This window comes from Nitrosomonas eutropha, assembly GCF_900116685.1.
Taxonomy (GTDB): domain Bacteria; phylum Pseudomonadota; class Gammaproteobacteria; order Burkholderiales; family Nitrosomonadaceae; genus Nitrosomonas; species Nitrosomonas eutropha_A.
In genome coordinates this window covers 57,672-161,187 of record NZ_FPBL01000005.1, presented here as the reverse complement: position 1 = coordinate 161,187, position 103,516 = coordinate 57,672, and the positions used below count along the sequence as shown (strand labels likewise).

At 49.5% G+C, this 103,516-nt stretch carries 84 protein-coding genes and 2 riboswitches (1 of these 86 running past the window's edge); of the genes, 45 read left to right on the top strand and 39 right to left on the bottom strand.

All coding sequences use genetic code 11. From position 1 onward, the window contains the following. A partial coding sequence (locus BM331_RS07375) for a transposase (RefSeq protein WP_143100938.1) occupies positions 1-263 on the bottom strand: 263 nt, incomplete at its 3' end. A gap of 78 nt (positions 264-341) precedes the next feature. Between BM331_RS07375 and BM331_RS07370 the strand changes: the two genes are divergently transcribed. The 7 genes from BM331_RS07370 (at position 342) to BM331_RS07345 (ending at position 4,661) form a co-directional block, all read left to right on the top strand. Then, entirely contained in the window at positions 342-1,319 is a 978-nt protein-coding gene (locus BM331_RS07370) for a type II toxin-antitoxin system HipA family toxin (protein WP_256214850.1), read from the top strand. 392 nt (positions 1,320-1,711) lie between these two features. Continuing rightward, complete coding sequence (locus BM331_RS11860) at positions 1,712-1,885, top strand: hypothetical protein (RefSeq protein WP_177217845.1); 174 nt, start codon at positions 1,712-1,714, stop codon at positions 1,883-1,885. Next, a complete protein-coding gene (locus BM331_RS07365; protein WP_371265346.1) occupies positions 1,857-2,207 on the top strand; it encodes a cyclic-phosphate processing receiver domain-containing protein in 351 nt (116 codons plus the stop codon). The genes BM331_RS11860 and BM331_RS07365 overlap by 29 nt, the downstream gene beginning before the upstream one ends. A 34-nt stretch (positions 2,208-2,241) precedes the next feature. Then, positions 2,242-2,535, top strand: a complete 294-nt coding sequence (locus tag BM331_RS07360; protein ID WP_074928470.1) for a hypothetical protein — start codon at positions 2,242-2,244, stop codon at positions 2,533-2,535. A gap of 145 nt (positions 2,536-2,680) precedes the next feature. Continuing rightward, entirely contained in the window at positions 2,681-2,980 is a 300-nt protein-coding gene (locus tag BM331_RS07355; RefSeq protein ID WP_074928468.1) for a hypothetical protein, read from the top strand. A 296-nt stretch (positions 2,981-3,276) separates the two neighbouring features. After that, entirely contained in the window at positions 3,277-3,840 is a 564-nt protein-coding gene (ahpC, locus tag BM331_RS07350; protein ID WP_074928466.1) for an alkyl hydroperoxide reductase subunit C, read from the top strand. 317 nt (positions 3,841-4,157) lie between these two features. Continuing rightward, the gene (locus BM331_RS07345) at positions 4,158-4,661 is read left to right on the top strand and encodes a CNP1-like family protein (protein WP_256214847.1); all 504 of its coding nucleotides are present in this window, start codon (positions 4,158-4,160) and stop codon (positions 4,659-4,661) included. A 20-nt stretch (positions 4,662-4,681) separates the two neighbouring features. Here the strand turns inward: BM331_RS07345 and BM331_RS07340 are convergent, their stop codons facing one another. From BM331_RS07340 to BM331_RS07325, 4 genes are all read right to left on the bottom strand, one after another. Next, a complete protein-coding gene (locus BM331_RS07340; protein WP_074928464.1) occupies positions 4,682-5,470 on the bottom strand; it encodes a slipin family protein in 789 nt (262 codons plus the stop codon). Between the two features lies 1 nt (position 5,471). Then, entirely contained in the window at positions 5,472-6,899 is a 1,428-nt protein-coding gene (locus BM331_RS07335) for an NfeD family protein (RefSeq protein WP_074928462.1), read from the bottom strand. Between the two features lie 10 nt (positions 6,900-6,909). Beyond that, positions 6,910-7,512: an NUDIX domain-containing protein gene (locus BM331_RS07330; protein WP_074928460.1), complete on the bottom strand. Its 603-nt coding sequence runs from the start codon at positions 7,510-7,512 to the stop codon at positions 6,910-6,912. Between the two features lie 188 nt (positions 7,513-7,700). After that, positions 7,701-8,612, bottom strand: coding sequence for a Tim44 domain-containing protein (locus BM331_RS07325; RefSeq protein WP_074928458.1), 912 nt, complete (start codon positions 8,610-8,612; stop codon positions 7,701-7,703). 93 nt (positions 8,613-8,705) lie between these two features. On the opposite strand from BM331_RS07325, the gene BM331_RS07320 reads away from it, so the two are divergent. Beyond that, positions 8,706-9,572, top strand: coding sequence for a YicC/YloC family endoribonuclease (locus tag BM331_RS07320; RefSeq protein WP_074928457.1), 867 nt, complete (start codon positions 8,706-8,708; stop codon positions 9,570-9,572). 81 nt (positions 9,573-9,653) lie between these two features. Here BM331_RS07320 and BM331_RS07315 read toward each other — a convergent pair whose 3' ends face one another. Beyond that, positions 9,654-10,736: a tellurite resistance/C4-dicarboxylate transporter family protein gene (locus BM331_RS07315; protein ID WP_074928455.1), complete on the bottom strand. Its 1,083-nt coding sequence runs from the start codon at positions 10,734-10,736 to the stop codon at positions 9,654-9,656. A gap of 221 nt (positions 10,737-10,957) precedes the next feature. Next, the gene (locus tag BM331_RS07310) at positions 10,958-11,527 is read right to left on the bottom strand and encodes a DedA family protein (RefSeq protein ID WP_074928453.1); all 570 of its coding nucleotides are present in this window, start codon (positions 11,525-11,527) and stop codon (positions 10,958-10,960) included. A 361-nt stretch (positions 11,528-11,888) separates the two neighbouring features. Here BM331_RS07310 and BM331_RS07305 point away from each other — a divergent pair, with 361 nt between their 5' ends. Next, positions 11,889-12,464 carry an HdeD family acid-resistance protein gene (locus tag BM331_RS07305; protein ID WP_074928451.1) on the top strand — a complete coding sequence of 192 codons (576 nt, stop codon included), beginning with the start codon at positions 11,889-11,891 and terminating at the stop codon, positions 12,462-12,464. A 179-nt stretch (positions 12,465-12,643) separates the two neighbouring features. On the opposite strand, the gene zwf is transcribed toward BM331_RS07305, so the two are convergent. From zwf to flgM, 9 genes are all read right to left on the bottom strand, one after another. Further along, positions 12,644-14,086: a glucose-6-phosphate dehydrogenase gene (zwf, locus tag BM331_RS07300; RefSeq protein ID WP_074928449.1), complete on the bottom strand. Its 1,443-nt coding sequence runs from the start codon at positions 14,084-14,086 to the stop codon at positions 12,644-12,646. 11 nt (positions 14,087-14,097) lie between these two features. After that, the gene (gnd, locus tag BM331_RS07295) at positions 14,098-15,153 is read right to left on the bottom strand and encodes a phosphogluconate dehydrogenase (NAD(+)-dependent, decarboxylating) (protein ID WP_074928448.1); all 1,056 of its coding nucleotides are present in this window, start codon (positions 15,151-15,153) and stop codon (positions 14,098-14,100) included. Then, a complete protein-coding gene (pgi, locus tag BM331_RS07290) occupies positions 15,150-17,453 on the bottom strand; it encodes a glucose-6-phosphate isomerase (protein ID WP_074928447.1) in 2,304 nt (767 codons plus the stop codon). Before pgi ends, gnd begins: the two co-directional genes overlap by 4 nt. Before the next feature lie 258 nt (positions 17,454-17,711). Then, on the bottom strand, positions 17,712-18,545 hold the full coding sequence (locus tag BM331_RS07285; RefSeq protein WP_074928445.1) for a ParB/RepB/Spo0J family partition protein: 834 nt from the start codon (positions 18,543-18,545) through the stop codon (positions 17,712-17,714). 154 nt (positions 18,546-18,699) lie between these two features. Beyond that, positions 18,700-19,464: a ParA family protein gene (locus BM331_RS07280; protein ID WP_074928443.1), complete on the bottom strand. Its 765-nt coding sequence runs from the start codon at positions 19,462-19,464 to the stop codon at positions 18,700-18,702. 63 nt (positions 19,465-19,527) lie between these two features. After that, the gene (gene rsmG / locus BM331_RS07275; protein WP_074928441.1) at positions 19,528-20,172 is read right to left on the bottom strand and encodes a 16S rRNA (guanine(527)-N(7))-methyltransferase RsmG; all 645 of its coding nucleotides are present in this window, start codon (positions 20,170-20,172) and stop codon (positions 19,528-19,530) included. Further along, a complete protein-coding gene (gene mnmG, locus BM331_RS07270) occupies positions 20,147-22,072 on the bottom strand; it encodes a tRNA uridine-5-carboxymethylaminomethyl(34) synthesis enzyme MnmG (RefSeq protein WP_074928439.1) in 1,926 nt (641 codons plus the stop codon). The genes rsmG and mnmG overlap by 26 nt, the downstream gene beginning before the upstream one ends. 382 nt (positions 22,073-22,454) lie before the next feature. Continuing rightward, positions 22,455-22,919, bottom strand: coding sequence for a flagella synthesis protein FlgN (locus BM331_RS07265; protein WP_074928437.1), 465 nt, complete (start codon positions 22,917-22,919; stop codon positions 22,455-22,457). A gap of 1 nt (position 22,920) precedes the next feature. Continuing rightward, positions 22,921-23,223, bottom strand: coding sequence for a flagellar biosynthesis anti-sigma factor FlgM (gene flgM / locus BM331_RS07260; protein WP_074928436.1), 303 nt, complete (start codon positions 23,221-23,223; stop codon positions 22,921-22,923). A 280-nt stretch (positions 23,224-23,503) separates the two neighbouring features. Here flgM and BM331_RS07255 point away from each other — a divergent pair, with 280 nt between their 5' ends. From BM331_RS07255 to BM331_RS07200, 13 genes are all read left to right on the top strand, one after another. Further along, a complete protein-coding gene (locus tag BM331_RS07255) occupies positions 23,504-24,997 on the top strand; it encodes an ABC transporter permease (RefSeq protein WP_074928434.1) in 1,494 nt (497 codons plus the stop codon). Next, positions 24,994-27,051: a dipeptide ABC transporter ATP-binding protein gene (locus BM331_RS07250; RefSeq protein WP_074928432.1), complete on the top strand. Its 2,058-nt coding sequence runs from the start codon at positions 24,994-24,996 to the stop codon at positions 27,049-27,051. Before BM331_RS07255 ends, BM331_RS07250 begins: the two co-directional genes overlap by 4 nt. Then, a complete protein-coding gene (locus tag BM331_RS07245) occupies positions 27,048-28,655 on the top strand; it encodes a peptide chain release factor 3 (protein ID WP_074928430.1) in 1,608 nt (535 codons plus the stop codon). The genes BM331_RS07250 and BM331_RS07245 overlap by 4 nt, the downstream gene beginning before the upstream one ends. Positions 28,656-28,906: 251 nt before the next feature. Continuing rightward, complete coding sequence (gene flhB, locus BM331_RS07240; RefSeq protein WP_074928429.1) at positions 28,907-30,037, top strand: flagellar biosynthesis protein FlhB; 1,131 nt, start codon at positions 28,907-28,909, stop codon at positions 30,035-30,037. A 47-nt stretch (positions 30,038-30,084) separates the two neighbouring features. Next, positions 30,085-32,169 (top strand): flagellar biosynthesis protein FlhA, encoded by a 2,085-nt coding sequence (gene flhA / locus BM331_RS07235; protein ID WP_074928427.1) that lies wholly within the window; start codon positions 30,085-30,087, stop codon positions 32,167-32,169. Beyond that, a complete protein-coding gene (gene flhF / locus BM331_RS07230; RefSeq protein WP_074928426.1) occupies positions 32,166-33,437 on the top strand; it encodes a flagellar biosynthesis GTPase FlhF in 1,272 nt (423 codons plus the stop codon). Before flhA ends, flhF begins: the two co-directional genes overlap by 4 nt. Further along, positions 33,430-34,323 (top strand): MinD/ParA family ATP-binding protein, encoded by an 894-nt coding sequence (locus BM331_RS07225; RefSeq protein ID WP_011635420.1) that lies wholly within the window; start codon positions 33,430-33,432, stop codon positions 34,321-34,323. The genes flhF and BM331_RS07225 overlap by 8 nt, the downstream gene beginning before the upstream one ends. 8 nt (positions 34,324-34,331) lie before the next feature. After that, positions 34,332-35,042, top strand: a complete 711-nt coding sequence (locus BM331_RS07220; RefSeq protein WP_074928424.1) for an RNA polymerase sigma factor FliA — start codon at positions 34,332-34,334, stop codon at positions 35,040-35,042. Positions 35,043-35,249: 207 nt separating this feature from the next. Then, positions 35,250-36,830, top strand: a complete 1,581-nt coding sequence (locus BM331_RS07215) for a type I restriction-modification system subunit M (protein WP_074928422.1) — start codon at positions 35,250-35,252, stop codon at positions 36,828-36,830. Next, positions 36,827-37,840 (top strand): virulence RhuM family protein, encoded by a 1,014-nt coding sequence (locus tag BM331_RS07210; protein WP_074928421.1) that lies wholly within the window; start codon positions 36,827-36,829, stop codon positions 37,838-37,840. Before BM331_RS07215 ends, BM331_RS07210 begins: the two co-directional genes overlap by 4 nt. Further along, complete coding sequence (locus BM331_RS12050; RefSeq protein WP_218154568.1) at positions 37,837-38,529, top strand: restriction endonuclease subunit S; 693 nt, start codon at positions 37,837-37,839, stop codon at positions 38,527-38,529. Before BM331_RS07210 ends, BM331_RS12050 begins: the two co-directional genes overlap by 4 nt. Further along, positions 38,522-39,100, top strand: coding sequence for a restriction endonuclease subunit S (locus BM331_RS12045; protein WP_218154567.1), 579 nt, complete (start codon positions 38,522-38,524; stop codon positions 39,098-39,100). Before BM331_RS12050 ends, BM331_RS12045 begins: the two co-directional genes overlap by 8 nt. After that, positions 39,097-42,120 (top strand): type I restriction endonuclease subunit R, encoded by a 3,024-nt coding sequence (locus tag BM331_RS07200; protein ID WP_074928419.1) that lies wholly within the window; start codon positions 39,097-39,099, stop codon positions 42,118-42,120. The genes BM331_RS12045 and BM331_RS07200 overlap by 4 nt, the downstream gene beginning before the upstream one ends. A 150-nt stretch (positions 42,121-42,270) precedes the next feature. Here the strand turns inward: BM331_RS07200 and BM331_RS07195 are convergent, their stop codons facing one another. Beyond that, the gene (locus tag BM331_RS07195) at positions 42,271-42,834 is read right to left on the bottom strand and encodes an NADPH-dependent FMN reductase (protein WP_074928417.1); all 564 of its coding nucleotides are present in this window, start codon (positions 42,832-42,834) and stop codon (positions 42,271-42,273) included. A 42-nt stretch (positions 42,835-42,876) separates the two neighbouring features. Further along, positions 42,877-43,782 carry a D-hexose-6-phosphate mutarotase gene (locus BM331_RS07190; RefSeq protein ID WP_074928415.1) on the bottom strand — a complete coding sequence of 302 codons (906 nt, stop codon included), beginning with the start codon at positions 43,780-43,782 and terminating at the stop codon, positions 42,877-42,879. A 142-nt stretch (positions 43,783-43,924) separates the two neighbouring features. Here BM331_RS07190 and acnA point away from each other — a divergent pair, with 142 nt between their 5' ends. Further along, positions 43,925-46,768 (top strand): aconitate hydratase AcnA, encoded by a 2,844-nt coding sequence (gene acnA / locus BM331_RS07185; RefSeq protein WP_074928413.1) that lies wholly within the window; start codon positions 43,925-43,927, stop codon positions 46,766-46,768. Between the two features lie 82 nt (positions 46,769-46,850). Here acnA and BM331_RS07180 read toward each other — a convergent pair whose 3' ends face one another. Beyond that, complete coding sequence (locus BM331_RS07180; RefSeq protein ID WP_074928411.1) at positions 46,851-48,122, bottom strand: glycerate kinase type-2 family protein; 1,272 nt, start codon at positions 48,120-48,122, stop codon at positions 46,851-46,853. Further along, positions 48,119-50,956, bottom strand: coding sequence for an excinuclease ABC subunit UvrA (uvrA, locus tag BM331_RS07175; protein ID WP_074928409.1), 2,838 nt, complete (start codon positions 50,954-50,956; stop codon positions 48,119-48,121). Before uvrA ends, BM331_RS07180 begins: the two co-directional genes overlap by 4 nt. A gap of 74 nt (positions 50,957-51,030) precedes the next feature. Here uvrA and BM331_RS07170 point away from each other — a divergent pair, with 74 nt between their 5' ends. The 4 genes from BM331_RS07170 to BM331_RS07155 all read left to right on the top strand — a co-directional run bounded on the left by BM331_RS07170 (position 51,031) and on the right by BM331_RS07155 (position 55,837). Continuing rightward, the gene (locus BM331_RS07170; RefSeq protein ID WP_256214846.1) at positions 51,031-52,437 is read left to right on the top strand and encodes an MFS transporter; all 1,407 of its coding nucleotides are present in this window, start codon (positions 51,031-51,033) and stop codon (positions 52,435-52,437) included. After that, positions 52,438-52,905: a single-stranded DNA-binding protein gene (locus tag BM331_RS07165; RefSeq protein ID WP_074928407.1), complete on the top strand. Its 468-nt coding sequence runs from the start codon at positions 52,438-52,440 to the stop codon at positions 52,903-52,905. It abuts the gene before it with no gap. A gap of 208 nt (positions 52,906-53,113) precedes the next feature. Further along, on the top strand, positions 53,114-54,904 hold the full coding sequence (locus BM331_RS07160; RefSeq protein WP_074928405.1) for an ABC transporter ATP-binding protein: 1,791 nt from the start codon (positions 53,114-53,116) through the stop codon (positions 54,902-54,904). A 96-nt stretch (positions 54,905-55,000) separates the two neighbouring features. Then, positions 55,001-55,837, top strand: coding sequence for a c-type cytochrome (locus tag BM331_RS07155; RefSeq protein WP_256214849.1), 837 nt, complete (start codon positions 55,001-55,003; stop codon positions 55,835-55,837). A gap of 63 nt (positions 55,838-55,900) precedes the next feature. Here BM331_RS07155 and speE read toward each other — a convergent pair whose 3' ends face one another. The 3 genes from speE to BM331_RS07140 form a co-directional block, all read right to left on the bottom strand. Next, a complete protein-coding gene (gene speE / locus BM331_RS07150) occupies positions 55,901-56,860 on the bottom strand; it encodes a polyamine aminopropyltransferase (protein WP_074928401.1) in 960 nt (319 codons plus the stop codon). Beyond that, positions 56,860-57,267, bottom strand: coding sequence for an adenosylmethionine decarboxylase (gene speD / locus BM331_RS07145; protein ID WP_074928400.1), 408 nt, complete (start codon positions 57,265-57,267; stop codon positions 56,860-56,862). Before speD ends, speE begins: the two co-directional genes overlap by 1 nt. 390 nt (positions 57,268-57,657) lie before the next feature. Next, positions 57,658-61,098, bottom strand: a complete 3,441-nt coding sequence (locus BM331_RS07140) for an acyl-[ACP]--phospholipid O-acyltransferase (RefSeq protein ID WP_083414711.1) — start codon at positions 61,096-61,098, stop codon at positions 57,658-57,660. Between the two features lie 246 nt (positions 61,099-61,344). On the opposite strand from BM331_RS07140, the gene BM331_RS07135 reads away from it, so the two are divergent. The 3 genes from BM331_RS07135 (at position 61,345) to BM331_RS07125 (ending at position 66,909) form a co-directional block, all read left to right on the top strand. After that, a complete protein-coding gene (locus BM331_RS07135; protein WP_074928398.1) occupies positions 61,345-64,218 on the top strand; it encodes a ribonucleoside-diphosphate reductase subunit alpha in 2,874 nt (957 codons plus the stop codon). A gap of 41 nt (positions 64,219-64,259) precedes the next feature. Beyond that, positions 64,260-65,393 carry a ribonucleotide-diphosphate reductase subunit beta gene (locus BM331_RS07130; RefSeq protein WP_074928396.1) on the top strand — a complete coding sequence of 378 codons (1,134 nt, stop codon included), beginning with the start codon at positions 64,260-64,262 and terminating at the stop codon, positions 65,391-65,393. A gap of 148 nt (positions 65,394-65,541) precedes the next feature. Then, positions 65,542-66,909 (top strand): transglycosylase SLT domain-containing protein, encoded by a 1,368-nt coding sequence (locus BM331_RS07125; RefSeq protein ID WP_074928489.1) that lies wholly within the window; start codon positions 65,542-65,544, stop codon positions 66,907-66,909. Here BM331_RS07125 and uca read toward each other — a convergent pair. Then, positions 66,897-70,517: an urea carboxylase gene (gene uca / locus BM331_RS07120; protein WP_074928487.1), complete on the bottom strand. Its 3,621-nt coding sequence runs from the start codon at positions 70,515-70,517 to the stop codon at positions 66,897-66,899. The two genes, BM331_RS07125 and uca, sit on opposite strands and share 13 nt — an antisense overlap. Before the next feature lie 227 nt (positions 70,518-70,744). After that, positions 70,745-70,848: riboswitch (guanidine-I (ykkC/yxkD leader) on the bottom strand. Positions 70,849-71,145: 297 nt separating this feature from the next. Beyond that, positions 71,146-71,247, top strand: a riboswitch (guanidine-I (ykkC/yxkD leader). 268 nt (positions 71,248-71,515) lie between these two features. On the opposite strand from uca, the gene BM331_RS07115 reads away from it, so the two are divergent. The 7 genes from BM331_RS07115 (at position 71,516) to lolD (ending at position 80,626) form a co-directional block, all read left to right on the top strand. Then, entirely contained in the window at positions 71,516-73,054 is a 1,539-nt protein-coding gene (locus BM331_RS07115; protein WP_074928394.1) for an APC family permease, read from the top strand. 14 nt (positions 73,055-73,068) lie between these two features. After that, positions 73,069-73,797: an urea amidolyase associated protein UAAP1 gene (locus tag BM331_RS07110; RefSeq protein WP_074928393.1), complete on the top strand. Its 729-nt coding sequence runs from the start codon at positions 73,069-73,071 to the stop codon at positions 73,795-73,797. Further along, the gene (locus BM331_RS07105) at positions 73,794-74,459 is read left to right on the top strand and encodes an urea amidolyase associated protein UAAP2 (RefSeq protein ID WP_074928391.1); all 666 of its coding nucleotides are present in this window, start codon (positions 73,794-73,796) and stop codon (positions 74,457-74,459) included. The genes BM331_RS07110 and BM331_RS07105 overlap by 4 nt, the downstream gene beginning before the upstream one ends. Positions 74,460-74,511: 52 nt before the next feature. Further along, positions 74,512-76,860, top strand: a complete 2,349-nt coding sequence (locus BM331_RS07100; protein WP_074928389.1) for a 5-oxoprolinase/urea amidolyase family protein — start codon at positions 74,512-74,514, stop codon at positions 76,858-76,860. A 732-nt stretch (positions 76,861-77,592) separates the two neighbouring features. Further along, entirely contained in the window at positions 77,593-78,573 is a 981-nt protein-coding gene (locus BM331_RS07095) for a PEP-CTERM sorting domain-containing protein (RefSeq protein ID WP_074928387.1), read from the top strand. Between the two features lie 138 nt (positions 78,574-78,711). Then, on the top strand, positions 78,712-79,959 hold the full coding sequence (locus BM331_RS07090; RefSeq protein WP_074928385.1) for a lipoprotein-releasing ABC transporter permease subunit: 1,248 nt from the start codon (positions 78,712-78,714) through the stop codon (positions 79,957-79,959). Continuing rightward, a complete protein-coding gene (gene lolD / locus BM331_RS07085; RefSeq protein ID WP_074928383.1) occupies positions 79,952-80,626 on the top strand; it encodes a lipoprotein-releasing ABC transporter ATP-binding protein LolD in 675 nt (224 codons plus the stop codon). The genes BM331_RS07090 and lolD overlap by 8 nt, the downstream gene beginning before the upstream one ends. Positions 80,627-80,646: 20 nt before the next feature. Here lolD and BM331_RS07080 read toward each other — a convergent pair whose 3' ends face one another. From BM331_RS07080 to sdhC, 7 genes are all read right to left on the bottom strand, one after another. Further along, positions 80,647-81,963, bottom strand: a complete 1,317-nt coding sequence (locus tag BM331_RS07080; RefSeq protein WP_074928380.1) for a replication-associated recombination protein A — start codon at positions 81,961-81,963, stop codon at positions 80,647-80,649. After that, positions 81,956-82,576 (bottom strand): outer membrane lipoprotein periplasmic chaperone LolA, encoded by a 621-nt coding sequence (gene lolA / locus BM331_RS07075; RefSeq protein ID WP_074928379.1) that lies wholly within the window; start codon positions 82,574-82,576, stop codon positions 81,956-81,958. The genes BM331_RS07080 and lolA overlap by 8 nt, the downstream gene beginning before the upstream one ends. A 59-nt stretch (positions 82,577-82,635) precedes the next feature. Further along, positions 82,636-84,942 (bottom strand): DNA translocase FtsK, encoded by a 2,307-nt coding sequence (locus BM331_RS07070; RefSeq protein ID WP_177217844.1) that lies wholly within the window; start codon positions 84,940-84,942, stop codon positions 82,636-82,638. A 216-nt stretch (positions 84,943-85,158) separates the two neighbouring features. Further along, positions 85,159-86,133, bottom strand: coding sequence for an ankyrin repeat domain-containing protein (locus BM331_RS07065; protein ID WP_074928376.1), 975 nt, complete (start codon positions 86,131-86,133; stop codon positions 85,159-85,161). Between the two features lie 76 nt (positions 86,134-86,209). Next, a complete protein-coding gene (sdhA, locus tag BM331_RS07060; protein ID WP_074928375.1) occupies positions 86,210-87,973 on the bottom strand; it encodes a succinate dehydrogenase flavoprotein subunit in 1,764 nt (587 codons plus the stop codon). 1 nt (position 87,974) lies between these two features. After that, entirely contained in the window at positions 87,975-88,328 is a 354-nt protein-coding gene (gene sdhD / locus BM331_RS07055; RefSeq protein ID WP_074928373.1) for a succinate dehydrogenase, hydrophobic membrane anchor protein, read from the bottom strand. Beyond that, the gene (gene sdhC / locus BM331_RS07050; RefSeq protein WP_074928484.1) at positions 88,322-88,714 is read right to left on the bottom strand and encodes a succinate dehydrogenase, cytochrome b556 subunit; all 393 of its coding nucleotides are present in this window, start codon (positions 88,712-88,714) and stop codon (positions 88,322-88,324) included. The genes sdhD and sdhC overlap by 7 nt, the downstream gene beginning before the upstream one ends. Positions 88,715-88,895: 181 nt before the next feature. Here sdhC and BM331_RS07045 point away from each other — a divergent pair, with 181 nt between their 5' ends. The 4 genes from BM331_RS07045 to BM331_RS12195 all read left to right on the top strand — a co-directional run bounded on the left by BM331_RS07045 (position 88,896) and on the right by BM331_RS12195 (position 92,745). Next, positions 88,896-90,590: a CTP synthase gene (locus BM331_RS07045; protein ID WP_074928372.1), complete on the top strand. Its 1,695-nt coding sequence runs from the start codon at positions 88,896-88,898 to the stop codon at positions 90,588-90,590. Positions 90,591-90,877: 287 nt separating this feature from the next. Further along, on the top strand, positions 90,878-92,164 hold the full coding sequence (gene eno / locus BM331_RS07040; protein ID WP_074928370.1) for a phosphopyruvate hydratase: 1,287 nt from the start codon (positions 90,878-90,880) through the stop codon (positions 92,162-92,164). Then, a complete protein-coding gene (ftsB, locus tag BM331_RS07035; RefSeq protein WP_074928368.1) occupies positions 92,161-92,442 on the top strand; it encodes a cell division protein FtsB in 282 nt (93 codons plus the stop codon). The genes eno and ftsB overlap by 4 nt, the downstream gene beginning before the upstream one ends. Positions 92,443-92,502: 60 nt before the next feature. After that, positions 92,503-92,745: a PP0621 family protein gene (locus tag BM331_RS12195; protein ID WP_074928366.1), complete on the top strand. Its 243-nt coding sequence runs from the start codon at positions 92,503-92,505 to the stop codon at positions 92,743-92,745. Between the two features lie 227 nt (positions 92,746-92,972). Here BM331_RS12195 and rpmE read toward each other — a convergent pair whose 3' ends face one another. From rpmE to trxA, 3 genes are all read right to left on the bottom strand, one after another. Continuing rightward, entirely contained in the window at positions 92,973-93,185 is a 213-nt protein-coding gene (rpmE, locus tag BM331_RS07025; protein WP_074928364.1) for a 50S ribosomal protein L31, read from the bottom strand. Between the two features lie 158 nt (positions 93,186-93,343). After that, positions 93,344-94,603 (bottom strand): transcription termination factor Rho, encoded by a 1,260-nt coding sequence (gene rho, locus BM331_RS07020; RefSeq protein WP_074928362.1) that lies wholly within the window; start codon positions 94,601-94,603, stop codon positions 93,344-93,346. A 215-nt stretch (positions 94,604-94,818) separates the two neighbouring features. Continuing rightward, complete coding sequence (trxA, locus tag BM331_RS07015; RefSeq protein ID WP_074928360.1) at positions 94,819-95,145, bottom strand: thioredoxin TrxA; 327 nt, start codon at positions 95,143-95,145, stop codon at positions 94,819-94,821. Positions 95,146-95,720: 575 nt separating this feature from the next. Between trxA and mltB the strand changes: the two genes are divergently transcribed. Further along, on the top strand, positions 95,721-96,794 hold the full coding sequence (mltB, locus tag BM331_RS07010; RefSeq protein WP_083414710.1) for a lytic murein transglycosylase B: 1,074 nt from the start codon (positions 95,721-95,723) through the stop codon (positions 96,792-96,794). A 72-nt stretch (positions 96,795-96,866) separates the two neighbouring features. On the opposite strand, the gene BM331_RS07005 is transcribed toward mltB, so the two are convergent. Both BM331_RS07005 and BM331_RS07000 read right to left on the bottom strand, forming a co-directional pair. Continuing rightward, on the bottom strand, positions 96,867-97,310 hold the full coding sequence (locus tag BM331_RS07005; RefSeq protein ID WP_074928358.1) for a universal stress protein: 444 nt from the start codon (positions 97,308-97,310) through the stop codon (positions 96,867-96,869). Positions 97,311-97,346: 36 nt separating this feature from the next. Next, on the bottom strand, positions 97,347-98,222 hold the full coding sequence (locus tag BM331_RS07000) for an alpha/beta hydrolase (protein ID WP_074928356.1): 876 nt from the start codon (positions 98,220-98,222) through the stop codon (positions 97,347-97,349). 309 nt (positions 98,223-98,531) lie between these two features. Here BM331_RS07000 and BM331_RS06995 point away from each other — a divergent pair, with 309 nt between their 5' ends. The 3 genes from BM331_RS06995 (at position 98,532) to BM331_RS06985 (ending at position 101,210) form a co-directional block, all read left to right on the top strand. After that, the gene (locus BM331_RS06995) at positions 98,532-99,368 is read left to right on the top strand and encodes an SH3 domain-containing protein (RefSeq protein ID WP_256214845.1); all 837 of its coding nucleotides are present in this window, start codon (positions 98,532-98,534) and stop codon (positions 99,366-99,368) included. 198 nt (positions 99,369-99,566) lie between these two features. Next, complete coding sequence (locus BM331_RS06990; RefSeq protein ID WP_074928354.1) at positions 99,567-100,229, top strand: YiaD family glycine zipper/OmpA-like lipoprotein; 663 nt, start codon at positions 99,567-99,569, stop codon at positions 100,227-100,229. Between the two features lie 27 nt (positions 100,230-100,256). Next, on the top strand, positions 100,257-101,210 hold the full coding sequence (locus tag BM331_RS06985) for a S49 family peptidase (RefSeq protein WP_074928352.1): 954 nt from the start codon (positions 100,257-100,259) through the stop codon (positions 101,208-101,210). A 9-nt stretch (positions 101,211-101,219) separates the two neighbouring features. Here the strand turns inward: BM331_RS06985 and rfbD are convergent, their stop codons facing one another. The 3 genes in view from rfbD to tilS are tightly spaced (at most 3 nt apart) and all read right to left on the bottom strand, a layout consistent with a single transcriptional unit that may run on beyond the window. Beyond that, positions 101,220-102,116 carry a dTDP-4-dehydrorhamnose reductase gene (gene rfbD, locus BM331_RS06980; RefSeq protein WP_074928350.1) on the bottom strand — a complete coding sequence of 299 codons (897 nt, stop codon included), beginning with the start codon at positions 102,114-102,116 and terminating at the stop codon, positions 101,220-101,222. Next, positions 102,113-103,174 carry a dTDP-glucose 4,6-dehydratase gene (gene rfbB / locus BM331_RS06975; protein ID WP_074928348.1) on the bottom strand — a complete coding sequence of 354 codons (1,062 nt, stop codon included), beginning with the start codon at positions 103,172-103,174 and terminating at the stop codon, positions 102,113-102,115. Before rfbB ends, rfbD begins: the two co-directional genes overlap by 4 nt. Positions 103,175-103,177: 3 nt before the next feature. Then, positions 103,178-103,516: the 3' portion of a tRNA lysidine(34) synthetase TilS gene (gene tilS, locus BM331_RS06970; RefSeq protein ID WP_074928346.1), read on the bottom strand. 1,041 nt of this gene lie beyond the right edge of the window; only the last 339 of its 1,380 coding nucleotides appear in the window; its start codon lies beyond the right edge, outside the window — the gene reads right to left on this strand; it ends in the stop codon at positions 103,178-103,180.

The window sequence follows — 103,516 nt, the reverse complement described above, 5'->3', positions numbered from 1 at the left end:
GCTTTTTTTAACAAATCGTTATCAGAGCGCAATTGTCGAACCTCTGCCTCCAAGGCTCGAATACGTTGCTGCTCAAGTGTCAACGGCTTACCGATGCCGCGTTGACCGTTAAGATCCGCCTGATACTGCGCAACCCAACGACGAATCGCTGTTTCCCCCACCCCCATCATTTTGGAGATCTCGCTCACACTAAGGTCGTGATCCTTGATCATGTGAACAACTTCCAATTTAAATTGGGTGTCAAATTTCCTGCGTGCTTTCATTAATATGTCCTCTTAAAGTGGATTTAATCCACCTATCAAGGTGTCTGTTTAAATTAGACCACTACACAGGCTTTGCCTGTGCCGATCCGCAACGACGACGTTCAATGGCTGAGTGACGAGGAAGTCGTTGCCATCCTGGATGAGTTACCGCTTCGCCCCATGCTGGCGGGCAAAGACGGCTTGCGGCTTTCCTTGGCGGGAGCCCAGGACAAACTACCGGTGGTATTCGATGGCGCTCGCATTGGGCTGCCCCTCAATGGCACGCCGAGCTCCCACATCCTGAAACCTGCCATCCGCACCGTTGAAGACAGCGTGATCAACGAAGGATTCTGTATGGCATTGGCTGAGGCCACGCAGCTTGCGCCTGCGAAATCAAAAGTTCACCAAGTGTTGGATCGCTCGTTCCTGCTGGTTAAGCGCTACGACCGACTGATCGATGCCCAGGGGCAGCGGCAACGCCTGCATCAGGAAGATTTCTGCCAGGCGCTGGGTGTGGTGCCAAAAATGAAATACCAGAATGAAGGTGGCCCCGATCTGGCTCAATGCTTTGATCTGGTGCGCCGTGCAACGCGCCCCAGTGCGCCGCAGGTTCTGCGACTGCTCGACTACGTGATCTTCAATGCGCTGATCGGCAATCATGACGCGCACGCCAAAAATTTCTCTCTGCTGTACTTACACAAAGAGGCAGGCAAGGCCCCCGTTCTGGCACCATTCTACGACACGCTCTCGACAGCGGTGTATCCAACACTGACGCCGAAGATGGCGATGAAAATCGGCAGCAAATACAAGTTCAGCGAAATCCAGGTACGGCACTGGGAGCAGTTTGCAGAAAGCACAGGCTTTACCAAAGCCCAGGCCAAACGGCGCATTCTGGAATTGGCAAAGTTACTGCCAGCCACGGCGCACAAGCTCCAGTCTGCCCCTGAACGAGGCTTTGCCGGCAACGCCGTGGTTGAGCAAATCAATACATTGATTAAACAACGCTGCGCCCTGACGATTCAGCGGCTCACCGACCCCGCCACCGAAAATGACACAGTTGCCGAACCTTCTGTCTGAACCACTATACGGACACGGGTTCGATTCCGGATTTTTGGAATTGAATTGACCCCGGAGAGCAGACGAGTTTGATGCCTGTTCCCGCAACCGGCATGACCAGAAAATCTGCTGGCAGGTCTACAATCCGGCAGGCTTTTCGATTGATTCCATTCCCAAATCAAAAATGACACGAAGACGAGCTGCAGACAGTATAAATAATACGGCCAGGCGAAGCCGATAAAGTTAGTTTTGATTTAGAAATGGAATGAGTTCACAATGGTTCGTAGCAGCCCGCAGTGCTTCGATTGCGTACTTTCAATAGTCTTTTGATACGGGTACCATCCCACCGATACCTAAAAACCCAACTCTTATCGGCTGGGGTTTTTCTTGCCCGATTCTATATTGGAAAACGAATGAATATCTTGCAACGGATTCCCCGTTTGTTATTGATCGAGGACAGTCATGCACGCATTGAGCAGTTTCGCCAATGGGTTCCGGAGAACATGGTGCTGGTTACGGCTGCCAGCGCAGGGCGCGCAATCGGTATTCTGCAGCGCAGTGATCCTTTTGATTATGCTGGATCATGATCTGCAACAACAGGTTGTGAACCCAGGTGAACTTTCGCTCAGTGGTACAGATGTCGTCAACACGCTTGTCACCCGTATCAGTTACGAAATTCCGGTGCTGCTGCATTCAATCAGCCCGGTTGGTGTGGCCAGCATGTGTCGCAAGCTGGAAGCTGCCAGTTTCGATGTCACCGTCATCCCGATGACAAACCTGGTGCATGAGCAGTTCAAACTGTGGCTGTCTGATGTACTTGAGTTGTGGGATATTCATGAAGAAATAGAATGGGGAATTAACATAATAAATATTCTCTTCCCCTCTACAGCCTGTGTCTGCCAAGCCTGACCACTTTCTGCGTTTTTGCTGTGCCATTACTTTTATGGATATCACAGCATTGCGTGAATACGATTCGAAAGATGCAGAAAAGACCATCGTCTTGCGTGCATTTTTCAGGATTATCCTGCTATTGCCGAAAGGTGTTCTGGCAGAATCTGGATTTATGACCAGATTCTCAAAGCTGCTGCGTGCACTGTTGAAAACTGTGTTGCGCTTACCGTTTGCGCTTAACTTTTCCATTTTGATGGGCACATTTGTGACGCTGACACTTTTTCGTGACAGCTTAGAAAACCATATAGAGAAGAAAAACAACAAACAAATATGTAAACTTGAATAGATCAAGCCACCATTTTAATTGATTAATAATAAAAATATCTTATTGAATGGCTCGAAAGTCAGTTCGCTCGAGCTAACGAATTTGTAAAAAGTTGTCATAGATTACTATACAACCACAACTACTTGCCTGGCTGACCTGGTGGGCCATGCAGGCTAAGCAAAAACGGCCCTATACGACCTGGCTTGCCGCAGATGCTGGTTCATTTCTTGATATCTATGGAGATGATTCCGAAGATTACGATAATACCAAGAAACAACTTGCCGGTGGTATGGATGTGCAGTTCTTTCAAGAAAAGAATGCCAAGCTAAATAAAGCACTCAGAGATACACTTGGTCTAGCTTCAAAGCCTTATTTGCTAAAGACGGGTGGGAAGCGGCCTGGCACGAAGCGCGGACTTAATATGACACCCGAGCAAATTCATATTATCAAAGCAGGTATGGTCTAATACTGGCGTAGATTTTGACGTTTTGCTGGTAGATAATGCATTTGATGCAGAGCAATTATCGTTTTTCAGCTTTTTCGTAATTGTTCGCGTCATGAGCAGGAGATAACGGGTTTTATCTATATAATCATTTGGGATCAGACAGGCTTTCAGTTTCGCTGTACGACTCAGCAACCCCTGCAATATATGTTATAAAGACTGCTGACCACATTCATTGTGGACTAGACTAATTTGATACAGCGCTCTACACTTCTGTCAAAGCTTATTATTCTGAGTCAACTACATAAAAGGAAGCGGCAATGTCACTGATTAACACCACTATTAAACCGTTCAAGGCAACTGCATACCACAATGGCGATTTTGTTGAGGTATCCGACAAAACATTAAAGGGCAAATGGTCGGTTATCGTTTTCTATCCGGCCGACTTTACTTTTGTATGCCCAACTGAGCTGGAGGATCTGGCAGATAATTATGCTGAGTTCCAGAAAGCAGGCGTTGAGGTCTATACGGTTTCTACCGACACACATTTCACACACAAGGCATGGCACGACAGCTCCAGCGTAGTGCGCAAGGTTCAATATCCCATGATAGGGGATCCAACCAGACAGCTGGCACGCGACTTTGACGTGCTCATTGAAGAAGAAGGATTGGCCTTACGTGGAAGTTTTATTATCAATCCAGAAGGTCAGATTAAAGCATTCGAAGTTCAGGATCTCAGTATTGGTCGTAATGCTGCTGAATTACTGCGCAAGGTCAAGGCTGCACAATACGTTTCTACTCACTCGGGCGAAGTTTGCCCTGCCAGATGGACTGATGGTGCTGCTACGCTGAAGCCATCTATTGATCTGGTTGGCAAGATCTAAAATCTTCTGCACAATTCTGCTTTCAACCGGCTGCAGCGATATTTTTCCTCTAAGAACCTGTTCAAGGTTTCGATCAAGGGATGCAGTGCAAGGCAAAATTGAGCGAGAAAGCGGAGCATACTTAAAGTATGTGAGCATTTTGAGTTCAATTTCAACGCCGTAATGCGCCCTTCAGTGAGATATTGAACAGGTTCTAAGGAGATGTCCCGGTCGGTTTCTCCAGACCAACCATTTACACAATGATGGTAGCTGCTGATTTTTTTCTGATTTTCCACAAGGCTGTGTACCGAAAACTCAATAGGTGGATAAAGACTGTATTGAGTCTGACACTGATCTTGTTCGTTGCTGCCTGCATCAGCCAAAGCAAATTTTTCGATACGTTTGATTACAAAAAAGACTGGGAAGCTATTCAATCCAGTCTGCCTGCCTATCCACAACCGGAAAGCCTGCTGGAATTTGATGCCGGTCCTACGGCAAGATTGCGTTATTTTATTGATGCCAAATCAATCAGTGTCGATGAGAAACGTGTGATCCGCTACAGTATGGTGGCCCAATCCGGACAAGGTGCGAGCAATGTTTCATATGAAGGAATACGCTGCGAAACACGCGAACGAAAACGCTATGCAACTGGCAACAATGAAACCCGCAGCTGGGTGCGTGCCAGTATTTCTGAATGGCAACCACTTGAAATGGTTACCCAGTTACAGGCACAGCGGGAACTGGCCAAATTTTATTTCTGTCCCCGTGGTTTGGTGGTGGGTTCTCCTGAAGAAGCCATCCGTGCGCTCAAAGCCGGTGTACATCCAATGGTGAATCACTAATCATCATCCATCGTTTGTGGTTACTTGATCTGATTATCACTGTCAGATGTTCTCTCTGATATTTTTTGTAGAACAGACAACAACTCTAGCGGTAACGGAAAAACAATCGTAGAACTTTTCTCTCCCGCTATTTCTGTCAGTGTTTGCAGATAGCGCAGTTGTAAAGCTTGAGGCTGCTTCGCCAGAATTTGCGAGGCTTCAAGCAAATGGTGCGATGCCTGCAATTCTCCTTCTGCATGAATGATTTTGGCACGGCGCTCCCGTTCAGCTTCGGCCTGTCTGGCAATTGCCCGAACCATTGTTTCATTGAGATCAACGTGTTTGAGCTCGACATTCGATACCTTGATACCCCATGCTTCAGTCTGCTCATCCAGAATCAACTGGATATCCGTATTGAGCTTGTCGCGGCTGGCCAGCATTTCATCCAGCTCATGTTGTCCCAGCACGGAGCGTAGTGTTGTCTGTGCCAGCTGACTGGTCGCCATATTGTAATCTTCAACTTGAATAATGGCTTTTTCCGGATCAACCACACGAAAATACAGCACAGCATTCACTTTTACCGAAACATTGTCACGCGAAATAACATCCTGAGCGGGTACATCCATCACAATCGTGCGCAGATCAACCCGCACCATAGTTTGTATAACCGGAATGACAACGATGAGACCTGGCCCCTTGACTCGCCAGAAGCGCCCTAACATGAACACGACACCGCGCTCGTATTCTTTCAATACCTTAAGCGCACTGGCCAGAAAAAAGATGGAAAAAATCAGTATTGGTGTAATAATCGATACGATATCCGTGTGCATATCAATCCTCTATTGTGTTGATTGTAAGATTCGGTTGGTAAGGCTCCACTTCAAGCATTAGTCCATGTATGGCTATTACACTGACCTGTTGTCCAGGTTTTAATGGGATGTTGGATCTGGCGCGCCACAATTCGCCATGAATCCGGATCCAGCCTTCCTGATCAAAGCCATCCACTACTTCACCCGTGCTGCGAATAAGTTGTTCACTACCTGTGACAACTGGCTTTTCCCTGGATTTGAGCGCCATGCCGAGCACCACCATAAAAAATCCGGCTGATATCAGTGCAAATGTAACGATCAATGGAATCGAAATACCGTACCCTGGTATTTCCGTATCAATCAACATAATCGATCCGATGACAAAAGCCGCAACGCCACCAATACCCAGCGCGCCTGTACTTGGTATGAGCGCTTCTGCCAGCATAAAAATAATGCCAAGTAAAATCAGCATCAGCCCGGCATAGTTGATCGGCAGTACCTGAAACGCAAACAATGCCAGCAACAGACTGATTGCGCCAACCACGCCGGCAACAATCGTTCCGGGATTTGCAAATTCCAGAATCAGGCCGTAAAAACCGATCAACATCAGGATGTAAGCAATGTTGGGGTCGGCAATCACGGCTAGCAGGCGAGTTCGCCAGTCCTGCTCAAAGTGTTCCAGTGTCAAAGATTGGGTAGATAACGCTACTTTTTGTCCGGCCAAATCGACTACACGTCCATCTATTTTTGTCAGCAGATCACCCAGGTCATCTGCTATCAGATCAATCACATTGTTATCAAGCGCTTCTGCAGATGTCAGACTGACACCTTCCCGTACCGCCTGCTCTGCCCAGTCTGCATTGCGACTGCGCATTCGGGCAAGTCCACGGATATAAGCGGCCGCATCGTTGATGACTTTCGTCGTCATGACATCCTGCGTGCCAGATGAACTGGTTGGGCTGATTCTTCCATTTTCCGGTTTATGCCCGGGTGTCTTTATCTCTTGTGACTGGGCCCCTATCTTTACTGGTGTGGCAGCACCCAGATTGGTTGCGGGTGCCATGGCCGCGATATGGCTGGCGTAAAGAATATAGGTGCCGGCACTGGCTGCACGCGCGCCGCCGGGAGCCACAAAACTTGCTACTGGGATCGGAGAGGCAATAATTTCCTGGATGATCTTGCGCATGGATACATCCAGCCCGCCGGGTGTATCCATTTGAAGAATAACGATCTGTGCCTGCTGTTCGGCCGCTCTGGAGAGTCCACGATGAATGTAGTCGTACATGGCTGGACTGATGGCGTCGTTAATATCCAGCCAGACAGCAATGCCATTAGTTGCACCATTTGCCGTATTGGGAGGTTGTGCAAACAGCAGGCCGGTCCATAGAAAAACAACCAGCAGAAAACTGTATTGTGCCCGGTAAAATCTCGTGGATTTACTGGCACACATGCGTGCACTCCTATTTTGACAGCCAGCGCTGCTGAACAGCATTGCGGTTCAAGGCAAGCCACTGTAATGCAATAATGGCACTGGCAGAATTAATCCGACCGGTATTCAATAGTTTCAACGCATCATGAAAAGACATGACGTGCACCTTAATATCCTCGTCTTCTTCACCATTGCCATGAATACTACCCCCATCAATCGTTTTCATATCAACCTGACCACAGAACAATACAATTCGCTCAGTTGTACCACCGGGGCTGACCAGATAATCATATAGCGGGATTAGGTTACTGATCTGACAATCCGCTTCCTCGATAGATTCTCTTGCAACCACCTGTTCTGGTGTTTCATCAGTTTCGATTATGCCTGCCACAATTTCCAGCAACCAGGGACCACTCGGTGCAGACATGGCACCTGCACGAAACTGTTCAATCAGTAAAATTTCATCGGTATGCGGATCGTAAGGTAATACTGCTGCTGCATGTCCCCGCTCAAACAATTCACGCGTGATTGGGCGTCCCCATTCTCCGTTGAATTTACGGTGGCACAAGCGGTATCGCTCCAGACGGAAAAACCCCTGAAAGCAGATGGTTTTTTCCAGTATTTCGAAATCCATTTTATGGATGTTTAAGTAGTGTATTACCAGCAATCAGTGACCACTGATTTTTACCGATTGCTGGCAGAGATAGCATTAAGATTTAATTCAGGTGCTTAACGGACGTGTTCTGGCTATCAAGTCCTGACACAGCGGATAATTCGCCATAACAGCTGACAAACCGATCTGGCCAGAGCACGTCCATATGGTTAATGCTTCAGATCAGATGCCTGCTGAATACCGGACAGCAGCCAGGCGGAATCAGAGGCAACCAGATCTTTTTCAACGTGCCAGATCTCGTCGAAAGTCTCCAACTGTGCTCCGGGAGCTTCCCGCAGCTCACCGGTAAACCGGACGCTGGCAACCGCATGATTATCCTGAGTAGTTATATCCAGCAAAGCTGCGTTAACATGGGTCACATCAGTCTGCTGGGTAGCATTACCGCGCTCAGTAATCTGTTTACTGATTTCTGCAAACAATTCAGGCGTTGTAAATGCGCGAATCTCTTCCAGATCACCGGAGTCATGCGCTAATTGCAACGTAATGAATGAACCTTTGGCATTTTTAAGAAAGGAATCCACATCGAAACCAGCAGGAATATCGAGAGCATCCGCATTGGCAGACTGACCACTGCCCCCGGAAGCTGCTCCTCCCGAAGGGGTTGCCGCGTCCTGACGAGGAAATGGCATTCCTCCCATACCATGCCCGGCTCCCGCACCAGAATATTGCATAGGTCGCGCGGCTTGTCCGCCTCCGGAAGATCTACGCATCATACGTATCCCGAAGAATATGGCAGCAGCTATGCCTGCCAGTATTAGAATATCCATCATATTGATTCCATCAAAAGCTCCCCCCATAAGCAGTGAGGCCAGCAATCCACCAGCAGCTAATCCGGCCAGTGGCCCCAGCCATTTACTAGCTCCTGTTGCTGCAGCGGGGGTTGCAGATTGCCCGGGACGTTGGGCTTGCTGGGGAGCAGTCTGTTGCTGCTGTCGGTTAAGGTTGAGTGATTGGCGCTGTTTCCCAAGGCTGCTGCCACCGCCCATACGCCGGGCTTCGGCATCCAACGCCGTCAAGCTAAAAGCAAGCAATGCCAAAGCCAGAAATGTTAATATTCTCATTATGCTTATCTCCATGAATCAAAAATATAATTTAGGGGCTGAGTATAGCATCATCCCCAATTGCTCTGGACTACCCGCTAGATGGAAAAGTTCATGATTACAAGCATGACAGGTTATGCGGCAATTTCAGCAGAAATCCCGCAGGGATCGCTGGCTTTGGAACTGCGTTCAGTCAACAATCGCTATCTTGATCTGCAATTCAAGCTCCCCGACGAGTTTCGTGTACTGGAATCTGAAATGCGAGATTTTCTGGGTACGGGCATAATGCGGGGAAAAGTGGATTGTCGCCTTACTTTTTCTATCTATTCAGGCACCTCCCGTCAACAACGACTCAATCATGGTCTATTGAATGATCTGCTGGAAATGAGTCGTGACATCAAGGCAATCTTTCCTGCAGCGCATGATCTTTCTGTTGCCGAAATTTTGCGCTGGCCTGGGGTATTCGATAGTGATCGGATTTTAGTCGATGAATTGCGCACCCCTTGCATGACACTGCTGCAGACTGCTTTACAAGAGCTGATTTTGGCTCGCAGACGTGAAGGAGAAAAACTGCAAAACCTGTTGCTGGAGCGTGTACAACAATTACGTCAACTGGTACAAGATCTGTTACCCAGTCTGCCCACCATTCTGGCTGGTTTTCAGGAAAGACTACTAAATTGCCTAAAGACAGCCGGTCTTGATGAAAATGATGAGCGTATCCGCCAGGAGTTCACCTTATTTGCCAATAAAATTGATGTGGATGAAGAATTATCGCGCCTGCAGGGACACCTAAATGAATTTGAACATATCGTGCTGACTGGTGGCGTTGTCGGAAAACGGCTTGATTTTCTGACCCAGGAACTCAACCGGGAAGCCAATACATTGGCATCCAAGTCAGTTGCCAGAGAAATTACACGTATATCAGTAGAAATGAAAGTTCTGATCGAACAACTGCGCGAGCAGATTCAGAATATAGAATGATTCAGAAAGCGCACCTGCTACACAGATTTTTCTATTTTGGGAAATGCTGAAAAGTGACGCAGAACAGCCAGAACAGATAGCTTATCTGTAATTTATCAGTGATCTGAATGTGCCGATCAAGGTGAGCAACCAGATCAACAGCGCAAACCAGCACCAGTAAAAGGAAATAGATTCAAGAAAGTAATAACCACTTACTTTCGCCAGGGAGAAGGTGCATGCGGTATACATTCCTGCCGGAAATACTCTGCTCCATGCCTCGATATCATAAGTACGATACTTTCCTTTGCATGCCAATCTTGCCCAAGGAAAGATTTTTATCCAGGCCGCTGTTGAATCCAATCCTCCAGTAAATTTCCGTATATCCATGACCAGCAAATAAGGTATCCATAAAGTACCAAGTGCCCACGCGAGGAGACTCATCTCCAACGTCACCTGCCCCAGGTCGTCACAGAGAGAGCGGGATAGGTGAGTCAAGTACTCTGAACCGGCAAGGGTGATAATGGCAGGCGCTCCCATGCAAATCCAGTAAGATGGTTGCCAGTTCTCCGGGATAAAGTAGTTAAAGAACAGCCGGCGGATGATCAAATAAATTACAAACAAATATAGAACGCAACCCAATATCCATATCCCCCAGAGCATCAGGAAATTCCACGTATTCTCATTCGTTACATCGAGCAGATAACTCCCCAGTAGAACGATCGATACGGTACTTACAGTCAGAAGAAGTGTTCCTCCACAGATAGAATTGACAACACTTTCTCGTGGCAGACTTAAGATATTAAAAATAATAAAGCTGATCAATACAAGCCAGGCAAAGAACGCACTACACCAAAGTACGTTCGCCAGACCATCTGCCTGAGTGAACAAGATCAGCTGCACTCCGACCGTATTGGTTCCTGCCACGAAAGCCAGAAACAGCCAGCTTCGAGACAAAATACGAAGTTCTGCTAGCAGATCACGCGGGAAAAATACAATCCGTGCGATAAACAACAAGCAAAATATGGAATAAAGCGATAAGTTCAGAACAAACAAAGACTTTGCTATGACCGTGAAATCAAGCACATCAAAGGCAATGGATACAATACCGGTAGCCATCACCATTACAAACCAGGATGGGTGAAAATCTCTGATGCTGTTGCAGAATAAAGCGGGATAAAACAGCATGCGTATTATGAATTCAGTTCGTTTGTACTAATTTGTTATGCCATCAGTAAATTCTGACAGTCATCCTGCACAGAAAGATGTGGTTACAAAAATATCGAGCAATATCAAGGATTTGCTATCAGGACACAGACACCGATAGGGTCTTATACCTACCTCGATTTTCATACCCCTTTATAACAAATACTCACCTAGATGCGACTGCAACTGGGTATCGCTCAAATTCAAGAATGTTTTGAACGTATCGAGTGTTTCCTGCGTACAATCAATCTCCAGATAGTCGCCGGAAGCAGGAGAGCGACCAGTAACCAGATTTCTTCAGCGTCAAAATGAGCGAGCAGATAGACAAAACCTTGGCCAAGTCCATAGCCAATACTGGCGATCGTAATTGCCCAGATAATTGCTCCCACCAGGTTCAGAACCAGAAACCGAGACCAGTAAATACCACTCATGCCCATCGCCATGGGCCCAGCAACACGTAATCCGTACATAAAACGAACAGCAAGGATAAACAGCACGTTATGACGCTCCAGTAACGCACTTACATGTGCGGCGCGCGGCTGCAAGGAAGGGAATTTCGCCAGTAATCTATTGCCGTATCTGCGTCCCACACAAAAAGAGATTTGATCGCCCAGGAAACCCGATAAAGCTGCTATCAAAATGACAGCAGGCATCCAGAGATAACCATGAAAGGCTGCCGCGCCGGCGGTTAACAACACACTTTCACCTTCAAGAAAAGTTCCCACGGCAACAGCCAGGTAACCGTACGATTGGATCAAGCCAGGAATATCCATATTCAAACATTTCCTTATTCGGGGAATAATCTCTATTCTTTGAATTATTTAGATAGACTCTGTGTCAAAGTGATCAATGTACGAAGTGTAACGGGCAGGTTTTCTAAGTGAATCACGGTACTCACTGCCTCGCCTACTCATTTGATATATCTTGTTACCACGTAACGTGCACCTTACTCTTTACCCATAGCCATTATAGAAGATAGATAAAAGACTATAAGCCAGTAGCCAAATTCCATATGAGCTATAGATAGTTCGATACGGTTTCGCTTTTAACATAAAACCATTCGACAAAATAACTTTATCAATCAACTCCAACCAACCAATCAACCTTGACCTTCACCTGAAAGGAGAACTGACAATGAATATCGCAGAAAATCAACTAACCACTATTTTTTCCCATAGTTGGTGGATATTATTACTGCGTGGCATCATCGCTATCCTATTTGGCATCTTGCTTTGGCTTCAACCCGAGATTTCACTGGTAGCAATGTTATTGCTCTTTGGGATCTTTACTCTGATGGACGGTATCCTTGGCATCTGGACTGCAGTCATCGGGCGTAAGATGCACGAGCATTGGTGGGTATTGCTCCTTTGGGGATTTATTGGTGTTGGTGTAGGAGTTCTGACATTTGTGATTCCTGGTATCACTGCATTAGCGCTACTGTTTTATATTGCAATCTGGGCAATTGCCACTGGTACTCTTCAGATCGTAGCTGCGATTCGCTTGCGCAAAGAAATGGCGGGCGAATGGTTGCTCATTCTGGGTGGCCTTGCATCACTTGTCTTTGGCATTCTCCTCATGGCGCAACCAGCAGCCGGTGCTCTTGCCTTACTTTGGCTGATTGGTGCTTATGCCATTATTTTTGGCATCCTGCTTGTGAGTCTGGCGTTCAAGACCCGCACTTTTGGTAAACAGTCCACGCACAACACGTAAACAATATTTACGACGCGGCCAACAGCGGCTCATGCCGAAAATGTACGCAACCAGGAATAGGCGTGCTCAGGATGATATTTGCAAAATCCAACCCGATTTACCCATTCATCACGCAATAAATCAATAATAGCATTCGTACTTGATTGATCAGAATTCTGATCAATCAAGTGTATTTATAGTCAATTTTCCAAATGCATCCGTACTGGTCGCCAGCTGTGGCCTGCAGTAAGCAACTGGTTCTGTGATGTAGGCCCTTCCGAACCGGAAGTATATTCTTCGGGATTGCCTGTACACCACGCATGCAACACCGGATCAAGCAAACGCCATGACCATTCAACCTCATCAAAACGCAGGAAGTGCGAACAATTACCATTGATTGTGTCCATCAGCAACTGTTCATACGCTGAAAATTCTTTGGCGCCTTCTTGTGCATAGGGTGCGGTAAGCACTACCGTATGCGTGGCAAATTCCATGCCGGGCTTTTTGGCCGTTGCTACCAGGTTGAGACTTTCCTGTGGTTGCAGGCGGAATATCATCCAGTTGTTCGGCGCAACGCTACCATCAGGCAGTGCATCTGGCACTTGCCTGAACTGTATCGCGATCTCTGAGTAACCACTGGCCATGCGTTTGCCGCTGCGCAGATAGAAGGGAACCCCTTGCCAGCGCCAGTTGTTAATTTCAAAACGCAGTGCCGCAAAAGTTTCGGTGGTTGAGTTAACAGGGATACCAGGTTCCTGGCGATAAGCAGGTACATTTTTACTGTCAACGCTGCCAGCAGTATATTGACCGCGCGCAGCCCGGCTACGCACTGTGTGTTCATTGAACGGCACTACTGCACGCAATACTTCAACCTTGTGATCACGCAGCACTTCAGCATCCCAGCTCGATGGTGGCTCCATGGCGGTGAGGCAGAATAATTGCATCAGGTGATTTTGCAGCATGTCGCGCAGTGCCCCTGCGTGGTCGTAATAGGCGGCACGGTGTTCTACGCCCAAAGTTTCCGGGCAACTGATCTGTACTTGCGCGATATGCGCACTGTTCCAGAGCGGTTCGAGAAAACGGTTGGCAAAGCGGAATACCATCAGATTCTGCGTAGTTTCCTTGCCCAGGAAATGGTCAATACGCAACACATTCTCCTCGGTCCATTGACTGTGAATCTGTTTACGCAACATTTCAGCGCTGGCGAGATCGGTACCAAAAGGTTTTTCGACTACTAAGCGCCGCCAGCCTTCGGAAGTTTGTGCAAGTCCTGCTTCACCTAGCGCTACAGCTGCAGCACCGAACAAGGGTGGAGGCAACGCCAGGTAAAAAAGTATTGATCCTTTTACGCGACGTCCAATTTCTTTCATCTGCCCGGCTTCAAGACCACCAGTAATGTAATCCAAACTCGCGCAAAATTCTGTTTGACACTTATCCTCAACCTTGTAATCCGATACAAATGTACGTAATGCCTCTTGAATATGATCGCGAAAATGCTCCTTGCTCCAGTCCTCAATGGCATAGCCCGTAATCTTAAGACCACGCGTATATCCCGACTGGTACAGGCGATACAATGCCGGCATGAGCAAACGTTGCGTCAGATCTCCGGTTGCACCAAGAATCACAAGGTTTGTATTAGCCATGACACTTCCTTTTACTTGTTATCCGGAGTAACCTTTTCATCATGCCCTCCAAATCCATGGCGCATCGCAGACATTACCTTATCGGCAAACTCATCATGCCCGCGTGATGCAAAGCGACCAAAAAGTGCTGCGGCAAGCACTGGAACCGGGACGCCTTCTTCAACTGCCGCGAGCGTCGTCCAGCGGCCTTCACCAGAATCAGATACACGTCCGGTATAACGTGAAAGTGTCATATCCTCATTCATTTCAATGGCTGTCAAATCCAGCAACCAGGAACCGATCACACTGCCACGGCGCCACAATTCCACCACGTCATTGAGCGGGAAATTGTACTGATAGCGTTCGGGATGTTCGAGTGGCGCAGTTTCAGCATTTATTTCCTGCTGGACATTTCCAGCGTTTGCCTGATGCAGGATATTCAACCCCTCAGCATAGGCTGCCATTAATCCATATTCTATGCCGTTGTGTACCATCTTGACGAAATGTCCGGCGCCATTCGGTCCGCAATGCAAATAGCCATGTTCGGCAGGTGTTGGTTTACCGTTGCGGCCCGGCGAGCGTGTCGCAGCTTCCACACCAGGCGCCAATGCGCGAAATACAGGCTCAAGCCGTTGATAGGCCGCATCAGGGCCACCGATCATCTGGCAATAGCCGCGTTCTCGCCCCCACACACCGCCGCTGACACCTACATCCAGGTAATGAATTTGTCTGGTTGCGAGTGATGCAGCACGGCGTAGATCTGCCACATAGTGCGAATTTCCTCCATCAATCACGACATCCCCGGCATTGAGCATGGGTGTCAACGCTTCGAGCACTTTGTCTACTACTGCGGTGGGCAGCATGAGCCATACTGCACGAGGCAAGGCAAGCTTATCAACCAGATCATCGAGCGAGATCGCTGCTTCTGCTCCCGATTTTGTAGCGGCAATACGTGCTTCAGGGTTGGTATCAAATACCACGCAACCTATACCGGTTTTCTGCAACCGCTCCACCATATTGAGGCCCATGCGCCCCAAGCCGATAAAACCGAGTTGTATCGTGTGATCAGCATTTGTCGAATCATTCATACTTCATCCTCCCACAGGCGAAAACCACCAGTGAATGCATTAGCGTTTTTCCCACGGCGAACACCGGCTGGTAATCTTTTCAAAAGTCGTGCGTTACCACCACCCAGTACGATGTAATCAGGTTCAAGCGCAATGTGCAGCATTTCAACTTCTGCGTACACTTCAGCTCGCCATTTACGTTTTCCCAAGCGTTGGAGTGCATGTTTACCGACGTAATATTCATAGGTATGTTGTTTGTATGGAAGGTGTGCAAGCTCCATTGGCTCAATCCGCCCGTCCACAATAACAGTGGAACCAAGACCGGTGCCAAGGCCAAGGAACAGCATGTATCCACCTTCGTAACTGCCAAGTGCCTGCATGGCAGCGTCATTCGTGATCTTGACTGGGCAGCTAAATGCCTTGGCAAAATCGAACCCTACCCAACCAGCGCCAAGATTGGCTGGTTCGTTCGCAATACGTCCGTGTACAACCAATGCTGGAAAACCGACACTTACTGCATCGTAATGCCATCCGTGTAAACATTTATCCAGTTGCGTGAGCATAAGTTCTGGTGTCATGTCCGAACCAGATGGGATTTTAATTTTCAATTTCTCGCCGCTTATTCTCGCCTTGACGTTACTACCGCCCACATCCAGCACTAGTACACAGCGTTTTTTCTGTTTTTCCTGGATATTATCCTGCCCACGCATGCGGCAATACCAGCGAATTGAAGCATTAGTTGAAGCATCGTGTGTCAGCGTTTCATCCGGTGCTTCTATTTCCTCTGCAATGCGCGCTGCAAGCTGTTTGCCCAATTCCACCCCCCATTGATCAAAGGGGTTGATATTCCATATTGCGGCCTGTGTAAATACACTGTGCTCATAAAGCGCTACCAGTGCTCCCAGTGATGTTGGTGTAAGTTGTTTGGCAAACAATAGACTCGACGGCTGGTTACCTTTCATGACCTTATGAGGTGCCAGTTCAGCCGATATCCCTTCCTTTTGCACTTCTGCAAGCGTCTTGCCCATGGCAAGCGCTTCGGCTTGCGCAATTGCATTGGCGAATAGCAGATCCTGGTGCCGTCCAATCGGATTGAGCGCTTCGGCAAAGGCAATGAAATCACAAGGAATCAAATGTGTGCCCTGATGAATCAGCTGATAAAACGAATGCTGTCCATTAGTACCTGGTTCACCCCAGAACACAGAGCCGGTATGGTAATCCACATTTTTTCCGTCAAGTGTCACATGCTTGCCGTTGGATTCCATGGTGAGCTGCCGCAGATATGCAGAAAACCACTTGAGAGAATGTGCATAGGGTAATACTGCGACGGTACCTGCATCAAAGAAGTCTGCGTACCACACGTTTAGTAGTCCCATGATGACAGGCAGATTCTGTTCAAGTGGCGCACTGTGGAAATGTTCGTCCATGGCGTGAAAACCGACAAGCATTTCACGGAAAGCCTCCGACCCGATAGCAATCATAATGGACAAACCAATAGCAGAATCCATGGAATAACGCCCGCCTACCCATTCCGGGAAACCAAACATCTGTTTGGAGGGGATACCAAAATCATTGACAGCTTTCTCATTGGTCGAGAGTGCTACAAAGTGGGGTGTGATGGCTTTCCTGTCACGTCCTGCAGCGGCTTGCAGCCAATTACGCGCAGTGTGCGCGTTAGTCATAGTTTCGAGTGTGGTAAACGTTTTGGAAGCTATAATGAACAAGGTTTCATCCGGCCTCAATCCGCGTACTGCCTCTACAAAATCCGTTCCATCCACATTGGAAACAAAGCGCAATCTCAACTTGCGTTCGACATAATGTCGCAGCGCTTCGCAGGCCATTACCGGGCCCAGATCCGACCCGCCAATACCAATGTTAACGATGTTACGGATTGGGCGGCCACTGTAGCCTTTCCATTCTCCCGCGCGGATCAACTCGGCGCATTCAGCCATGCGCTTGAGCATTGCCTGTACTTCAGGTATTACATTCACGCCTGCCACATTTATTACTGAATCAGCAGGGGCACGTAGCGCGATGTGCAGGGCGGCGCGCTGCTCGGTGGTGTTGACTTCTTCGCCCGAGAACATGGCGTCACGCCGCGATTCCAGGCCACACTCACGTGCCAGCTCAAATAACAATTTCAGGGTTTTGTCGTTGATACGATGCTTGGAATAATCCAGACGCCAGCCTGCTGCTTCTACGGTGTAACGTTCAGCACGTTTCTTATTTCGTGCAAACAGCCCGCGCAAATGTATCTTTTGGAAAGACAGATAGTGTGAATGCAGTGCCTTCCATACTCCGGCTTCACGTAATGTATTCACATGACTTACTCCATGAAGTTATGGTTTCGCCTCATTACAACATACATTCTGTTAAGAATTTGTTCAATATCTCGCTGAAGGGCGCATTATGTATTACGGCGTTGAAATTGAACTCAAAATGCTCACATACTTCAAGTATGCTCTGCTTTCTCGTTCAATTTTGCCTTGCACTGTATCCCTTGATCGAGATCTTGAGCAGGTTCTTGGAGAAATTACGCGATCAAAATAATCTCAGCGGATCGATTGCCACAAGGTTCTTCAGAATTTTGCAAGAATTCCATCCAACTGTTCCAGGCTGGCGTAATGAATAACAACATTACCAGCCCCTTTTTTCCCCTGTTTGATTACAACATTGGCACCCAGCCGGGCTGACATATCTTCCTGCAGGCGCAGCAGATCCCGATCCGGAAATGATGGTTTTTTTATAGAGGATGTCTGACTCATTCGTTTGAGCAGATTTTCGGTTTCACGTACGGATAGCTGCCTTTGCATAATCAGATGCGCAATTTCCAGCTGTTTCCCGGCATCCAGTGCGAGTAGGGCACGTCCGTGCCCCATATCAATTTCTCCCTGCATAATCAGATCCTGTACCGGTGCAGCCAGATTAAGCAGGCGCAACAAATTTGAGATCGTACTGCGTGAATAACCCAATGCCTGACCAGCTGTTTGATGCGTCATACCAAATTCTTCGATCAGACGTTGAATTCCCGCCGCAGCTTCCAGAGGATTAAGATCCTCACGCTGAATATTTTCGATCAGAGAAAGCGCAAGCGCGGATTCATCCGGCACTTCGCGCACAATGGCCGGAATTTGCTCCAGTCCAGCAATCCGGGCGGCACGCCAGCGGCGTTCTCCGGCAATAATTTCATAGCCGCCTGCCACAAGCGGTCGTACCAGTATTGGCTGCATCACCCCCTGCGCCTTGATCGATTCTGCCAGATCATGCAGGGATGCTTCATCCATCCTCGTCCGGGGCTGATATTTCCCGGCTTGCAATAAATCTACAGCAAGATTTTGCAGTGAATCCGTTTCCTGGGAATTGTCCGCCAGTAGCGCGTCTAAACCTCGCCCTAATCCTCTAGGTTTTGCCATAGTCACTGTACCTAATCAAAAATATTATGGATTTCTGGCCAGATCGTCAGTTATTCCATTTCTAAATCAAAACTAACTTTGTCGGCTTCGCCTGGTCGTATTATTTATACTGTCTGCGGCTCGCCTTCGTGTCATTTTTGATTTGGGAATGGAATTAGCTAGCTGTTGCCAGAATTTCGTTGGCCAATTCAAGATAAGCTCGGGCACCCCGAGATTGCCGATCGTGATAAAGCACCGGTAATCCAAACCCGGGTGCTTCTGCCAACCGGATATTACGCGGAATGATGGTCTGATAAACCTTGTTGCCAAAGTGTTGCTTCAATTGATCGGACACTTGCTGTGCCAGCAGATTGCGCGGATCAAACATGGTTCGCAGCAGGCCTTCTATCCTGATGGATGGATTAAAGCCCGTCCGCACCCTTTTGATCGTGTTGACCAGATCACTCAGGCCTTCCAGCGCATAATACTCACATTGCATGGGAATGATAACGGCGTGTGCTGCGCATAATCCGTTTAATGTCAGCAGGTTAAGGGCCGGAGGACAATCAATCAGAATAAAATCATAATCTGTCTGTATTGTCTGCAAAGCCTCCTTCAGGCGGGATTCGCGCTGTTCCAGCGACACCATTTCTACTTCTGCGCCTGCCAGTTCCTGATTGGCCGGAAGCAGGTCATATTTCCCCGGTTTTGTCGATAAACGAACCTCGGCGATAGTTTGTTCGCCCAGCAGTATTTGGTAAACGGTACGATCCAGCAGGCGTTTGTCTACGCCGCTTCCCATCGTGGTATTACCCTGTGGATCCAGGTCAACAAGCAATACCCGTTTGCCGGTATTTACCAAACTGGCAGCCAGATTAATACTGGTCGTTGTTTTACCCACCCCTCCCTTCTGGTTGGCAATGGCAAGTATCCTGGCCATTAAATTACGTTTTTGTTCTGGCAAGAAGATTAGGGAATATGCTTATGTCCCACTCAATAAACCTCATTCGGGGTGACACCGCATCACGACCAGATGACGCTTGGCTCTCAGACCGGGAACCGCAACGGGAATAATCTGCTCGACGGGAAATTCCGGAGGGAGTTGCATCAACTCCATATCCGGGAACGCTCCTTTCATGGCAATGAAGCGACAATGATCAACGTTGTTTTCACACAGATGTTTCGACAGGCGCATGAAGCGCTCGAGACTGGAAAACGCGCGTGAGATAACAGTATCTACCTTGTTTTCCGGTTTTATTTTTTCCACACGTTCTTGTCTGATTGAAACATTCTGCAAACCCAGTTCAACCACAACCTGTTGCAGAAAAGTAGCTTTCTTCTGGTTGCTTTCTACCAATACCATCTGCCATTCGGGACGTGCCAGCGCAATTGGAATACCCGGCAAGCCGGCACCACTACCGACATCAACAATATTAGGCCCACTGATATGCGGTAATACGATCAGACTGTCCAGCATATGACGAGTAATCATCGATTCGGGATTTCTCACCGAAGTCAGATTATGAGTACCGTTCCACTTTGTGATGAGCTCAATGTAGCGCAACAGCCGACTGCTTAAATGCGTTACATCAGCGGACAATTCTGAAATTGCTTCCAGGCCTTCATGCAACTGTTTTTCCAGATTCATGCGTTTTTTCCTGTTTGGCTGCCTGGCGTGCCATACCACGCTTTAGATGTACCAGCAATAAGGATATGGCTGCCGGTGTAATCCCGGAAATCCGTGTCGCCTGACCGATTGTTTCCGGTTGATGCTGATTTAATTTTTGTATGACTTCGTTGGAAAGGCCTCTCACGGCGCTGTAATCCAGGTTTTTTGGTAAAACCATGGCTTCATGCTGTGCATGACGAACCACTTCCTGTCTTTGTCGTTCTACGTAACCTTCATATTTGACATCAATTTCCAACTGTTGGGCGATCTGGCCGTCAATCAAAGGTTGTTCAACTTCAGGCAATGACACCAGTTCTGTATAACTGATTCCAGGGCGTCGTAACAGCTCATACAATGAATAAGAACGGTCATCAGATTGATCGGATGTTTGCGGTGTTTGCAATTTGTGCAAGACCCTAGCGGGCACCCAGGTACGCCGCAATCTTGCTTTTTCAATCTCGATTGCTTCCCGTCTGGCAGCAAAAATCTGCCAACGTTTCTCATCAACAAGACCAAATTGATGCCCGGCTTCTGTCAGTCGCATATCGGCATTGTCTTCCCTTAATTGCAAGCGGAATTCAGCACGGCTGGTAAACATACGGTAAGGCTCTGTTACACCACGGGTAACCAGATCATCCACTAGCACACCAAGGTAAGCCTCATCACGGCTCGGACACCAGGGTTCCTGTTCCTTTATCTTGAGACTGGCATTTAAACCGGCGAGCAGGCCCTGGGCGGCTGCTTCTTCATAGCCAGTGGTGCCATTGATCTGCCCGGCAAAAAACAGTCCGTCGATCGCTTTTGTCTCCAAGGATTTCTTGAGTGCCCGTGGATCGAAATAATCATATTCAATTGCGTAACCCGGCCGGGTTATGTGTGCATTTTCCAGGCCGGCAATTGAACGCACCAGCTCGACCTGCACATCAAAAGGAAGGCTCGTTGAAATTCCATTCGGATAAATTTCGCTGGTTTCCAGCCCTTCCGGCTCCAAAAAAACGGTATGCGAGTCTCTGTCAGAAAAACGTACTACCTTATCTTCGATCGATGGACAGTAGCGCGGCCCGATTCCTTCTATTTTCCCAGTATACAAGGGGGAGCGATCCAGCCCGGTACGAATGATTTCATGCGTTTTTTCATTGGTGCGTGTCATCCAGCATGACACCTGTCGCGGGTGTTGCGCAGTATTTCCCAGGAACGAAAATATTGGTATTGGTTCATCTCCTGGCTGCTCGCGTAGCAACTGGAAATCAATAGTGCGTGCATCAATACGGGGCGGCGTGCCGGTTTTAAGTCTTCCCACCGACAGATTCATTTCACGCAAGCGGTGCGCAAGCCTGATTGATGCAGGATCACCCGCCCTGCCTGCCTGAAAATTCTGGTCGCCGACATGCGCCAGGCCGCCCAAAAAGGTACCAACCGTCAACACTACAGCGCGCGCCGAGAAGGTAATTCCAAGATGGGTGACAACGCCTGTAATCTTGTCACCCTGCAGCAGCAGATCATCAACAGTAGATTGCAATATCAGCAGATTAGGTTGTGCTTCCAGCCGTTTGCGTATGGCCTGACGGTACAGTACACGATCGGCCTGGGCGCGTGTTGCTCGAACCGCTGGGCCTTTGCTTGAATTGAGTGTGCGAAACTGGATGCCTGCTTCATCAATTGCTGCAGCCATAGCCCCCCCCAGCGCATCAATTTCCTTAACCAGATGGCCTTTGCCGATTCCTCCAATGGATGGATTGCACGACATCTGCCCTAATGTGTCCAGATTTTGTGTCAGTAGTAATGTTTTTTGACCTGTGCGTGCAGCTGCCAGAGCTGCTTCCGTTCCGGCATGTCCGCCACCAACAACGATAATGTCAAAATCTCTTGAAAAATGCATAAATATGGATTGCCAGTTGCGCAGCACGTCTAAACAGATTTAGACAGCCGTATGGTGAAGATTGCTTGTGGAATTAGCGGTATTTTATATGAAATTGATCAGACTGACACCAATATGCCGTTAATCAGGATTTTCAGCATGATCACCTACCCAGCAGTGACTGCAAGACAATGCTGAGTTGACGGATGTGAAGTAAAGGCAAGGTGGCAATTCAAAGATGTTTCACGTGAAACATCTTTGCGGTAAGCACGTTATGAGCGCCTCTAAAAATTCCGTGTGCGGAATGAAGCAGCCTGGTATACCAAACGGATAGACGCGACAGTGAATATTACACGGCCACGATTCATCTAAAAATCAGTTTTGGAGGTGCCTTTAGGAGATGTCAAGCCATCTGGCCTTTGGGGTCATAAAGTGTGATATGCCCTGCCGCACTATGCAGTGCATAGAGTGTCTGTCGTGTGTATTGTAACCAGGTGGAAATAATATTTGCATTCGTTTGATTATGCTGACGAGCAAGACGGGTGAGGTTAAGCAGCTCTTCCCAGTCGCGGGTAACAGCTGATTCTGAATGATTGGCAGTCAGCCAGGCGTTTATTTCTAACGTACCACCAGAGAAACCAGCCGCAGCCAGAAGCTGGTTAAGCTGTGCATCCAATCGTGAGAGCTGATTCACAACCCGGTCTTTGTCGGCGACCAGCGAGGCTAGATCATCAATGCTTCCTGAAGCTAGCAGATTTCGTTCATGTTCAAGAAGTGCAAGAAATAAGTGAGTGCTTTCCAACTGAAGTCGCAAAGTAGATGCTGGCGTATCACCTTTCTGCAGAATTGCCTGAGGATTGCCGTCCATTTCAGGTTGAACGTTTGCTTTGAATCAGTTCTTTCACAGTTTCCAGCAAGCGATCCGCAACCACATCGGGATTCACCTTGAAACGACCTTCGCTGATGGCTTGCTTGATTTCAGCAACTTTCGCAGCATTAACAGCTTCGTTACCAGCATCCGATACCTGAGTCCCCGTTGAAAGTGTGCTGATATGTACGCTGTCATTTTTACCTGCAGCACTCACTTTGGCATTATCCGTTCTGTCCACTTTTTTTTGAGCTACCCCGGCAGCAAGCTCTGTACGTCCCGGAGATATCTGATTTATTTTCACGACGGAATTCCTTCTAAAATAAATATTCGCATATGTTACGCTCGTCTAACGGCTATCCATCCCGGAACTTTAGTAAAACCGGAATATTTTTTTGTCATTTTTGGTAACGGCATAGTTGCGTTGTGTCATTACAAATGAAAACGGCCCGAAGAATAAATATTCTGGTCAACCGGACGATATTTATCGTTGCGATATTCCATTTTTTTCTTCGATGCGATTGTCTGTTGTCACTACGCTACAATACCGCATTATTACAGCTTGAACTTTGATCCTTGTCATAATGCCTTTCCATCCCGTTATACTCTGGACAGACGCTCTGATTTATCTGCTGCTGGCAACAGGTATTATTCTTGGTATTTATGCCAGGCGGCATGAGCACATGCTGGCTTCCTGGCGTAAGGTTATACACAGCGCCAGCGGAATGTCTGCGCTGACTATCCTGCTATGCTTCATCCTGATCGGATTGCTCGACACGATTCATTTTCGCCCGGTTCTGGAACAAACCCGCGCCACCGGGGAAAATATTTATAGTGCTGAAGTACTCAGTTTGTTCGATCTATTGTCCGCTCCGCTACGGTCACAGATGGAAAAAACCTACTCCGCCCCCCTGTCTGCCTACCTTTACACAAAACAGATGATCATCACCACTGAAGGGGAGCAAGTATGGGATTTTGCCCGATTAACCTTTGGCGGTGCACATTTGAATGATCCCAAAACGGAACTGACCGGCGATATCTGGTGGCGATCTGTTTCGGGAGCGGGGGCAGGATTGCTGATCTGGGCCGGGTTAATTCTCGGCTTGGGCAGTATGCAGGCAAAGCGTTATCGCACTTCATTTTTTCGTATACAAACAGCGATATGGCACGGTGCAACTGAAGTTCCCTGGCGCGCCATATTGATCACGCTGGCTGTTATTCTGGCCATGGGTGGCGCTGTCGCAGCACTGATTACACACTACCATGTCCTGGGAACAGACAAGGTAGGTCAAGATGTTTTGTACCTGTCACTTAAAAGTATCCGCACCGGGCTTATCATCGGAACGCTGACAACCCTGATCATGCTGCCGTTCGCCCTGCTGCTGGGAATTGCAGCAGGTTATTTTCGCGGTTGGGTCGATGATGTTATCCAGTACGTTTACACCACGCTTAGCTCCATCCCCAGCGTATTGCTGATTGCAGCCGCCGTGTTGATGATGCAGGTTTATATTGAAACGCATGCTGATTTGCTCGATACAACCGCCGCACGCGCTGATCTGCGCCTGCTGTTTCTTTGTATTATCCTGGGTATCACCAGCTGGACGGGGCTGTGCAGAGTATTGCGCGGTGAGACACTTAAATTGCGTGAAATGGAATATATCCAGGCAGCACATGCGTTTGGTGTCTCTCATTGGCGCATTATCACTCGCCATATTTTGCCGAATGTCGTCCATATTGTATTGATTACCACCGTAATGGATTTCAGCAGTCTGGTACTGGCCGAGGCCGTTCTTTCCTATGTCGGTGTGGGTGTAGATCCCTCCACCATCAGCTTTGGAACAATGATCAATGCCTCCAGGCTGGAGATGGCGCGTGAACCGATGGTCTGGTGGACATTATTTGCAGCATTCACCTTCATGCTCGCACTGGTATTGAGCGCCAATCTTTTTTCAGATGCGGTACAAAATGCATTCAATCCGCACCGCCGAACCCTCCGCGATGATTCAGCCAGATATCTCAAGAATCAGGATGAAACAGAAGAAACGACATCCTCAGACAAAAATGCATCTCGCACATGAGTGCATTACTTGAAATTAACGCGCTTAAAGTGCGGTTACATACCGGTCAGCAGCCGGTACGTGCCGTGGATGGATTATCACTTGCCATTCAGCCGGGCGAAACATTTGCATTATTGGGAGAATCCGGTTGTGGAAAATCCATGACTGCTCTAGCTATCATGCGCCTGTTGCCGGAAGCTGGAGAAATCACGCATGGCAGTATCCGCTTGAATAGTGATGAACTGCTGGCTTTGCCGGAATCCGCCATGCGCGAGGTGCGCGGCAATCGTATCGGCATGATTTTCCAGGAACCGATGTTGAGCCTGAACCCGGTCATGACCACCGGCGCACAAATTGAAGAAGTGTTACTGCAACATTCCAATCTGCATGGCACAGCGGCACAAACTCGCATTCTGGAGCTCCTGCGTCAGGTTGGTATTCCCGATCCAGCGCGTCGTATCAAGGAATATCCGTTCCAGTTCTCGGGCGGCATGAAACAGCGCGTCATGATTGCTATGGCACTGGCAAGCAAACCAGAGCTGCTGATTGCGGATGAACCCACAACTGCACTGGATGTCACGATTCAGGCACAGGTACTGGATCTCATGCGCAATTTGCAGCGACAGGAGAACATGGCCATTCTTCTGATCACCCATGATCTGGGCGTGGTCGCAGAAATGGCGCAGCGCATTGCCGTGATGTACGCCGGAGAAATCATTGAAACCGCAGACCGGGAAAGTTTTTTTCAATCACCGGCCCATCCTTATTCCCATAAATTATTCGCTGCGTTGCCAACGAGAAAAAAACGCAATCAGAAACTGGTCGTCATTCGGGGAAGCGTGCCAGCCCTTTCGCATATTTTTACCGGCTGCCGCTTTGCTGATCGTTGCGATTATGCCTGGGAAAAATGTCACAAGATTATTCCACCCTGGGTGGAGATTTCACCTCAACACCGTGTCCGATGTCATCTTTATCCGGAACATTCCGTGGAATCATTGCCCAACATCGCTCATGTAACAACTGACAATCTTCCAGTCAGTGTTGATGCCCCTGGTTTGAGTTCAGACAACCTTCTGTTGAACGTGAATGATCTGAAAGTGCATTTCCCGGTGCACAAGGGGTTATTCAAGCGAGCAGCAGGCTATATCAAAGCGGTTGATGGTGTGTCACTGCAAATTAATCACGGCAAAACACTGGCACTGGTGGGAGAATCCGGTTGCGGCAAAACCACGGTGGGTAAAGGTATTATGCAACTCATCCCGGTTACATCAGGCAGCATCCGCGTACAGGATGAAGAGCTATCGGAACTGAATCGCAAGCAATTGCTAAAAAAGCGCTCCGAATTCCAGATCATCTTCCAGGATCCTTATTCATCACTTAATCCGCGCATGCGCATTATTGAGATTATCGAAGAAGGCATGCAGGCACTTGGCCGGTACTCGGATAAATTAGCCACACGCAAAAAGAATGAACACAACATTGATACCCTGCTGATGCAGGTGGGTTTACCTGCGGAAGCCAAATGGCGCTATCCGCACGAATTTTCCGGTGGCCAACGTCAGCGGATTGCCATTGCACGTGCGCTGGCAGTTAATCCACAGCTGCTGATCTGTGATGAACCAACCAGTGCACTGGATGTTTCGGTACAGGCACAAATCCTCAATCTGTTGAAAACACTACAACAGGAACGAAAACTTGCTTATCTGCTGATCACCCATAATATAGCTGTCGTGGATTATCTTGCGGATGAAGTAGCCGTCATGTATCTGGGCAGAATTGTAGAAAACGGGCGCACTGAAGAAGTGCTGGATGCCCCCAAACATCCCTACACCCAGGCGCTGTTGTCTGCGGTGCCAATATATGAACCTGGTACCCAACGTGAAGTCATACGCTTGCAAGGTGAACCACCTTCACCAGCCGATGTACCGCAAGGTTGTTATTTTCATCCGCGTTGTCCGCATGTCATGCCGATCTGCCGGGAAGTTTATCCCGCAGTCAGCCGGTTCAGCGCTACCCACACCACTTATTGCCATCTTTATCACTCAGTTTCTCAGGAACCACAGGATTTTCAATGACGATCGATCATGAGGTTAAACGTCGTCGGACGTTTGCCATTATTTCCCATCCGGACGCCGGTAAAACCACGCTGACGGAAAAATTACTGCTGTTTGCCGGCGCCATTCACATTGCTGGTAGTGTCAAGGCGCGCAAAGCCAGCCGCCATGCCACTTCTGACTGGATGGAAATCGAAAAACAGCGCGGTATCTCTGTTGCCAGCTCTGTCATGCAGATGGAGTATCGGGGTTGTGTCATCAACTTGCTGGATACGCCAGGCCACCAGGATTTTTCCGAAGACACCTACCGCGTGCTGACTGCTGTCGATGCGGCACTAATGGTCATCGACGCCGCCAACGGCGTGGAATCACAAACCTTGCGTTTGCTGCAGGTCTGCCGCGCCCGCAACACCCCGATCATTACCTTCGTCAACAAACTGGATCGGGAAGTGCGCGAACCACTCGATCTGATTGATGAAATCGAACGCACGCTGGGAATGGACGTAGTTCCGTTCACCTGGCCAGTCGGCTCGGGTAAACTCTTTCACGGCGTGTACGATCTACGGCACAAACTAATGCGCGTCTTTCGGCCCGGCATGGATCATACCGAGCAGGAAGATACAACCCTCATTACCGATCTGAGCGATCCGGCAGTTACAAAACGCTTCGGAACAAACCTGGAACAGGCTCGGCAGGAAATTGATCTGATCAATGGTGCAGCACCGGAATTTGATCAGGCAGCGTTTCTTGCCGGACAGCAAACACCCGTATTTTTTGGCTCGGCAATCAACAATTTCGGCGTACAGGAAGTGCTGGATACACTGGTTGATCTGGCGCCACCACCCGGTACACGCAAGGCCATTCAGCGAGAAATCCTGCCGACTGAAAAGAAATTTTCCGGGGTGGTTTTCAAGATTCAGGCAAACATGAATCCTGCTCATCGAGACCGCATTGCCTTTGTGCGTATCTGCTCAGGTGAATTCAGGCGCGGAATGAGTCTCAAAGTAGTACGCAGCGGTAAGGATGTGCGCACCAGCACGGTAGTTTCCTTTCTTTCACAACGGCGTGAATTGCTGGAAACAGCTTACGCAGGCGATATTATCGGCATCCCCAATCATGGGACGCTACAACTAGCCGATACCCTGACCGAGGGAGACAATCTGCAATTCACCGGCTTGCCATTTTTTGCCCCCGAAATTTTCCAGACAGTCGAAATTGCCGATCCATTACGCAGCAAGCAGCTCAAGCTGGGATTGACTCAACTGGGTGAAGAAGGCGCCATCCAGGTGTTCCGTCCGCATCTGGGCAGCATCCTGTTGTTGGGCGCGGTGGGTCAGCTGCAGTTTGAAGTCGTCACTCACCGTCTCAAGCATGAATATGGCGTCGAGACACGTATTGCCCCTGCCAAATACCAGCTGGCAAGATGGGTGACCGCTGAAACCTCACGGGAATTACAGCGCTTCATCGATACCAACGCGCACCGTATTGCTTACGATGCGGTAGATGCCCCTACTTTCCTTGCCTCGTTTTCTGCTGAAATCAGCGTGGCTGAAGAAAACTGGCCTGGTATCCGCTTCCACAAGATGCGCGAACACGCTGGCCTGATGTTTCAGACAGCGAGCTAATTTACCAACAGAATCAACCCAATCCACATTAAAAAACCACTTGGGCAGCAGATGATTTAATTCACCTGCTGCCTTTCCCCCGATTTGTTTTCCCTGTTCCCAAACAGCTCCAACGATAAACAGGCTCTCAACATTCTCTCACCCGGCTTTCTCTCCAGGATTATCTGATTAGCCGCCTAAATCGTTGCTTGTTTACGACATCGATTTCAGAGTGAACACGGATAATCCCGGTTCATCGAGAGGAATCCGCTATGGCAGACGATAACGATCTTGAACGTACTGAACCCGCTTCCCCCAGGCGTCTGGAAAAAGCCCGGGAGGAGGGGCAGGTAGCGCGTTCGCAGGAATTAACCACGTTCACAATGCTGATGGCAGCTTCCGGCAGCTTGTGGATAATCGGTTCGCTTATCATTCAGAAATTGTCTGCCCTGTTGGAAAGCGGCCTGCAAATAGAACGGGAAATTGCGTTCAATCCAGCGTTATTGTTGCCGAGGTTGTTTCAACTGGCGCTTGATGGGCTATTGGCCATCGCGCCTTTACTGGGATGGCTGGTGATTGTGGCGCTGGTATCGCCCATGCTGTTAAGCGGATGGCTGTTCAGCTCCAAGGCGTTGTTTCCCGACTTCAAACGTCTCAATCCAGTTAATGGCTTTAAAAGGATATTTTCATCACACGGCCTGATTGAACTGGTCAAGGCAATAGCCAAGGTTGCAGTCATTGGTGGCGTTGCAGCCGGGATTATCTGGAGTTACAAACAAGATGTGCTTGATCTGATTGGTATGCCGCTGGACACAGGGCTAACCAGCATGGGCAGACTGATTGGCCTGACCTTTATGCTGATTGTTGGTGCCATGCTGCTGCTCGTCGTGATTGATGTGCCTTTTCAGCTTTGGAATCACGCACGCCAGTTACGGATGTCCAAAGAAGATCTGCGCAAGGAAGCCAAGGAGGATGAAGGTGATCCCCAGGTCAAGGCGCGCATCCGCAGTATGCAGCGTGAAATGGCACGCCGACGCATGATGGCAGAAGTACCCAGGGCAGATGTCGTGGTGACCAACCCGACGCACTACGCCGTCGCATTGAAGTATCAGGATCACTCAATGCGTGCACCGAAAGTAGTGGCAAAAGGGTCGCAACTGATCGCCGCCCGCATTCGTGAATTGGCAGATGAACACCATATTCCGGTGCTGGAAGTGCCGCCGCTGGCACGGGCACTGTATCACCACGTGGAACTGGATACCGAGATTCCCGAGACGCTCTATACCGCGGTAGCGCATGTGTTGGCCTACGTTTTCCAGCTGAGAAGATATCAGACGGCGGGTGGTACCGCGCCACAACTATCACCGGAGATAGCGGTGCCAGTGGAACTGGATCATGCCTGAAACAGATTTACAGGTGAATAAATACCTATTATTGGAATGAATGCTGAATGAATAATATTCTAGCTTTAGCAACCCTGGTACGAGACGGCCAAATGCGTAGCCTGGCCGGGCCGATGCTGATCATCATGATCCTGTCGATGATGGTGCTGCCACTGCCACCATTCGTCCTGGATGTGCTGTTTACGTTCAACATCGCGCTGGCAGTGATCGTGCTGCTGGTGAGCCTTTATTCGCGTGATGCACTCGAATTTGCAGTTTTCCCCACCGTTTTGCTGATCACGACACTGTTGCGACTTTCACTCAATGTCGCCTCAACCAGGGTAGTGCTGATGCATGGTCATAACGGCCCGGACGCCGCTGGCAAGGTTATCGAGGCATTCGGCCATTTTCTGGTGGGTGGGAACTATGCAGTGGGTCTGGTGGTGTTCATCATTCTGATTGTGATCAATTTCGTCGTCATTACCAAGGGGGCCGGGCGTATTGCAGAAGTCAGCGCCCGCTTCACCCTGGATGCCATCCCCGGAAAACAAATGGCAATTGATGCTGATCTCAATGCCGGGCTGATTCGGGAAGATGAAGCGCGTACGCGGCGCGAACGGGTTGCGCAGGAAGCTAATTTCTACGGTTCAATGGATGGTGCCAGCAAATTCGTGCGAGGCGATGCGATTGCCGGCATTCTGATCATGCTGATCACCATTATCGGTGGCCTGATCGTGGGCGTGCTGCAACATGATATGAACATGGGGGATGCCGCCAAAAACTACACGCTGCTGACCATCGGCGACGGACTGGTAGCACAGATTCCTGCACTCATCATTTCTACTGCCGCTGGTCTGGTGGTCAGCCGGGTTAGCACCGATGAAGACCTCGGTCAACAATTTGTGAGCCAGCTATTCAACAAGCCACGGGCACTATGGCTGACAGCGGGTATCCTCGGCGCGCTGGGCCTGGTGCCTGGTATGCCGAATTTTGTTTTTCTGCTGCTGGCTGGAATGATCGGTACGCTTGCCTATTATGTATCCAGCCGTGCCACTTCGTCGGATGCCAAACTGGAAGAGCCGGAAGTCGTTACCACTGAAACACAGGATGCCAGTTGGGAAGATGTGGTTCAGGTTGATACGCTCGGGCTGGAAGTAGGCTATCGTCTCATCCCGCTGGTGGATAAACACCGCCAGGGTGATCTGCTGAAACGCATCAACAGCATCCGCAAGAAATTTGCCCAGGAAATCGGCTTTCTCCCGCCAGTAGTACATATTCGGGATAACCTGGAATTACGCCCCAATGGCTACCGCATCACCATGAAAGGTTCGGTAATCGGCCAGGGAGAATCCTACAACGGCATGCATCTGGCGATTAATCCCGGCGAGGTCACCATGGTGTTGCCGGGTAACCGTACTGAAGATCCGGCATTCGGGCTGCCCGCCGTCTGGATCGAAACAGAACAGCGTGAACTGGCACAAACCAGCGGCTATACCGTAGTTGATGCCAGCACGGTCGTTACAACACACCTGAATCATCTGATCCGTATGCATGCCTCCGAACTGCTCGGACGGGAAGAATTGCAGAAGTTGCTTGATCATCTGGGGCAAAGAATTCCCAAGCTGACGGATGATCTGATTCCCAAATTGCTGCCACTGGCAACGGTACAAAAAATATTGCAACACCTGCTGGAAGAAGGTGTGAATATCCGCGATATGCGCACCATTATTGACACGTTGACCGAACATGCAGGGCGCACCCAGGATGTCAGTGAACTGCTGGCGCTGGTGAGAGTAGCGTTGGGCCGGATGATCGTGGAGCAATGTTTCCCGTCTGACGCCGAAATGCAGGTCATGAGTTTGCACCCTGAACTGGAAAATATCCTGATACAGGTGGTGCAATCCGATCCAGTGGCAGACGGCGGCATCGAACCTGGCCTGGCCGACACCCTGACACGTGAAGCCAGCAGCTCGGTCAAGCGGCTGGAACAGCTCGGATTACCGGTTGTGCTGGTAGTACCGGACGCAATCCGCCTGCTGTTGTCTCGTTTCCTGCGTCGATCGCTGCCTCAATTAAGGGTGCTGGCTCATTCCGAGATCTCGGATACCAGAAAAATAAAATTCATATCGATCATTGGAGGTAACAAAAAATGAAAGTAAGAAAATTTCTAGCCGCCACCTCCCATGAGGTGTTACGCAAGGTCAAGGAAGAGCTCGGCGCGGATGCCGTGATTTTGTCAAACAAACAAGTACCAGGCGGGATTGAAATCATGGCGCTGGCCGGCAAGGATATATCCATGCTCACCAGCGATACGCCGCACGAGGTGACTGCGCCTTCTTCAGCGGTTAGGCCAACTGCTTCCCCCCGGCACAAATCTGCTTCCGGAACAGAGCAGACAGCGACTATCCACAAACAGCCGGAAACACAACCGCCTGCGGCGGACAGCCCGGGCGCGCACATCATCCAGGAAATCCAGGCCATGCGGCAAATGCTGGAAGAGCAACTGACCACCATGGGTTGGAGTAATTTTTCACAACGGGATCCGGGTGGCATGAAAGTGCTACGCACGCTGTTAAGTGCAGGCTTCAGCCCGCTACTGTCACGTCACTTGCTGGAAAAATTGCCGGCTGACCGTGATTTCGAGCAAAGCCTGAAAAAAACCATCTCACTGCTCACGCTTAATTTACGCACCGCAACCGGTGACGAAATCATTGAACAAGGCGGCGTGTATGCACTGATCGGGCCAACCGGTGTCGGTAAAACTACCACTACGGCAAAACTGGCTGCACGCGCTGTTATCCGGCACGGTGCTGACAAAGTGGCACTGCTGACCACTGACAGCTACCGTATCGGTGGACACGAACAACTGCGCATTTACGGCAAGCTGCTGGGGGTATCGGTACGCAGCATCAAGGATATTGAGGATCTGCAGTTAATGCTGCACGAACTGCGCGGCAAACACATGGTACTGATTGATACCGTTGGTATGAGCCAGCGCGATCAGATGCTGGCCGAACAGATCGCCATGCTGAGCCAATGTGGTACAAAAATAAAGCACCTGCTGTTACTCAATGCAACCAGCAGCGGCGATACGCTGGACGAAGTTATTTCCGCCTACCAAAAACATAGTATTCATGGCTGCATCATTACCAAGGTGGATGAATCAGCCAGTTTAGGCATTGCATTGGATGCAATCATCCGGCGCAAACTGGTGCTGCATTACGTCACCAATGGCCAGAAGGTTCCGGAAGATCTGCATGAAGCCAGTTCCCGCTACCTGTTGCACCGTATTTTCAAGCCTTCTCCAGAAAATTCCCCCTTCTCATTACAAGACCCGGAATTTGCATTGATTATGGCGAGCAGTGCCGGTGATCAACCAGCTATCAGACAACCGGAACGTGCCGAGGCAGATCATGGCTGAGGTTAGGAAAGACCAGGCATCCGGCCTGCGCGAGCTATCTGCGCTGGCCTCCAATACCGGGGTGCGCGTGTTTGCTGTCGCCGGTGGACGAACGGGTGTCGGCAAAACCTGTACAGTCATTAATTTGGCTGCAGCATTGGCAAAAACAGGCAAACATGTGCTGATTCTGGATGAAAATCCGCGCCACAAAGACGTCAACGCCAATCTTGGTCTGAATGCGCGTTACGATTTACTGCACGTTATCAATCAGGATAAAACGCTTGAACAGGTGATGACACAAGGGCCGGAAGGTGTAATGGTTTTAACAGCAATGCGTGGCATTCACTCGCTGGCAAAACTTTCACTCGCTGATCAGGAACGGTTTATTCAATGCTTCAGTGAACTTTCCCAGTCGGTGGATATTGTGCTGATCGATACCGCCATCGGGAAAAGCAGCCGGGTTGTGCCACTGAGCCTGGCTTCCCAACAGGTGCTGATCGTACTCTCCGGTTCTGGTACCGCCATTACCGATGCGTATGCACTGATCAAGCTCATCAGTCAGGAATATGCCCGGCGCAATTTCCTGGTGCTGGTCAACAAAGTGGAATCAGAAAACATCGGGCGCGATATTTTCGACAACATTGCCAGCGTTGCCCAAAAGAACCTGGCCGTCAGACTGGAGTGGATGGGATGCATTCTGCTGGATGACAAACTGCACCGTTCCACCCAGCTTTGCCAGCCGGTAGTGGAAATTTTTCCGGCATCCAGATCAGCTGCAGGTTACCGGCAACTGGCTGAGAAACTGATGCAATGCACGGGAGCCTGGACAGATAACGACGGCGTGGAAAATTTCATGCGCAGACTGATACGAACCAGTCATCTTGATACGGCAGATTTTACGGTGTGAGTGAACCTATGTATACCGAAGCAGGAACCATTGATAAAGACCAGTTTATTACTGAATTTACACCACTGGTCAAGCGGATTGCCTACCATATGATGGCCAGGCTGCCAGCCAGCGTTCAGGTGGATGATCTGATCCAGGCGGGAATGATCGGGCTACTGGATGCCATCAATCGTTATGAAGGTTCCTACGGACGTCAGTTTGAAAGCTACGCCGCCCAGCGTATCCGTGGCTCGATGCTAGACGAACTGCGGGAGGCGGACTGGCTGCCCCGCAGCTTGCGTAGGAAAATGCGTCAGATCGAAACCGCTATGCGCACACTGGAACAACGCCTTGGCTGTCCGCCTAACGAACAGGAAATTGCGGATGAACTTAACCTGCCACTGGCCGAGTATCAGGAAATGCTGCAAGAAGCAGGGGGCGGGCAACTGATCTATTACGAAGATTTTCAGGTAGATGAAGAAGATCATTTTCTTGATCATCTGTGTAATGACCAGGGTAACGAACCACTGGATCAACTGCTGGAAAAAAATCTGAGAGAACTGCTGGTCGCCGCCATCGAAAAACTGCCCGCCAAGGAAAAACTGGTCATGGGTATGTACTACGAGCAGGAAATGAACCTGCGCGAAATCGGCGATGTGCTGGGCGTCAGCGAATCACGCATCTGCCAGCTTCACACCCAGGCCATCTCGCGTTTAAGAACTCGCCTGCGGGATAAATAATCCCCTCTGAAAGCCGGTCAAGCCGAAAAGACGGTAGATCGCCTGCAGTTTTCATGCAATTGGTATGATATCGTTGCACAAATACACAGAATACCCGGCGTTGTCCGGGTAACCTGCTCCACCTGTCTGCCCTGCGAAGAAAAATAAGCACAATGGCGGGCATGATCCCTGACAGCAAAATTGCTCATAATCTGTAAATCCGGCTCCATGAATAACAACACCAAAGAAACCGAACGTGCCGAGCTGCACAAAACCATCTGGCGCATCGCCAATGACCTGCGCGGCAGCGTCGATGGTTGGGACTTCAAGACCTACGTGCTCGGGATGTTGTTCTACCGCTTCATCTCGGAGAACCTGACCAGCTACCTCAACGAGCAGGAGCGCCGTGCGGGCAGCGCCGACTTCGACTACGCCAAGTTGAGCGATGCCGATGCCGAGTTCGGCCGCTTGGAGACGGTGAAGGAAAAGGGCTTCTACATCCTGCCTTCGGAGCTGTTCGCCAACGTGCGGGCCCGCGCCCGGCATGACGCCAACCTCAACGAGACACTGAGCAACCTCTTTGCCGACATTGAAGGCTCGGCCACAGGCAGTGATTCCGAGGATGACATCAAGGGCCTGTTCGACGATCTCGATGTGAACAGCAGCAAGCTCGGCCCCACCGTGGTCAAGCGCAACGAAAAGCTGGTCAAGCTGCTCGACGCCATCGGCGACCTGCCGCTGTCCAACGGCGGCGGGTTCACGGGCAACACCATCGATCTGTTCGGCGACGCCTACGAATACCTGATGCAGATGTACGCCTCCACGGCGGGCAAGTCCGGCGGCGAGTTCTACACCCCGCAGGAAGTCTCCGAACTCTTGGCGCGCATCACCGTGGCGGGGAAGACCGAGGTCAACAAGGTCTATGACCCGGCCTGTGGCTCGGGCTCGCTGCTGCTCAACTTCGTCAAGGTGCTGGGCCACGATGCGGTGCGGCAGGGCTTCTACGGCCAGGAGATCAACCTCACCACCTACAACCTGTGCCGCATCAACATGTTCCTGCACGATGTGAACTACGAAAAGTTCCACATCGCCCACGGCGACACGCTGACCGATCCGGCGCACTGGGACGATGAACCCTTCGAGGCCATCGTCTCCAATCCGCCGTACTCCATCAAATGGGACGGCGATGCCAACCCTCTGCTGATCAACGACCCGCGCTTTGCCCCAGCGGGTGTACTGGCCCCCAAGAGCAAGGCCGATCTGGCCTTCACCCTGCACATCCTCGCGTGGCTGGCGGTCAACGGCACGGCGGCCATCGTCGAATTCCCCGGCGTGCTCTATCGCGGCGGTGCGGAGCAGAAGATTCGCCAGTACCTGATCGACAACAACTACGTCGACACCGTCATCCAGCTGCCGCCCGACCTGTTCTTCGGCACCACCATTGCCACCTGCATCATCGTGCTGAAGAAGTCCAAGCGCGACAACGCCACGCTGTTCATCGACGCCTCTGCCTGCTTCGTGCGCGGCGGCAACAAGAACAAGCTGCTGTCCGAACATCAGCAAAAAATCCTCGGTGCTTTCACCGACCGCCAGAGCGTTGAGCACTTCGCGCGGCTGGTCGAGAACGGCGACATCGCCGCCAACGGCTACAACATCGCGGTCAGCAGCTACGTGGAACAGGAAGATACCCGCGAGGTGGTTGATATCCAGGCACTCAACGCCAAGATTGCCCACATCGTGGCGCGGCAGGCCGAACTGCGTACGGCCATTGATGCCATCGTGGCGGATCTGGAAGGAGGGCAGGCATGAACGAGCAGCCTGCAGGTGAAATCGTCCTCTACCAGCGCGGCGATGCGCCTGCCATCGATGTCCAGCTCGATGGCGACACGGTCTGGCTGAGCCAGCAGCAACTGGCCGATCTGTTTCAGACATCGCGCACCAACGTCCTGGAGCACATCGCCAACATCTACGCCGAAGGCGAATTGAGCCAGGCGGCAACCTGTCGGGAATTCCGACAGGTTCGCACCGAGGGCACCCGCCAGGTTGCGCGAACGCTGCCCTTCTACAACCTTGACCTCATCATCTCGCTGGGCTACCGCGTCAAATCCGCCATCGCCACCCAGTTCCGCATCTGGGCCACCGAGCGCCTGCGTGAGTACCTGGTCAAGGGCTTCGCCATGGACGACGCCCGCCTGAAAAACCTGGGCGGCGGCAGCTACTGGAAAGAGTTGCTGGAGCGCATCCGCGACATCCGCTCCAGCGAAAAAGTGCTTTACCGGCAGGTACTCGACCTGTACGCCACCAGTGTCGATTACGACCCAAAGGCCGACGCCAGCGCGCTGTTCTTCAAGGCCGTGCAAAACAAGCTGCACTACGCCGCCCACGGCCGGACGGCCGCCGAAGTGATTGCCCGGCGTGCCGACGCGGGCAAACCCTTCATGGGCCTGCTGTCTTTCTCAGGCCCTCAGCCCACCAAGGCTGAAGCGGGCAATGCCAAGAACTACCTCGATGCGAACGAACTCAAGCGCTTGAACACGCTGGTGTCGGCGTACTTCGATGCCGCCGAATTCCGCGCCATGAACCATGAGCCGACCTACATGAAGGATTGGCTGGCACATCTGGAGCAATTGATCGCCGCCATGGGCGGAAAAACCCTGCAAGGCGCAGGCAAGGTCAGCCACCAGGACGCGCTGGCCCACGCCCAAGCCGAATACGCCAAATTCCGCACCCAGCTGGCCGCGCAGCCTTCCGAGGTGGAAGCGGTGTTTCTGGAAACCGTCAAGAAGGCGCAGAAGAAGATCGAAGGGAAGAAGCAATGAGCCGGATTGAAGAGTTGATTGCGGAGCTTTGCCCGGATGGGGTGGAGTTTAGAGCTATTGGGGATTTCGGGGAATTGGTGCGTGGCAACGGAATGCCGAAGTCCGATTTCGTGGAATTTGGCACAGGCTGCATTCACTACGGACAGATTTATACTTACTACGGCATCTGGACAACAGAAACGATTTCCTTTGTCGCACCAGAGAAAGCTGCGCGCCTTGCCAAGGTCGAGCAGGGCGACCTGATCATAACAAATACCAGCGAAAACATTGAGGATGTTTGCAAAGCCGTCGCTTGGCTTGGAAGTAGTCAGATTGTAACCGGTGGTCATGCTACGGTGCTGAAGCACGACCAAGATCCCAAATACCTTTCGTACTATCTGCAAACACCTGAGTTCTTCTCTGAAAAAAGAAAGCACGCGACCGGCACGAAGGTTATTGACGTTTCGGCAAAGAGTCTGGCGAAAATCCGCATTCCCGTCCCGCCCCTCAAAATCCAACGCGAAATAGTTGACGTGCTGGATAAATTCACCAAGTTGGAGGCGGAGTTGGAGGCGCGTCGGCGGCAGTACAAGCACTACCGCGACGCGCTCTTGACGTTCGGCGAGCGCACGGACGCTGACGCAAGCAAGCAAGCAAGCAAGCAAGCAAGCAAGCAAGCAAGCAAGTATACGGTGGATGACGATGAATGACATCTGCCTAAACGCATCGTCCGGAGGAACTCCACTATCGACTCGTGCCGAATATTACGGAGGTGATATTCCGTGGTTGCGCACACAGGAAGTCGATTACGCAGATATCTCTACGACTAGTGTCACCATCACAGAAGAGGGGTTGCGTAACTCATCTGCCAAATGGGTTCCCGAGAACAGTGTCATTGTTGCCATCTCGGGTGCGGGGGTTACGCGTGGACGTGTTGCGGTCAACAAAATCCGGCTAACGACGAACCAGCACTGTTGTAATTTGGAGGTCGATCCGGATCTTGCTCACTACCGATACGTCTATCACTGGCTTGTCAACCAATACGAAGACTTGCGATCACGCGGCCAAGGGAATCGTTCTGACTTGAATATCGGAATCATCAAGTCATACCCAATTCCCATTCCACCCCACGATGAACAAGTGCGCATCGCAAATATTCTCGACCACTTCGATGCACTGGTGAATGACATCAGTTCGGGCCTTCCCGCCGAGATCAAGGCCCGCCGTCAGCAATATGCGCATTACCGCAACCGGCTGCTCACCTTCAAGGAAGCCGCATGAGCGAAGACCTCAAATCCTTCCGCTACGAGCCGATTGCGCTGTCCAACGAGAGCACCGTTGTCGCCGAGTTTCTGCCCGATGCGCTCGGCGTGCATGACGGGGCCTACCAGTCCGAAGCCGAGCTGGAAAAGGCCTTCATCCAGCAGTTGCAGATGCAGGCGTATGACTACCTGACCATCACCTCGGAAGTCGAACTGCTGGTCAACCTGCGCTGTCAGTTGGAAAGGCTCAACAAGATCACATTCTCCGACGCAGAGTGGGAGCGGTTTTTCACCGCCAGCATCGCCGGAGCCAACGATGGCATCCTCGAAAAGACCGCACGCATCCAGGAAGACCACATCCAGGTGCTCAAGCGCGACGACGGCAGCACCAAGAACATCTATCTTGTAGACAAGGCCAACATCCACAACAACGCCTTGCAGGTCATCAACCAGTATGAATCGGAAGGAGCGCGCGCCACGCGCTATGACGTGACGGTGCTGGTCAACGGCCTGCCGATGGTGCATATCGAGTTGAAGCGCCGGGGCGTGGATATCCGCGAGGCCTTCAACCAAATTAATCGCTACCAGCGCGACAGCTTCTGGGCGGGCTTGGGCTTGTTCGAGTACGTGCAGCTGTTCGTTATCAGCAACGGCACGCTGACCAAGTACTACAGCAACACCGTGCGCGATGGGCATTTGAAGGAGCAGACCACTAGGCGCGGCAAGAGCAAGACCTCCAACAGCTTTGCCTTCACCAGTTGGTGGGCCGACGCGACGAACAGGGCCATCACCGAGCTGAAGGGCTTTACCAAGACCTTCTTCGCCAGGCATTCGCTGCTGAACGTCCTCACCAAATACTGCGTGTTCGATGTGGATCGCAAGCTGCTGGTGATGCGGCCCTACCAGATCGTCGCCGCCGAGCGCATCCTGCAGCGCATCGGCACGGCCACCAACCACAAGCAGCTCGGCACCGTGGCGGCGGGTGGCTATATCTGGCACACCACGGGCAGCGGCAAGACGCTGACCAGCTTCAAGGCGGCGCAGTTGGCCCGGGGCTTGCCGGACATCGACAAGGTGCTGTTCGTGGTGGATCGCAAGGATCTGGACTATCAGACCATGCGCGAGTACGAGCGCTTCGAGAAAGGCGCGGCCAACTCGAACACCTCTACGGCGGTGCTGCAACGGCAGTTGGAAGACCCCAACGCCCGCATCATCATCACCACCATCCAGAAGCTCTCCCGCTTCGTCGCCAGGAACAAGAAGCACCCGGTGTATGAGGCCCATGTGGTGGTGATCTTCGACGAGTGTCACCGCAGCCAGTTCGGCGATATGCACGCCGAAATCACCCGGGTATTCCAGCGCTACCACCTGTTCGGCTTTACCGGCACGCCCATCTTTGCCGAGAACTCGGGCGCGGGTGGCGACCCACGGCGGCGCACCACGCAGCAGGCGTTTGGCGACAAGCTGCACACCTACACCATCGTCGATGCGATCAACGACAAGAACGTGCTGCCGTTCCGGATCGACTACATCAACACGATCAAACTGCCTGCTGGGATCGAGGACAAGCAGGTGTCAGCCATCGACACCGAACGGGCACTGCTGGCACCGGAGCGCATCACACAGATCGCGGGCTACATCCGCGAGCACTTCGACCAGAAAACCAAGCGTGCCAGCAGCTACCGCCACGACGGCAGACGGCTGGCGGGGTTCAATTCGCTGTTCGCCACAGTGAGCATCGATGCGGCCAAGCGCTATTACGCGGAATTCGCGGTACAGCAGAAAGAGTTGCCCGAGGCGCAACAGCTCAAGATCAGCCTGATCTACAGCTTTGCCGCCAACGAGGGAGAAGCCGATGGCCTACTCGGCGAGGAGGCGTTTGAAACCGATGGACTGGATGCCAGCTCGCGCGATTTTCTGGAAGCCGCGATCCAGGACTACAACGGGCTGTTCTCTACCTCCTTCGACACCTCGGCAGACAAGTTCCAGAACTACTACAAGGATTTGTCGCAGCGCCTGAAAAAACGTGAGCTGGACATCGTCATCGTGGTCAACATGTTCCTGACTGGCTTTGACGCCACCACGCTCAACACCCTGTGGGTGGACAAGAACCTGAAGGCCCACGGCTTGATACAGGCCTATTCGCGCACCAACCGCATCCTCAATTCGGTCAAGACCTACGGCAACATCGTTTCCTTCCGCAATCTGGAGCAGGAGACCAACGACGCGCTTGCCCTGTTCGGCAACAAGGACGCCAAGGGGATCGTGCTGCTCAAGCCCTACGCCGAGTACTACAAGGACTACGAGAAGCACGTGGGTGAGCTGGTGGCAGGCTTCCCTCTTGGCAAAGCCATCGTCGGCGAGGCGGCGCAGAAGGCGTTCATCAAGTTGTTCGGCTCGATCTTGCGGCTGAAAAACATCCTCACGGCCTTCGACGATTTTGCCGGGCACGAAATCCTGACCGAGCGCGAGTTTCAGGATTACCAGAGTCTGTACCTGAACCTGTACGCGGAGTTTCGCGCCACGTCGGCTGCTGAGAAGGAATCGATCAACGACGATGTGGTGTTCGAGATCGAGCTCATCAAGCAGGTGGAAATCAACGTCGATTACATCCTGCTGCTGGTCGAGCAGTATCTGAAGAAAAAAGGCACGGGCGACGACAAGGAAATCCGTGCCACCATCGAGCGCGCCATCAATTCCAGCCCGTCCTTGCGTAACAAGAAAGACCTGATCGAACAGTTCGTCGATTCGGTGAACACCAAGGCCAAGGTGGATGCGCAGTGGCAGGCCTTCGTGGCGGCGAAGAAGGTGGAGGAACTGGAGCGCATCATCGCCGAGGAGAACCTCAACGCCGAGGGCGCGCGCAGTTTCATCGACAACGCCTTCCGCGACGGGAGCATCCCGACCTCGGGCACGGCTATCACGAGGATTCTGCCGCCGGTATCGCGATTCACCAAGAACAACGGCCACGCGGCCAAAAAGCGGACGGTGCTCGACAGGCTGGCAGCCTTCTTCGAGCGGTATTTTGGGTTGGCGTGAGAAGCGAGCTGAGATATTCCCAAAATGGAAGGTTGACGACGATGTCGAGGGAGATTCATCACTACGCTGCTGCGCATCCAGCCAGTTATTCGAGGTTATTCAGGGCAGATCAGGGCCACCCTGAACAGAGACTGCTGGCAGCAAGCAGTATTACCGCAGTGTTTTAAGCGCCTGTGCCCATTTATACAGTTCATCCAGCAGGGTTGTTGCAGCACGGAGGTGAGAATCAATTGGGGTGAAGTGTTTGTTTTCATCAATGAGCGTGAAAACATTCTGAATGGTGACGGCTTCCACTATCGGCATGATTTTCAGGGTAGTCAGTGTTTGTTTCAGAATCTGGGCAGCACGCAATCCACCGGATACACCGCCATAACTCACAATCCCGGCAGGTTTGTAATTCCATTCCTTGTAAACGTAGTTAAGCGCGTTGAGCAGTGAGGGCGGCGGGCCAAAATTGTATTCCGGGGTTACGAATACATAGGCATCAGCTGCGTGGACGCTGGCTGCCCAGTCTTTGGTATGCGCATGCTGATATTGCTGGCGCACCGGGTGTTCTGGCTCGTTGTACACCGGCAGGTTGAATTCTGCCAGGTCTACTGGTACCGCTTCAAATTTGCCGTGCTGGGCAGCGGCTTCGCAGAACCATTGTGCGACATGGGGCCCGACACGTCCGGGACGAGTACTACAGGTGATAATGTGAAGTTTTAAAGCCATTGTTTTTCCTTGTTTTCAAACAGAAAATTCTGGAGATTTCTGTCAATCCTGCTCAATCCGATAATTGGCAACCAACCGGAACTCACTGCCGGGCTGGATATGGACCCGATCTGTCGCGGCATTGGTGGTTTCCACGCAAATAAAACGCAGGTAATCGTCATCTTCCAGATCTGCCATTTTTGTCGAGATTTTTGCCCAGGGATTCCACACGACGGCGGTTCTGTTTCCTTTGGAAGTAATGCGGATACGGCGTTTGCGGGCTGTATCATGAATGATGAGATTGCTATCGACTGACTGGTAAATTCGGTCTACTTCCGCCTCAATGGTGACAACGCCGATCTGGTTTTTTTCCAGGTTATCGTTCACTTTATCGATATAGCGCGTGTTTTCCAGGCTGGATACATGCGTTTGCCGAATATCCCCCACGCTGAAGTAGGTATGAAAAGCCTGTGTGATTGTACATGTCTGTGAACCCGGGTTGCGGGTGATCAGCTCCAGATTAAGCGTATTACTGATGGTAATTTCCAATCTCAGCATGAATGAACGGGGCCAGATGGATTGCGTTTCTTTCGTGTCTGCAGATCCCAGTACGATTCGAGTGCCGCTGTCCGGGGTTGTGGATGTTTCGATGACATCCCACATGCGATTGCGCATAAAACCATGTGCTGATCGCCCTTTACCTTCCGGATCCGGGCCGAACCATGGCCAGCAAATCGGCACACCGCCTTTGATTGCCTTACCCTGTTGATAATAGGCACGCTTGCTTAAAAACAGAAGATCATCTTGCGCATGTATTGGTCGGAATGCAAGCACCTGTCCGCCGTAAATCGAGATCAGCGCATTGGCCTTTTCATTCTTGATATGAATAAAGGGTAAACCGCCTTCCCCTTCTTTAAAAACTACCTGCTCCCCAATTCCGTATTTTTGATTTAGTTGCTCGATATTCATCATTCTCCCGTTTAAAAATACAAAAAAACTGCAACCATCGGTGTCAGGTCAAGTATTTGGCCGCAGCCAGTGCCGAATGATAAACTCAAACGGTTACCGCATAAATACAAAATGCCCGTCGTCTCTTATTTAAGGAGCCATCATGACCCACAATTTATTCAATAGTTTAAGCACGTTATCCCTGTCTAACGGTGAAACAGCCCGGTTTTATTCTCTGCCCGCACTGGAGGCCGCCGGGTTGGGAGCCATCTCTCGCCTGCCGGTCTCTATCCGGATCGTACTGGAATCTATTTTGCGCAATTACGATGACAAAAAAATTACTGAAACCCATGTCAGACAGCTTGCCGGCTGGCAGTCCAACGCCGAACGCACGCAGGAAATCCCGTTTGTCGTCGCGCGAATCGTACTGCAGGATTTCACCGGCGTGCCATTGCTGGTTGATCTGGCCGCGATGCGCAGCGCAGCCAAGCGGCTGGGCAAAAATGCTGAATTGATTGAGCCGCTGGTACCGGTGGATCTGGTGGTGGATCATTCAATACAAGTGGATTATTACGGTGACAGCCAGGCACTGGCGCGCAATATGGAAATTGAATTCCAGCGCAATCACGAACGCTACCAGTTCATTAAATGGGGGATGCAGGCGTTTGATACGTTCGGCGTGGTTCCACCGGGAATCGGGATCGTGCATCAGGTCAATCTGGAATATCTTGCGCGCGGCGTGCATCAAAAGGAGGGATTGATTTATCCGGATACCCTGGTAGGTACCGATTCACACACCACGATGATCAACAGCATTGGCGTGGTGGGATGGGGTGTAGGCGGAATTGAAGCTGAAGCCGGGATGCTGGGACAACCGGTCTACTTCCTGACGCCAGATGTAGTCGGCGTCAATCTGGTTGGTCATCTGCAAGAAGGCGTCACTGCCACTGATCTGGTGTTGACGGTGACAGAAATGCTGCGCAAGGCCAACGTAGTCGGAAAATTTGTCGAATTTTTCGGTGAAGGTATTGCTTCGCTGAGTTTGCCGGATCGTGCCACGATTGCCAACATGGCACCTGAATACGGCGCCACCATGGGCTTTTTCCCGGTGGATGAGGTGACACTTGCCTACTTCCGTTATACCGGCCGCACCACAGAGGAAATCGATGCCTTTGAACGTTATTTCCGGGAACAAGGATTGTTTGGCATTCCTCGCCAGGGCACAATTGACTACAGCCAGGAACTCACACTGAACCTGAGTACGATTGAATCTTCTCTAGCCGGACCAAAACGTCCGCAAGATCGAATTGCACTCAAAGATCTGAAATCTACCTTTGCCGGGTTATTTAGCAAACCTGTCAAAGAAAATGGCTACGGCAAAGCAGCAGAAGTATTAGGAAACACTTACACCACCCGCGACAGCCATGCGCAATCCAACCTTTGCGTTGCTCCCGACAGCAGTCAAAATGAATCTGCATTGCTACCCGGAAGTGCGCGCAATGTGGCCGAGATGACCAATAACCGCCCTACCCCGCAAACTGCTGCTAACGGCAGTCCAATACAATCTATTGAACTGCGTCATGGTGACATCCTGATTGCCGCCATTACCTCCTGCACCAATACCTCCAACCCGAGCGTGCTGATTGCTGCCGGTTTACTGGCTAAAAAAGCAGTAGAGAAAGGGTTGACAGTCAAGAAACATATTAAGACATCGCTGGCTCCCGGCTCACGTGTCGTCACGGAATATCTCCGTGCTGCCGGTTTGATGCCCTATCTGGAGCAGCTTGGTTTCAGCCTGGCTGGTTATGGTTGTACGACCTGTATCGGAAACTCCGGGCCTTTGCCGAAAGTGGTTGAAGAAACGGTGGTCAAGGATGACCTGGTTTGTGCGGCGGTGTTATCCGGTAACCGTAATTTCGAGGCAAGGATTCACCCCAACATTCGCGCCAATTTCCTGGCATCTCCCCCGTTGGTGGTGGCTTATGCTATTGCTGGATCGGTACTGAAAGATCCAACACATGAGCCGTTAGGCACAGGTAAGGATGGTAACCCTGTGTGGCTGCGCGACATCTGGCCAGGCAGCGCAGAAATCGAATCTATGATGAAATTTGCCACCCAGGCGGACACTTTCCGCAGGTTGTACGGTGATTTCACAACAGATCATACTCTCTGGAACAATATCACTTCGGCCACCGGCAAATCGTATGACTGGCCGGCCTCCACCTACATTGCTGAGCCCCCGTTTTTTGAGGATTTTTCCCTGGAAATTAGCCAGGTCAAAATAGCAGATGCTATTCAGGGTGCACGTGCACTGGCAGTGTTTGGCGATTCAGTCACAACCGACCACATTAGCCCCGCAGGTGCTATCAAGGAATCTTCACCAGCCGGGCAATATCTGCTGGAACACGGCGTTAACCGGGCGGATTTCAACAGCTATGGCTCGCGTCGGGGTAATCATCATGTCATGATGCGCGGCACGTTTGCCAATGTACGCATCAGAAATCTGATGGTGCCCGGCAGCGAAGGCGGTGTGACGTTGTACCGCAGCGATGATGAGCGTAATGGCAAGCAGATGAGCATCTTCGATGCAGCTATGCAGTATATTCAGGATGGTATGCCGACTGTGGTATTTGCCGGCAAGGAATACGGTACCGGCTCAAGCCGTGACTGGGCCGCCAAAGGTACACAACTGCTGGGAGTAAAAGCAGTAATTGCACAAAGCTATGAACGTATCCACCGCAGTAACCTGATTGGCATGGGCGTACTGCCTCTACAATTCAAGGAAGGCAATAGTGCAGCTTCACTTGGCATCCAGGGAGATGAACGGTTTGATATTCTGGAGCTGGGCAATCTCCATCCGCAACAGGAAGTTACACTGGTTATTCACAAACAGGATGGCTCCCGCCAGGAAGTTAAATTACTCTGCCGCATTGATACCGCAATCGAAGTGGATTACTACCGCCACGGTGGTATTTTGCAGTACGTATTGAGAAAGGCTTATGCTTAAATTGCTTGAAAACAAGGATGCGTATCCACAGGATCTGATGAACTGGGTATCCAGCCCACTGGAAAGCTCGTCAACTTAAAAACTACAAAACCAGAATTACCCGGTAGTCATTAACATTGGTGCGGGTTGGGCCGGTGATAATCAGATCCCCCAGTTGGTTAAAGAAAGTCCAGGCGTTGTTATCGCCCAGTAACGCGACCGGATCAATGTCAGCCTGTTCTGCTCGGCTGAGGGTGTTTGGTGTGATCACAGCGCCGGCGTTGGTTTCGCTGCCATCGATTCCGTCAGTATCGCAGGCCAATGCGTAAACTTCCTCCAATCCATTGAGTGCGGTGGCGAGCGAGAGCAGAAACTCGGCATTGCGCCCACCTCTGCCGGAACCTTTTACCGTTACCGTGGTTTCTCCGCCGGAGATCAGGGCGACGGGTGGTTTAAACGGATTGCTGTAATGTCGTACTTCCCGTGCGATGGCGGCGTGCATTTTGGCGATTTCCTTTGCCTCTCCGGTTACGGTATCACCGAGAATCAGTGGTGTAATACCTTGTGCGCGAAAAAATTGTGCGGCAGCCGTGAGTGATTGTCGTGCTGTGGCGATGATCCTGTTTTTTACGTTTCTGAAAACCGGATCTCCCGGCTTGGGAGTTTCATTTTGTCCTGCACGGTTATTTTCCTGCAAAGCCCGCAGGGTTTGTGGAGAAACGGTGATAGCGTAGCGCTCAATCAGTGCCAGCATGTCCTGCCAGGAGGAAGGATCCGGCGCACAGGGTCCGGATGCGATGGAGGAGGGATCGTTATCGGTGACATCCGAGATGATGAGACTGTGTACCGGCGCCCGGCTGGCCGCTGCCAATCTGCCACCCAGCACGACAGATAAATGCTTGCGCACGATATTGATTTCCTGGATTGCAGCGCCACAACGCAATAGCTGACGAGTGATTGATTTCAGTTCATCCAGTGTTACTCCGGGAATGGGCGCAGATAGTAGACTGGAGCCCCCGCCGCTGAACAATCCCAGCAGCAGATCATTCGGCGTGAGTATGCGTGCCGATTCCAGCATGGCGCGGGTGGCCATTTCACCTTGCGTGTCCGGTACCGGGTGACTGGCTTCAATCACCATGATGCTGCTCGTTGCCCATCCATGACCATAAGGCGTCACCACAATCCCTTCCAGGGGATGATCTGCCGGCCAATTCTCTTCCACTGCGCGCGCCATGGCGGCAGCCGCTTTGCCAGCACCGACCACCAGCGTGTTCCCACGTGGCGGTTCAGGCAGATGACAGGGCACAATTTTCAGCGGATCAGCGGCATCAACAGCAGCATGAAAGCTATCAAGCAGAAGTTCGCGCGGATTCATGAAGAGGTTTGGGTGGTACTGAAAAGCAATGGCCGGAGAAACTGGCCGGTAAAGCTGTCGGGCATTGCTGCCACGGCTTCCGGCGTACCTTCGGCGATGATTCTGCCACCCCCGGCACCGCCTTCCGGGCCAAGATCAATAATCCAGTCTGCCGTTTTAATGACATCCAGATTATGTTCGATGATCACTACGGTATTGCCATTATCACGCAAGCGATGCAGCACTTTGAGCAACAGGTCGATGTCCTGAAAATGCAGGCCGGTGGTAGGTTCATCCAGAATGTAGAGCGTGCGACCGGTATCGCGCTTGGATAATTCCAGAGAAAGTTTAACGCGCTGCGCCTCGCCCCCAGATAGCGTGGTGGCGGATTGTCCCAGCGTGATATAGCCCAGCCCCACATCCAGCAGGGTTTGCAGTTTGCGGGCAATCACCGGCACCGCTTCAAAAAATACATGCGCATTTTCAACGGTCATTTGCAGGATTTCGTGGATATTTTTGCCTTTGTATTGAATCTCCAGTGTTTCCCGGTTGTAACGCTGCCCATGGCACACATCGCAGGCGACATAGATATCCGGCAAAAAATGCATTTCCACCTTGATAACACCATCGCCCTGGCAGGCTTCACAGCGCCCGCCCTTGACGTTAAACGAAAATCGGCCGGGCAGATAACCGCGTTCCCTGGCTTGTGGCACACCAGCAAACAACTCACGTACAGGGGTAAACAGGCCAGTGTACGTGGCAGGATTGGAACGGGGCGTACGTCCGATCGGGCTTTGGTTGATGTCGATCACCTTATCGAAAAAGCCCAGCCCGTCAATTTCCTGATAAGCCGCCGGATCAGTCAGACTGCCGTACAAATGCCGCGCCACAGCACGATACAGCGTGTCGTTGATCAGGGTGGATTTCCCTGAACCTGAAACCCCCGTCACACATACCAGCAGTCCGACCGGCAAATCAAGTGCGACCTGTTTGAGATTATTACCACTTGCTCCGCGTATGGTCAGTATTCTCTCTGGATCAGGAGAGGTGCGCGCAGCCGGGATGGCAATGGAACGCTGGCCGGAAAGAAATTGCCCGGTGAGTGAGGCAGGATTTGCCTGAATAGCAGCAGGCGTGCCTTCCGCAACCACACACCCGCCATGTTCACCGGCGCCGGGGCCCATATCGACGACATAATCTGCCAGCAGGATGGCGTCCTGATCATGCTCCACCACGATAACGCTATTGCCGAGATCACGCAGATGCTTGAGGGTTTCCAGCAAACGTTCATTATCACGCTGATGCAGGCCAATCGAAGGTTCGTCCAGCACATACATAACACCGGTCAAGCCGGAGCCGATCTGACTGGCGAGGCGAATACGCTGTGCTTCCCCGCCAGAAAGCGTATCGGCAGATCGGTTGAGTGAAAGATAATCCAGCCCGACATTGTTAAGAAACTGCAGGCGGCTGGATATTTCCTTAACAATACGTTCTGCAATGGCCTGTTTATGGCCTTCCAGCTTCATTTCATCAAAAAACTGTTTGGCTTGCCGCAGCGGCCAGGCGCTGATCGCAAAAATCGTCTCACCACCCACCGTAACGTGACGGGCCTCACGGCGCAGGCGCGTACCTTCACATTCCGGACAGACGCGTGCATTGATAAATTTGGCCAGCTCTTCCCGCACAGTTTGGGATTCAGTTTCCCGATAACGGCGCTCCAGGCTGGGGATAATGCCCTCGAACACATGCGTTTGCTGATTGGTTTTGCCTTGCTCGTTGAAGTAAGTAAATGTGACTTTTTCCTTGCCGGAACCATACAGCACAACCTGTTGTGCAGCCTCGCTCAATTGCTCGAACGGAACTTCAAGATTGAAGTGGTAATGCGTTGCTACTGCCTGCAACATCTGGAAATAGAATTGATTACGCCGATCCCAGCTTTTGATGGCGCCCGTAGCCAGTGATAAATACGGAAAAGCCACCACCCGCGCCGGATCAAAAAAAGTGATCTGCCCCAGCCCGTCACAGCGATGGCACGCGCCAGCGGGGTTGTTGAAAGAAAACAGACGTGGTTCAAGCTCGGATAAGGCATAGCTACATACCGGACAACTGAATCTGGCAGAGAATAGGTATTCCTTACCGGTATCCATTTCTACCGCCACCGCCTTGCCTTCAGCATAGTGCAAGGCCGTTTCAAAAGATTCTGCCAGGCGCTGCTTGATCTCTGGTGAAATTTTGAGACGATCAATCACCACTTCAATCGTATGTTTCCTGTTTTTCTGCAACTTCGGCAGGGCATCGATATCATGCACTTCCCCATCCAGTCGGACGCGCACAAATCCTTGCGAACGCAGCTGATCAAACAATTCCAGCTGCTCACCCTTACGCCCGGTTACCACTGGCGCAAGAATCATCAACCGGGTATCGGCCGGTAATTCCATCACCTGGTCAACCATTTGCGAAACACTTTGTGCCGCCAGCGCAATGCCATGCTCCGGGCAGTGCGGCTCCCCCGTCCGGGCAAACAGCAAGCGCAGATAATCATGTATTTCGGTGACTGTTCCCACAGTGGAGCGCGGGTTATGCGAAGTGGCTTTTTGCTCGATTGAAATGGCGGGTGATAACCCTTCGATCAGATCAACATCCGGCTTTTCCATTAATTGCAAAAACTGCCGTGCATACGCAGAAAGTGATTCAACATAACGCCGCTGGCCTTCCGCATACAGCGTATCGAAAGCCAGTGAAGATTTGCCGGAGCCGGATAACCCGGTGATCACAATTAGCCGGTTGCGTGGCAGATCAAGGTCTACGTTTTTAAGATTATGTGTCCGTGCACCACGGATCCTGATGAATTCCATCGGCTACCTAAGAAAGAGTCAACCTGATAATATACCCAACTTCCCGCTTTTATCACAATTCAAGATTACGCTTCATGTCCGCAACACCTGCATCCAGAACAGCAACCAAACTTCCTGAAAAAATGTCCCGGGTGGAGCTGCGCGCCTCCATCAGCCTGGCGGGTGTCTATGCACTTCGCATGTTCGGCCTGTTCATTATTCTTCCAGTTTTTACTTTTTTTGCCAAAGACCTGCCAGGAGGAGACAGTTACACGCTGATCGGTATCGCGCTGGGTGCTTATGGATTAACGCAGGCGATTCTGCAGATCCCATTCGGCTGGCTGTCTGATCGCATCGGGCGCAAGCCGGTTATTTATCTCGGCCTGATCCTGTTTGCTATTGGCAGCTTTGTCGCAGCATCAGCAACCGATATTTACTGGGTCATTTTCGGGCGCGTTATCCAGGGCGCCGGGGCTATTTCAGCCGCGGTCATGGCACTGGCAGCTGATTTGACACGGGAAGAACATCGCACCAAGGCGATGGCGATGATCGGGATCAGTATCGGCGCAGTATTTGCCTTGTCACTGATCTCTGCGCCAATCCTGAATCAATGGATCGGCGTGCCGGGTATTTTCGCCCTTACCGGCTGTCTGGCTATACTGGCGATGCTGGTCATGTATAAGGTAGTACCTGACCCAGCGATCAGCCGCTTTCATTCCGATACCGAGGTTACTACCAGCCGCTTCAGTAACGTGCTGCGCGATCCACAACTGCTGCGACTGAACTACGGCATTTTTGCCCTGCATGCGGTCCTGATGGCGCTCTGGCTGGTGGTACCAGTATCCCTGCGGGAGACCGGGCTGGCCGCTGATCATCATTGGCAGGTTTATTTACCCGTCATGGTGGGTGCCGTGATATTGATGGTGCCCGCCATTATTTATGCCGAGAAAAAAGCGCGGATGAAACCGGTTTTCATCGCTGCCGTAGCGTTATTGTTGCTGGCACAGGTGTTACTGGCGATCTTCAACACTTCCTTTTGGGGACTGGTTTTCGCCTTACTGGTCTTTTTCACCGCGTTCAATCTGCTCGAAGCAACACTGCCCTCACTGATCTCTAAAATTGCACCCGTTGGTGCCAAGGGAACTGCCATCGGCGTTTACAGCAGCACCCAGTTTTTAGGGGCATTTGTTGGCTCCGCCTTGGGCGGTTACTTGTTCCAGCATTTTGGCTTTTACGCCATGGCGATCATGTGCAGCGGGTTATTGATTATCTGGTTGATACTGGCCGTCACCATGCAGGCACCAGCAGCTGTCCGTTCCAAAATGTATCAGGTTGGAAAAATGAATTCCGAACAGGCCAATGACTTATCACGCGAACTGGCGGCCTTGCCGGGAGTGTATGAGGCGCTTGTACTGGCCAATGAACAGGTGGCTTACCTGAAGGTTGATCTCAAGGGTTTTGATGAAGAAAAAGTGGTTCAGTTACTGGAAGGAAATATATAAATGGCTTCATTAAACAAAGTTATGTTGATCGGTAATCTTGGTCGTGATCCGGAAATCCGTTACATGCCCAGCGGTGATGCGATAGCGAACCTGAATATCGCTACTACTGATACCTGGAAAGACAAGGGCGGCGAGAAGCAGGATCGCACCGAATGGCACCGGGTGGTCATGTTCGGCAAACAGGCTGAAATCGCCGGAGAATATCTGAAAAAAGGCTCACAGATTTATATCGAAGGCCGGCTGCAAACGCGGAAATGGACGGATAAATCCAATGTGGAACGTTATACCACCGAAATCGTCGCCGACCGCATGCAGATGCTCGGTGGCCGTTCGGGTGGCAGCAGTGGCGGCAACTATGAACCCCCGGCCGATCAGAGTAACGAATACTCAAGCAAGCCGCCCGCCAAAGCAGGTACCACTGGCAGTAACACGGGTTTCGATGATATGGAAGACGATATTCCGTTTTAGGGACTACCTATCAGGTAAACACAAGCAAGCCTGGACAAGCTTATCGCCTGTCCAGACTCTGATTTTTATCTTCTACGCGCTGTCCCACGTGCCAGTTGGTTTGACCATCGCAACCTGCACATCGCTATCTTGCTTTGTCAGTTGTACAAACCTCATCTCATCTCATTACCATGAGGCACAAACACTCTTTTCCTGTTGTTCCTGATTAATGAATGAAACACACTCTTCCCCGCACGCCCCAGCGTTGCCGGGCGAACCGGTTCCTTTTCTGCTGCATTTTTTCAGGCATTACACCGGCTGGTGTGCGCTGGTTGTGCTGTTGGAAATCGGTTCTTCGGCCAGCGGTATTCTGACGCCGTATGCCATCGGCCAGATTGTCGGCGGGGTAACGGATGCGATCAATGTGCGGGAACAGATCTTTGCCGCCGTTGCCTTTCCACTCGGGCTCTATATCGTGCTTAACCTGAGTGAAGTGCTGTTCAGCCGTGCCAGCGCCTCTTGCCGGATTGTTGTTGCCCCGCGTTTGCGTGCACAGGTAACCAGCGAGCTGTATGCATACCTGCAACATCATTCACATCGTTTTCTCAGCAATAATTTTGCTGGTGCGCTGGCCAGTCGCATTTCAGAAACTTCCACCAGCGTTAACATGACATTGTGGACGCTGGTATTTGATTTTCTGCCGATTGTCGTCACACTGACGGTATCAGTTGCTCTGCTGTGGTATGCCAGCATTCCGCTGGCCTTGTTTACGCTGGTATGGGCATTACTCTTTCTGAGTGTTTCTTACCGGCTGGCGCGACGTTGCCGGCCATTGGCGCATAAATCGGCCGAGGCACGCAGTATTACAATTGGCAAAGTGGTAGATGCCGTTACCAATCTTGCCAGTGTGCGATTGTTTGCCATGCTGGGCTTCGAGCGCAGTTATCTGAAAAATTTTCTGAATAATGAAATTACTGCGGCGCGACGCTGGCTTTGGTCCAACGAGAGAATCCTATGGTTTCAATATTCGCTAGCACTAATTCTCAAAGTGGGGACATTGCTGTTTGCGTTATGGCTGTGGCAGCAGGATCAAATATCAGTCGCTGATTTTGTGATGAGCATCAGCCTTTCATTGCTGATCATCAATGAAGTGCGCAACATCAGTCGTCGTTTCATTGATCTGTTTGAATACATTGGCAATATTACCAACGGGGTGTATACCATCGTGCGCGAACACGAAATTACCGATCCCCCTGGAGCAAAACCGCTGCAGGTTACCCGGGGTTGTATTGAATTGCGTGATGTTACCTTCAGTTATGTTCCTGGCAGCCCGGTATTTGAAAATCTCAATTTGCGGATTGAAGGCGGGCAACGTGTTGGGCTGGTGGGATATTCCGGTTCCGGTAAATCCACCTTGCTGAACCTGATTTTGCGGCTGTACGATCCCCAGCAAGGCAGTATTCTGATTGATGGCCAGGATATCCGGAACATTACCCAGCAATCCCTGCATGCACAAATCAGCCTAATTCCGCAAGATCCGGGACTGTTTCACCGCACACTGCTGGAGAACATCCGTTATGGTCGCCCCGATGCTAATCAGGAAGAGATTGAACTGGCGGCACGCGGCGCGGATGCGCATGAATTTATCGAGCGCATGCCCAGTCAGTATGAATCACTGGTGGGCGAGCGTGGTGTAAAGCTCTCTGGTGGCCAGCGGCAGCGTATCTCCATCGCCCGGGTGATCGTAAAGAATGCGCCGATTCTGATCATGGATGAAGCTACTTCCAGCCTGGATTCCGTGACTGAACAAGCCATCCAGAACAGCCTGGATACACTCATGCAAAACAAGACTGTTATCGTGGTTGCGCACCGCCTTTCTACCATTGCACACTTGGATCGCATTCTGGTGTTCCGCCACGGGCGTATTATTGAAGACGGCAGCCATGCCAAACTGCTGGCTGCCAATGGCGCTTACACCCAATTGTGGACCCGGCAGACAAATGGATTTCTGGTTGAATAAATGGAACAAGATCGCAAACATTTTCTTAATCGGTATTGCAATCAACATATTCGCATTACGCTCTATTGCAGATACTTGATACTGAGTGTGTGTTTGATGATTGGCCTTATCCATCCGGCGCATGCACAAGCTGATGCAATTGATACCCTCATCAAATTCAAAAATCAGGACAGCATCGCCCAATCGCTAAAACCAGAGGAGCTTGATACCTTTAGCAGGTGGACAATATTGAATGTTTTTGAAGTGCACGAGCACAGGGAGCGCCAATATAAGGCTTATCCTGTGCGGCCCGTTTTGGATCAGATTTTTGGACAAGGCTGGAGAGCTGCAGACGAGATTGTCTTTAGCTGCAAAGATGGCTATCAGCCCAGTATTCCGGTTGCGAAGTTTCTCGCTTACGACGCCTATCTTGCTGTTGCCAGCGCAGATGGTTCCCCTTTTATACTGAATAACACACTGCAAAATCATGAAGTGGTGGAACTGGGGCCGGTTTATCTGGTATGGGATAACCTGAAATTCCCCATCCTGCTTGAGGAAGGCGCTGCCGATATGCCGTATCAGATCATTGGCATTGAGCTCGCTTCTTTTGCCACCCGTTTCCCGGGGATGTTTCCGCCAGCGCGTGTTTCTGCCGAAGTCAAACGTGGTTTTCTGCATTTCCGCAAGTATTGCATGGTGTGCCATACCATCAACGGACAAGGCGGGGGAAAAGCACCTGAATTAAATTACCCCATCAGCGTAACCGAATACTTCAAACCGGAATACCTGAAACGTTGGATTGATGATCCGGCCAGCCTGCGCTACAACACGCCCATGCCAGCGCTGGCTGCAGCAATACCGGAGCGGGAGAAGGTGCTGGAGGAAATTATTGCTTACCTGACGGCTATGCAGAGGGTGAAGCACATTCCACCCGCGAAAAACAGCAAAGATTGATTCTGCTACTGTTGCTCTGGTAATGATGTACAGCAGCGCGTCCAGTATTCTTTGAACAGGTTCTCAGGCCGGGATGACGGTAACGCCAGGCAATGATTCGGGATCGTTGATTCCTTCAAGTATTTCACCCCGGTGAATTGATTTAACCGGCCGCTGCAGGATCTCGCGTACAAAATTGGGTTGTGCGAGCAGGGCGTGGTGAGTCGCTCCGTTGTAGAGTTGCAAATCCTGCAACCCTTGTTTATCCAGGCGTGCATTAACTTCTTCCGGGTTCAGGAGGAGGGGATCAACCGTATCGGAAGCCATGGCCATGCACCATAACGTGCCGTAGAGCGGAACATACTGCAAATAGGGGCGAACGATGGTAAACACTTCCCGTAACGAAGCGGCAATTCTTGCCATGGGTGTCTGCAAATGAATGGGCGATCCGATATGCAGCGAAATTACCCCACCGGGATTCAACAGCTTTTGGCAAGCACGATAAAATTCAACTGTGTAAAGTTCGGTTGCCGGTCCGAACGGGTCAGTCAAGTCGAGAATAATCTGATCGAAGCGTTCAGTGCCACTTTCAATAAAAGGCAGCGCATCGCCCAGGCGCAGCTCCAGGCGCGGATCATCAAATGCACCGCGATGAATGGTTGATAACCATTCTCGCGCCATCCGGATCACTTCGCCATCTAGTTCAGCCAGTACCAGGCGCTGCAACCCAGGATATTTGAGTAGCTCTTCTGCTGCGCCGCCATCGCCCCCACCGACAATCAGAGCGTGGCGTGGTGCGCCATGGCTAATGGCGGGCAAATGCACCATTGGTTCATGATAAAAAAATTCATCACGCTCCGAGGTCATGAAACAGCCATCAATGCGCATCACCCGGCCAAACAGTGGATTCTCAAAAATCTCAATTTTTTGCCAGGCCGAGTTTACCTTTGCCAGTTGTCGGCTTGCACGCAGATAAAAACCAAAATCCGGGCTCAGACGCTCTGCTACATAACGCGCTTCATAAGCATTGCCGGATTCTTCCATCACGCACGCTCAACCCGGTGCAGATGCGGATCAGCCGGATTGAAGGCTTCCAGAATGCTGTCGAACAGTTGCTGTGCTTTGGGGCGATTGTCGGACGAATAGTTACAGACATACACATCCAGGGTCACATAACCGGATTCTGGCCAGGTATGAATGGATAAATGGGATTCTGCCAGTACCACCACCCCTGTCACACCGCCTCCTTCACCAAAACTGTGAAAAAGACTACCAACGATGGTTAAGCCAGCTACGGTTACGCATTGCTTGCAGAACGTTTCCAGAAAGTCAGCATCCAGCATCAAGCGTTCATCGCACGAACAACCGTATAAATCACCAATCAAATGCAAACCCGTGGCACTGCGCTTAACGGTGGATGGTATGGATGTAACGGTAATCATAGGATTCATGGATATAACTCCCTTTTCTTTTACTTGGTCAGCAGAACCAGCAAGCTCTTTGCAGTACGAAATTCGTTATCCGCTTGCTATGTAGCTTTTGTAGAGTGTAAAGACAGGAAGGCGTGTCGCCGGTCAAGTTGCCAAGCCTTCATTTCGTTGCTGTATAACACTGTAAGCAAGCAACGCTGGCTGCACTCTGTCCGGCCAGGATTTTTTCAAGCCGCTGATTATAGCGCTCAAACAAGCTGAAACAAATACCACTTGTCTGAAGAGCAGGTAGTACGGCCATAATTGGCCAGTTATCTGCTGTTTATGGCACGATCTGCTATAAAACCGCTATATCCCAGATGATCCAGGCGTACCGCATAATGAAAGGGCGATCTGTTTTATTAATAATCGCTAACCAGGATTTTTGTCTGGCTGCTGCACCCATTCGTGTAACAGTACGTAATCGATTTTACCCGTTGCCAGTAACGGCAGTTTGTCGATGTACAAAATGTTCCGTGGGATTCCCAGTTCTCCCAGATCATTTTTGCTGAAATAAGTGATGATTTCGCTTCGATCTGCTTGCTGGCGGGTGGTAATTAGCACGATCTGCTCACCTTTCTTCGCATCAGGAAGCTGGATTACAGCATGGCCATAACCTGGCCATAGCCGATTGATGGCTTCCTCTACCGCTGTCAATGAAATCATTTCTCCACCGATTTTGGCAAACCGCTTGGCGCGTCCTTTGATGAAAATATAGCCTTCTTCGTTAACTGCAACGATGTCACCGGTATCATGCCAGCCTTCGGCGGGCGGTACGATCATGCCGGGATTGGCGGCCAGATAATAGCCCAGCATCACATTCGGGCCAGATACCAACAATCTGCCACCCTGGCTGATTCCCGCAACGGGTTCCAGTCTGCTGCGAATACCTGGCAACAGGCGACCCACTGAGCCGGGATGGTTATGCATCGGCGTATTTAAACTGAGGATAGGGGCAGTCTCCGTCGTGCCGTAGCCTTCAAAAATACGTACACCAAAATTTTCTGACCAGAGTCTGCGTGTGCTTTCCCGCAATTTTTCAGCACCGGCGAATACATAACGAATGCTGTAAAAATCGTAAGCATTGGCATAGCGCGCATAGCCGGCAAGAAAGGTATCCGTGCCAAACATCAGGGTGGCGTTGGTATCATAGATCAGCTCGGGGATAATCCGGTAATGCAGCGGTGATGGATACAAAAAGACCCGGATACCGGACAACACTGGCAGCAATGTGCCACCCGTCAAGCCAAAAGAGTGAAAGATCGGCAAGGCATTGAATACCAGATCGCTCGGGCCGAAATCAATCCGGGCAGATACCTGAAAGCGATTTGCCTGTAGATTGGTATGGCTGAGTACAACCCCCTTGGGCGTATCTTCGGAGCCGGAAGTAAACAGAACCACAGCCGGTGCATCCGGATCGCGCCGGGAATCCGTCAGACGATAACATATTCCGGGTAGCCAGCCTGCCACCAGTCCCATCAGCTTCTGCCACCAGTGCACCTGGCGCGGCAGATCATCCAGATAAATCAGGTTGATCCGCTGCGCTTTCAGGCTGTCAATCTGTCCGCTCAGTTTTGCTACTTCAATAAATCTGCGTGCGGTAATGACTGTCCGGATCTGTGCAATCCGGCAAGCCATCACCAGATTTCTGGAACTGGCAGAAAAATTCAGCATGGCGGGCACGCGCCCGAACGCATGCAGCGAGAAAAAACAGATCAGGTTATTCACCATGTTGGGCAGCATGATCCCCACATTTTCCTGTGTGTGCGTATGGCGGCGCAAAACAGTTCCCAGAATGAAGCTGCATGTGATTAATTGCGAATAATTCAGTGGGCGGCGTTCAATATCCTCTGCGATAACATGCTTTCTGCCATGTGTGGCGGCTGCATCGAGCAAGGATTGAAACAGAGTTTGCCGCAGGGCATTACTCTGAAAGACAGTTGTGGTCATGATGTCATACAGTTTCAATCCGGCAGCGCGACGACGGCGTTTACCCCGGATAGAATCCGGCAAACCAAAACTTTCCGGTGGCATGACGGTGATGGTGATGCCGGGAAACCAGCGTATTCTCACTTTGCCTTTCAAGCGGGAAAAAGGTGTGTATTGCGGACCTGACAGGCTGACTGGCAACAATTTTGCGCCGGCTTTATCCGCAATCATGGCCGGGCCTTCATAGATTTTCATGAGTGCTCCGGTCATTGTCAGCCGTCCTTCTGGGAAAATTACCACTCTGTCACCTTTTTTAACCCGTTCAATCAGCAGGCGTGTAGAAAGAGGATTGACGGGATCCACCGTCACCGTATCAGCCAGAAACAGGAATGGTCGAACCCACCACTTCCGGGCGATATTGGAGTTGATGGCAAAACACAGGCGTTCCGGAAAACAAATGCTCAGCAGCGCAGCATCCAGAAATGACAGGTGATTGGCAACGATCAATACCCTTTCTCCCGCCTGCTGGTAATGTTCCAGTCCCTTGATTTTCAGGCGGTAAAAGGTATGAAAGGCCCACTGCAAAATGGATTTGGCCAATTCGTACGGCAACAATTTTGCAATGTAGATTGCCACCAGACCATTGAGCAGTGCAATCGTCAGGAATACCTCGGGAACAGTAAAATCTAGTGCCAGCATCACGCTGATTCCCAGGGTGGAAACCACCATGAACAGCGCATTCATGATGTTATTGGCGGCAATGGCACGTGATCGGTGGGAGGCTTCCGCGTAGTTCTGCACAATGGCATACAACGGCACGATGTAAAGCCCGCCACTGATCGAGATGACCAGCAGATCCAGCAGGATTCGCCAGTGAGCGAATGATTCCAGAAAACTCAGCGCGCTGATGAGTTCCCCGCCTGCCGCAGGTGCAAGTGACGTGCTGGCAAAATACAGATCAGTTGTGAAGAACGTCATGCCCAGCACACCCAAAGGCACATAAGTGGCAGCCACTTTCCCCTTGAGCAACTTGTCGCACAGCAGGGCACCGATGCCGATCCCCACCGAAAAGAGCGTTAAGAACAGCGTAACAACCTGTTCATTCCCACCGATAATTTCCTTGGCGAAGGTGGGAAACTGCGACAAAAATGTAGCACCAAACAGCCAGAACCACGATATCCCGAGAATGGCGTGAAACACTGTGCTGTTCTGCCGAGCTTGCTGAATGATTGTGCGCGTGTCTTGGAGAAGATGCCAGCTGACTGTTGTATCCGCTGCAGCCGGTTGAACCGGGGGAATAAACAGGCTGAATAACCAGCCTGCCAATGCCGCGCCAATTACGATACCGGATACAATCCATCCCCCTTGTTCAGCCAGAATAAGTAATCCACCTATGATTGTACCGAGCAGGATGGCAATAAATGTTCCGGCACTAACCAGCGCATTGCCGCCGATCAATTCATCTTCTTGCAACTGATCTGGCAGGATGCTGTATTTCAACGGCCCGAAAAAGGCAGAGTGTGTGCCCATTAAAAACAGGATCGCCATCAGCAGCATGACGCTGTCCAGATAAAACCCGGCGGCAGCTCCGCCCATCAGAATAATTTCGACGAATTTGACATAGCGGATCAGCTGCGCCTTGTCCCATTTATCCGCCAGTTGACCGGCAACCGCAGAAAAAATGAAAAACGGCAGGATGAAAATACCGGCTGCCAATGTGACCATGATCTGCGGACCCAAACCCGCATTATCCATAGCGGTATAGGTAATCAGAATCACCAGCGCATTTTTGAAGACGTTGTCATTAAACGCACCCAAAAATTGAGTAGCAAAAAAAGGTAAAAAACGTCTGCTTGAAAGCAGTTTCCACTGACTTGAATGCATGGCAAACCTTCTCGGATAGTGATCTTTCGATTATAGGGAACTCTCCCCGGAAACCATAGCGTCTAATACGGCGTCATCTGCTGTTGACAATCGACATGCACAACAGGTACCATTATTTAACCTTCCGTACCACAATATATTGTGGTTCAAACCATTTGACAGTTATTGTCATTTTCATTGCAATCACTTGTTTTTAGTCATTTTTTCAATTAACAGCACACCCGGATTGAATAGGAGAAATAGATCATGCAGCTCGCCACAGACACCCCTTCATCCTCCTCTATTCTTCAGAAAAATTTTCTGGAAGAGATGACTGATTTGCCGGCAATCCGGCAGGATTATTCCCAATACAAAGTGATCCGCCGCAATGGTGCCGTAGTGGCGTTTGAACCGGGCAAAATTTCCATTGCGATGACCAAAGCGTTTATCGCGGTACGCGGTGGACAAAGCGCAGCTTCCTCCAGTATGCGCGAGATCGTGGCACAGCTGACCGGCGAAGTGGTGCATGCACTGACCGGCCGCCGCCCGGGGGGAGGCACGTTTCATATCGAGGATATTCAGGATCAGGTAGAACTGGCGCTGATGCGCTCGGGTGATCATGACGTTGCGCGCGCCTATGTGCTGTACCGCGAGGAGCGGGCGCGTGAACGGGCAAGACAACAGAAAGAACAGCCGACTTCTACCCAGACAGCGGTGCTGCATGTTGTGGAAAATGGGCAAAGAATTCCATTGGATCCAGCCCGACTGACAGCACGCATTGAATCGGCTTGCCAGCACTTGGGGAATGTCGTCAATGCAGGGTTGATTGTCAAAGCAATGCTGAGAGATTTATATGATGGCGTACCTGCGGAAGAAGTCAGAAAATCTGCCATTTTATCTGCGCGCGCACTGATCGAAAAAGAACCCGCCTATAGCTTTGTGACAGCCAGACTGCTGCTGGACAATATTCGCCATGAAGTGCTGGGTGAAGATGTTTCCCATGAGGCCATGCAGTCACGCTATGCCGATTACTTTCCAGGTTTTATCCGACAAGGGATGGAAGCCGGACTGCTGGATGAGCGGCTGGGTCAATTTGATCTGACACGGTTGTCAGAAACACTGGTGGCGGATCGAGATCTGCAATTTGGCTACCTCGGCCTGCAAACTTTGTATGACCGGTATTTTTTGCATATTTCTGAACGGCGTATTGAGCTGCCACAGGCATTCTTCATGCGTGTGGCCATGGGACTGGCGCTGAATGAAATTGATCGCGAAGCACGTGCCATCGAGTTTTATCATCTGCTGTCGAAATTTGATTTCATGAGTTCAACACCAACATTGTTTAACTCCGGCACACGACGCTCGCAACTATCCTCGTGCTATCTGAGCACGGTGCCGGACAGTCTGGATGGTATCTACGAAGCCATTAAGGAGAACGCCTTGCTGTCCAAGTTCGCGGGTGGGCTGGGTAATGACTGGACACCAGTCCGGGCAATGGGGGCGCGCATCAAGGGTACCAACGGCAAATCGCAAGGCGTAGTACCTTTTCTCAAGGTGGTTTCTGATACGGCGGTGGCCGTTAATCAAGGTGGCAAGCGCAAAGGAGCGGTTTGTGCCTACCTGGAAACCTGGCATCTTGATATCGAAGAATTTCTGGAGTTGCGCAAAAATACTGGCGATGATCGGCGGCGGACGCATGACATGAATACCGCTGTCTGGGTGCCGGATCTATTCATGAAGCGCATGCTGGAGGATCAGGAATGGACACTGTTTTCACCTTCTGACACACCGGATCTGCACGAGAAATATGGCAAGGCATTTGAAGAAGCCTATATTGCTTATGAAGAGCAGGCGGCGCAGGGCAGATTGGCGCTGCATAAGCGTATCCCGGCCCGGCAACTGTGGCGCAAGATGCTGACGATGCTGTTTGAAACCGGCCATCCGTGGATCACATTCAAGGATCCATGCAATATCCGCTCGCCGCAAAATCATGTCGGTGTGGTGCACAGCTCCAACCTGTGTACCGAGATTACGCTGAATACCAATGAAAAGGAAATTGCCGTATGCAACCTGGGGTCGATCAATCTGCCGGCACATATTGTGGATGGCAAACTGGATCTGACCAAGCTCAAGCAGACAGTCGCCACGGCCATGCGCATGCTGGACAATGTGATCGACATCAATTTCTACGCAGTGGCAAAAGCACGCAATGCCAATTTACGCCATCGACCGGTCGGGCTGGGCATCATGGGATTTCAGGATTGCCTGCATAAACTGGGGATTTCCTATGCATCCCGCGAAGCGGTTGAATTTGCTGATAGCTCAATGGAAGCAGTTGCCTATCACACCTACTGGGCATCTACTGAACTGGCTGAAGAGCGCGGCACCTATGCCACCTATCACGGCAGTTTGTGGGAGCGCGGTATCTTGCCACAGGATTCGCTGACGTTGTTGCAGGAGGAACGTGGTGGCCATGTGGAGGCCGATACCTCGTCCACGCTGGATTGGACCCCTTTACGTGAGCGGATCAAACAGTACGGCATGCGCAATTCCAATTGCCTGGCGATTGCCCCCACCGCAACGATTTCCAATATTATTGGTGTTTCTGCCAGCATCGAACCCACCTACCAGAATCTGTATGTCAAATCTAATCTTTCCGGCGAATTTACAGTCGTTAATCAATCGCTGGTCAATGATCTCAAGAAGCAGGATTTATGGGATGAAGTCATGATCGCAGATCTTAAACACTACGATGGCGCCGCCAGCAAAATTGACCGGATTCCTGAAAATCTGCGTGCTCTTTACGCTACCGCATTTGAGATTGATCCCCGATGGCTGGTTGAGGCAGCTGCCAGAAGACAAAAATGGATTGATCAGGCGCAATCACTGAATCTGTACATGGCAGGCGCTTCCGGTAAAAAAATGGATGATCTGTACCGGCTTGCCTGGTTGCGTGGCCTCAAGACAACTTATTATCTGCGTTCCATGGGAGCAACTACTGCAGAAAAATCAACGGTGCATACCGGCACGCTAAACGCAGTCCCTACCCAGCAAAATGAACATATGGACAATTCAGGGCAAATCCATTCAGCCACAAAACAGTGTGCGATCGACGATCCTGAATGCGAAGCATGCCAGTAAGTATTGAAAAATTTCCCTAGATTAATGGATGGAGCAGAGTTATGTTGACCTTTGAAGATGAAATATTTCAGCCGGGAAATATCCCGGCAAGTGCCCACACACAAAAAATAACCACTGAACAGCAAGAGCTGCACGAAGAAATACCAGCAGAAAGTCATCGCCGGGTTTCCGTGGAAGACAAGCGCATTATCAATTGCAAGGCGGATGTTAATCAGCTGGTGCCGTTTAAATACAAATGGGCCTGGGAAAAATATCTGTCAGCCTGTGCTAACCACTGGATGCCGCAAGAAATCAACATGACGCGTGATATTGCCCTGTGGAAAGATCCCAATGGCCTGACAGAGGATGAGCGCCTCATAGTAAAGCGTAATCTCGGTTTTTTCGTCACGGCTGATTCACTGGCGGCCAACAATATCGTGCTGGGAACCTACCGGCACATTACCAATCCCGAATGCCGCCAGTATTTATTGCGTCAGGCTTTCGAGGAAGCAATTCACACGCACGCTTATCAATATATTGTCGAATCAATTGGTCTGGATGAGGGTGAAATATTTAATTCGTACAATGAGATAAAAACCATTCGGGACAAGGACGAGTTTCTGATTCCATTCATCGACACATTAACGAATCCCACATTTCAGACAGGCACGCTGGAAACTGATCAGCAACTGCTGAAAAGTCTGATTGTGTTTGCCTGCATTATGGAAGGGCTGTTTTTCTATGTTGGATTTGTGCAGATTCTGTCGCTGGGCCGGCAAAATAAGATGACCGGGGCTGCCGAGCAGTATCAGTACATTTTGCGTGATGAATCCATGCATTGTAATTTTGGCATCGATGTCATCAACCAGATAAAGCTGGAAAACCCGCATTTATGGACGCGCGAGTTTCGGGAAGAAATCAGTGCGCTCATGCGCAAGGCGGTGGAGCTGGAGTACCGTTACGCGGAAGATACCATGCCGCGCGGCGTACTGGGATTGAATGCACCCATGTTCAAGGAATATCTGCGCTTCATTATCAATCGCCGTAGCCATCAGATCGGGCTTGATCCATTATTTCCCGAAGCAGGCAACCCTTTCCCGTGGATGTCAGAAATGGTTGATTTGAAAAAAGAAAAAAACTTCTTTGAAACCCGCGTAATTGAATACCAGACGGGAGGCGTATTAAGCTGGGATTAAAATACTGATCAATCGATTGTCGATTAAAAAATGGTGTAGAATATTGGACGGGCCGGCTGGTTCACTTTAAAATTCAAAAATAGAGGTGACCAGCCTTTTTTATTTTCAGAAAAACAATTATGCGAGCGAACCGTTCATTTTATTCCGGATGAAGACAAAATCGAATACCTTACTGGCATTGATTGCCGCAGTAGTATTAACGTCGTCCCCTCCTGTTACGGCGCAAGCCAACAGATCTTTAGAAAATAATAACGGTATTACCGTTCTGGAAACAAAGTCGTATCAGGCACAATCACACAAACAGCAAGATGATCTATGGATGCGCGTACGGGCTGGATTCTCTCTGACCAATACACAAAGCCAGGAAGTCCGACTCCACGAAAGCAATTTCAGTAAAAACCAGCGGTTTATAGATCATGTCGTTGAGCGCAGTCAGCGCTATCTGTTTTATATCATCGAAGAAGTGGAGCGGCGACATATGCCGGCCGAGATTGCGTTACTGCCGATCATTGAAAGTGCTTTTGATCCGGATGCCTACTCTCACAGACATGCAGCAGGATTGTGGCAATTTATCCCCTCGACGGCAAAAGCATTTGGATTGGAACAAAACTGGTGGCATGACGAACGACGCGATATCATCGCCGCCACTCAGGCAGCGCTGGATTACCTGCAGATGCTCCACAAAATGTTTGGTAACTGGAAGCTGGCACTAGCTGCATATAACTGGGGCCAAGGATCTCTGAAAAAAGCGATTGACGAAAATCACGGTGGGAATAAATCGATCAGCTACCAGCATATTGACCTTCCCGCCGAAACCAGAAACTATGTCTCCAAGCTGATTGCCATCAAAAATATCATTGCCCATCCTCACCGTTACGGCATCAAGCTAAAACCCATCCCAAACCGGCCTTACTTCGAGCAAATTACAATCACCCAGCAGATTGACGTTCAACTGGCTGCCAGGCTTGCCGGAATTTCAGAAAATGAATTTAATGCCTTGAATCCGGCATATCACCGGCCTGTCATCAAGGCAGAAGGATCTCCACGCGCCTTGCTGTTGCCCATCACCAAGGTCAAAACTTTTGTAGATAATCTTGAAAATTATGATAAAGCACTGGTTTCGTGGCGTGTTTATCAGGCTCAGCCAGCAGATACCTTGCAGGATTTATCCAATCGGTATCGTATCCCGGTTGCAAAGCTGGCTGAGACCAATGGTATCTCCGAGCGAGCCGTGCTGAAAAAAGGGCAGACACTGCTGGTGCCACGTGACGGTAACAGCATCAGGGAAAGAACCTATCTGGCGCACAACCTGCTCAAGACATCAGCGAAGCCTTCCCGGACAGAACACTTCGTATACACCGTCAGAAAGGGAGATACACTTCAGGCGATTGCCAGGCGCTATGGAATTGATATCAACACTGTTCGTTCATGGAACAAGGGGAGCGACCGGCTTTCTATTGGGCAGAAATTGACGCTCAAGCTGACCGCGCCCTTCAATAGCCCTTATTCCTCCTGAACAATCAGCAACAGCTGACCGGAACATACATAATCTCCCTGCTTGCAGCTGACTTGTTGCACGATCCCGCTGACAGGCGCACTCAGGGTGATTTCCATTTTCATGGATTCAATGACGATAATCGGATCTCCAATATTGACTGATTGCCTGGTTTCAATCAACAGCTTCCATACAGTGCCGGTCACATCCGAACTGACAGCATATGCACCATCCGGCAAGCTGATCTCTTTTTCTGCGTGAGTGCTATCGGATATATCTTCGCCAATATCATCCTTTATATTCTCTGTCTGCCAGCGTTTGCGCTCAGCCTCAAACGCTTTTTGCTGCTGAGATTTGAATGTCTTGATACTGTCTGCGTGCTGCTGTAGAAATGTCTGGTAAGCGCGTAGATTGAAGGTCGTATCCTCGGTACGCAGCGTGAAACGGCCCGTAATAAAATCCTGACGTAATTCAAGCAGCTTACGCTCTGAAACAGGATAAAACCGGATCTGGTCAAAAAAACGCAGCAACCATGGTTTACCGGCAGTAAAATCGCGTGTTTGACGATAACGGTTCCACATCTGCACCGTTCTCCCGACAAACTGATACCCGCCCGGGCCCTCCATGCCATAAATACACAGATAGGCTCCCCCGATTCCGACTGCATTTTCCGGCGTCCAGGTACGTGCCGGATTGTATTTGGTGGTGACGAGCCGATGGCGTGGATCAACTGGTGTAGCAACTGGCGCACCCAGGTAAACATCTCCCAGCCCCAGAACCAGATAGCTGGCATCAAAAACAATACGTTTGACCTCATCAATACTGTCCAACCCGTTGATACGCCGGATAAATTCAATATTACTTGGACACCAGGGAGCATCTTGCCGGACGGATTGCATATATTTCTCAATTGCAAGCCGTGTGGCAGCATCATCCCAGGAAAGCGGCAGATGCACGATACGCGAGGGGATTTCTATATTATCAATGGCCGGCAAATTCTGCTCGGCAGCAATGAGTCTCTCCAGGAGCTGATCACGTGCCAGCAGTCGTGAATCAAAATGGATCTGTAAAGAGCGAATGCCAGGCGTAATATCAAGAATTCCGGACAAATTCCCTTGATCGATATGTTGTTGCAGCCAGGTCATCAGAGCATGTGCGCGGAGATGCAATGCAATATCAAGTACCGGTTCGCCATATTCAATCAGCAGATATTTGTCTCCGGACTGTCGGTACACTACTTGTACCTGCTCGTGACTTGCAGAAATCCGGTGTAATACAGGATCGCCCCGATTAACCGTGTGCACAGGCGCATCAGACGCTGCAAGTGTGAAAGTATCCGGTTCCTGAATCATGCTGTCTTGCTGTTTTTCCAGCAGTAGTGCATGTTCCGCTGTCAGCGGGTAAAAACGTACACTGTCGCCCGGATTAAGTTGGCCAATTTTCCATAATTCTGCCTGTACGATCACAGCTGGGCAGACAAATCCACCCAGACTGGGGCCATCCGGGCCGAGAATGATAGGCATATCGCCAGTAAAATCAATCGTGCCGATCGCGTAGGCATTGTCATGGATATTCGATGGATGCAGCCCAGCTTCCCCTCCGTCCTTGCGCGCCCATTGTGGTTTGGGGCCAATCAGGCGCACGCCGGTACGGCTGGAATTGTGATGTACCTTCCAGTCCGTCGCAAAAAATATATCAATGTCTGCTTCAGTAAAGAAATCCGGTGCGCCATGCGGGCCGTACAGCACGCCAATTTCCCAATGATCGGTGTAACGCGGAATGCACTTGGACGGCAGCACACTGGGTACAGTTTCTTCTGCGGGCAGGATATGCAACACATCTCCGGCCCGCAGCGCACGTCCGGCATGCCCGCCGAACTGTCCCAACGTAAAGGTGGACTTGCTGCCCAGGTAATCCGGTACCTGAATTCCTCTTTGAACAGCCAGATAGGAGCGGCTACCAGATTGGCGGATTTTGCCAAACCGCAGCAATGAACCTGCTTGAATAAAATGGGATTGCCACAACTGCAGCGGCTCACTATTCAGCCAGACATCGATCGGCGCACCGCATACTGTAATGAGACTGTTACAGTTGAAGCGCAGTGTGGGTCCAGACAGAGTAATTTCCAGTCCTGCAGCACTATCCGGATTGCCGACCAGCCGATTAGCCAAACGAAAAGCTAGGCTGTCCATCGGCCCGGAGGGCGGTACACCTACGTTCCAATAACCAGTTCTGCCAGGATAATCCTGTACCGTCGTTTGTACACCGGCGTTCAGCACATCCAGGGAATGCGGCTGGTAGCGAAACCCGGCAAGGTATTGCGTGCTGACTTGTCCACTGCGAAATACTGTTCCGGATAACACCTGTCTGAGGTAATCCAGATTAGTTTCAATACCATAGAGGATAGTTTTATCCAGTGCAGCGACCAAACGATTAATGGCCTGATCACGATCTGCGGCATGCACGATGATTTTGGCCAGCATTGGATCATAAAAGGCCGGTACTTCACAGCCTGCATCCACCCAGGTTTCAACTCGTGCAGATTCCGGAAATTCAACTGCACTCAACAAACCACTGGATGGCTGGAAATCTTTCGCCGGGTTTTCCGCGTATACACGCGCCTGCATGGAAATCCCTTGTGGTCGAATGTCAAATGATTCCAGCGGCGGTAATGCATTAGCGCCAAGCAGAATCATCCATTCAACCAGATCAATACCGGTCACCATCTCGGTCACACCATGTTCCACCTGTAGCCGGGTATTAACCTCCAGGAAATAAAACTGGTCGGCGACGGCATCGTAAACATACTCCACTGTGCCAGCGGACTGGTATTGAACCGATTCACCCAGGCGCATAGCTGTTTCCTGCAGTGCTGTGCGAGTTGCTGGCGACAGACCTGGCGCAGGTGTTTCTTCGATTACCTTCTGATTGCGCCGCTGCATGGAGCAATCACGCTCTCCCAACGCAATTACTTTCCCCTGGCCATCACCGAAAATCTGCACTTCAATATGACGGGCCTGATCAATATATTTTTCCAGAAACAAACCGGCATTGCTAAAGTTGCTTTGTGCCAGATTCTTGACGGATTCGTAGGTGTTAATCAGTTCCTGTTGGTTGCGGCACAAGCGCATACCAATCCCGCCCCCCCCTGCCGTACTCTTTAGCATGACTGGGTAGCCAATCTGCTGTGCTTCCTGGCAGGCTGCTTCGATATTCTCCAGCAATCCGGTACCCGGCAGCATCGGCACATTAAACTGCTGTGCCAGCATACGGGCAGTATGCTTCAGGCCAAACGTACGCATCTGCTCGGGTGTGGGGCCCAGAAAACAAATTCCTTGTGCCGAACATTGCTCGGCAAACTGAGCGTTTTCGCTCAGAAATCCGTACCCTGGATGGATCGCCTGGGCGCCTGTCTGGTGTGCAGCATCCAGTATTTTGTCGGTGCGCAGATAACTTTCACTGGCCAGTCCTTCACCAATACAAATACTTTCATCGGCATCCAGCACGTGTCGCGACAACGCATCGGCTTTCGTAAAAACAGCCACGCTGCCGATTTTCATACGGCGCAAGGTACGAATAACACGACAGGCGATAGCGCCACGATTGGCAATCAGAATTTTTGTAAACACAGGTTCTCCTACTGTAGGCTCCACATGATTAAACAAGCCATATCACGGCACATGCTGACTATGTCAACAAAATAAATACTGGTGCTATCAAGGTAATCTAAAAATGCCTGATCATCAGGTAAATGGGCGAGTTATTGAAAAGAAAGGTAAAAAAAGCAGGTGATACATATAACAAATCTCCAGATAATCGGAAAATAACCGAAACCAATAATGCACGGCATTATGTAATCTCCCGGGCTTTTGTCCCTCCGTGGCGCTTCGTTGTGGAGAAGCCTCGGGCTCCCGGACCAGTCACTTCCCTTGGAAAGCCGGAACCCTAGCCCAAAATAATTTCAACCAGCCAGTACAAAATTCATAGCAGCAACTTTGCTCCACTCGTTGAAATAAAAATGCAACGTCAAGAGTAGCGAATCTTTCCTGAAATCACAATATTTCTCTTAATTTCTTTGAAATATCAATAAACTGAGGCTATGTGTGATGAATCACCTAATTATCTCTACTAAAACACACAATATTCTTCTTGTATTTCAAAAATTTTGATGTATATAATGAAACTATATTTTTGCGTGTAGTGACTGAATCTAATCCGGATTCTCTCACAGCAAGTAAAGTAATCAGAGGTACAGCTACTTTACGAAACTAGGGTTCCGGCTTTCCAAGGAAAGTGACTGGTCCGAGGGTTTCGGGCCCTTTCAAGAGGGTTCCACGGAGGGATAAAAGCCCGGGAGGTTATGTTCTTACATTAACTCCCGGAACCTACAATGGAAAAGTTATCGCACTCACGTACTACTGTTCAATATTCAAATCCTTCATTCATTTATCCTTTTGCATTAACCGCTGACTATATTATTGGGCGGTTTGCGTGCGATTGCATATCAGTTTTCCCTGTTCAGATACTCCCAGGTTGCGGGCTTCCGCAGCTGCAATTAATTTCCCGGCAGTAAATTTTGTTGTCTCCAGTAGCACATAATGCCCTTAACCTTCAAGAGAAGAACTATATGACAGCAGTAAAAGAGAACAACTTATTTTCTGCGGCAGATAGCAGGTCGGCTGACGGAACTGAAACAGAATACGGAAACACCCACGAAACAGGACAGCTTCGTCGCTGCATGAGTGTCTGGAACTGTTGCACACTGGGGTTCTCGGTCGTATCGCCGGTAGTAGGGTTATACGCTATTTTTGGTGTAGAGAATCTGGTAACAGGCGGAGGATGGATTGCCGCACTTATCCTGAGTCTATTCATGCAGCTTACGGTAGCAACTGTCTATGCCGAGCTTTCATCACAGTTTCCCATCGCCGGTGGTGCCTACAAATGGTCCAGGCATTTGATAGGTCCAAAGACAGGCCAATATGCTGGAATCATTTATGTCAGTTCGGTGATTGCCATGCTGACCACGACTGCCTATACAGGAGGGATGTGGCTTTCTGCGGTAGTCATGGGTGGAGATACACAAGGTACTTCAGCAGTTATCTGGGGTGGTGTGTTCCTGTTGATTTGCACGCTGGTTAATATTGTTAATCAGCGAATTTACAAGATAATCAACTTACTCGGCGTCAGTGCTGAAGTACTGGGCTCGATATGTGTAGCACTAATCCTGTTTTTCTTCTTCCGTATCAACCCCATTTCCGAATTGTTCCAGCATTTGGGAACGGGGCTTGCACCCACCAGCATGACTGCTTTCCTGGCGGCACTGGCCATTGCGGGCTGGGCATTTATCGGATTTGATTCCTGCTCCACTATTGCTGAAGAAGCGCATAATCCTGAGAGAGTTATTCCACGCGCCATCTTTCTGTCCTTGCTAGCGGTGGGGAGTGTGGTACTTTTCAATTCTTCTGCACTGATGTTGTCGGTTAATCACGCTACGCTGATTGAGGCCAGTGCTACTTCCGACCCCATCTCACCAATTATTGCCAGCACAATCGGAGCCTGGGCTGCCAAGCCGTTTCTGGTGATTGTGATGATGGCCTTTCTTTCCTGCGGATCATCAGTAGTTAATTACGCCTCACGCATTGTTTTCTCGATGGCGCGTGAAGGTAATCTGCCTGCTTTTTTTTCGCGTGTCACAAGAAAAACACAACTGCCTCGCAATGCAATCGCCGGAACCGTACTGATGGCCGGGCTCGGTCTGCTCTTTGGACTAAATGATGGTGCTGTAGCAACCATTATTGCTTTCGGGACAGGAGGGCTGTACGCCATGTTTTCTATGACAACGGGGGTGGGTTTGTATGCGCGGCTCACTGGCCGATGGAATCCCGCACTGGGCGCACTTCGGCTGGGAAGATGGGGGCTGGCGATCAATGTCGTGGCTTTTATCTGGGCGTTATTCGAGCTGATCAACATCGGCTGGCCACGCGATTATATAGCCGCTCCGGGGGCAAGCTGGTGGCAGCTCTGGGCGGTGCCACTCGTGCTGGGTACCCTGTTGATTCTGACAACGTTGCATGTGCAAACGGGGTATAAGCGCGCGATAAAAAAGGTTTTGGGCATTACTGCTCCGGGTGGTATCCGGAAGCAGGTTGACAGAAATACACTGTAACGAGGAGTGAAGGTATGAATCAGATTACTCAGTATCTTTGGGAAACACATATTCCCGGCGGGTGTCACTGGTCGGGAATTGTACGTCGAGGAACCACGTTGCGCTTGACAGACGCGGCAGGAGGTGCCAATGCCGCTGTTCTGTTTTACAACCTGGAAGAAAAACTGGAGCGTTACAACATGGCAGATACGCTTAAAACACAGCATACATTCCACTTAACCAAAGGCCATGCCTGCCATTCCGATATGGGACGGGTTTTTTGTTGCATCACTGAAGATACTGCAGGCTGGAATGATACAGTCTGCGGTCTGAGTGATGCTGAGCTGATACACCAGAAATTCGGCCTTGGCCGATATCAGGAACTGCGTAACGACATGTATCGCAGCGGACTTGACGGCATGCTGGTTGAGCTGGGAAAGTGGGGGCTGGGCAGGCGTGACGTAGTACCCAACATCAACTTTTTCAGCAAGGTAACTGCCGGCCCGTCTGGAGAATTGCAATTTCATGTCAATCACAGCAAAGCAAGAGACTATGTGGATCTGGTCTTTGTAATGGACACACTGGTCGTGTTATCTGCAGCCCCGCATCCGCTTGATCCGGCAGAAACCTATCACCCTGGCGCGATTGATCTGGCAGTATTCCCATCGCCATCCGCCGCAGAAAATGCATGCACCCACATTGCGGAGAATGCACGCGCACTGGAAAACACTCGACGTCTTTATGCTTATGGAGGTGAAAAATGAGCACAGAAAACCTGGTTAAAAGCACATTGAATCCCGATCTTGCAGTCGTCAACGAAATCTGTGCTGCAGGCGAGCCGTGGGTCAAGGAAATAAAAAAAGGGCAAACATTCCGCATCGTTGATCTTGAAGGCAATCAGGCGGTCGATACGCTTTTTTACAACGCACAGGATGCAATGGAACGTTACAGTGCATCCGATACCATACGCCGGCAACATAGTCTGTACCTGACAACCGGCAGCAAGCTATATTCCAATTTTGGTAATGTCATGCTCACCATTACAGCGGATACCTGTGGACGACATGATACGGTGGGCGGCGCCTGCGCGGCTGAAAGCAATACCACTCGCTATGCGCCGGATAAATACCCAATGCACAGCTGTCGGGATAGTTTTCTGCACGCCCTGGCGCATGATCCGGTGTGTGAACGACTCGGTATGAGCAAACGCGATATCCCCGCCAACATCAATTTCTTTATGAATGTTCCAGTGACTGAAGAAGGTAATCTGGAGTTTGCCGATGGCGTATCAGCACCTGGAAAATATGTGGAAATGCGCGCCGAAATGGATGTGGTGGTATTGATTTCAAATTGCCCGCAGCTAAATAATCCGTGTAATGCCTACAACCCCACCCCTATCCGTCTGCTGATCTGGCCAAGAATGTAACAACAGCTGAACCTTGCCCTTGAACCAGACATTACCGAGCATGGAGAACAGAATGTCCGATAAAACGTTAAGTACGAGTAAAGCAGCCAAACCTGTTATTGAAGTAGTCACACCGGGAATACAAACCACGATACAGGACTATCCCGGAAGGCGAGGTTACTGGAATATCGGTGTACCACCTTCCGGGCCGATGGATAGTCTGGCATTCAGGCTCGCTAATCGCCTGGTGGGAAATGAAGAAGGACAGGCTGCTATTGAAATCACTTTTGCGGGGCCGACTCTGCGCATTCATTGCGACAGTGTTATCGCAGTGACGGGCGCACCCGTCGAAGTAACATTGAACGGAAAGCCATTAGCGCAATGGAAATCGCACGAGGTAGAAGCAGGGACATTACTCGTTTTTGGTGATGTGCTGGATCAGGGCAGTCGGGTTTACCTGGCAATACGGGGTGGCATTGACGTCCCGGATTATCTCGGCAGTAAATCCACCTTCATGCTGGGCCAGTTTGGCGGACATGAGGGTCGTATCCTGCAGGCAGGCGATATGTTGAATATCGCAGCAGACCCCCATGCAGAGTATGTTCCGCATGAACTGCCGCAAGCAGCTGTACCGCAATATACCCACCACTGGAAAATCGCAGTGCTGTATGGCCCGCATGGCGCGCCAGATTTCTTTACAGAAAAAAGCGTCACGGGTTTCTTTACTGCTGAATGGGTGGTACATCATAACTCCGATCGTACCGGCGTGCGCCTGATTGGCCCGAAACCAGAATGGGCAAGGACAGATGGTGGAGAGGCTGGACTGCATCCCTCCAATGTGCACGATGTTCCCTATTCAATTGGCGCGGTGGATTTTACCGGAGATCTGCCGGTTATCCTTGGACCGGATGGTCCCAGCCTGGGGGGGTTTGTCTGTCTGGTAACGGTTGCATATGCTGAGCAGTGGAAAATGGGACAGCTCCGACCCGGTGATTACATTACCTTCCATCGTATTTCAGCGGATGAGGCAACAGCACTGGAAATGGCACAAGACAACCTTATCAGCGAGTTACGCCCGGTTGAAATGCCTCCGGTATTGGTCAAAACAAAAACAACAATAGCAGTTGATACTCCGATTTTGCACACTATTCCTGAAAGTGGCGAGCAAGTGCAGGTTGTGTACCGGCAGGGGGGAGACAAAAATCTGCTGGTAGAATATGGCTCAATGACGCTTGATTTCAACCTGCGTTTTCGTATTCATGCGCTCATGGAATGGTTACAGCAGGCTGTGGAGGGCGGTGACCTGCCGGGAATCGTGGATTTAACCCCCGGTATCCGCTCACTGCATATCCGCTTTGATTCCAGGATATTGCCACGCAGCAGATTGCTGGATACACTGATTTTCGCAGAGAAAAAACTGCCTTCCGTTGAGAATATGGAAGTAGCAACACGAATCGTGCATCTGCCGCTCTCCTGGAACGATTCATCCGTTCAGCTGGCGATGAAGAAATACATGCAATCTGTGCGTAAGGATGCACCATGGAATCCGGATAATATAGAATTTATACGACGAATCAATGGATTGGACAGTATTGATGACGTCAAACGTATTGTTTTTGATGCCAGCTATCTGGTGATGGGACTGGGGGATGTCTATCTGGGTGCGCCACTAGGCACGCCTGTCGATCCGAGACATCGCCTGGTCACCACTAAATACAACCCGGCACGTACCTGGACGCCAGAGAATGCAGTAGGGATTGGCGGCGCTTACATGTGTGTCTATGGCATGGAAAGTCCGGGTGGTTATCAATTGGTTGGCCGTACGGTACAGATGTGGAACAGCCATGTTCAGACAAAAGATTTTAAAGAGGGCAAACCCTGGCTGCTGCGTTTCTTTGATCAGGTGCGCTTCTACCCCGTGACAGAGGCAGAGCTGGCCGAAATGCGCAGAGATTTTCCGAATGGAAGATTTAGCCTGCGCATTGAAGAAGATCGTTTCAATCTAAAGCAATACAACAACTTCCTGAAAGAACATGCCACATCGATTGATGCCTTCAAAATAAAGCAGAAAGCTGCCTACATAGCCGAGCGTGAGCGCTGGAAAGCGGAAGGTCAGGAAAATTACACGACCAGTGAAACTCCGGAAAACAACTTGGTGCCTGATAATATCGCTGTCCCTGCAGGAACCTGTGCAGTCAACACACACTTAACCGGGATTGTGTGGAAATTGCTGGTGAGCGAAGGACGGCACGTGAGTGCGGGGGATGACCTGGCTGTATTGGAATCAATGAAAATGGAATTCACAATCAAAGCACCTGTCAGCGGTGTAGTACAACAGATATTCGGTAAAGCAGGAAGTAAAGTCTTCGCCAGGCAGGTATTATTCCTGATCAAAGAAGGAGTAAAGAATATCACTCATTGAGCTTCCGTTCTGGTTACGTCATGATTAATTTTCAGCATAAGCAAAATTCCTCAAAGACATAACCTGTCCGGGTAATAAAAAGCCGGATTTTTGACCTGTGGGCGGATACGGTCACACGATCCGTCCCAGAGGCATCTGCCATCTTTAACTCTGCGTTGTGCCGTATCAGTAGAATCCACCGCATATTTTGTCCTCTTTATCCCAATCCTGACTCTGCTCCATAAACGCCTTCATCTGCAAATCTGATCTGCGTTAGCTTCTGCCAGCTTTAGTTGCATCACATAACATCAGAGCGGAGCAAATTTCCAGGTTGTTCATAAAAATCAGGTCACTGCAGCGCATATATCATCAATCATTCTACGGCTGCAATTTAAACGAGTGAAGCTTCCGTACCAGGCAGAGATTTGGAGTTGCCCGAATAATTTGTCGGTTTTTCTTACATAGTGCTCAAGATGGTAAAGGTCATTCCATTGTTACTTATTTTAAATCAGATAGATACTATTAGTGGCATATAAATTGCTTGATTAATGTATCAGGTGTTAATTCCTCACTATTGTTGCGATAGCAGCAAAGGAAAATCTAGGCACCTCATCAGAACGCTACCAGGTTATTTCAGTGTTGCTGTGGTACCTGTCGAAGCCGACAGGTTGCCGGTAAATACCGGACGGGTCAGCAGCAGGGCATTAAAAATGCTTTATCGATATTTATTGTATTTTTTATGGAAATTCTGAAATGAAGAAAACAATTACCAGAATAGTCTGTGCCGGAATATTTCTGGCTGCTGCACTGGCCCTCGGACAAAAAATGTTTATGGAGAATCAAATCACTGCTAGCAATCAGGCTGACGCTCGCGCCGACCTCACTGGCAGTACTATCGCTGATGACTATAGCAGAAACAGGTTGAGTTCCAATAATGATGTGGAAATAGCCGATATTGGTGACAGCATAAGCAACTCTGCTGTTGAAAGTGACACTATTGCCTTTACTGGTGAAGATTCTGCCCATGAGAATGAAGATGACTTTATCGGCAATGATTATGTCAATAATATTTATTATGCCGGAGACAGTGAGAAAGCTACGGGTAGTTCCGGCCGCAACAGTAATAACTCCAACCATGCCAGTTCAGGCGCAAGTGTGGGCATCGGAGCAGGTACTGGTCGCAGAGCAGCGGATTCACCTCCAGGAAATGGTGGCAGCTTTTTTCCAGGTGGAGGAGGAAGTAGTATAGGTGGAGGTACTGCTCCCCACACTGGGAAAGATGGAAAAAATATGGACAGCAATGACAATACCGGCAAAGAATACCCTGGTAACGCTCCTGGCACGAGTGCCGGTGCCAATCCGCATCAGGACAATATTGCAGATAAAAACAATTCTGACCCAGGTAGCGCACCCAATGGTGGTGACCGTAATAACAGGGACAATCCACCGCCAAATACAAGGGATTCTGATCCAGGCCAAAATGATAAGGATAATTCAGAAAAAAGTGATGGGCCTAGTGACAACGATCACGATGACAAGCCGATCGGTTCCAGCTCGCCAGATACCCAGCCACACCCTCCCATTACAGGAAATGATAATCCGAGTTACCCCAACACAGGCACATCTGGAGAAGCTGGCGGAACTGCAACTAGCGCCATCCCCGAGCCTGGTAGCATTTTACTGATCGGGCTGGGCAGTATGCTATTGCTATGGGCGCGCCGCCGCAGTACCTGAAACTGATTTAACTGTACCAATATTCAAATACCAGCAGATATGCATCAGACATATCTGCCGGGTCAATGACACAAATCTGCTTGAAAGATATGTCATACTCCTTCTTTACCTTACTCTGTTTCGGAGGAGTATTTTTTCGTGGCCAGCTATGAATTCCTGATCGGCTTACGCTATACACGCGCCAAGCGCCGCAATCATTTTATTTCCTTCATTTCATTAATTTCATTACTGGGGATGACACTGGGCATGACGGCACTGATCACCGTCATGTCGGTCATGAATGGCTTTCATCAGGAGGTGCGTGCCCGAATTCTTGGCGTTGCATCACACGCCCAGATTAGCAGTTATGAAGGGAGTCTGTACGATTGGGAAAAAATCGGGGAAGTCGTCGTCAGGAATCCACAGGTTATGGCGACGGCACCTTACATTGATGCACAGGGCATGCTTTCCCACGACAATATGGTGCACGGGGTAATGGTACGCGGTATTTTACCAGCTGATGAAAACAAGGTTGCTGACTTTGGCGACAAAATGATCATGGGCAAGCTAGATCAACTGGTGCCAGGAGGGTTTGGCATCGTTATTGGTCGGGAGCTGGCACGCAACTTAAACGCTTTTCCAGGTGACAAAATCGTACTGATCTCGCCACAGGGACAAATCACACCAGCTGGAATACTCCCACGCCTGAAACAGTTTACTGTCACAGGCATTTTTGAAGTTGGACACTTTGAATACGATTCCGGGCTGGCATTGATTCACCTGTCAGATGCACAAAAACTTTACCGCATGGCACCCAATCAGGTTTCCGGCATCCGGCTCAAATTGCACGATATGTTTGACGCACCACAAGTCATCCGGGACCTAGCCGAGATATTGCCCTCCGATCTCTATTTCACTGACTGGACACAACAACATGCCAACTATTTCCGGGCTATCCAGATTGAAAAACGCATGCTATCGCTGATTCTTGCGTTGATCATCGCGGTGGCGGCATTCAATATTGTTTCCACGCTGGTGATGGCAGTGACCGATAAACAATCGGATATCGCGATCTTGCGTACACTGGGAGCAAGCTCTGGCAGTGTCATGAAAATATTCATCATCCAGGGCGCACTGATCGGTATTCTGGGAACCTTGCTGGGATTACTGGGAGGTGTGCTGCTGGCCTATAACGTGGGGGATGTTGTTGCATTCATCGAACATATATCCAGTACCCAGTTTTTATCACAGGAAGTCTATTACATCAGCAAGATTCCTTCTGATCCACAATTGGCCGATATCGCAACCGTTGCAATCGTTTCCCTGATTTTAACCCTGCTGGCCACGCTCTATCCCAGCTACCGGGCATCAAAAGTCAATCCGGCCGAGGCACTGCGCTATGAGTAAAATCATCATCGTTTGTCGCGACCTGTATAAAAGTTACTATCAGGGTGATCTTGAAGTACCTGTTCTGCACGGTATTAATCTACAAGTGAATGAAGGCGAAATGGTTGCCATTGTTGGTGCTTCCGGCTCGGGAAAGAGTACCTTGCTACATTTGCTGGGCGGGCTGGATAAGCCAACGCGCGGGGAGGTACTCTTACTGGGCAGGGAATTTGCCGCGATCAGCGAAGCAGAACGAAGCACACTGCGCAACCATGCACTTGGTTTCGTTTACCAATTTCATCATCTGCTACCCGAATTCAGCGCTCAGGAAAATGTAGCCATGCCGCTGTTCATCCGCCGCGTGGACAAAAAAGCAGCAATGGAGCAGGCAGCCGAGATACTGCAACGGGTGGGTCTGGGTCACCGGCTGACCCATACCCCGGGGGAATTGTCCGGAGGCGAACGCCAGCGGGCAGCTGTTGCACGTGCACTGGTTACCCGACCAGCCTGTGTACTGGCTGATGAACCAACTGGCAATCTCGATCGACACACAGCCGGGGCGGTATTTAATCTCATGCTGGAACTCAACCACGAAGCCAATGCAGGACTGGTGATCGTTACCCATGATACTCAGCTAGCCAGCCGGGCAGATCGAGTATTACATTTGGTGGATGGTGCGCTGCAATAGAATCTGCAGTAATTCTTACGTCAATCCTGTGTTTTCCTCGCCTTCTCGTCGAGTGAGCGCAAGTAGGCAAGCTTCTCGCTTATTCTGGCTTCCAGGCCATGAGCAGTAGGCCGGTAGAACTGAACGGCGGACATATTATCAGGGAAATAGTTTTCACCGGCAGCATAGGATTCCGGCTCATCGTGGGCATAGCGGTACTCACGCCCATAACCCAGCTCTTTCATTAATTTGGCAGGTGCATTACGCAAATGGATCGGAACAGGATGGGAGCTGTTCTCTTTTATGAAGCCCCTGGCCTGTTTATAAGCAATGTAGACAGCATTGCTTTTCGGCGCACAAGCCAGATAAAGCGCTGTTTCAGCCAATGCCAATTCACCTTCGGGGCTGCCCAGTCGCTCAAACACCTCACAGGCATTCAGTGCCAGCGTTAATGCACGCGGATCCGCCAGCCCGATATCTTCGGTAGCCGTGCGAACCAGTCTTCTGCCGATATAACGTGGATCAGCGCCGCCATCGAGCATGCGACACAGCCAGTACAGTGTGGCATCGGGAGAAGAGCCGCGAATAGATTTATGTAGCGCCGAAATTTGATCGTAAAATGCATCCCCCTCTTTATCGAACCGGCGTACATTGCGCGTAAGTACTCTGTTTAAGTAGGCAGCATTAATTTTTATAATTTTTTCAGCATCTGCAGCATTCTCTACCTGCTCCAGCATATTCAGCAGGCGGCGCGCATCACCATCTGCAAATTTAACCAATAATTCAACAGCATCCGGGTCAAACTGTAAATTAGAGATTGCGATCTTGCAGGCTCGCTCAAACAATTGATGCAATTCTGGGTCAGTCAATGCATTCAGTGTGTATACCTGGGCACGGGACAACAACGCGCCGTTGACTTCAAACGAAGGGTTTTCGGTGGTTGCACCAATAAACGTAATCAATCCCTGTTCCACATGGGGCAAAAAGGCATCCTGCTGGGCCTTGTTGAATCGGTGGACTTCATCCACAAACAACAATGTCGATCTGCCAGTATGCTGCAATGTAAACCGGGCATGCTCGATTGCTTCCCGAATATCCTTAACACCCGACAATACCGCAGAAATAGCAATGAACTCGGTATCAAATGCTCGTGCCATGAGTCGCGCCAGCGTGGTTTTACCACTGCCAGGCGGTCCCCAGAGAATCATAGAATGTGGTTTGCCGGATACAAAAGCAAGTCGCAGAGGCTTGCCGGGGCCCAACAGGTGAGGTTGCCCGATAACATCATCCAAGATCTGCGGGCGCAACCTTTCTGCCAGTGGAGCTATCGGATTATGTGCAGAACAAGAATCAGTCACTGATCACGTCCACCCCTTCAGGCGGTGTAAACTGGAATAAGTCAGGTGTGAGTACTGGATTTTGTTCTGTTCCGGAAAAAATTAACCATGTCACCTGATCAAAACTGTCGCGCAGAATCATTTCACGCAACATGCCTGTTTGTGAGAAACCCAGCCGGATCAGCTCAAATGCACTTTCCTGGTTTTTGGGAATTGCCTCCAGCCATTCTGTTTCTCCCTGTACATCGATTTCCTGCAGATTGAAATCACGTTCGATAGTATTTCCGCCTGCGAGCAATGCTGCTGGGGTGCTCCCCAAGGCTTGATCAAGCCGATGCACGGTAACCTGGGCAAGATCTTGGTCATAAAACCACACCTGCTTACCGTCGCCGACGATCAATTGCTGATAGGGCTGGTCGTACACCCAGCGAAATTTACCGGGGCGCTCGAACATCATGCTGCCGCTGGCTTTTTTAACGACCTGGAAGTTTTTGTCGAGTAGCGTCTGGGAAAAATCAGCTCGGAAGGTCAGTGCTTTATTGACGAAAGTTTTCAGGCTTTCAACGGCACTTGCCTTTGCTGGCACGGGTAACAGACAGATTGATAATGCGAAAACGAACAGTAAACGGGACATGATAAATTATCTGTTTGAGTTGATTGATCGGAAACGAAACTGTATGAACCGGATTTTATTTATTCATTCCGCTCGGGAACCAGTACTTCCCGGTTACCATTACTTTGCATGCTGGTAACGAGACCGGTACGCTCCATTTCTTCAATCAACCGGGCGGCACGGTTATACCCGATACGCAACTGCCGTTGCACCAGTGAAATCGAGGCACGACGGGATTTGATCACGATACCGACTGCTTCATCATAGAGCGGATCCGTTTCTCCACCAGCAGATTTGCCGTTATCGCCGCCATTTTCATCAGCGCCTCCTCCCTCCTCACCAGCCTGAAGAATTTCCTTAACGTAGTTTGCTTCACCATGCTGTTTAAGGTATTCCACCACCTTGTGCACTTCATGATCTGCCACAAATGCACCATGTACACGCTGAGGATAGCCGCTGCCAGGTGGAAGATAAAGCATGTCACCTTGTCCAAGCAGCGCTTCCGCGCCCATTTGATCAAGAATGGTCCGGGAATCAATCTTACTGGAAACCTGGAATGCGATACGTGTCGGGATATTGGCCTTGATCAAGCCGGTAATCACATCCACCGACGGGCGTTGTGTTGCAAGCAGCAGATGGATGCCGGCAGCGCGTGCTTTCTGGGCAAGCCGTGCAATCAGTTTTTCGACTTTCTTGCCCACAATCATCATCAGATCAGCAAGCTCATCAATCACCACTACGATCAAAGGCATTTCTTCCAGCAGTTCGGGAGAATCGGGTACTGAACTGAGTGGATTGGTCAGCGGCTCCTCATTCTTTGCCGCTTCTCGCACTTTCTGGTTGTAACCGGCTAGGTTTCGCACGCCCAGAGCCGACATCAACTTGTAGCGTCGCTCCATTTCAGCTACGCACCAGTTGAGCGCACTGGCAGCATCACGCATATCGGTAACTACTGGAGTCAATAGATGCGGAATACCTTCATAGACGGATAATTCCAGCATTTTCGGGTCAATCAGAATCAGGCGGATATTATCCGGTGAGGCTTTATAGACCAAACTCAGAATGACGGCGTTGATTGCGACAGATTTACCGGAACCGGTCGTGCCAGCCACCAGGGCATGTGGCATTTTAGCCAGATCAGACACCACGGGGCGTCCACTGATATCCTTGCCAAGCGCGATTGTCAGAGGCGACGAGTTATCTGCATAGACTTTGGATGCAAGAATCTCATGCAGACGAACCATCTGGCGTTTCGGATTGGGAATTTCCAGTCCCATGACGGTTTTACCCGGAATTGTTTCCACGACACGAATACTGGCGACCGTCAAGGCACGTGCCAGATCCCTAACCAGATTGACAATCTGATTACCTTTGACGCCAACGGCCGGTTCGATTTCATAACGTGTAATGACCGGGCCGGGGTAGGCAGCTACCACCTTGACTTCAACCCCAAACTCCATCAGCCTGCGTTCAATTAGGCGAGAGGTGTGCTCCAGTTTGTCACTGGATAATACTTCAACGTTATCCTGCGGCTCATCCAGTAAATAAAGCGGAGGGAGAATCGCATCAGGTGAATTGGAAAACAACGGGATCTGTTTTTCCTTGCTGCTGACCCGTTGAGATTTAGGAATAGCGGTTTCAGGCATTTCAATATGCAGCGGAACGGGGGGGGGAGATTGCTTTCTGATCTCGCCAGTTTGAAACTCCAGCTCACCGGATAAAATCTTATCAGCCCGGTGATCCAACCACCTTACACATGCATCCCTGACAGAAAAACAGGCAGCCTCGACTGCACCACCGATTTTTTCGGACAGGCGCACCCATGACAGTCCGGAAAACAAACTGAGCCCGATTGCAAAAATAATCATCAGAACCAGTGTCGCGCCGGTAAAACCGAGCAATAACGATAGTTGTTTGCTGAGCACTTCTCCCAGCAGGCCACCGGGAGCCAGCGGAAGTGATAGGCGCAACGTATGAAAACGTAGTGCCTCAATTCCACTGCTGGTGATCAGCAAAGTGATAAATCCTGTAAAGGATAGCATGAGCACACGCGGATCATATACGCTGGCAATATCAATGCGGCGATAACCCCACCAGACAGTGGCGAAGAAAAATATTACCCACCACCATGCTGAAATGCCGAAAAAATAAAGCATCATGTCTGCCAGCCATGCACCTGCACTACCTCCTGCATTGCTGATCTGCTGGAATGTACCGCTATGCGACCAGCCTGAATCGGTACGATCAAAGCTGATCAGAATCAGGGCGAGGTAAAGTGCGACTCCACCCAGCACCAGAGAAACTGCTTCACGTAACAATCGGCTGGTTCTAGGTGGCAAAGGATTGCTGGCGACTTTTTTCGCCATTGGTTTATCCACAAAACTCATGTGTACGTCATCTTTAACTTCAAAATTCAGACCGGTTCACAAAACCAGCTGTGTTTTTATGTGCCGCAGAAAAAATGGTGCCGCTATGAGAACGATTTTCTGAATGTTTTAACAGCGGCACCAATATGGATAATTGTGGGTGGTTTTATGATTTTTCTGTATACCATCTGCTCCTGGGGATTGAATCAAGATTTATTCAATTCCGAATACAAAAAATCAATTTTTGGTAGCTTTGAGCAATTCAATAATGGCGGGAAGTTTGGCAATATCCAACACAGTTTTATCAGTGGCAGTTTTAAGTTGCGTATCCGCCCCTTTTTCCAGCAGCAATTTGACTATGTCGATATTTTCATTCAATACGGCCGACATCAGTGCAGTCATTCCATCCTTGTTTTGAAAATCGATATGAGCACCTTTTTCCAACAGTGCCTCGACAACCTGATTTTGATCATTCTGCGCCGCCAGGATCAGCGCGGTAAAGTCGTTGGAAGCTTTCAGATCCGGTTGCGCCCCCTGATCCAGCAATTTTTGGACAATTGCCAAATGACCGGATAATGAAGCCAGAATCAATGCGGAGGCACCATTAGCGTCTTGCAGATCAACTTTTGCACCTTTTGCCAGCAGCATGTCAACGATGTCTGCATGATCATTCATGGCCGCCATCTGTAATGCCGTAGCCTGGGCATCACTTTGCAGATCCGGTTGAGCCTGGTGATCAAGCAGGGATTTGGCGATACCGGTATAGCCTTTGGCAGCTGCGAACATAAGAGGAGTGAGCTTGTTCTTATCCTGAAGATTGGGATTGGCTCCTTTTGTCAACAGCATATCGACGACCTCCTGATGGCCATTCTTACTGGCCAGCAGCAAAGGTGTTCCGCCCTGGATATTGGCCAGGTCAACCGCAGCCTTTCGTTCCAGCAGTAGCTTGACGACCTCCTGATGGCCATTCTGTGCCGCAACTGATAATGCAGTAAAACCCTCGGGAGATTGCAGATCTGTTTTGATGCCTTCGCTCAGCATTTTCTCCACACCTGCGACATCTCCCGTCAAAGCCGCCTTGAGAAAATCTGCGTCCTTGTCAGTATCAGCATATGCATGCGGGATTGGCAGGAGAAGGAATAAAGCTGCAATGCCTGCCAGGCAAGATTGTTTCAATACGGCAGAAAATAACATGTTTTCCGTTGATTTCATTTGAATATTGGCGTTTTTATAAAGAAATAGGCTTTGTTGATAAATAAGTAGAGGCCGCTTTTCAGAGAGCGGTTGCTCAATAGGTTCTCGCTTTGGGCGGGAAGGATTCAACGGTCAGCGGCTTTAGTCGCACCGGTTTATAGTCCAGATGTTTGTCCTTGCTGAAAAAAAGAGAGTGTTTGAGCCATTTCTGGTCATCCCGCTCAGGAAAATCATCACGCGCATGCGCTCCCCGACTTTCATGGCGCGCTTCCGCTGAAATCATGGTAGCTACCGCTACTTCAATCAAGTTATCCAGCTCAAATGCCTCCACTCTGGCTGTATTGAACACTCTGCTTTTGTCCTGAATTTCAGTGTATTTAACCCGTTCGGCGATTTCGTTAATTTTTTCCACACCTTCTTTCAATATGTCAGGAAAGCGGAAGACACCGCAATGTGTCTGCATGGTTTTACGCAGTGCCGCATTCGTTGCCGCAACACTTTCTCCATCCTTCTGAGTTTCCAGACGTGAAAGCCGTGTCAATGTCTGTTCTGCTGCATCCTGTGGCAATGGTTTGTGATGGTTATTTTTGGTCAGATCTTCAATAATCTGATTACCGGCAGCGCGTCCAAACACGACAATATCCAGCAACGAATTTGTACCCAGCCGGTTTGCACCATGCACTGACACACAGGCGCATTCGCCGACGGCATAAAGCCCCGGTACGACTTCCTCCGGACTGGTTTTATAGGGAGCGACCACCTGGCCATGGTAATTAGTGGGAATACCCCCCATCATGTAATGTGCAGTCGGGACAACCGGAATGGGTGCCTCAACAGGATCGATATGCGCAAACCTGAGTGAGATTTCCCGGATGCCGGGAAGTTTAGATTGAATGGTTTCTGCACCCAGATGGTCCAGCTTCAACAGCAAGTGATCACCGTCCGGCCCGCATCCTCTCCCTTGCATAATTTCTGTAACCAACGCACGAGACACGACATCCCGACTGGCCAGATCCTTGGCATGGGGCGCATAACGCTCCATAAAACGTTCACCCTCAGCATTCAGCAGATAACCACCTTCTCCGCGCACTGCTTCACTGATCAGCATGCCTGCACCGTACACACCTGTTGGGTGAAATTGCCAGAATTCCATGTCTTCCAGTGGAATACCTGCACGCGCAGCCATTCCCAAACCATCACCCGTATTAATGAGCGCATTGGTGCTGGCCTCAAAAATGCGACAAGCTCCTCCCGTGGCCAGTAGCGTTGCACGAGCCTGCAAGATCATGATTTCACCGGTTTCCATTTCCAGTGCCGTGATTCCCAGTACTTTACCTTCGTGATCGCGGATCAGGTCCAGTCCCAGCCATTCCACGAAAAACTGGGTATTGGAGCTGACATTACGCTGATACAGAGTATGCAGCATGGCATGGCCAGTACGATCAGCGACTGCACAGGAACGGCTAGCCTGCTCTTCCCCAAAATGCAGGGATTGCCCGCCAAACGGTCGTTGATAGATTTTGCCGTTCGCCAATCTGTCAAATGGCATCCCGAAATGTTCCAGCTCATATACGACTTCAGAAGCGTGGCGACACATAAATTCAATCGCATCCTGATCACCGAGGTAATCTGAGCCCTTGACGGTATCATACATGTGCCACCGCCAGTCATCTTCAGTTATATTGCCCAATGCTGCGGCAATCCCTCCTTGTGCTGCCACGGTATGTGACCGGGTCGGGAAAACCTTGGATAAAACCGCAACCTTGAATCCAGCTTCGGACAACTGCAATGCGGCACGCATACCTGCTCCACCTGCGCCGACGATGACCACATCAAATTTCCTTTGTTTAACTTTCACGTCAGTCCCACAAAATATCCAAGAACCATATCAGGTAGCCCAATAATGCCACGATACACATGACTTGCAGTGTCAGACGAATAAACATCGGGTGAACATAATCCATCAAGACATTGCGCACGCCCACCCAAGCATGCCAGCATAGACCAGCAAAACAAAGCAATGAAGCAATTTTTACCCACTGAATGGAAAATAGTGATTTGAATCCTTCGTAACCTTCAGGTCGGTAAACAGCCACAAGCACAATCAACGATCCAGTATAGACTGCCATCATTACAGCGGTAATTCGCTGCATAAGCCAGTCTCTTAAACCGTAATGTGCCCCGGTTATAATACGATTTACAGGTTTTACCATAACCATATCCCCGCCAATACTGTTAAAATTGCCCCAAAAATCAGTACCAGTTTGCTACTCAGGCGAGCGTGCTGTAATTGCAAGCCGTAATGCATATCAAGCCCCAGATGACGAATACCAGTAAGCAGATGATGCAGGAAAAACCAGGTTGCAAACAGCAGAAGCAGCTTACTCAGCGGATGAATCAGAATTGATTGCAAGCGGGCAAAACTCTCGGGTGATTCCAACATCATTTGCAGCCCGTAGAGAAATAACGGGATTCCCGGAAAAAAAAGCAATACGCCGCTAATGCGATGCAGAATGGAAACGATGGCGGGGAGAGGTTCTCTGATTTTAAACAGGTTCAGATACTTGGGGCGTCGTCTCGCCGGATATTGAGTTTCCATAAATAACCAATCGGACCAGATAAATTTATCGGTGGGTGGATAACCCCAGCAGCTACTCAAGTTTTCTAGTTTAATCCGTTCCATGCCGGCAGACAACTTAACCTGTCAGCTGGAAATTTACCTTTGCCAGAGCTGGTGTGCGCATTGTTTCGATATATCAATTACGTTAAAATAGCCTCCCATGACTAAATTTGTCTTTGTGACTGGTGGCGTGGTGTCTTCCCTGGGTAAGGGAATTGCTGCCGCTTCTCTGGCAGCATTGCTTGAAACCCGTGGTATCCGGGTAACCATACTCAAGCTGGATCCTTATATCAATGTTGATCCCGGGACCATGAATCCGTTTCAGCACGGAGAGGTGTTTGTAACAGATGATGGTGCTGAAACCGACTTGGATCTGGGACATTACGAACGCTTCATCAGTACCAAAATGACCCGGCGTAATAATTTCACTACCGGGCAGATTTATGAAAGTGTAATCCGCAAGGAGCGTCGAGGAGATTATCTTGGTGGGACTGTACAGGTGATTCCGCACATTACGGATGAAATCAAACTGTTTATTCGCAACGGTGTTTCCGATGCACAAGTTGCAATTGTAGAAATTGGCGGCACAGTTGGTGACATTGAGTCTCTGCCGTTTCTGGAAGCAATCCGACAAATGTCAGTCCAACTTCCGCATCATGATACCTGCTTCATTCACCTGACACTCCTGCCTTACATCAGCTCGGCCGGCGAACTTAAAACCAAACCTACTCAGCACTCGGTCAAGGAACTCCGGGAAATCGGTATTCAGCCGGATGTGCTGCTTTGCCGCTCCGATCGCCCGCTTCCACTGGAAGAGCGGCGAAAAATCGCACTGTTTACCAATGTTCGCGAGGAATCGGTCATTTCTGCCATTGACGTAGATAATATCTACAAAATTCCAGCGCTATTGCACGAACAAATGCTGGATGAAATTGTGTGTCATAGGCTGGGTATCCTGGCAAAACCGGCCAATCTGACAACCTGGAAAAAATTGATCCATGCGCTGGAACATCCGGAACATGAAGTTTCTATAGCGCTAGTCGGAAAATATGTTGATTTGACCGAATCGTATAAGTCGCTGTCGGAAGCATTGATCCATGCCGGGATCCATACACGCTGCAAAATAAATATTCATTACATTGATTCGGAAAATATCGAACGACATGGAACTGGCTGCCTGGCAAACATGGATGCAATCCTGGTGCCTGGGGGATTTGGTAAACGTGGGGTGGAAGGTAAAATCATGGCAATCAGCCATGCCCGCAATCATCAAATTCCTTATCTGGGCATTTGCCTCGGAATGCAGCTTGCGGTTATCGAATTTGCCCGCAATTGCCTGCAGCTTGAAAATGCTCATAGCACTGAATTCAACCCGGATACACCCTATCCCGTTCTTGGTTTGATCACTGAATGGCGTGATCGTCGCGGGCGAATCGAGAAACGTTCTGCCCAGACGGATCTGGGGGGAACCATGCGCCTGGGAGGGCAGGAATGTTTGTTAAAACCACAAACCCTGGTACGCAAAATCTACGGGGCGGATAAAATTATTGAGCGTCACCGGCATCGCTATGAGGTTAATGCGGAATTTATTCCGCAACTGGAACGAGCTGGTCTGCAGATAAGCGGCCTATCTGCTGATGAAAATCTTTGTGAGATGATTGAGTTACCACAATCCAGGCACCCTTGGTTTGTTGCCTGCCAGTTCCATCCGGAGTTCACTTCCACTCCCAGAAACGGCCATCCTCTATTTAACGACTATGTTCGGGCTGCCATCAGTTTTGCCGATAAATCTGGCCATACAAAACTTCGTGACCATAACATACAGGAAAGTGCCACAACAGACAGCACACATTGATTCATCAAAGGAAATGGCTTCATGAACATTTTATTCTGATAAACCCTTTTATCTTAAACAGATAAGTAACAATAACCCATCAACCTTATTCCTCAATTAAATGAAATAGCCTGTTTCTGACAGCAAGCAAGATAAGTAAAATAAACGCGATTATGCTGTCGTTTTGTGAGAGTTCGAAAAATTATGAAGTACGCGTAATGACGACACTCCCGGAACATATAGCAGCAAGGTAGTTTGCATATTCTAAAAATTCTTCCATCACCAATGAATAACACAAGGAAAGCAGCATGAGTGCAATCGTAGATGTAATCGCCCGTGAAATTATCGATTCTCGTGGCAACCCGACTATAGAGGCCGATGTATTGCTAGAATCGGGTGTGCTCGGGCGTGCTTCAGTACCCTCCGGCGCATCTGTCGGGACACGAGAGGCTGTCGAGCTGCGTGATGGTGATACACAACGCTATTATGGAAAAGGTGTATTAAAAGCGGTTGAAAACGTTAACGGTGAAATTTCTGAAGAAGTCATGGGGCTGGACGCCATGGAACAATGTTTTGTTGATAAAACGCTAATTGAGCTTGATGGCAGTGAAAATAAATCCAGACTTGGCGCCAATGCAATCCTTGCTGTTTCACTCGCAGTAGCAAAAGCAGCAGCAGCAGAATCCAACCTTCCCCTTTATCGCTATCTGGGCGGGATTAACTCTAAGTGGTTGCCTGTTCCAATGATGAATCTGATTAATGGTGGTGTACACGCAAATAATCGCTTGGATATGCAGGAATTCATGATTATACCGCTGGGTTTGCCAAGCCTGCGGGAAGCTGTGCGTTGTGGTGCAGAGGTATTCAGCAAACTCAGAACGTTGCTCCATAAAAAAAACTTACCAACGACAGTTGGTGATGAGGGTGGATTTGCACCTGGTTTTGCACACAATGAAGAAGCATTGGGTTTGATTGTGCAGGCCATAGACGAAGCAGGTTATCAGCCTGGCTCAGAGGTGGCAATCGGAGTGGATTGTGCCAGCTCAGAATTTTTTCGGGATGGCAAATATCATCTTGATGTAGATGGCCTCAGTCTTACTTCAGCTCAATTCGTGGATTATCTGGCGACCTGGGTCGAAAAATATCCGATCATCAGCATTGAAGATGGCATGAGTGAGCAAGATTGGGATGGCTGGAAACTGCTGACTGAAAGACTTGGGCAAACGGTTCAGCTAGTCGGTGATGACATATTTGTCACCAATACAAAAATTTTGAAGAAAGGTATCAATCATAATATCGCCAACTCGATCCTGATCAAGATCAATCAGATTGGTACACTTACTGAAACGCTGAATGCCATCGAAATGGCAAAGTGTGCAGGCTATACTGCCATAGTTTCCCATCGTTCCGGTGAAACAGAGGATACAACGATTGCTGATATAGCAGTAGGCACTAATGCCTTACAGATCAAAACAGGTTCACTTTCGAGATCGGATCGACTGGCCAAGTACAACCAGTTGTTACGTATTGAGGAGGATTTAGGTGATATCGCACAATATGCTGGAAGATCAGCGTTTTACCAGTTGAAACCATGAAAGTCACAACCGGACTATTGGTTTTTATGATTGCGTTGACGCAATACCCATTATGGTTCGGCAAGGGCGGCTGGTTGGAGATTATGGAAATGCATGAACAAATCACTGCATTGCATGAAACCAACCAGAGCCTTCAGAATAGAAACACGGTGTTGGAAGCAGAAGTTAATAATTTAAAAAAAGGGCTTGATGCAATCGAAGAGCTTGCAAGAAGTGAGCTAGGAATGATTCGCAAAAATGAACTGTTTTTTCATGTAGTGGAGTACGAGAACAAGTAAACATCTCGTCATAATTAACTTGGTATTTATTGCAGTAAAACAGCACGAAGGTGAAGATTCATGATCTTCAAATGGGTAATTCTAATTACGCTTGGTTTTTTAGTTTTCTGGTTACTCAAGCCATTCCGACGAAAACAAAAACACTCAGTGGATACGACCCCGGGAGCAATCGAAGATATGGTGCGTTGTATGTATTGCGGCGTACACCTTCCGGAGAGCGAAGGTGTCGTTGGAGATGGTCAGCATTTTTGTTGTGTGGAGCACCGTCAATTATATTTACAATCCAAATCTTGTCATAAGTAGAAAAAGACAGGGGAACTCATGATCTGAACCAGCAACGGCTGCAGACTATATCTAATAGATTAATAATATTTTTTGATAGATGTATAGTGACCCGCTAGTGCGGGCAACAACTAGAAATACTGCCCCCGGCTAATGATATTTAGCCGGTACGGTAGGTTATCTTAAACAGAAAAAACTCGCAGCTAGACAATCCGGCAGGAAAAATACTTTGCTGCTTTTCCCTGATATTACTTCTGTAAGTATCTTCCATATTTCTGATTGAATTTCTCAACCCTGCCTGCTGTATCTACGATTTTCTGTTTACCTGTGTAAAACGGGTGACAGGCCGAACAAACCTCAATATGCAAAGGTCTGCTCAAAACAGATCTCGTCTCGAACTCACTGCCACAGCTGCATGTTACGATTATTTCATGGTACTCTGGGTGGATGCCTGCTTTCATTTGATATCCTTATTTTATCTTGTAAGAGCTAAATAAAAAGGCAGCTATTATCACTTAAGATAAGTATGGCTGCAACTAGCAGCGTTAACTGAAACAAAAACCTCGCCGCAAGCATCAGGGTATTAAATTTTTTTCAAATTTAATTGGTCAACGCGATATTACACACGCCGCATGGAGTCAAAAAAATCAGCGTTGTTTTTTGTGGCTTTAATTTTATCCAGCAGGAATGACATTGCATCCATCTCGTCCATCGGGTAAAGCAATTTGCGCAGAATCCATATTTTTTGCAGAATTTCCGAGGATATCAGCAGTTCCTCTCGACGAGTCCCTGAACGATTCACATTGATGGCAGGGTAAATACGCTTTTCTGCCATGCGACGATCAAGATGGATTTCCATGTTACCGGTTCCTTTGAACTCTTCATAGATCACATCATCCATACGTGAACCGGTATCCACCAGCGCAGTGGCGATAATGGTAAGTGACCCCCCTTCTTCAATATTACGTGCAGCACCAAAGAATCGTTTGGGGCGTTGTAATGCGTTTGCATCCACCCCACCAGTCAGTACTTTGCCAGATGCGGGTACGATCATATTATATGCACGTGCAAGACGGGTAATTGAATCAAGCAGGATGACGACATCTTTCTTGTGCTCAACCAGTCGTTTAGCCTTTTCAATCACCATATCCGCTACCTGGACATGACGAGCAGCCGATTCATCAAAAGTTGATGATATGACTTCTCCCCTCACAGAACGTACCATTTCCGTAACTTCCTCAGGACGCTCGTCAATCAAGAGCACCATTAATACTACATCCGGATAATTGGCTGCAATAGAATGTGCGATGTGCTGAAGCATCACAGTTTTACCTGATTTTGGACTGGCCACCAATAGCCCGCGCTGACCTTTCCCGATTGGCGCAATTAAATCAATAATCCGACCTGTAATATTTTCCTCGGATTTATTATCGCGCTCCAACGTCAGGCGCTCAGTTGGAAAAAGTGGTGTCAGATTTTCAAACAGTATTTTGCGCTTGGAGTTTTCAGGTGGCTCATTATTGACCTTATCTATCTTGACCAGTGCAAAATAACGCTCTCCTTCTTTCGGGGGCCTTATTTCACCATCGACTGAATCCCCTGTATGTAAATTAAAACGACGGATCTGACTGGGGGAGATGTAAATATCGTCAGGCCCGGCAAGGTAGGATGTGTCTGGAGAGCGTAAAAACCCGAAGCCATCCTGCAGGATCTCCAATGTGCCCTCTCCGAATATGCTCTCACCCTTACGCGCCTGATTTTTCAGGAGAGCAAAAACGAGATCTTGCTTGCGCATTCGGTTGGCACCCTCAATATCATTCGTGATAGCCATTTTTACCAACTCTGAAACATGAATGCTCTTTAAATCAGATAAACGCATGAAAGTGACTCTTGAAGATCAAAAAAAGTGCGGGTGGATGGAGGGAATATTCAGAGCGTGCTATGAGATGTATGAAATTATTGCCGACTTACTCAATGCCGGATGATAAAAATCACAATTTATAAAGCCCGCACACGCTCTCATGAAACGGAGTCAGCCGAGCGTAAAGATTGCACGTAACTCATTCGGCCTGTATCAGTACTTGAAATCTGGTTTTACAGATGGCCATCAACAAACGTTGTCAACTGCGATTTTGATAAGGCCCCAACCTTTGTGGCCTCAATATTCCCGTTCTTGAACAGCATCAAGGTCGGAATTCCACGAATACCATACTTCTGTGGAGTTGCTTGATTTTCATCAATATTAAGTTTAGCTACTTTAAGGCGACCATTATATTCGTTTGCAATCTCATCCAGGATGGGTGCAATCATTCTGCATGGTCCGCACCATTCAGCCCAATAATCGACAAGCACCGGGAGGGGGCATTGCAATACCTCTGCCTCAAAAGTTGCATCTGTAACATAATGGATGTGTTGGCTCATGAAGTCCTCTTTTAAAGTTTGCTGGATCAAAGTGAACGCTGATGGCAGTCGCAGTCTATTGCAATTGACCAATTAACTGAACTCGAATCATAGTGTCCCAAACAGCCATTAAAGACAACATGAATTCGAAAATGATTCTATATTTGTATACTACAGAAAGAACGGGCAGGTGATAAGTAAACGATGTAGTGTTTTTGTTACTGTTTTTTAAACATGTAGCTTTTACTGCAACCGTAAGGCAACACTAAAAGATCTGAATATTTTTATATTATACTTACAATAACAGTCAAATCAATAAATTTGTCAACATTTCTGAATTTTATGCGAGCATTTCAGCACAGGACAATCCCGGGAATTACCGACACAAACAGACTTTGAATCTGTAATAAGCCCAATAATATCGCAAGCCTGTAAATCGTACCTTTATTCGTTATGCTTGTGCACTTGATTAATCAATATGAAAACCTGATTTCAAGCCGACAACTTTCTATGAAATACTTCGCTTTAGCCGATCAGGACAAATACTTCGAACCAATTCTCGGCATTCTGAAACATCTATCAGGATTTTTTTACAAATGAACTACGATTTCTGCTCAATCCATCCGGCATTCCTGATCTTCCTGGTTAAAAATCTATTCAGGCTGATGAATTCCAGTTATTTTCCTGATCGCCTGTTTTTATTGATACCAATAATTCTGATTACTTATTCTGCATCTTGTTGGGCCGCACAACCAACTCCCATTTCGCGCCCAGAAGTCAGAAATTTTATAACGTATATGGTGGATCAGCACCAATATGAAATGAACGAATTGGAAAGAGTTTTTTCTCAGGCAGATTTTCGGCCCGATATTCTCAAACTGATCTCTACTCCGGCCTCAGCAATTACTTGGGATGAATACCGGAAACGATTCGTCAACATGCAGCGTATTAGGGGCGGAATTAATTTCTGGAACAAGTATGCCAGCGAATTAGAACAGGCAAGAAAAATCTATGGAGTTCCTGAGGAAATCATCGTCGCGATTATCGGTATTGAGACTGCTTATGGTTCATCAACCGGCACCTACCGCATCATAGATACATTGACAACACTGGCTTTCGATTTTCCCAGAAGAGCAGACTATTTTCGTGAAGAGCTGGAGCAGTATTTATTGCTGGCAAGGGAGCAAAAATTTAGTTTACTGGACATCAAAGGCTCTTATGCCGGGGCAATTGGCATCCCTCAATTTATGCCCGGAAGCTACAGGCGCTACGCGGTTGATTTTAATCATGACGGGAAAATTGATTTATCCGGGAGCGCTGCCGATGCGATTGGCAGTGTAGGCAATTATCTGAAGGAATACGGATGGGAAGCAGGCAAGCCGATTGCTGTTCGTGCGCGGATCAGATCAGAAAATTTTCAGAAGTTTCTGGATGCGGGCATAGAACCGTTGCATTCAGTTAAAAAATTACGCGAAGCTGGCATCATCCCACTTGATTCAGTCACAGACAATACCCTGTCAGCCTTACTGGAATTGAACAACCAAGGTAACCGCCAATTCTGGCTGGGACTCAGAAATTTTTATGTGATCACACGCTACAACCGCAGCATTTTTTACGCTATGTCTGTTTTTGAGCTAGCTAGAGCAATTCGCGTTGCCAGATCTTCATAACCAGCAGGTTGATAACCATCACATAGATTCTTAGAGACTTAGTACCTCAAATAACAGCCTCACTAATGACGATTAATCGTCCTGTAAACGCACGGCAAGCACATCACATTTTGCATGATAAAGCACCTTGTTAGCAGTGGAGCCCAATAACAATGCGAGCCCGTGTCTTCCACGCGAACCAACCACGATCAGATCAATCTTTTCCTGTTCGGCAATACGAATAATTTCCTGTCTGGGTTCCCCCCAAATCAGCCAGCGGTAACCAGGATTGATTTCCAGCTCATCACCTATTTCATTCAATTTCTGTTTCTCTGCCTCCAGCATTGCATAAGATATTTTGGTATCTAATGGAATCACGGTGCCGTAAGGCGTATCAGGCATAGGAATATTATCTAGAACATGAATAAGACTGAGCTTTGCTCCAGTTTGCAGCGCCAGACTCCGGGCTTTCTGTGCAACCTGGCTGTCCTGTGGTGAAAAATCTACGGCAAGTAAAATATGTTGGTAAACGGACATGATTTTCCTGACAAGTTAATAAAACAAAGTTAAGAATTATCGTCTTTGCAGATAAATCGAAAGAAAATCAGCGATATGCTCTTCGTAACTTTCGCCTGCATAGGTATGCATATTATAGTGACCCGCACCCTCGACAATCCAAAGCTCCTTGGGAGGCAGCGCTGCGTCATACAGCCTTCTTGCCTCAAATTGGGTTGTATGTTTGTCAAGCGTTCCTGTGATGAACAACACGGGAACGGCGAGGTTACCAATTCGTTCGACGGGATTTAAGTTATCCACTGGCAGCTCAAGCAGAAAGGAAAAATAAGGAAGCAACAGAAATTGAAGGTTTTCCCCAAATTTACCCAAATGCAATCTAAGCCGATTTGCAACTGCTTCCGCAAAAGTGGGGTGTAATGATTCTAGAATCATGGCATCGAGTTTTAGAGGGGGATCAGCCAATACAATAGCTGCTGCACCAAGTGTCGCGCCAATGGCGCTGATGCGATCATGCGGAAAAATATCCCGGAGGTAGGTTACTGCAGCAGCAACATCTGCTGACTCACGCGCACCGAAGGTGATGCGATCCCCCGGCGTCTCGCCGTGTGCCTGCAGATCGATCATGAGTATATGGTAGCCCAGGCTATTGAGAAATATCGCACGACCAAGCATTTCAAGCCGATTGCTGCGCATAGAGTGTACAAGCAAAACGGCACCATGCCTGTTTATCCCACGTGCCAGCCAGCCGTGTACAGCATAATCATTATTCACAGGGATCTGGATCGCTTCCACCGGAAAATCTGGTAGCAAGGTCTCCACGGCAGTAGGTGCTGATCCAGTCACAATCTCGCCCAGCATGATAATTACAGCAATAACAATCATCAATACCGAGACAAGCTGGATTAATATCCAGCGAACTATCTGATGGCGCATTTCGAGCTGCAGTGGTTAAAAATTAGAATGATGATAAAAATTGATATGTCACCTGAAAAAACACGGCAAACTTTATACAAATAATATTTATGTCAAACTATTGAAATCGCTATGTATCCCTATGTGTCAGGAAATGGTCTCGGTCAAGTGATTCCATTTCTTCGCTTAAAGTGATCGAGAAACTTGCCCTAACTCGAGTTAGAAATATTTTCTATTTTCTCGCTAAAGTTTAACTTCAGATAGCCGATTCAGGTAAGTGGATTCATCAGCGCTTTTCGTTATCTATCAATTTAAAGAGATCAAGCAAAGATGCCAAGGTTTTGTCATTCCCAAGACAAACAATTACTAACTGTATTAATTCTGATATCCGTGGGATCGGGGCTGGGAGGGTGTGCATCTCATTCGCAGCAAAAACCTTTTGTATCAAGACAATCTATTGATCTTAAATCTGCAAATGCAGAAAAAACAGAGAAAATAGAAATTATTCCGATCCCGGAAAAATTACCCTGTCACCGATTGTATCAGGATGAAATTGTTTTTTTGAAACAGACGCTTGCAGAAAGAAACGAGCTCATCAGGAATCTAAGCGCCCGCGAGCTGGATCAGGCGCAGGCTTTGCAGGAAACAGCCAGTGAAATCAGTCGTGCCAAGAACAAGCTGCACAGACTGGCGACACAACCAGAAACTGCCTCAAAAATAGCTGAAGTGGAGGTGGCCATGGCTGTACTTAAACAAACCGGGTTAAGTGAAGCTGATGTCGCTTTCCAATTCCTGGCACAGCGCTTGCTGGATGCGGCGATGGGAGCCTATAAACAAAAAGATTACAGCAACGCAATGAATCACGCAGCCCAATCTGGTGAATTTATTGATGCTATAACTAGTTCGACAAGAAGAAATCTGGAGTCACAAGATGCTGCATTACCTTTTCGCGCTCCAATTCTCTTGCTTGTCGTCCAGGCTGGCAGTCTGCGAGCAGATCCAGACAGCCACTCCAAGGTGATCGGCCTGCTGAAAAAAAACACACCTTTAACCGCCACTGCCTACCACGGTAACTGGCTTCATGTACAAACTAAAGATAATCTGTCCGGCTGGATTCGGAGTCTATCAGTGGATATACAGATCAATGATCGGAATTTTGAAAAATAGATATCTCTCCAAATACAGATTTTTTATTTGAACAGTACCACTCTGGATAATAGATGATGAGAGCCTCGAATCGGTGACTTTGCTTTAGTAATTCCGGTTCAAATAATCAGGCCTAAAGAAAAAATGATTGTTAATTATTTTTCTAATTACTTCTGTTACAGTACAGTCAGATATTCTTTCAAAAAGAGAGGTGGGCTCATGTATAAAACAATAGTAATAACAGCATCATTGGCTGGATTTATTATTTCTGGATGTGCCGACATGACCGCAACCCAGCGGGGGTCCGGCACGGGTGCATTGCTTGGCGCAGGCACAGGCGCAGCAATAGGAGCATTGGCCGGGGGGGGGAAAGGTGCCGCGATTGGTGCTGGTGCTGGTGCTGCATTAGGAGCTGGCGCCGGTTATCTGTGGTCGAAAAGAATGGAAGAGCAAAAAATTCAGATGGAAAACGCCACTGCCGGTACAGGTGTAATGGTGTCGCAAACAGCGGATAACCGACTGATGTTAAATATCCCCAGTGATATTTCATTTGATACAGGGAGTGCCCAGATCAAACCAGGTTTTCGTCCAATTTTAGACAGTTTTGCAACCAGCTTGTTAAATAATCCCAGCACTCACGTAACGATTGTCGGGCACACCGACAATACCGGTAGCGATGCTGTTAACAACCCTCTATCCGTAAATCGTGCGGCTAGTACACGTGAATACCTGGCAGGTCGTGGCGTCCCATTTCAGAGAATCCAGATTGATGGCCGCGGCTCGTATCAACCGGTTGCTTCAAATGATACTGTCGCAGGTCGAGCAAGAAATCGCAGGGTAGAGATCTATGTTTCGGAAACACAGGGCGGATCAGTTCAATAAATTGACCGAGGCGAATGACTAATATTTATGGCTGACACAGAAAATACCAATAAGGAAAAATGGGAGAGAGAAACACTGCGAGATTTGGTGTTTTCCTCTCTGAAGGAGCAGAAAAAAGCACGCAACTGGAGTATTTTTTTCCGCTTGCTAACCTTTTCTTATTTATTTACGCTACTTTTTTGGGGGTTAGGTTGGTTGGATACCGAAGCAACAGGTGGTTTTGGCAAGCACACTGCACTGGTTGATTTGCGCGGTGAAATTACTTCGGATGGTGTAAACAGCGCAGTAAATATTAATACCGGACTGAAGAAAGCATTTGAAGATAAAAATACAGCTGCTGTGATATTACGGATTAATAGCCCTGGTGGCAGCCCGGTTCAGGCTGGCTCTATTAACGATGAAATTCATCGGTTGCGTACACAGCATCCTGATATTCCCTTATACGCTGTAGTTGAAGATATTTGCGCGTCTGGAGGTTATTACATCGCTGTTGCAGCGGACAAGATTTTCGTAGATAAGGCCAGTATTATAGGATCAATTGGCGTACTTATGGATGGATTCGGATTTACCGGGACGCTTGAAAAATTGGGGATAGAACGTCGCTTGTTGACAGCTGGAGAAAACAAGGGGTTTCTTGATCCTTTTTCACCTTCCGACCCTGGACAGAGAGAACGCGCCAAGAAAATGTTGGCGGAAATTCATCAGCAATTTATTCAAGTTGTTCAGGATGGTAGAGGGGATCGCTTGAAAGACAACCCTGAAATTTTTAGCGGCATGGTCTGGACAGGAGCCAAAAGCATAGAACTGGGTCTGGCCGATGCCTTGGGCAGCGCGGATTATGTTGCTCGCGAAGTGATTCAGGCAGAACGTGTCGTTGATTATACTGTTCAGGAAGGAATTACAGAACGCTTCGCCAAGCGGTTTGGCCGGGTCGCAACAGATTTACTGACGGATACCAGATTTTCATGGCTTATCCGCTGAATCCTGGTTTTATTGTAAGTAAATTTCACTTAGCATACGAGTCACTCCGGTTTGCCAGTGTGGAAGATAGAGATTGAAAGTATTGCGCAACTTATCTGTATTCAAACGCGAATTTAAAGGGCGTTTGGCAGATGTTACAAAAGCCTTACTGTGAATCGGAATGACTGCACTTGGGCGAACCTTGACTGGAAGATTGTGTTCACCAGCAAAGTTCAGCAAAAATTGTGCGTAGCTGCACCAGGAAACTTCTCCATTAGCCGTAACATGATAGATACCTGATTTTTCAGGACACCTCAGTAATTGTGGAATGGCCTGAGCTGTTACATCAGCCAGTAGTTCCGCACCCGTAGGCGCTCCGATCTGGTCATCAATAATTGTCAGCTGCTCTTTTTCTTGCGCGAGTCGCAAAATGGTTCTTATGAAATTATTTCCGCGAGCTGCGTAGACCCAACTGGTGCGCAAAATCAGGTGCTTGCAGTTTGATTTCCGGATTGATTCTTCACCCCGTAATTTACTCTGGCCATAAATATTAACGGGTAAAGTTGGATCTGTTTCCAACCATGGGCGCTTACTACTGCCATCGAATACATAATCGGTAGAATAATGAATCAGCCAGGCACCAATTTGTTCAGCCAGTTGCGCTAGTAATTCAGGAGCCTCGGTATTGATGCGAAAAGCTAGTTCTGGCTCATTTTCTGCCTGATCAACTGCGGTATACGCTGCTGCATTGACGATAACGTCAGGGCGAATAGCCCGCAGTGTATGTGTCATTCCTGCCAGATCTGTCAGATCGCCGCAATAGTGCAAATCCCGTCGATCCAGTGCAATCAATTTGCCCAACGGAGCCAGGCTACGCTGTAGCTCCCAACCGACCTGGCCATTTTTACCAAAGAGCAGTATTTTCACTGTGATCGCCCGGTATAGTTAATTTCAACCCATTGCCGGTAGTCGCCCGATTGTACTTCTGCAACCCAGTCATGATTTTCCAGATACCATTGAATAGTTTTACGGATACCAGTCTCAAATGTTTCCAGCGGCTTCCAGCCAAGTTCTCGTTCGATTTTATGTGCGTTGATCGCATAGCGACGATCGTGGCCGGGGCGATCAGCCACATGAGTAATCAGTGCGCGATAATCTCTTTGTTGAAATTGCTGAAGTACGTCGCAAATGGTGTGTATGATTTCAAGATTACTTTTTTCATTCCAGCCTCCAATATTGTAGGTTTCCCCTGGTTGTCCTTTTTCCAGAACAACACGAATAGCCTGGCAGTGATCATTTACATAAAGCCAGTCGCGGATCTGCTGGCCATCCCCATAAACAGGCAGCGGTTTGCCTGCTAGAGCATTAACGATTATCAGAGGAATCAGTTTCTCAGGAAACTGATATGCCCCATAGTTGTTGGAACAATGTGTAGTCAGTACCGGCAGGCCATAAGTATGGTGGTAGGCACGGACAAGGCAGTCACTGGAGGCCTTGCTGGCTGAATAAGGGCTGTTAGGTTGGAAGCAGTGATTTTCAGTAAATGTGGGAGCATCCTTAGCTAATGTGCCGAAAACCTCATCTGTAGAAACATGAAGGAATCGGAAATTTTCCTTGCGTGAGACAGATAAATTTCCCCAGTAATGACGAGCTGCTTCCAGCAACTGGAATGTGCCAGTGATGTTGGTCTGAATAAAATCTTCGGGGCCATGGATAGATCGATCCACATGGCTTTCTGCTGCCATGTGAATAATGGCACGAGGTTGGTAGCGTTCAAGGAGAATGGATATTCTCTCGCTATCGCAGATATCCCCATGCACAAAAATATGTTGAGGATTATCGGTGAGTGAAACAAGATTATGCAAATTCCCGGCGTAGGTTAATTTGTCAAGATTAACAATATTTTCATCCGTACTCTTGACCCAATCCAGTATGAAATTTATTCCTATAAAGCCGGCGCCGCCGGTGATCAAGATTGTTGACATATATCAGTGAATTGAAGATTGATTGGTCTGATCGGAGCGCCATGTTACAACCAGCCCAGCTCCTCCCATTGGTGCCTGAAAGTTACAGTCGATACCGATTCCAGCTACCCAGACAAGCTGATCTCCGCAGAAGAGTAACGGTAATATGTCGCGCTTCCACGGAGGAAGGGAGGCTTCCTGCAGAATTTTTTTCAGGTTGCGACGAGGACGCTTACAATCTGGCTGAAATCGTTCTCCACCGGATCTTGAACGGATTGTAACGATCTGCTGATCCAATTTGGCTAGATCAATTCCCGCATCGTCTTGCCAAGTAAATTCAAGTACACTTTTTAATGATTCAAT

Excerpts from the sequence above, each read along its gene's own strand:
- flhF (WP_074928426.1), top strand. The coding sequence starts at position 32,166 with ATGAAAGTAAGAAAATTTCTAGCCGCCACCTCCCATGAGGTGTTACGC.
- BM331_RS07155 (WP_256214849.1), top strand. The coding sequence starts at position 55,001 with ATGATTGGCCTTATCCATCCGGCGCATGCACAAGCTGATGCAATTGAT.
- BM331_RS07005 (WP_074928358.1), bottom strand. The coding sequence starts at position 97,310 with ATGTCCGTTTACCAACATATTTTACTTGCCGTAGATTTTTCACCACAG.
- gnd (WP_074928448.1), bottom strand. The coding sequence starts at position 15,153 with ATGAATGATTCGACAAATGCTGATCACACGATACAACTCGGTTTTATC.
- BM331_RS07180 (WP_074928411.1), bottom strand. The coding sequence starts at position 48,122 with ATGAATCCGCGCGAACTTCTGCTTGATAGCTTTCATGCTGCTGTTGAT.
- trxA (WP_074928360.1), bottom strand. The coding sequence starts at position 95,145 with ATGAGCCAACACATCCATTATGTTACAGATGCAACTTTTGAGGCAGAG.
- BM331_RS07340 (WP_074928464.1), bottom strand. The coding sequence starts at position 5,470 with ATGCACACGGATATCGTATCGATTATTACACCAATACTGATTTTTTCC.
- sdhD (WP_074928373.1), bottom strand. The coding sequence starts at position 88,328 with ATGGTAAAACCTGTAAATCGTATTATAACCGGGGCACATTACGGTTTA.
- BM331_RS07130 (WP_074928396.1), top strand. The coding sequence starts at position 64,260 with ATGTTGACCTTTGAAGATGAAATATTTCAGCCGGGAAATATCCCGGCA.
- ftsB (WP_074928368.1), top strand. The coding sequence starts at position 92,161 with ATGAAAGTCACAACCGGACTATTGGTTTTTATGATTGCGTTGACGCAA.
- speD (WP_074928400.1), bottom strand. The coding sequence starts at position 57,267 with ATGAATCCTATGATTACCGTTACATCCATACCATCCACCGTTAAGCGC.
- zwf (WP_074928449.1), bottom strand. The coding sequence starts at position 14,086 with ATGGCTAATACAAACCTTGTGATTCTTGGTGCAACCGGAGATCTGACG.
- BM331_RS07335 (WP_074928462.1), bottom strand. The coding sequence starts at position 6,899 with ATGTGTGCCAGTAAATCCACGAGATTTTACCGGGCACAATACAGTTTT.
- BM331_RS07135 (WP_074928398.1), top strand. The coding sequence starts at position 61,345 with ATGCAGCTCGCCACAGACACCCCTTCATCCTCCTCTATTCTTCAGAAA.
- uvrA (WP_074928409.1), bottom strand. The coding sequence starts at position 50,956 with ATGGAATTCATCAGGATCCGTGGTGCACGGACACATAATCTTAAAAAC.
- BM331_RS07115 (WP_074928394.1), top strand. The coding sequence starts at position 71,516 with ATGACAGCAGTAAAAGAGAACAACTTATTTTCTGCGGCAGATAGCAGG.
- BM331_RS07255 (WP_074928434.1), top strand. The coding sequence starts at position 23,504 with ATGCCTTTCCATCCCGTTATACTCTGGACAGACGCTCTGATTTATCTG.
- BM331_RS07125 (WP_074928489.1), top strand. The coding sequence starts at position 65,542 with ATGAAGACAAAATCGAATACCTTACTGGCATTGATTGCCGCAGTAGTA.
- ahpC (WP_074928466.1), top strand. The coding sequence starts at position 3,277 with ATGTCACTGATTAACACCACTATTAAACCGTTCAAGGCAACTGCATAC.
- BM331_RS11860 (WP_177217845.1), top strand. The coding sequence starts at position 1,712 with ATGAATATCTTGCAACGGATTCCCCGTTTGTTATTGATCGAGGACAGT.
- BM331_RS07100 (WP_074928389.1), top strand. The coding sequence starts at position 74,512 with ATGTCCGATAAAACGTTAAGTACGAGTAAAGCAGCCAAACCTGTTATT.
- BM331_RS07355 (WP_074928468.1), top strand. The coding sequence starts at position 2,681 with ATGCAGGCTAAGCAAAAACGGCCCTATACGACCTGGCTTGCCGCAGAT.
- BM331_RS07045 (WP_074928372.1), top strand. The coding sequence starts at position 88,896 with ATGACTAAATTTGTCTTTGTGACTGGTGGCGTGGTGTCTTCCCTGGGT.
- acnA (WP_074928413.1), top strand. The coding sequence starts at position 43,925 with ATGACCCACAATTTATTCAATAGTTTAAGCACGTTATCCCTGTCTAAC.
- BM331_RS07000 (WP_074928356.1), bottom strand. The coding sequence starts at position 98,222 with ATGCGCCATCAGATAGTTCGCTGGATATTAATCCAGCTTGTCTCGGTA.
- mltB (WP_083414710.1), top strand. The coding sequence starts at position 95,721 with ATGAACTACGATTTCTGCTCAATCCATCCGGCATTCCTGATCTTCCTG.
- BM331_RS07140 (WP_083414711.1), bottom strand. The coding sequence starts at position 61,098 with ATGCATTCAAGTCAGTGGAAACTGCTTTCAAGCAGACGTTTTTTACCT.
- rpmE (WP_074928364.1), bottom strand. The coding sequence starts at position 93,185 with ATGAAAGCAGGCATCCACCCAGAGTACCATGAAATAATCGTAACATGC.
- BM331_RS07280 (WP_074928443.1), bottom strand. The coding sequence starts at position 19,464 with ATGGCCAGGATACTTGCCATTGCCAACCAGAAGGGAGGGGTGGGTAAA.
- flhA (WP_074928427.1), top strand. The coding sequence starts at position 30,085 with ATGAATAATATTCTAGCTTTAGCAACCCTGGTACGAGACGGCCAAATG.
- BM331_RS12050 (WP_218154568.1), top strand. The coding sequence starts at position 37,837 with ATGAGCCGGATTGAAGAGTTGATTGCGGAGCTTTGCCCGGATGGGGTG.
- lolD (WP_074928383.1), top strand. The coding sequence starts at position 79,952 with ATGAGTAAAATCATCATCGTTTGTCGCGACCTGTATAAAAGTTACTAT.
- BM331_RS07325 (WP_074928458.1), bottom strand. The coding sequence starts at position 8,612 with ATGAGAATATTAACATTTCTGGCTTTGGCATTGCTTGCTTTTAGCTTG.
- BM331_RS07210 (WP_074928421.1), top strand. The coding sequence starts at position 36,827 with ATGAACGAGCAGCCTGCAGGTGAAATCGTCCTCTACCAGCGCGGCGAT.
- rfbB (WP_074928348.1), bottom strand. The coding sequence starts at position 103,174 with ATGTCAACAATCTTGATCACCGGCGGCGCCGGCTTTATAGGAATAAAT.
- BM331_RS07310 (WP_074928453.1), bottom strand. The coding sequence starts at position 11,527 with ATGGATATTCCTGGCTTGATCCAATCGTACGGTTACCTGGCTGTTGCC.
- BM331_RS07160 (WP_074928405.1), top strand. The coding sequence starts at position 53,114 with ATGAATGAAACACACTCTTCCCCGCACGCCCCAGCGTTGCCGGGCGAA.
- BM331_RS07065 (WP_074928376.1), bottom strand. The coding sequence starts at position 86,133 with ATGAAATCAACGGAAAACATGTTATTTTCTGCCGTATTGAAACAATCT.
- rho (WP_074928362.1), bottom strand. The coding sequence starts at position 94,603 with ATGCGTTTATCTGATTTAAAGAGCATTCATGTTTCAGAGTTGGTAAAA.
- BM331_RS07215 (WP_074928422.1), top strand. The coding sequence starts at position 35,250 with ATGAATAACAACACCAAAGAAACCGAACGTGCCGAGCTGCACAAAACC.
- rsmG (WP_074928441.1), bottom strand. The coding sequence starts at position 20,172 with ATGAATCTGGAAAAACAGTTGCATGAAGGCCTGGAAGCAATTTCAGAA.
- BM331_RS12045 (WP_218154567.1), top strand. The coding sequence starts at position 38,522 with ATGAATGACATCTGCCTAAACGCATCGTCCGGAGGAACTCCACTATCG.
- eno (WP_074928370.1), top strand. The coding sequence starts at position 90,878 with ATGAGTGCAATCGTAGATGTAATCGCCCGTGAAATTATCGATTCTCGT.
- BM331_RS07220 (WP_074928424.1), top strand. The coding sequence starts at position 34,332 with ATGTATACCGAAGCAGGAACCATTGATAAAGACCAGTTTATTACTGAA.
- BM331_RS07095 (WP_074928387.1), top strand. The coding sequence starts at position 77,593 with ATGAAGAAAACAATTACCAGAATAGTCTGTGCCGGAATATTTCTGGCT.
- BM331_RS06990 (WP_074928354.1), top strand. The coding sequence starts at position 99,567 with ATGTATAAAACAATAGTAATAACAGCATCATTGGCTGGATTTATTATT.
- BM331_RS07285 (WP_074928445.1), bottom strand. The coding sequence starts at position 18,545 with ATGGCAAAACCTAGAGGATTAGGGCGAGGTTTAGACGCGCTACTGGCG.
- BM331_RS07265 (WP_074928437.1), bottom strand. The coding sequence starts at position 22,919 with ATGGACGGCAATCCTCAGGCAATTCTGCAGAAAGGTGATACGCCAGCA.
- BM331_RS07105 (WP_074928391.1), top strand. The coding sequence starts at position 73,794 with ATGAGCACAGAAAACCTGGTTAAAAGCACATTGAATCCCGATCTTGCA.
- sdhC (WP_074928484.1), bottom strand. The coding sequence starts at position 88,714 with ATGGAAACTCAATATCCGGCGAGACGACGCCCCAAGTATCTGAACCTG.
- BM331_RS07170 (WP_256214846.1), top strand. The coding sequence starts at position 51,031 with ATGTCCGCAACACCTGCATCCAGAACAGCAACCAAACTTCCTGAAAAA.
- mnmG (WP_074928439.1), bottom strand. The coding sequence starts at position 22,072 with ATGCATTTTTCAAGAGATTTTGACATTATCGTTGTTGGTGGCGGACAT.
- BM331_RS07330 (WP_074928460.1), bottom strand. The coding sequence starts at position 7,512 with ATGGATTTCGAAATACTGGAAAAAACCATCTGCTTTCAGGGGTTTTTC.
- BM331_RS07200 (WP_074928419.1), top strand. The coding sequence starts at position 39,097 with ATGAGCGAAGACCTCAAATCCTTCCGCTACGAGCCGATTGCGCTGTCC.
- BM331_RS07110 (WP_074928393.1), top strand. The coding sequence starts at position 73,069 with ATGAATCAGATTACTCAGTATCTTTGGGAAACACATATTCCCGGCGGG.
- BM331_RS06995 (WP_256214845.1), top strand. The coding sequence starts at position 98,532 with ATGCCAAGGTTTTGTCATTCCCAAGACAAACAATTACTAACTGTATTA.
- BM331_RS07320 (WP_074928457.1), top strand. The coding sequence starts at position 8,706 with ATGATTACAAGCATGACAGGTTATGCGGCAATTTCAGCAGAAATCCCG.
- BM331_RS07245 (WP_074928430.1), top strand. The coding sequence starts at position 27,048 with ATGACGATCGATCATGAGGTTAAACGTCGTCGGACGTTTGCCATTATT.
- BM331_RS12195 (WP_074928366.1), top strand. The coding sequence starts at position 92,503 with ATGATCTTCAAATGGGTAATTCTAATTACGCTTGGTTTTTTAGTTTTC.
- BM331_RS07305 (WP_074928451.1), top strand. The coding sequence starts at position 11,889 with ATGAATATCGCAGAAAATCAACTAACCACTATTTTTTCCCATAGTTGG.
- flhB (WP_074928429.1), top strand. The coding sequence starts at position 28,907 with ATGGCAGACGATAACGATCTTGAACGTACTGAACCCGCTTCCCCCAGG.
- BM331_RS07360 (WP_074928470.1), top strand. The coding sequence starts at position 2,242 with ATGGATATCACAGCATTGCGTGAATACGATTCGAAAGATGCAGAAAAG.
- BM331_RS06985 (WP_074928352.1), top strand. The coding sequence starts at position 100,257 with ATGGCTGACACAGAAAATACCAATAAGGAAAAATGGGAGAGAGAAACA.
- speE (WP_074928401.1), bottom strand. The coding sequence starts at position 56,860 with ATGGAAGAATCCGGCAATGCTTATGAAGCGCGTTATGTAGCAGAGCGT.
- BM331_RS07070 (WP_177217844.1), bottom strand. The coding sequence starts at position 84,942 with ATGAGTTTTGTGGATAAACCAATGGCGAAAAAAGTCGCCAGCAATCCT.
- lolA (WP_074928379.1), bottom strand. The coding sequence starts at position 82,576 with ATGTCCCGTTTACTGTTCGTTTTCGCATTATCAATCTGTCTGTTACCC.
- BM331_RS07190 (WP_074928415.1), bottom strand. The coding sequence starts at position 43,782 with ATGAATATCGAGCAACTAAATCAAAAATACGGAATTGGGGAGCAGGTA.
- BM331_RS07195 (WP_074928417.1), bottom strand. The coding sequence starts at position 42,834 with ATGGCTTTAAAACTTCACATTATCACCTGTAGTACTCGTCCCGGACGT.
- BM331_RS07225 (WP_011635420.1), top strand. The coding sequence starts at position 33,430 with ATGGCTGAGGTTAGGAAAGACCAGGCATCCGGCCTGCGCGAGCTATCT.
- BM331_RS07250 (WP_074928432.1), top strand. The coding sequence starts at position 24,994 with ATGAGTGCATTACTTGAAATTAACGCGCTTAAAGTGCGGTTACATACC.
- BM331_RS07315 (WP_074928455.1), bottom strand. The coding sequence starts at position 10,736 with ATGCTGTTTTATCCCGCTTTATTCTGCAACAGCATCAGAGATTTTCAC.
- BM331_RS07165 (WP_074928407.1), top strand. The coding sequence starts at position 52,438 with ATGGCTTCATTAAACAAAGTTATGTTGATCGGTAATCTTGGTCGTGAT.